Origin of the sequence: Nostoc sp. (genome assembly GCF_036918015.1) — a bacterium.
In the GTDB taxonomy this organism is placed as follows: domain Bacteria; phylum Cyanobacteriota; class Cyanobacteriia; order Cyanobacteriales; family Nostocaceae; genus Nostoc.
Genome location: NZ_JBALEO010000082.1, coordinates 1 through 115,343, shown reverse-complemented (window position 1 = coordinate 115,343; position 115,343 = coordinate 1). Strand labels below are relative to the sequence as shown.

At 40.4% G+C, this 115,343-nt stretch carries 91 protein-coding genes, 1 tRNA gene and 1 pseudogene (1 of these 93 running past the window's edge); 45 read left to right on the top strand and 48 right to left on the bottom strand.

Annotated features, from left to right (window positions below; translation table 11 throughout):
* A protein-coding gene (locus V7K61_RS23995; protein WP_335057148.1) for a sedoheptulose 7-phosphate cyclase crosses the window boundary here: on the bottom strand, positions 1 to 185 show its beginning. 1,045 nt of this gene lie to the left of the window's left edge; only the first 185 of its 1,230 coding nucleotides appear in the window; its start codon is at positions 183 to 185; its stop codon lies beyond the left edge, outside the window.
* Between the two features lie 1,707 nt (positions 186 to 1,892).
* A complete protein-coding gene (locus tag V7K61_RS23990; protein WP_335057146.1) occupies positions 1,893 to 2,543 on the bottom strand; it encodes a hypothetical protein in 651 nt (216 codons plus the stop codon).
* A 419-nt stretch (positions 2,544 to 2,962) separates the two neighbouring features.
* Between V7K61_RS23990 and V7K61_RS23985 the strand changes: the two genes are divergently transcribed.
* The 3 genes from V7K61_RS23985 to V7K61_RS23975 all read left to right on the top strand — a co-directional run bounded on the left by V7K61_RS23985 (position 2,963) and on the right by V7K61_RS23975 (position 6,798).
* Entirely contained in the window at positions 2,963 to 3,346 is a 384-nt protein-coding gene (locus tag V7K61_RS23985) for a pentapeptide repeat-containing protein (protein WP_335057144.1), read from the top strand.
* A 343-nt stretch (positions 3,347 to 3,689) separates the two neighbouring features.
* On the top strand, positions 3,690 to 4,181 hold the full coding sequence (locus V7K61_RS23980; RefSeq protein WP_335057142.1) for a hypothetical protein: 492 nt from the start codon (positions 3,690 to 3,692) through the stop codon (positions 4,179 to 4,181).
* Between the two features lie 1,510 nt (positions 4,182 to 5,691).
* Entirely contained in the window at positions 5,692 to 6,798 is a 1,107-nt protein-coding gene (locus V7K61_RS23975) for a response regulator (protein WP_335057140.1), read from the top strand.
* 483 nt (positions 6,799 to 7,281) lie between these two features.
* On the opposite strand, the gene V7K61_RS23970 is transcribed toward V7K61_RS23975, so the two are convergent.
* On the bottom strand, positions 7,282 to 9,867 hold the full coding sequence (locus V7K61_RS23970) for a GAF domain-containing protein (RefSeq protein WP_335057138.1): 2,586 nt from the start codon (positions 9,865 to 9,867) through the stop codon (positions 7,282 to 7,284).
* A gap of 826 nt (positions 9,868 to 10,693) precedes the next feature.
* Here V7K61_RS23970 and V7K61_RS23965 point away from each other — a divergent pair.
* Both V7K61_RS23965 and V7K61_RS23960 read left to right on the top strand, forming a co-directional pair.
* Positions 10,694 to 11,587: a hypothetical protein gene (locus tag V7K61_RS23965; protein ID WP_335057136.1), complete on the top strand. Its 894-nt coding sequence runs from the start codon at positions 10,694 to 10,696 to the stop codon at positions 11,585 to 11,587.
* A gap of 12 nt (positions 11,588 to 11,599) precedes the next feature.
* Complete coding sequence (locus tag V7K61_RS23960) at positions 11,600 to 12,574, top strand: SDR family NAD(P)-dependent oxidoreductase (RefSeq protein ID WP_335057134.1); 975 nt, start codon at positions 11,600 to 11,602, stop codon at positions 12,572 to 12,574.
* A 61-nt stretch (positions 12,575 to 12,635) separates the two neighbouring features.
* Here the strand turns inward: V7K61_RS23960 and V7K61_RS23955 are convergent, their stop codons facing one another.
* Positions 12,636 to 13,028 (bottom strand): hypothetical protein, encoded by a 393-nt coding sequence (locus V7K61_RS23955; RefSeq protein ID WP_335057132.1) that lies wholly within the window; start codon positions 13,026 to 13,028, stop codon positions 12,636 to 12,638.
* Positions 13,029 to 13,184: 156 nt separating this feature from the next.
* Between V7K61_RS23955 and V7K61_RS23950 the strand changes: the two genes are divergently transcribed.
* Both V7K61_RS23950 and V7K61_RS23945 read left to right on the top strand, forming a co-directional pair.
* Positions 13,185 to 15,524, top strand: coding sequence for a cation:proton antiporter domain-containing protein (locus tag V7K61_RS23950; protein ID WP_335057130.1), 2,340 nt, complete (start codon positions 13,185 to 13,187; stop codon positions 15,522 to 15,524).
* Positions 15,525 to 16,030: 506 nt separating this feature from the next.
* Complete coding sequence (locus V7K61_RS23945) at positions 16,031 to 17,815, top strand: diguanylate cyclase domain-containing protein (protein ID WP_335057128.1); 1,785 nt, start codon at positions 16,031 to 16,033, stop codon at positions 17,813 to 17,815.
* 258 nt (positions 17,816 to 18,073) lie between these two features.
* On the opposite strand, the gene V7K61_RS23940 is transcribed toward V7K61_RS23945, so the two are convergent.
* The gene (locus V7K61_RS23940) at positions 18,074 to 18,292 is read right to left on the bottom strand and encodes an Hfq-related RNA-binding protein (RefSeq protein WP_334837700.1); all 219 of its coding nucleotides are present in this window, start codon (positions 18,290 to 18,292) and stop codon (positions 18,074 to 18,076) included.
* A 69-nt stretch (positions 18,293 to 18,361) separates the two neighbouring features.
* On the opposite strand from V7K61_RS23940, the gene dapF reads away from it, so the two are divergent.
* Positions 18,362 to 19,201 carry a diaminopimelate epimerase gene (gene dapF / locus V7K61_RS23935; protein ID WP_335057126.1) on the top strand — a complete coding sequence of 280 codons (840 nt, stop codon included), beginning with the start codon at positions 18,362 to 18,364 and terminating at the stop codon, positions 19,199 to 19,201.
* 121 nt (positions 19,202 to 19,322) lie between these two features.
* Here dapF and V7K61_RS23930 read toward each other — a convergent pair whose 3' ends face one another.
* The 5 genes and pseudogenes from V7K61_RS23930 to V7K61_RS23910 all read right to left on the bottom strand — a co-directional run.
* Positions 19,323 to 20,336 carry a DMT family transporter gene (locus tag V7K61_RS23930; protein WP_335057125.1) on the bottom strand — a complete coding sequence of 338 codons (1,014 nt, stop codon included), beginning with the start codon at positions 20,334 to 20,336 and terminating at the stop codon, positions 19,323 to 19,325.
* Between the two features lie 53 nt (positions 20,337 to 20,389).
* Complete coding sequence (locus tag V7K61_RS23925; RefSeq protein WP_335057123.1) at positions 20,390 to 21,028, bottom strand: DNA-3-methyladenine glycosylase family protein; 639 nt, start codon at positions 21,026 to 21,028, stop codon at positions 20,390 to 20,392.
* The gene (ada, locus tag V7K61_RS23920; RefSeq protein ID WP_335057121.1) at positions 21,012 to 22,091 is read right to left on the bottom strand and encodes a bifunctional DNA-binding transcriptional regulator/O6-methylguanine-DNA methyltransferase Ada; all 1,080 of its coding nucleotides are present in this window, start codon (positions 22,089 to 22,091) and stop codon (positions 21,012 to 21,014) included. The genes V7K61_RS23925 and ada overlap by 17 nt, the downstream gene beginning before the upstream one ends.
* A gap of 440 nt (positions 22,092 to 22,531) precedes the next feature.
* Positions 22,532 to 23,119, bottom strand: a complete 588-nt coding sequence (locus V7K61_RS23915) for a Uma2 family endonuclease (protein WP_335057119.1) — start codon at positions 23,117 to 23,119, stop codon at positions 22,532 to 22,534.
* Positions 23,120 to 23,235: 116 nt separating this feature from the next.
* A pseudogene (locus V7K61_RS23910) lies at positions 23,236 to 23,403 on the bottom strand (hybrid sensor histidine kinase/response regulator); the annotation flags it as partial.
* Positions 23,404 to 23,665: 262 nt separating this feature from the next.
* Between V7K61_RS23910 and V7K61_RS23905 the strand changes: the two are divergent.
* The 7 genes from V7K61_RS23905 to ureG all read left to right on the top strand — a co-directional run bounded on the left by V7K61_RS23905 (position 23,666) and on the right by ureG (position 31,351).
* The gene (locus tag V7K61_RS23905) at positions 23,666 to 23,812 is read left to right on the top strand and encodes a hypothetical protein (protein WP_335057115.1); all 147 of its coding nucleotides are present in this window, start codon (positions 23,666 to 23,668) and stop codon (positions 23,810 to 23,812) included.
* Entirely contained in the window at positions 23,803 to 26,436 is a 2,634-nt protein-coding gene (locus V7K61_RS23900) for a sensor histidine kinase (protein ID WP_335057113.1), read from the top strand. The genes V7K61_RS23905 and V7K61_RS23900 overlap by 10 nt, the downstream gene beginning before the upstream one ends.
* 207 nt (positions 26,437 to 26,643) lie before the next feature.
* Positions 26,644 to 28,383 carry a PAS domain-containing sensor histidine kinase gene (locus V7K61_RS23895; protein ID WP_335057111.1) on the top strand — a complete coding sequence of 580 codons (1,740 nt, stop codon included), beginning with the start codon at positions 26,644 to 26,646 and terminating at the stop codon, positions 28,381 to 28,383.
* A gap of 456 nt (positions 28,384 to 28,839) precedes the next feature.
* On the top strand, positions 28,840 to 29,139 hold the full coding sequence (locus V7K61_RS23890; protein ID WP_335057109.1) for a hypothetical protein: 300 nt from the start codon (positions 28,840 to 28,842) through the stop codon (positions 29,137 to 29,139).
* 383 nt (positions 29,140 to 29,522) lie between these two features.
* Positions 29,523 to 29,966 carry an urease accessory protein UreE gene (ureE, locus tag V7K61_RS23885; protein WP_335057108.1) on the top strand — a complete coding sequence of 148 codons (444 nt, stop codon included), beginning with the start codon at positions 29,523 to 29,525 and terminating at the stop codon, positions 29,964 to 29,966.
* Positions 29,941 to 30,633, top strand: a complete 693-nt coding sequence (locus V7K61_RS23880) for an urease accessory protein UreF (RefSeq protein WP_335057106.1) — start codon at positions 29,941 to 29,943, stop codon at positions 30,631 to 30,633. Before ureE ends, V7K61_RS23880 begins: the two co-directional genes overlap by 26 nt.
* A gap of 121 nt (positions 30,634 to 30,754) precedes the next feature.
* A complete protein-coding gene (ureG, locus tag V7K61_RS23875; RefSeq protein WP_335057104.1) occupies positions 30,755 to 31,351 on the top strand; it encodes an urease accessory protein UreG in 597 nt (198 codons plus the stop codon).
* 197 nt (positions 31,352 to 31,548) lie between these two features.
* Here ureG and V7K61_RS23870 read toward each other — a convergent pair whose 3' ends face one another.
* Positions 31,549 to 33,414, bottom strand: coding sequence for an ABC transporter ATP-binding protein (locus V7K61_RS23870; protein WP_335057102.1), 1,866 nt, complete (start codon positions 33,412 to 33,414; stop codon positions 31,549 to 31,551).
* Positions 33,415 to 34,164: 750 nt separating this feature from the next.
* Here V7K61_RS23870 and V7K61_RS23865 point away from each other — a divergent pair.
* Both V7K61_RS23865 and V7K61_RS23860 read left to right on the top strand, forming a co-directional pair.
* On the top strand, positions 34,165 to 34,728 hold the full coding sequence (locus V7K61_RS23865) for a TetR/AcrR family transcriptional regulator (RefSeq protein WP_335057100.1): 564 nt from the start codon (positions 34,165 to 34,167) through the stop codon (positions 34,726 to 34,728).
* A 311-nt stretch (positions 34,729 to 35,039) separates the two neighbouring features.
* Positions 35,040 to 36,176, top strand: coding sequence for a cytochrome P450 (locus tag V7K61_RS23860; RefSeq protein ID WP_335057098.1), 1,137 nt, complete (start codon positions 35,040 to 35,042; stop codon positions 36,174 to 36,176).
* Between the two features lie 90 nt (positions 36,177 to 36,266).
* Here the strand turns inward: V7K61_RS23860 and V7K61_RS23855 are convergent, their stop codons facing one another.
* Together V7K61_RS23855 and V7K61_RS23850 are read right to left on the bottom strand one after the other, a co-directional pair.
* Complete coding sequence (locus tag V7K61_RS23855) at positions 36,267 to 36,812, bottom strand: single-stranded DNA-binding protein (RefSeq protein WP_334979150.1); 546 nt, start codon at positions 36,810 to 36,812, stop codon at positions 36,267 to 36,269.
* Between the two features lie 294 nt (positions 36,813 to 37,106).
* The gene (locus V7K61_RS23850) at positions 37,107 to 38,363 is read right to left on the bottom strand and encodes an FAD-dependent oxidoreductase (RefSeq protein WP_335057096.1); all 1,257 of its coding nucleotides are present in this window, start codon (positions 38,361 to 38,363) and stop codon (positions 37,107 to 37,109) included.
* A gap of 270 nt (positions 38,364 to 38,633) precedes the next feature.
* Here V7K61_RS23850 and V7K61_RS23845 point away from each other — a divergent pair, with 270 nt between their 5' ends.
* Entirely contained in the window at positions 38,634 to 39,947 is a 1,314-nt protein-coding gene (locus V7K61_RS23845; RefSeq protein WP_335057094.1) for an ABC transporter ATP-binding protein, read from the top strand.
* 368 nt (positions 39,948 to 40,315) lie between these two features.
* On the opposite strand, the gene cydB is transcribed toward V7K61_RS23845, so the two are convergent.
* Positions 40,316 to 41,329, bottom strand: a complete 1,014-nt coding sequence (gene cydB, locus V7K61_RS23840) for a cytochrome d ubiquinol oxidase subunit II (protein WP_335057091.1) — start codon at positions 41,327 to 41,329, stop codon at positions 40,316 to 40,318.
* Positions 41,330 to 41,385: 56 nt separating this feature from the next.
* Complete coding sequence (locus V7K61_RS23835) at positions 41,386 to 42,828, bottom strand: cytochrome ubiquinol oxidase subunit I (RefSeq protein WP_335057089.1); 1,443 nt, start codon at positions 42,826 to 42,828, stop codon at positions 41,386 to 41,388.
* 144 nt (positions 42,829 to 42,972) lie between these two features.
* On the opposite strand from V7K61_RS23835, the gene V7K61_RS23830 reads away from it, so the two are divergent.
* Complete coding sequence (locus V7K61_RS23830) at positions 42,973 to 43,236, top strand: hypothetical protein (RefSeq protein ID WP_335057087.1); 264 nt, start codon at positions 42,973 to 42,975, stop codon at positions 43,234 to 43,236.
* Between the two features lie 30 nt (positions 43,237 to 43,266).
* Positions 43,267 to 45,804, top strand: a complete 2,538-nt coding sequence (locus V7K61_RS23825; RefSeq protein ID WP_335057085.1) for an AAA-like domain-containing protein — start codon at positions 43,267 to 43,269, stop codon at positions 45,802 to 45,804.
* Between the two features lie 234 nt (positions 45,805 to 46,038).
* Here the strand turns inward: V7K61_RS23825 and V7K61_RS23820 are convergent, their stop codons facing one another.
* Both V7K61_RS23820 and V7K61_RS23815 read right to left on the bottom strand, forming a co-directional pair.
* Positions 46,039 to 46,461 (bottom strand): hypothetical protein, encoded by a 423-nt coding sequence (locus V7K61_RS23820; protein WP_335057083.1) that lies wholly within the window; start codon positions 46,459 to 46,461, stop codon positions 46,039 to 46,041.
* 22 nt (positions 46,462 to 46,483) lie between these two features.
* A complete protein-coding gene (locus V7K61_RS23815) occupies positions 46,484 to 46,966 on the bottom strand; it encodes a transposase (protein ID WP_335057081.1) in 483 nt (160 codons plus the stop codon).
* 40 nt (positions 46,967 to 47,006) lie between these two features.
* On the opposite strand from V7K61_RS23815, the gene V7K61_RS23810 reads away from it, so the two are divergent.
* Complete coding sequence (locus V7K61_RS23810) at positions 47,007 to 48,881, top strand: AAA-like domain-containing protein (protein WP_335057079.1); 1,875 nt, start codon at positions 47,007 to 47,009, stop codon at positions 48,879 to 48,881.
* 219 nt (positions 48,882 to 49,100) lie between these two features.
* Here V7K61_RS23810 and V7K61_RS23805 read toward each other — a convergent pair whose 3' ends face one another.
* Complete coding sequence (locus V7K61_RS23805; protein ID WP_335057077.1) at positions 49,101 to 49,853, bottom strand: alpha/beta fold hydrolase; 753 nt, start codon at positions 49,851 to 49,853, stop codon at positions 49,101 to 49,103.
* A gap of 67 nt (positions 49,854 to 49,920) precedes the next feature.
* Positions 49,921 to 50,433 carry a flavodoxin FldA gene (fldA, locus tag V7K61_RS23800; protein ID WP_335057075.1) on the bottom strand — a complete coding sequence of 171 codons (513 nt, stop codon included), beginning with the start codon at positions 50,431 to 50,433 and terminating at the stop codon, positions 49,921 to 49,923.
* Positions 50,434 to 50,996: 563 nt separating this feature from the next.
* Between fldA and V7K61_RS23795 the strand changes: the two genes are divergently transcribed.
* Positions 50,997 to 51,680 carry a class I SAM-dependent methyltransferase family protein gene (locus tag V7K61_RS23795; protein ID WP_335057073.1) on the top strand — a complete coding sequence of 228 codons (684 nt, stop codon included), beginning with the start codon at positions 50,997 to 50,999 and terminating at the stop codon, positions 51,678 to 51,680.
* 512 nt (positions 51,681 to 52,192) lie between these two features.
* Positions 52,193 to 53,344: a histidine decarboxylase gene (locus tag V7K61_RS23790; RefSeq protein ID WP_335057070.1), complete on the top strand. Its 1,152-nt coding sequence runs from the start codon at positions 52,193 to 52,195 to the stop codon at positions 53,342 to 53,344.
* Between the two features lie 74 nt (positions 53,345 to 53,418).
* Here the strand turns inward: V7K61_RS23790 and V7K61_RS23785 are convergent, their stop codons facing one another.
* Together V7K61_RS23785 and V7K61_RS23780 are read right to left on the bottom strand one after the other, a co-directional pair.
* Complete coding sequence (locus tag V7K61_RS23785; RefSeq protein WP_335057068.1) at positions 53,419 to 56,802, bottom strand: amino acid permease; 3,384 nt, start codon at positions 56,800 to 56,802, stop codon at positions 53,419 to 53,421.
* A 425-nt stretch (positions 56,803 to 57,227) separates the two neighbouring features.
* Positions 57,228 to 58,112: a ParA family protein gene (locus tag V7K61_RS23780; RefSeq protein WP_335057067.1), complete on the bottom strand. Its 885-nt coding sequence runs from the start codon at positions 58,110 to 58,112 to the stop codon at positions 57,228 to 57,230.
* A 521-nt stretch (positions 58,113 to 58,633) separates the two neighbouring features.
* Here V7K61_RS23780 and V7K61_RS23775 point away from each other — a divergent pair.
* From V7K61_RS23775 to V7K61_RS23765, 3 genes are all read left to right on the top strand, one after another.
* Positions 58,634 to 59,044 (top strand): 2TM domain-containing protein, encoded by a 411-nt coding sequence (locus V7K61_RS23775; RefSeq protein ID WP_334896039.1) that lies wholly within the window; start codon positions 58,634 to 58,636, stop codon positions 59,042 to 59,044.
* Between the two features lie 340 nt (positions 59,045 to 59,384).
* Complete coding sequence (locus V7K61_RS23770; RefSeq protein ID WP_094352173.1) at positions 59,385 to 59,708, top strand: phasin family protein; 324 nt, start codon at positions 59,385 to 59,387, stop codon at positions 59,706 to 59,708.
* 78 nt (positions 59,709 to 59,786) lie between these two features.
* Positions 59,787 to 60,308: an FKBP-type peptidyl-prolyl cis-trans isomerase gene (locus V7K61_RS23765; protein WP_335057065.1), complete on the top strand. Its 522-nt coding sequence runs from the start codon at positions 59,787 to 59,789 to the stop codon at positions 60,306 to 60,308.
* A gap of 197 nt (positions 60,309 to 60,505) precedes the next feature.
* Here V7K61_RS23765 and dnaB read toward each other — a convergent pair whose 3' ends face one another.
* The 3 genes from dnaB to gloB all read right to left on the bottom strand — a co-directional run bounded on the left by dnaB (position 60,506) and on the right by gloB (position 64,923).
* Complete coding sequence (gene dnaB / locus V7K61_RS23760) at positions 60,506 to 63,187, bottom strand: replicative DNA helicase (protein WP_335057063.1); 2,682 nt, start codon at positions 63,185 to 63,187, stop codon at positions 60,506 to 60,508.
* A 115-nt stretch (positions 63,188 to 63,302) separates the two neighbouring features.
* A complete protein-coding gene (rplI, locus tag V7K61_RS23755; RefSeq protein WP_094352304.1) occupies positions 63,303 to 63,761 on the bottom strand; it encodes a 50S ribosomal protein L9 in 459 nt (152 codons plus the stop codon).
* 388 nt (positions 63,762 to 64,149) lie between these two features.
* Positions 64,150 to 64,923 carry a hydroxyacylglutathione hydrolase gene (gene gloB / locus V7K61_RS23750; protein WP_335057061.1) on the bottom strand — a complete coding sequence of 258 codons (774 nt, stop codon included), beginning with the start codon at positions 64,921 to 64,923 and terminating at the stop codon, positions 64,150 to 64,152.
* 428 nt (positions 64,924 to 65,351) lie between these two features.
* On the opposite strand from gloB, the gene V7K61_RS23745 reads away from it, so the two are divergent.
* The 8 genes from V7K61_RS23745 to V7K61_RS23710 all read left to right on the top strand — a co-directional run bounded on the left by V7K61_RS23745 (position 65,352) and on the right by V7K61_RS23710 (position 75,490).
* Entirely contained in the window at positions 65,352 to 66,716 is a 1,365-nt protein-coding gene (locus V7K61_RS23745; protein ID WP_335057059.1) for a glycosyltransferase, read from the top strand.
* A gap of 122 nt (positions 66,717 to 66,838) precedes the next feature.
* Entirely contained in the window at positions 66,839 to 68,002 is a 1,164-nt protein-coding gene (locus tag V7K61_RS23740) for a glycosyltransferase family 4 protein (protein ID WP_335057057.1), read from the top strand.
* Positions 68,003 to 68,043: 41 nt separating this feature from the next.
* Complete coding sequence (locus tag V7K61_RS23735; RefSeq protein ID WP_335057055.1) at positions 68,044 to 70,284, top strand: ATP-binding cassette domain-containing protein; 2,241 nt, start codon at positions 68,044 to 68,046, stop codon at positions 70,282 to 70,284.
* Positions 70,285 to 70,352: 68 nt separating this feature from the next.
* Entirely contained in the window at positions 70,353 to 71,570 is a 1,218-nt protein-coding gene (locus V7K61_RS23730; protein WP_335057053.1) for a glycosyltransferase family 4 protein, read from the top strand.
* Between the two features lie 31 nt (positions 71,571 to 71,601).
* Positions 71,602 to 72,561 (top strand): glycosyltransferase family 10 domain-containing protein, encoded by a 960-nt coding sequence (locus tag V7K61_RS23725; protein ID WP_335057051.1) that lies wholly within the window; start codon positions 71,602 to 71,604, stop codon positions 72,559 to 72,561.
* Positions 72,562 to 72,564: 3 nt separating this feature from the next.
* Positions 72,565 to 73,545, top strand: a complete 981-nt coding sequence (locus V7K61_RS23720; protein ID WP_335057049.1) for an Npun_R2821/Npun_R2822 family protein — start codon at positions 72,565 to 72,567, stop codon at positions 73,543 to 73,545.
* Between the two features lie 3 nt (positions 73,546 to 73,548).
* A complete protein-coding gene (locus tag V7K61_RS23715; RefSeq protein ID WP_335057047.1) occupies positions 73,549 to 74,439 on the top strand; it encodes an Npun_R2821/Npun_R2822 family protein in 891 nt (296 codons plus the stop codon).
* Positions 74,440 to 74,455: 16 nt separating this feature from the next.
* A complete protein-coding gene (locus tag V7K61_RS23710; protein ID WP_335057045.1) occupies positions 74,456 to 75,490 on the top strand; it encodes an Npun_R2821/Npun_R2822 family protein in 1,035 nt (344 codons plus the stop codon).
* Positions 75,491 to 75,825: 335 nt separating this feature from the next.
* On the opposite strand, the gene V7K61_RS23705 is transcribed toward V7K61_RS23710, so the two are convergent.
* The 3 genes from V7K61_RS23705 to V7K61_RS23695 all read right to left on the bottom strand — a co-directional run bounded on the left by V7K61_RS23705 (position 75,826) and on the right by V7K61_RS23695 (position 81,104).
* Positions 75,826 to 76,200, bottom strand: coding sequence for a hypothetical protein (locus V7K61_RS23705; protein ID WP_335057043.1), 375 nt, complete (start codon positions 76,198 to 76,200; stop codon positions 75,826 to 75,828).
* Between the two features lie 71 nt (positions 76,201 to 76,271).
* Entirely contained in the window at positions 76,272 to 77,954 is a 1,683-nt protein-coding gene (locus V7K61_RS23700; RefSeq protein ID WP_335057041.1) for an ABC1 kinase family protein, read from the bottom strand.
* 501 nt (positions 77,955 to 78,455) lie between these two features.
* Positions 78,456 to 81,104 carry a M1 family metallopeptidase gene (locus V7K61_RS23695; protein ID WP_335057039.1) on the bottom strand — a complete coding sequence of 883 codons (2,649 nt, stop codon included), beginning with the start codon at positions 81,102 to 81,104 and terminating at the stop codon, positions 78,456 to 78,458.
* A 1,088-nt stretch (positions 81,105 to 82,192) separates the two neighbouring features.
* On the opposite strand from V7K61_RS23695, the gene V7K61_RS23690 reads away from it, so the two are divergent.
* The 4 genes from V7K61_RS23690 (at position 82,193) to V7K61_RS23675 (ending at position 86,687) form a co-directional block, all read left to right on the top strand.
* Entirely contained in the window at positions 82,193 to 83,869 is a 1,677-nt protein-coding gene (locus V7K61_RS23690; protein WP_335057037.1) for a DUF3352 domain-containing protein, read from the top strand.
* A gap of 342 nt (positions 83,870 to 84,211) precedes the next feature.
* On the top strand, positions 84,212 to 85,135 hold the full coding sequence (locus V7K61_RS23685; RefSeq protein WP_335057035.1) for a class I SAM-dependent methyltransferase: 924 nt from the start codon (positions 84,212 to 84,214) through the stop codon (positions 85,133 to 85,135).
* Complete coding sequence (locus V7K61_RS23680) at positions 85,128 to 86,096, top strand: PrsW family intramembrane metalloprotease (RefSeq protein ID WP_335057034.1); 969 nt, start codon at positions 85,128 to 85,130, stop codon at positions 86,094 to 86,096. The genes V7K61_RS23685 and V7K61_RS23680 overlap by 8 nt, the downstream gene beginning before the upstream one ends.
* Before the next feature lie 33 nt (positions 86,097 to 86,129).
* Entirely contained in the window at positions 86,130 to 86,687 is a 558-nt protein-coding gene (locus V7K61_RS23675) for a Uma2 family endonuclease (protein WP_335057032.1), read from the top strand.
* Positions 86,688 to 86,747: 60 nt separating this feature from the next.
* On the opposite strand, the gene V7K61_RS23670 is transcribed toward V7K61_RS23675, so the two are convergent.
* The 7 genes from V7K61_RS23670 to psbD all read right to left on the bottom strand — a co-directional run bounded on the left by V7K61_RS23670 (position 86,748) and on the right by psbD (position 94,889).
* On the bottom strand, positions 86,748 to 87,620 hold the full coding sequence (locus V7K61_RS23670; protein WP_335057030.1) for a 6-carboxytetrahydropterin synthase: 873 nt from the start codon (positions 87,618 to 87,620) through the stop codon (positions 86,748 to 86,750).
* 277 nt (positions 87,621 to 87,897) lie between these two features.
* Positions 87,898 to 88,599, bottom strand: a complete 702-nt coding sequence (locus tag V7K61_RS23665) for a J domain-containing protein (protein ID WP_335057028.1) — start codon at positions 88,597 to 88,599, stop codon at positions 87,898 to 87,900.
* Positions 88,600 to 88,614: 15 nt separating this feature from the next.
* Positions 88,615 to 89,577 (bottom strand): cysteine synthase A, encoded by a 963-nt coding sequence (gene cysK, locus V7K61_RS23660; RefSeq protein WP_335057026.1) that lies wholly within the window; start codon positions 89,575 to 89,577, stop codon positions 88,615 to 88,617.
* An 84-nt stretch (positions 89,578 to 89,661) separates the two neighbouring features.
* Entirely contained in the window at positions 89,662 to 90,099 is a 438-nt protein-coding gene (locus V7K61_RS23655) for an RrF2 family transcriptional regulator (RefSeq protein WP_094352153.1), read from the bottom strand.
* A 441-nt stretch (positions 90,100 to 90,540) separates the two neighbouring features.
* Positions 90,541 to 92,280, bottom strand: a complete 1,740-nt coding sequence (locus V7K61_RS23650) for an iron uptake porin (protein ID WP_335057024.1) — start codon at positions 92,278 to 92,280, stop codon at positions 90,541 to 90,543.
* A 491-nt stretch (positions 92,281 to 92,771) separates the two neighbouring features.
* On the bottom strand, positions 92,772 to 93,053 hold the full coding sequence (locus V7K61_RS23645; protein WP_335057022.1) for a 4a-hydroxytetrahydrobiopterin dehydratase: 282 nt from the start codon (positions 93,051 to 93,053) through the stop codon (positions 92,772 to 92,774).
* 780 nt (positions 93,054 to 93,833) lie between these two features.
* Positions 93,834 to 94,889, bottom strand: a complete 1,056-nt coding sequence (gene psbD, locus V7K61_RS23640; RefSeq protein WP_012409998.1) for a photosystem II D2 protein (photosystem q(a) protein) — start codon at positions 94,887 to 94,889, stop codon at positions 93,834 to 93,836.
* A 310-nt stretch (positions 94,890 to 95,199) separates the two neighbouring features.
* Between psbD and V7K61_RS23635 the strand changes: the two genes are divergently transcribed.
* The 6 genes from V7K61_RS23635 to V7K61_RS23610 all read left to right on the top strand — a co-directional run bounded on the left by V7K61_RS23635 (position 95,200) and on the right by V7K61_RS23610 (position 97,926).
* Positions 95,200 to 95,472, top strand: coding sequence for a hypothetical protein (locus V7K61_RS23635; protein WP_335057020.1), 273 nt, complete (start codon positions 95,200 to 95,202; stop codon positions 95,470 to 95,472).
* 13 nt (positions 95,473 to 95,485) lie between these two features.
* A complete protein-coding gene (locus V7K61_RS23630; RefSeq protein WP_335057018.1) occupies positions 95,486 to 96,163 on the top strand; it encodes an ABC transporter ATP-binding protein in 678 nt (225 codons plus the stop codon).
* A gap of 271 nt (positions 96,164 to 96,434) precedes the next feature.
* The gene (locus tag V7K61_RS23625; RefSeq protein ID WP_335057016.1) at positions 96,435 to 96,983 is read left to right on the top strand and encodes an NYN domain-containing protein; all 549 of its coding nucleotides are present in this window, start codon (positions 96,435 to 96,437) and stop codon (positions 96,981 to 96,983) included.
* A 147-nt stretch (positions 96,984 to 97,130) separates the two neighbouring features.
* Positions 97,131 to 97,202: transfer RNA gene (locus V7K61_RS23620), tRNA-Asn, on the top strand.
* Between the two features lie 10 nt (positions 97,203 to 97,212).
* Positions 97,213 to 97,413, top strand: coding sequence for a hypothetical protein (locus tag V7K61_RS23615; protein WP_335057014.1), 201 nt, complete (start codon positions 97,213 to 97,215; stop codon positions 97,411 to 97,413).
* A gap of 309 nt (positions 97,414 to 97,722) precedes the next feature.
* Positions 97,723 to 97,926, top strand: a complete 204-nt coding sequence (locus V7K61_RS23610; RefSeq protein ID WP_335057012.1) for an NACHT domain-containing protein — start codon at positions 97,723 to 97,725, stop codon at positions 97,924 to 97,926.
* Between the two features lie 180 nt (positions 97,927 to 98,106).
* On the opposite strand, the gene V7K61_RS23605 is transcribed toward V7K61_RS23610, so the two are convergent.
* The 3 genes from V7K61_RS23605 to V7K61_RS23595 form a co-directional block, all read right to left on the bottom strand.
* Positions 98,107 to 98,490: a nuclear transport factor 2 family protein gene (locus tag V7K61_RS23605; protein ID WP_335057010.1), complete on the bottom strand. Its 384-nt coding sequence runs from the start codon at positions 98,488 to 98,490 to the stop codon at positions 98,107 to 98,109.
* A gap of 361 nt (positions 98,491 to 98,851) precedes the next feature.
* Positions 98,852 to 99,691 carry a M56 family metallopeptidase gene (locus V7K61_RS23600; RefSeq protein WP_335057166.1) on the bottom strand — a complete coding sequence of 280 codons (840 nt, stop codon included), beginning with the start codon at positions 99,689 to 99,691 and terminating at the stop codon, positions 98,852 to 98,854.
* Positions 99,691 to 100,110 (bottom strand): BlaI/MecI/CopY family transcriptional regulator, encoded by a 420-nt coding sequence (locus V7K61_RS23595; protein WP_099102645.1) that lies wholly within the window; start codon positions 100,108 to 100,110, stop codon positions 99,691 to 99,693. The genes V7K61_RS23600 and V7K61_RS23595 overlap by 1 nt, the downstream gene beginning before the upstream one ends.
* A 436-nt stretch (positions 100,111 to 100,546) precedes the next feature.
* Here V7K61_RS23595 and V7K61_RS23590 point away from each other — a divergent pair, with 436 nt between their 5' ends.
* Complete coding sequence (locus tag V7K61_RS23590) at positions 100,547 to 101,287, top strand: 2-phosphosulfolactate phosphatase family protein (protein WP_335057008.1); 741 nt, start codon at positions 100,547 to 100,549, stop codon at positions 101,285 to 101,287.
* An 87-nt stretch (positions 101,288 to 101,374) separates the two neighbouring features.
* Here V7K61_RS23590 and rfbD read toward each other — a convergent pair whose 3' ends face one another.
* The 11 genes from rfbD to V7K61_RS23535 form a co-directional block, all read right to left on the bottom strand.
* Positions 101,375 to 102,265, bottom strand: a complete 891-nt coding sequence (gene rfbD / locus V7K61_RS23585) for a dTDP-4-dehydrorhamnose reductase (RefSeq protein ID WP_335057006.1) — start codon at positions 102,263 to 102,265, stop codon at positions 101,375 to 101,377.
* Positions 102,266 to 102,618: 353 nt separating this feature from the next.
* Positions 102,619 to 103,164 (bottom strand): dTDP-4-dehydrorhamnose 3,5-epimerase, encoded by a 546-nt coding sequence (rfbC, locus tag V7K61_RS23580; RefSeq protein WP_335057004.1) that lies wholly within the window; start codon positions 103,162 to 103,164, stop codon positions 102,619 to 102,621.
* A 131-nt stretch (positions 103,165 to 103,295) separates the two neighbouring features.
* A complete protein-coding gene (locus tag V7K61_RS23575) occupies positions 103,296 to 104,372 on the bottom strand; it encodes a glucose-1-phosphate thymidylyltransferase (RefSeq protein ID WP_335057002.1) in 1,077 nt (358 codons plus the stop codon).
* A gap of 91 nt (positions 104,373 to 104,463) precedes the next feature.
* Positions 104,464 to 105,558: a glycosyltransferase family 4 protein gene (locus V7K61_RS23570; protein ID WP_335057000.1), complete on the bottom strand. Its 1,095-nt coding sequence runs from the start codon at positions 105,556 to 105,558 to the stop codon at positions 104,464 to 104,466.
* The gene (locus V7K61_RS23565; RefSeq protein WP_335056998.1) at positions 105,558 to 106,745 is read right to left on the bottom strand and encodes a glycosyltransferase family 4 protein; all 1,188 of its coding nucleotides are present in this window, start codon (positions 106,743 to 106,745) and stop codon (positions 105,558 to 105,560) included. The genes V7K61_RS23570 and V7K61_RS23565 overlap by 1 nt, the downstream gene beginning before the upstream one ends.
* A 5-nt stretch (positions 106,746 to 106,750) precedes the next feature.
* Positions 106,751 to 107,719: a GDP-mannose 4,6-dehydratase gene (locus tag V7K61_RS23560; protein WP_335056996.1), complete on the bottom strand. Its 969-nt coding sequence runs from the start codon at positions 107,717 to 107,719 to the stop codon at positions 106,751 to 106,753.
* Between the two features lie 194 nt (positions 107,720 to 107,913).
* Positions 107,914 to 108,675, bottom strand: a complete 762-nt coding sequence (locus V7K61_RS23555) for a hypothetical protein (protein ID WP_335056994.1) — start codon at positions 108,673 to 108,675, stop codon at positions 107,914 to 107,916.
* 224 nt (positions 108,676 to 108,899) lie between these two features.
* Positions 108,900 to 110,480, bottom strand: a complete 1,581-nt coding sequence (locus V7K61_RS23550; RefSeq protein ID WP_335056992.1) for an MBOAT family O-acyltransferase — start codon at positions 110,478 to 110,480, stop codon at positions 108,900 to 108,902.
* On the bottom strand, positions 110,470 to 112,863 hold the full coding sequence (locus V7K61_RS23545) for a glycosyltransferase (protein WP_335056990.1): 2,394 nt from the start codon (positions 112,861 to 112,863) through the stop codon (positions 110,470 to 110,472). Before V7K61_RS23545 ends, V7K61_RS23550 begins: the two co-directional genes overlap by 11 nt.
* Positions 112,860 to 114,065, bottom strand: a complete 1,206-nt coding sequence (locus tag V7K61_RS23540; protein ID WP_335056988.1) for a glycosyltransferase family 4 protein — start codon at positions 114,063 to 114,065, stop codon at positions 112,860 to 112,862. The genes V7K61_RS23545 and V7K61_RS23540 overlap by 4 nt, the downstream gene beginning before the upstream one ends.
* Positions 114,065 to 115,343 (bottom strand): class I SAM-dependent methyltransferase (locus V7K61_RS23535; protein ID WP_335056986.1); only part of this gene is annotated, 1,279 nt, incomplete at its 5' end. The genes V7K61_RS23540 and V7K61_RS23535, both read right to left, overlap by 1 nt.

Below are 115,343 nucleotides of genomic sequence, written 5' to 3'. Positions count from 1 at the left end.
AGTTCATGAACATTGGCATCAATTACAGTCAGACAGCGACCAAATTTTGCGTAGCTATCTGCAATTTCTCTGTTTTCAATATCAAATGCACCGTTCACATAGACAAGACTAAAATCGATTTTTTCGTAACCTTGCACGTGAAACGCAGCTTCAGTAGCTTCAAATGATGCTTGAACTTTATTCATTGTGTTGCCCTTATTCCAATTATAAAGATTGTGAGATTTCGGTAATAATTGCGATTTACCCTAATGAATGCCAGCAAGCAACCATGCTCTTTACCCTTTCAGATAAAAGACAGGACAAAATTAGCTTTCAATCAAAAGCTAACGCTTATTACTGACTGGTAATGTTTTTAAACAACACCATTCATTTGAGTAAATTCTGTAGATGGGTTAACCTTTAATTCGGCATAACCTCAAACAAGTCAAGTAGAGCCACTAGCAATATATTGAAATAATATTTGCCTGCTTCTTCTGTGGATTATTGACTTTAATTTTGGGAAATTCATCTGAATTCAGATTTATTCCACTATATCTAAATCTAGTGGCTTTCCAACTGTACGATTCCGCAAAAAATCTAACCGAGATAACTGATTGTATCGTTGATCTCCCAGCTTCAATTTTAGATTAGAACCCTGATTAATCGTTATTTCGCTGTTTATGAGCATTAGTCTCAAACCTTATATTACTAAATTCTCTACACTCTCTTTGCTTCAGAATAACAGTGGACTTTTAGGAAGTTTATCTGAATTTTTATTAACTCAACTATATTTGTCTCTAGCAACTTTCCGATCGTTAGACCTTGCAAAACTCATATCTTAGTAAACTACTGATATTATTTATCATTGTCTATCTCCAGGCTGACATTTGATATTACAGGCATGATTAATCTTCATCTCGCTGTTTTTTGCATTAGTCTCAAACCATAAAATGGCTTAAAACAAAGATGACTCACTGCATTCTGTTCATAGTGTCAGTACATACCTCATCTTCAGTAAATTTACTGCTCAGTATTTAATATACATACTTCAGCAACCCCTGAAGATTCAGAATTTAAATATCTGAGCTAATGGTAACAAAAGTTTAACTTTTTTAAGGAACAGTTGTGTATGTTAGAGGTTTCTAAGTTTGCTTAAATTGCTTTGTTAGTCCTAAATTAAGGCTTTTCAGGCTAAACCAGCAAATATTTTACTAGTAGTTTACTGAAAAGCTCAACACAAATCATAACATTAGAATAATATAAATCATAACATTTGTAAATATATTTAAGTCAATCCACCATGCGAAGTGTACTGAATAACCGGGTATCTACAAAAAAATATGTCTAAAGATAGATATTTTATACAACAAGATATTTTATGCAGTAGCTATATCTAAGAGACATCTGGTGAATTTAATGATGCGTTGCGTTGCCCGAAATCCGTCGCTTTGTCGGTTCTAGATGCACGTACATACAATAGACATCTTGCAAAAGTTACTTTTACAAGGTGTTGGGGAAAGGGTAAGGGAAAATTCCATACCTTTACCCACTTCTGCAAGAAGTCTAATGTTTCACTTTTGCGTGCATGGTTCACGGTAAGAGATCGCGATTTACCGGATGAATTCAACAGTACACTAATTCACATATATAGCAAAATATTGCCGATGCGATCGCAAGTGGCGTAATCTAAGACATCATGGAACATAGGCTGTTTTATATCATATCTGCGTTGAAAACTGACAACGTTACTGTTGTGCTAGATAGCTGCCAAAGGGGGGAATCTGTGAGTGCGATCGCTTAGTGACTTTACAATATAAAAAGTTGAGTATTTCTAACAGGCAAAATTTATTTAAAAGGTAATTTAAATAATCTTAATATTTATAAATTCAAAAAACTAATAATTGCTGAAAAATTTAGCGGGATAAACTTATAAGTCTGCTTAACCGTTGTAGGCATATCCTTGTAAAATATGTAAACCAAGTACTAATTCCTAGTAGCTTAAACGTGTCTTCTATGGCAATATGGATGTCAGGAAATATATTGTCACAAACAATTGATAATCCAAAAAAGAAAAGAGCAGATAACAAAATTAGAAATTCAGTTTTCTTCAGAATTGTTTTGAATTTAAGAAAAAACGTTGAGGCAATTGCAATGTATATTACGTAAAATACGCTTTCATTAATATCTAAATAATCAGGAAAAACACTATCATGAATTAAGAAAAAGTCATCAAATAGTAACAAACAGGTTATTAGCCCAGAAAACAAAAAGAATGATGAATATTCTTTCGCTCCAATATCTTTTTTAAGTACTATGTAACTAAATAGACAGATTGATGCCGAAGAACACCAAAGTAATATACCAATATTTGAGAAAAATCCCAGATAAAAAGGCATATTCATGATGGCAGATGGATCTCTTGTCAAATTTTCTGTAGGTACATTAACTTTTAATTGCAGGAATAGTGAAATTAAAGAAAATGGAATGATTGTTATTAAAAATGTTAATAATAAAATTTTGATTTGATGAATATAGCTTGATTTTTGAAGAACTAAGTTTGTCATGGGTTTCTACTTTGATTATCTAGGACACTTCTTGCAGATTTTTAAGTATTGTTGTTGGATAACTGAATATCTGCTATGAAAGTATTATTTTTTGCTCGTGTAAAAATTACTAGTAAGGACAAATGGGGTGTGTGACTGATAGGCATACATTTAGGCATCAACCAGATATTTACTAAACATATTTCAGTATTCGTTGGGCAGCAAAGAGTATCATTTTGAACTTAGACGATGATTTGGTTAAGAAGTTAAATGTCAAATACTTGATTTACAAGGGTCTAGAATTAAGATAAGGTTAATAAAACAAAAGCAACAAGTTTAGATTATTTCATACAGCAAAAAAATATTCAAGTTATTTGTGTCTCAATTTTTTAAGTTTTGATGAAGCTGACTATCTTAAATGTGCATAATCTAGCTTAGTTATGGATGCTAAAGAATTGCTCAAGCGTTATGCTGCTGGAGAAAGAGACTTTAGTGGGATGAATTTGCAAGAGGCTGACTTGAGTGGAGCTAATCTGAGCGGGGCTAACTTAAGTCGAGCTAATCTATTGGCAGCTAATTTGAGTGAGGCTAATTTGAGTGGGGCTAATCTCAGTTATGCCAAATTGAGCCTGGCTAGGTTCATTGGTACTAATTTGGAGGGTGCTAATGTGACTGATGCTGAGATAATTGGCGCCATATTTGAAAATGCCAACCTCAAAGGGTCTTACCTTAGTGATTTCGGTTACATTAACAATGCCTTGTTCCAAAATACTATTGTTGGTGATGGTAGGATTATCGTCGGGCCAGAGATAATTCATGGATGAATATTCTGGGTTACTCTATCAGCCAATAGGAAGCTAATCAAATAAGAATTTTCATACAGCAGTTTTCAAGTAGATGAGGTACAAAATAACTGAAGTGTCTGCTTCAACATCGGATATTGCTTGACAAGTTAATTTCGATAGAAAAAAATTGAGTATTTCTAAGCAGACAAAATCTATTTAAATTACTTTTTATAAAAACTTAAGATTTCTTAACTTAGTTTAAAAAATCTTGGTATTGACTTCAGAATATAAGAGCGATCGCTTTGTAAAGGTTAGTTGATATTAGTTGTCAAACTGCTGGTGAAGTTAGACACTAAAGAAATACAACACACGCAATTATTTTATGACTGCTATTTCTAACCTTGAATTCAAACGACCAATTTGGCAAACCGCGATCGTATTGACCTTGGGCTTTTGGCTCAGTTCTAGTCTAGTTTTAGACTGGGTAATTATGCCTAGCCTTTATCTTTCTGGGATGATGAGTCAAGCTGGTTTTACGACAGCAGGCTATACGATTTTTTGGAACTTCAATCGGATGGAATTATTATCAGCTGCTGTAGTCCTGACTGGGGCACTAGCTTTGAGCAAAACCCGATATCACTGGAGTATTGGTAGTATTGTTTTATCTGTGCTGCTGCTAACTATAGCTGTCCTTGATACCTATTTATTAACTCCGCAGATGTGCGCTATAGGAGTTCAACTCAACCTATTTGAAGCTGCTGCTGCCATTCCATCGACAATGAATTTACTACACGGTAGTTATTGGCTACTAGAAGTAGTGAAGCTGGTAGCTGGTGGTACACTTTTAAGCTGGTGCTGGCGGGAGCAATTTTAAGTAGATGGAGAAGTATAACGGTGAGAATGTCCACTTATAAATCTCACGCCAAAGACGCAAAGAATTTCTTTGCGTCTTTTCGCTACATATATCTTATGGGTTAATGAATACGATATTTACAAGAGGCTATAGCGGTTCTCGGTTGAGTGAGGTACAAGAACCCCACCCCCAACCCCCTCCCCGCAAGCGAGGAGGGGGCTAAAATGTACCTCATGTGATTAGGAAACGCTATATGCCTACGCGTACAATTTTGTATTTATATTGGTGACTTTTCAAACTTGGGATTTTTTGGGTGAATTGCTACCATAAAATGATTCAGTTTTTTATAAGTGTGATTCAATCAGCAGACATCTAATTATCTTTTACTGTACATTTTCAGCTTTCCCGGACATCTAAACAAATAAATATTTATAACAATTTTCTGGAAGATGATATTAATTAGTTTTCATGTTTACTTTACTGATTTATCGTGAAGTTTATATATTCCTGCTAATTTTTTTTGAAAATTATAGTAATCTAAGTTTTAGTGAGTATGTTACTTGTTATCTACCATCTAGCTGAAAACAGCTATTTTGCAAGGTATCTACTACTAATCAAGAATTTCCCTGTAAGTTCTTGAATTTTTCACTCCAATTTGTGCAGGATGAGTATTTAGCCCCACACAACATTAGAACCCGTTTTCAGTACTTATGAAGAGATTCCCTTCTGCTGATTTGGTCGCCTGTGCATCTCACCACACACCATCATGGCGGTAATTATCAGCAAACTCATTCTTGGCCGGAGGTTTACCATTATTGTTGTGCAAGTGATAATTTTGCCGAATCCCAAGACTAAGAGTTGCTCTACAATCACAAACTTAAGTAAGATATTGAACTTTTGGAATGCTTAGTTTTGAATAATACTTTTTCTCTTGTGAAGTTACCCTCAAGAATAAACTTCTTGAAAAAGTACCCGGCGACTTTCGTCACGGATATAAAAACATACTTCGTCAGCGCGGACTTAATGCCTATAAGTCTTGATGGAGAAACATTTACGTTTACATTACAGTAGATTTTGGTCGCTCCAGACTTTAGGATTAGGGACAAAAAACTTTTGCAAGAGAACTAAAGTATCTATAATTTTAGGCTGCCAAATACGGATAACAATGATACTTTTGTGACTGATGGGCGAGAGCCAATGGTCTTTGTGTGGCACTTGAGTTACTGTTAGATTGGCTAGATTAGCTAAAGATACAGAAAACCAATCTAATTTTTGAAATACTATATCCTGACAACTAGTCGGGCAATTTTGCTATTGGTCAGTAGCATTAATTGGTTTAGTTGTAAGTTGTGGATTATAGCTTAACAGAGATTGGTGAATTAAGAGTTGGGGGGTGTGGAATCTCTGTACTAACTCAAATATGACCGCTATATTTATCTGAAAAGTGCTTCCAACAAAGTCACGGTGAATTCCGAAAAGGTAATTCACTAATTTTGCCTGCAAATGTTAATTTTATTCCAAAGCGATCGCAATGAAGACACTTCCGATTAGTAGATACAGATTTTTTCAAAAGCTCCAGCCCCTAACTTTGTTGAAAAAAATCACTGGTAAGTCGGTTACTGGGTGTTTACAGGTGTTTAGCACATCAGGCTCTTGGTCAATATATGTAGATGAGGGGAAACTAATTTATGCCAGCTACTCAGAGAAAATGTTTGAGCCGCTTTACAGAAATTTGCAATGCTTGAGCGAGCAAATTTCTACTCTCCCTGACGGAATCAAAGATCAGTTGCGGGCGATATTTGAAACTGGTATTGAAAATCAGGCAATACCGAACCCAGATTATCTGGCTATTTGTTGGTTAGTCAATCAGAAATATATCAGTTCTTCTCAAGCAGCAATGCTGATAGAGCAATTGGCGCTAGAAGTTCTAGAGTCATTTCTAAATTTAGAGGAGGGAAGTTATGAATTTATTCCTGAGAGTTTTCTGGATGATATGCCAAAGTTTTGTCATCTAAATGTTCGTTTATTAGTTGAACGATGTTTAACGCCCCAAAATGTTCGCGTTAGCGTCTCTGAAAGAGAAGCGGTTTATCGTCAAACATCATCAAGTTATCAATCGCATACCTCACAATTTTTCCAAATAAATGAGCTACAATCTAAAGCCAAAACTACGCCAAAGTTGCCTAAAATAAACGGCTATAAGCCAGCATCTTACTCGATTAATACTAATGAACACAGAGGTCAGCAAATCATCCAACCGCCTGCTGACAGAAAAATCTACACAATCTTGTGTATTGATGACAGTCCTACGGTATTGAATGCTATTAAAAGTTATTTAGATGAGCAAACCTTTTCCGTTATCGGAGTCACTGATTCTTTAAAAGCTTTAATGCAGATTATTCGTATAAAACCCGACATAATTTTGTTGGATATATCAATGCCTAATCTCGATGGATATGAACTCTGCTCTTTGCTGCGTAAACACTCATATTTTAAAAATACACCTGTGATTATGGTGTCAGAAAAAGTAGGATTTCTAGATAGAGCTAAAGCTAAGATGGTGAGAGCATCAGGCTATTTAACTAAGCCTTTTAAACAAGGAGATTTACTAAAAGTCATTTTTAAACATATTGTTTAGTTTCCTAATATAGCAAGCTAGTCTATTTAAACAGCCTATTATTTTATATATTTAAGGTTGAATATTATCTGCTTCACTATCATTATATTTATAGAATATTGTCAATTAGTTATGATTTCCACAATCATTGCACCCCACCCCCAGCCCCTCCCCGCCTGCGGGGAGGGGAGACAAAGCGTAGCTTTGGCGGGGTGGGGTTCTTGAGGTTTAATAAGTAACCAAGCGGACATGATATGAGTGAGTTAAAATTAATTAGTCATTCTCTTGCAGAGGCAGATTAATACAGCTTCGGTTAAATACTTATAACATTTGTAGGTTGGGTTGAGGAACGAAACCCAACGCTTGCTCCTTGTTCATGTTGGGTTTCACTGCCGTACCCCTACAGGGATCTTGCTACAACCCAACCTACATTGATAAGTTTTATTATAAGTAATCACCCGAACTTGGTATTAGTTACAAGCCCTAACCTAAAAGTCGGTAGGGTTATTTTTCCTGAAATGTCCAGACTCCTTCATCCCAATCTGATTCTGTTGGGGGTGATTGTAACCAATGCTGACAACGCAACAGATGCAACATAGCAGCTTTGTCCTGGCTGTCTGCTGCCAAAACATTAGCAAACTCAGCTCTTGCAAGATAAAAGTCCCGCTTGAGGTAATACTCGCGCCCTTTCTGATAATGCTCAATCACTTGCAATTTTTCGCTTTCAATCGGATTGGAACGCAAACCCAGTAATTCATATATGGCTACTGGCTCATTTCTGCCCTTGACACGAATGTAATCTAGTTCCCTAGCCCAAATATGATCTTGGCATGGTTTAAAAGTGTTATGGCTAATAATAATATCGCAACCATACTGTTTACTGACACTTTCTAATCGGGAGCCAAGATTAACGCCATCGCCAATGGCGGTAAATTCCATTCGCTTACTAGAGCCAATATTCCCACTAATCACGGTATCAGAATTGATGCCAATGCCGATCTTGATTTTGGGCTTATTAGCTGCATGGCGACGTTGATTAAATTCGTGCAGGCGAACGCGCATTTCTAAGGATGTTTGCACTGCCATCCAAGCGTGTTCTTCTAATGGTAAGGGAGAACCAAATACAGCCATGATGGCATCGCCGATATATTTGTCAAGGGTGCCTTTATGTTTAAAAACTGCCTCCACCATTGATTCAAAATATTCATTGAGCATACTTACCACTTCTTCTGCCTCCAAGGTTTCGGTTAAAGTGGTGTAGCCGCGAATATCAGAAAATAAAATCGAAACATCTTTACGAGCGCCTCCTAGTTTAGCGTCATCCAATTTCAGCAATTCTTCGGCTAATTCCTGGGTCATGTAGCGGTACATCGTACTCTTGAGCCGCTTTTCATCACTGATATCTTCCATCACCACCAGCGCCCCCCGGACTTGCTCGTTGTCGCTGGCATCGGCAATTGTGTTAATCGATAAATTAATACTGTGCGGTTTTATGCTATTGGTTATGAGTGTGCGATCGGGGTAATATTGCTGGCGGCCTTTTAAGTCAACTCCATGTAAAGCATCCTGATACCACTTGCTAAAGTCACCTTCTTTGAGGGCGATCGCATCAGTAACTAATTTACCTTCTAAACGGTCTTCTGGCTCAAGTCCTAGCAAACGCTTGGCGCTTTCATTGGCGGCGATAATTAATCCAGTTTTATCAGTGGAAATCACTCCATTGGAAAGACTACGCAAAATATCCCGTTGCATTTGTTCTTGTTGCTTGACTGTGGCAAACAACTGGGCATTATGTAGGGCTACTCCCGCTTGAATATTAAAAGCTTCCATGAACTCTTCATCGTTGCGGTCAAAACTAGCTTGGAAGCATTCGGGAGCTTTAGGCGAATAAGCTGGATTATAGGGCGGAAAATCACCAGATTTCTTTTTATTTAATAGTTGGGTAACGCCAATCAGTTGTTCATCACCGTTAAACACTGGCATACAAAGTAAGCTACAGGTGCGATAGCCATTTTTCTGGTCATTTTCTTGAGATGTCTTCGAGTCAGGATGATCGTACAAATCAAAGGCAATATTCAGTTTCTTGCCAGAAGCCGCTACTATACCAGCAAAGCCTTTACCTACGGGGACTCGCAACTCTTTAGTTGAGCCATCATCCTGGGTGATTTTCGTCCACAATTCATCGCGATCGCGGTCTATTAACCATAGTGTACTGCGATCGGCATTCATCAATTCCTTGGCTTCATCCATCACCCGTTTGAGGGTGTCTTCTAAGTCGAGACTGCTTTGAGAAAGTGACTTGATTGCCTTCATCAGCGCCGCCACTGCTCTTTGTTTTTGGGTGGCTACATAAAAAGAGCGCGAGGACTCTAAAATCAGGCGAATTGAAGGGGCAAATTCTTGAAATAATTGTTCGTCAGCAGAGGTAAAACCTTTGGTATCAATGCGCTCTGCAAGTGGAGCATCGTGATTATTCTTAGATTTTAATTTATTCAGTAATTGCACTACTGCAACTAATTGCCCGTGTTCATTTAAGAGTGGCAAAGCTAACATAGTGTAGGTGCGATAGCCAGTTCTCTTTTCTTGCTCTTGGGCAAAATGCGATCGCGGATCGTTATAAAAATCAAAGGGAATATTGATAACTTCTTTAAAAGTGGCAACTTCACCACCAATGCCTTTATTAGCGGGGATGCGAATTTCTAAAGAGCGACCGCCCTCACCCTCAGCTAGGATTGACCAAAGTTCTTGTTTTTCTTCATCCAATAAAAATATCGTCGTCCGGTCTGCCCCCAGTAATTCCCCGGTTTTCAAGGTAATCGAATGCAACATTTCTTGCAGAATGGTTTCAAACCCATGAGAATCAAGCATTGATAGGGTTTGATGAACAATCTGTAATTTTTGCTCGACATCCTTAACGACCTGTTTAAAAGTATCCTGAGTCAAGGGAGCAAGAAACGTAGAAAAAGTTCCTTGTCTTGTGGCAAGAGCACCCACAGGAGCAGAATTCGCTGGTAATTCGAGGTTTTCTTGGTTGTGAACACTAATAATCACATCAGTGGTCTCCCCATAACTTCCTTGATACGCTGACATAAGTGGTATTTTATATAGCAGGATGAGATTTTAGGTTTAAGAATGAGATTAAATTTATTTAGGTGGTGTTAAAAGCAACAATTACTCAACATTATCCATAGTTTAATCGCTTGTTCAGCCAGCGTCATCCTGTGAATAAAGGCGGAAACGGATTACCAATAAGGATGGCTTGACCAGAAGCCCTTCCCATTGGTGGATACAGATGATAAATAGAGGGGTCAGACCCCTCATATAAACGAGAAAACAATGTTTTCCGCAGGGGATTTATTGTTAGTGTTGCGTTGTAAGATTTTGCAAGGTAACACTAATGAGCATTGCTGTATCCGTAGAGTATAGTCGATTTATTTGAAAATGGCTGTATTCTGTAAGTAATTATACGGAAAAACTTTAGCTTTACTGCGATCGCTTCCTGTCGCAGATATGTCACCCTGAAAAAGAAAGTGCTGAGTAAAAAATATTAGTACAGGTTGGCGGTAATAAACCAATCTATGATTCTGTTGTGATGCCTGTGGCAGACTACTAGCCTGTCCCATTAATTCTGAGAATTAAGAGAACGAACCGCAAAGGACGCAAAGAGCGCATTCGCGCAGCGTCTCGCAGAGAAGGAAGAAAAGTTAAGAAGGAGTTCACCCATTATATTTAATGGGACAGACCACTAGCTTATAGATATTCATTTTTCTACAGATAGAGTTAATTAAAAATATTAAGCACAATATTATCTTAGCCAAACATAAATATAAAATCAGATTTAATCTTTGAATTGAACCCATATATTACATGGGCTGGAACATTCACCCGATTGTTGTAAATCCACAGGATTATTTTAATGAAAAAATTAAAGACTCAAGTATTTTTAGGCTTGACAGGTGCATTTTTGGCAGTCGGATATTCCAGTTTGCTAGCTACAGAAATTCCCATACAGAGTACATCAAATCTCAGAAAGGATTTATTAGCGCAATTAGAAACTAATCCAAATGTCAATGAGTATCTGGAGAAAAATAAACCAGAAAGTTATAAAGCTCTGAAAAAGCAGTTAGATGCAGCTATTGAGGATGCAAAAAGACCCAGTGAAGAGAAAGTAGTAAAAAATCTTTGGTTATTATCAAAAACTAATTCTCAAATAAAGTGGAGAGAAAATAACAGCAAAATTGAATATCTGATGGCGAGTTGGAAATATGTCAAAAACCCAACTGAGGATTGGAAAGTAGGTACAAAAAAAAGTATAGAAGCACGGACTTGGTTAACAGCTGTTCCTCAAGTTAAGGAATTTTGTCAAAATTGTAAGGGGATCGGTATAAATATTCCCGGTAATATTATGCTTTCTCTGAGGTTACAGCAGTATTTAGGCTTAATTTTAAATAGGTACTCAAATAAAACGCATTTTGTCGAAATGTGGGTGAAAGCTGAAGATTTAAGTAGACCATGTGTCGATCCAGAAATTAATGATTCTAGTTGTAATGTTTTTGAGATCCCGATTCCTGCTAGTTATCCGATTTTGCAAGAGATATACACAACTTCTTATGCAGTTGCTAGTCAAGAACATTATCCTTGGACAGGTTTAGGTTACACCTATGATTGGGGAAATCCGAAAAAACCTCGTGAAGGAGCTAGTGAGTTTCTGATCGATGGAACTAAAGAAAAACCGATCGAAGTAGAAGTTGTTTCAGTCACAGCTACGAAAGAATATTGTAATAATCAATATTTAACGCTAAAAGATTAGAAATGAGCGCTCATGAAACATCTTGAAGGTAAAGTGGCTTTAGTAACAGGTGCTACGCGGGGAATTGGTAGAGGAATTGCCATTGGCCTTGGTGAAGCAGGTGCAACTGTATACATCACGGGTCGCAGCCTCCACCCCTCCAGTGATGGGGTTTCAGGAAGTCTTAGTGAAACGAAATCAGCCATTGAGCAAGTCGGTGGTGTATGCATTCCCGTCCAAGTAGACCACAGCGACGATGAGCAGGTGCGTTTGCTTTTCGATCGCATTCAAGATGAGCAAAATGGACAACTCGACCTACTGGTAAATAATGTTTACTCAGGAGTTCAGGCATTAAAAGACGCTCATGGACAGCCCTTTTGGGATTCTGAACCAACTCTTTGGGATGCTAGCAACAACGTTGGCCTTCGGAGCCACTATATTGCGAGTGTTTTTGCAGCCCGAATGATGACTAAGCGTAACTCTGGACTCATTTGCACCATTTCCTCGTGGGGTAGTATGTTTTATCTCTTTAATACAGTTTATGGTGTTGGCAAAGCAGCTTGCGATCGCCTAGCTGCTAATATGGCTGTTGAGTTAAAGCCCCATAACGTCACTTCTGTTTCAATTTGGCCGGGTATTGTTGGTACTGAGCTTTTTTCGCGTTTTGCTTCGGAAATGAATCAAAACAATGTTACTGAAAATAATTTCTCATTTTTAAGCGATCGCTACAACTGGGAAACTCCGTTATTTACTGGACGAGCGATCGCTGCACTTGCTAGTGAGCCAAATATAATCCGCCATACAGGACGCGTGCAGATTGTTGCCGAACTAGCTAAGAAATATAATCTTGTAGATGAAAATGGCGATCGGCCCGCATCGTTACGCTCTCTGCGTTTTGTGCTGCCTGCTGCATTACCCGTACTGAGAAAGTACTCATGGCTCATACCTGATATAAAAATGCCGTGGTCACTGCTGTTATTGAATGCCCTCAGTTCGCCTAAAATTTAATGGGGATTGGGTATGGAGCCAGAAGAGATGCGTCATTAAATAATGCGACAATAAGTCTTTGCTACTCGTGCATGAGTATTTGAACTGGATGAATCCACCTTTTATCTCCGTTAACGAGTCTTTGAACTGGATGAATCCACCTTTTATCTCCGTTAACGAGTCTTTGAACTGGATGAATCCACCTTTGAACTCCGTTGACGAGTCTTTGAACTAGATGAATCCACCTTTGAACTCCGTTGACGAGTCTTTGAACTGGATGAATCCACCTTTTATCTCCGTTAACGAGTCTTTGAACTGGATGAATCCACCTTTGAACTCCGTTAACGAGTCTTTGAACTGGATGAATCCACCTTTGAACTCCGTTAACGAGTCTTTGAACTGGATGAATCCACCTTTTATCTCCGTTAACGAGTCTTTGAACTGGATGAATCCACTTTTGATACTCGTGAATCAAAATACCTTCAAAAATCTTGATGTATCCTTCCTGCTCACCTACTGCCCGCCCCCTTTAAAATAAGCAAATTTTGTCACCCCTTTAGCAAACAAGCTGTTTGAGATCGTAAAACTTTGTATCCTGAATTAATAGGTCTTAATAGTTCTTTTAAAACTGGTGCAAGAAGATTTTCGGTTAATTGTTGATTTAGTTTTAGTTCTAGGCGTTGCAGCCTGTGGCGGACTATTAGCGGCACTTTTGCAACAACCCGTGCTGCTGGGGTATCTCATTGGCGGGATAGTTATTGGGCCAACGGGACTGGGATTGATTAAAGAACTGATTCAAGTAGAGACTCTGGCACAGTTCGGGGTCGCCTTTTTGTTATTCGCCTTGGGTGTGGAATTTTCCTTTGCGGAACTCAAGAAGGTAAAAGCGATCGCTCTTGGTGGAGGTGGACTCCAGATTGCTTTGACGATTTTGGTAACAGTTTTAGTATGCGGGTTAAGCGGAGCCTGGGGAGCCTTACCTGCGAAGGGGATGTTTTTGGGGTGTATTCTGTCGCTGTCTTCCACAGCGGTTGTCCTCAAATGCTTGATGGAGCGCAATGAAACAGAAACGCCCCACGGGCAAGTAATGTTAGGGATTTTAGTTGTACAGGACTTGGCACTGGGACTAATGTTAGCAGTCTTACCAGCCCTCAACCAACCAGCAGAAACTATTGGTATTGCTGTCCTAACAGCGCTAGGTTCGATTGCTTTATTTGCAGCCGGAGCAGTAGCTGCGGGGATTTGGCTGATACCGCCTTTGTTGCAACTGCTAGCCCGTACTGAAAGCAAAGAACTATTTTTATTAGGAGTTGTAGCCCTGTGTTTGGGCATTGCCTTATTGACAGAGCATTTGGGACTGTCCATTGAAATGGGGGCATTTGTCGCGGGTTTGATGATTTCTGAGGTAGAGTACGCCGACCAAACCCTGACTTATGTCGAACCACTGCGAGATATCTTTGCCAGTTTGTTTTTTGCCGCCATTGGGATGTTAATTGACCCAGTGTTTTTGTGGAACAACCTAGAATTAATTTTGGGATTGGTGGCAATAGTTTTCGTTGGTAAATTTTTGATTATCACGCCCTTAGTGAAACTGTTCCGCTATCCTTTGAAAACAGCCATAATTGCCGGTTTAGGACTGGCGCAAATTGGGGAATTTTCCTTTGTTCTCGCTAGTGAAGGGCAGTCTTTGGGGCTGGTGTCCCGACAAATATACTTATTAATTTTGGGAACTACCGCAGTCACTCTCATGCTTACTCCCTTTGTACTGCGGTTAGTGCCATTTTTATTTAACTTTGCCGAATCAATGCCTTGGTTGAAACCGTACTTAGAAGAAGATGAAGCGCGGGATGTATCGGAAGATTTGCCCTTCAAAGACCATGTAGTAGTTTGTGGCTATGGGCGAGTCGGCAAAAATTTGGTGAAGTTGTTGCAGCAACATAACCTACCTGTGGTAGTAATCGACCAATCGGAGAGGAGAATTCAGCAGTTGCGTGAGGCTGGGGTGTCTTATGTCTATGGGAATTGTGTGAGTTTACACGTTTTAGAAACTGCTGGGGTGAATCATGCCAAAGGAATGGCGATCGCACTTCCAGACCCCATGAGTACCCGTCTTTGCTTAAAACGGGCTTTGGAATTGTGCCCAGAATTAGATTTGGTTGTCCGTGCTACCCAGGATAAAAATATTGAGGTGCTGTATCAATTGGGAGCCAGGGAAGTTGTGCAACCAGAGTTTGAAGCCAGCTTAGAAATGGCAACCTATTTATTAACTGGCTTAGGCTTATTGTCGCCACCTGTCGTCCAACGAGAAATGCAGCAAATCCGCAACGATCATTACTTAGATTTGCGGCCAGAGCGCTCTGCAACTGAAGTTGCTCGTGATTTGCGCCAAGCCACCCGCGATTTAAATCAGCGCTGGTATCCTTTACCAGCTGATTCGCCCTTAATTGGTATGAGCATAGAAGAAGCGGATATGCGCTATTTAACTGGAGCGAGTTTGATGGCAATTCGCCGCGCTAACGGCGAAGAAATTGATTATCCCAATAATCAAACCAAATTGGCAGAAGGCGATCGCTTGCTGGTGGTGGGAGCTGATGAAGAACTGGCAGCTTTGGCAGAATTCGCTAAGGGACAAGCGGCTGTTCCCGGAGAAAATAGTGCTTGTCAGTGGGTTACAGTCAATGCAGACGCGCCAACACTAGGTAAAACCCTTGCAGATTTAGACATCGCCAAGCAATTTGGAGTACAAGTACAGGCGATCCGGCGAGATGGTAAATTTATCCGCTATCCTGATGGCGGCATGGATTTGCGAGTCGGCGACCAAGTATTGTTATGTGGTGGCTTGACAGGTTTGAGTCAACTAGAACAGTTATTTGCGATCGCTAGTTCAGTACCCCTTTCTCTTCCAGTAATTAAAGCTGCTGAGGCAGAAGCGCTCAAAGACTTTCTACCTGCCGATCGTGTGACTGATTGAACTTTAATACTCCGCAAGCTAAGTGGCTGAATATAGCGATCGCACCTTTGGGATGGTAGTGACTTGGTATTTGGGGTGCTTTTTCATATTCTTCTAGAAGAATATCGCTTTTGATATACCCAGATCCTGAGTAATTTGCAGCTCAGTATCGGTAACAGTCCATCCGTAAGAGCTTAAGAGAATGTTTGAAAAGTGGTTGCAGGATAAGGCGATAAATCAAGCTTGAGGACTGGCGATCTTTTGCCTTTGACTACTCTAAATTTTGGTTCTCTTTTGCAGAAAAGTATTTAATGGGGTCATCTGCTTGATTTTTATCAATCGCAGAAGTTTTCGGTCTACTGAATTTGATTACCTTGTTTGATAACTGAATTTATCTAAGAATTGAGCTTTACTTTTATACAAAACTTTCTTACGCGATAATAGTTATAAACTAAGAAAAACTACGTTTTTACATCGTTGTAGCTGTCTCTTTTCATCTTTAAAATATTACTGAAACTATACTTATAATGTTGTACACAAGTTTACGTATTATTACCAGAGTATCTGCTAATCTCCTCTGTAAGCTTTTAGGACAGCCTAGTGTTAGTAATTTAGAAACTCAACTCCATGATAAACAAGTTCAAATTCAGCAGCTAGAAGAGCAAGAAAGGGCGCTTTACCGAGTTATTAGCAAAATTCGAGCTTCTCTTGAATTAGAAACAATTTTTCGTACAGCCACTAAAGAAACTTGCAAGTTACTCCGCGTTGAGAGAATTGCCGTTTATCGTTTCTATGAAAACTGGGGTGGAGAATTTGTCAGCGACTTTGAGTTTGCAGAGACTGGATGGGATGATGTCGAGACATTAGGAAAAAATACAGTTTGGAATGACTCTTATCTACAAGAACATCAAGGTGGACGGTATCGTAATAATGAAACTTTAATTGCTTCAGATGTCTACGCAGCAGGCTTGTCTCAATGCCATTTAGAAATTTTAGGACAGTTCCATATTCGAGCTTATGCAACTGCACCAATATTTGTGGGAAAAAAACTGTGGGGAGTGCTTGCAGCTTATCAACATTCACAGCCACATGAATGGAAACAATTAGAAATTCAGTTTCTGTCTCAGATTGCAACACAGTTAGGATTTGCAGTAAAACAAGCAGAATTTTTAGCTCAAGCAGAACAAAAAGCAGCAGAACTCTATAAAGCGAATCAGCAGCAGGAGATTCTGTTTAATTTAGTTGCTGAAATTCGTGAATCTCTGAATCTAGACACCTTGTTTAAGACTACTGTACGCGAAATTCGTAAGGCTCTCCGTAGCGATCGCGTCAGTATCTTTCGATTTGACCCGGAATCTAACTATACCTCTGGGGAATTTGTCTCTGAGAATGTATTACCTGACTACGATTCTACACTCGCAATCCAAGTGAAAGATAATTGTTTTGGTAGAAAATATGCACTTGCTTATCACCAAGGGCGTATACAGGTATTATCAGATATTTATCAAGCTGGTCTAAAAGATTGCCACATTCAACTGTTAGAGCAATTTCAAATCAAGGCACAAATTGTTGCACCTCTAATGAAAGGAAAAAGTTTATGGGGATTACTATGTGTTCATCAGTGCCATTGTTCGCGCGAGTGGAAAAAGTCGGAAATTCAATTTATCCACCAGTTAGCTGCTCAGTTTAATGTCGCTTTAGAACATTCTGAGTTATTAGAGCAATTCCGCTCTCAAGCTCATCAACTTGTTCAAGCAAACAATGCTTTAGAACTAGCAAATTCTCAGCTAGAAAAACTTAGTAAGCTAGATGCTCTAACCCAAATCGCCAACCGTCATTGTTTCGATCAGTTTTTAGAGCAGGAATGGAATCGACTAAAACTAAGTGAAAATTCTTTATCTTTAATTATATTTGATATTGACTATTTCAAGGATTATAACGATTCTTATGGACATTTAGCTGGGGATGAATGCTTAATACAAGTTGCTCATGCAGCACAATCTGTATTAAAGCGTCCTACCGATCTACTAGCTCGTTATGGTGGTGAAGAATTTATTGTCATTTTGCCAAATACGAATGAATCAGGTGCGATTAAAGTAACTAAGTTGATTCAAAAATCTATTCAAGAATTAAAGATTGCCCATAAAAAGAAAGATAATTTTCAATATTTTGTGACAGTCAGTTTAGGTGTTGCAATTCAAAGGCCAACAGACAAAAGTTCACCTCAAGAATTGATTAACGCAGCCGACAAAGCTTTGTATAAAGCTAAAGAACAAGGACGCAATCGGTGGGTTTGTGCTGCAAAATTCTAAGTCTATGAGAAAGAATAAGGCTTCATCTGGTATATCCCCAAACTGATACCAATTTTCAAAATAATGCGATAAATAGTCCATCTGTAGAGACGCGATTCATCGCGTCTTTAGCCAAGGATATATTGCAATACTTGTCGGTTAAGGGAAAAGGGTTTGAATTTACCTTTACCCCAAACCCAGTAACCTTTCCCCCAGACCAAAAGAGAGATTGTTGGGTTTATCCGAAAAGTATTGGGTTATGATGTTTCTGCCTCACTCCTAACTCACTTGCGGCTTGATGTAGGCGATCGCTTGTTTCCAAACGGTGGTTTGCTGGCTATTTTCATCAGCAATACAGATACACTGTGGATCTTGCCATACAACCTTTCCTGTGAGTACATCCTGAGTCACCAGCTTTAACTCAACTGGCGTTGTTTGTTTAATCAGGTTTTGGACTTGTCTAATACTGGGTAAAGTGGTGTCAAATTCGGTAAGCATTTTTAGTAAAGATGAACCTACAAGGCAAAATAAAGAGTAACTAATCCTTGATAATTCATCCTTGAAGAAATGGCAATCGAATTTACTAAGTATCATGGTCTAGGCAACGACTTTATTTTGATTGACAATCGCTCGTCATCAGTGCCTGTAGTGACTCCAGAGCAAGCGATCGAGTTGTGTGATCGCCATTTTGGTATCGGTGCTGATGGTGTCATTTTTGCCCTACCGGGAGAAAACGGCACTGACTACACCATGCGAATTTTTAATTCCGATGGTTCAGAACCAGAAATGTGTGGCAATGGCATTCGCTGTTTAGCTGGCTTTTTGGCAGACTTAGAAGGCGAATCCCGAAATCAAGACTCATATCGCATTCATACTTTGGGTGGTGTAATGACTCCCCAACTCTTATCTAATGGTCAAGTTAAAGTAGACATGGGTTTACCCAGGTTACTCGCTAGCGAAATTCCCACCACTCTTGCACCCGCCCAAGAAAAAGTAATTTCTCAGCCGTTAGAGGTGGCGGGACAAACTTGGGATGTCACCTGTGTAAATATGGGAAATCCTCACTGTATTACCTTTGTGGAAGATGTCGCAGCAATTGACTTAGAAACCATCGGCCCAAAATTTGAGCATCACCCAGTTTTTCCCCAACGCATAAATACCGAATTTATTCAAGTGGTACGCCGTGACTATTTGAAAATGCGGGTGTGGGAACGGGGTGCTGGAATTACATTAGCTTGTGGTACTGGTGCTTGTGCTTCTTTAGTAGCTGGAGTGTTAACCGGGAAATGCGATCGCGCCGCGACTGTAGAATTACCTGGTGGCCCCTTGCAAATTGAATGGTCAGAAGTAGACCAACGAGTTTATATGACAGGCCCGGCTGAACGAGTATTCACGGGTAAACTGTAACCGACTTACTATTGGCATTACTCAAGTAGTAATGCCATAGCAACACGTTTTTGGGTAAAGACGCGATGAATCGCGTCTCTACAATATGGTCTATTTGTTGCATTATTTTTTCAAATTGATATTATTTTGGGGAACTGGCGGATGAATCTATTTCTGGTGGAGATTGGATCTGAGGATTAATTTTAGATTGCACAGATTCTTTATTAGAAATTGCTAGATATATACCCCCGACAATTAGAGTTAACCCTAACAAGTTAAAAATACTCAAGTTTTCCGAGAAAAGTATCCAAGCAAGAATCGCAACAATCACGGGATTGAGTAGTAAGAGTAGAGAGATAAATCCTGATGAAAAGTTTTTGAGGCTGTATACAATTAGCCCATGACCCAAGGCTTCGCAAATAGCAGCTAGTGCAAATACTACTAACCACCCTGACAAAGTAACTGGGAAAACTTGTTTTTCCAAGATTAGCACTACTGGTATCATCAATGAAGTTGCGATCGCACAGCGCCACACGAGGATGGTGATAATTGAAAACTTATTGCCGATCTGCTCAATCAGTAAAAAGTTTGCTGCATAAAATATCGATGATATGAGGGCAACAGCATCACCTGTAAAATTATGATTAGAACGTAACAAATCTTCAAATACAACAGCGATCGCACCGATTATGGCTAAGATCAAACCGATGATAAATTTGCGCCCAAAAATTTGATTAAAAAATAGCCATCCTCCTAAAGTAGTAAATAGCGGATTGAGGCTACCTAACGCATTAGCATTAGCTGCACCAGTCTGAGTTAGCGACCAAGTCCAAGATAATCGACCTAATACATGAACTAGACCCACTGCTATTAAAAGGGCTATCTCTTTGATTGGATAACGTTGCTGTGGTAATACAGGTTTATCATCTTTAATTTGAGTCCGTACTTGGTTAATTCCACTCCATAATCCAAAGATAATAGTCGCTATCCATAACCGATTAAATAATGTAGTAATAGCGCTCATTTCTCTAACAGCAATTTTAATAAAAATTGCTGTTGAAGATAAAGCTAATAATGCAATTATTACTATGATTATCGGCAGGATTTTTGAAGTTTTATCATTTTCTGGTGTTAGGATTAATTGATTTTCTGCCATTTAGTTTATATTTATTATACGAACCGCCAAGTGCGCCAAGGGAGAAGGAGCAATTATTTGGGATTACTTAGGTAATAATGCCATAGAAGTCTTGCCGCAACTGCTCGCCACGGTCGCCAGTGCTGTGTCATTGCTTCTAGTTGCACTGGTGTTGGACGCGTTGCCAAGTTTTTGAGTTTTTGTAGAGCGATCGCGATCGCTAAATCGCCTTTAGGAAAGACATCAGGACGTTGTAGCGCCATGAGCAAATAAATATCAACTGTCCAGTCTCCGATGCCTTTGAGGCGCTTTAACTCAGTTCTGATAGCAGTTTCGTCCATTGTTTGGAGCTTGGTTAGATCAAGCTGACCAGTTGCGATCGCATTCGCCAATCCACGACAGTATAAAATCTTTTGCCGACTGAATCCAATTACTCTTAATTGAACATCATCCAATATCAGAAAATTTTCTGGCGTTAAAGTTACAACAACCCCACAGAGTCTTGTAAATACTGCCCTTGCAGCCGCTACAGAAACTTGTTGTTCCAGAATTATACACAACAGCGTTGCAAAACCCGGTTCTCTTGACCATATTGGTGGAGGCCCCAGTGTCTCTAAAATCCGAGCCAAATCGCTATCAAGTTTGGCAAGCACCATTAAACCACGGGTCAAACTTTCTTCAGTCAACGATTCTAGTTCAGGTGTTTGAGTCATCTTTGAGAAATTTCGATTCTTGTGTAAGCAGTTTTTGTTTGCGCTCAATTCCCCAGTGATAACCACCAAGACTGCCATCACTCCGCAGCACACGGTGACATGGTACAATCAGTGCGATCGGATTAGCGCCACAAGCATTACCCACCGCGCGGACTGCCTGGGGTTTGGCAAGATTACGGGCGATATCAGCATAGGTGCGCGTTTCGCCATAGGGAATTTTTTGTAATGCTTGCCAAACCTGTTTTTGAAATGCTGTCCCACGGATATCAAGTGGTAAATCGAGATGGGTTGCATCTCCCGCAATAAAGTCAAGAATTGATTGTATCCAGTCTTTGTGTGTGCGATCGTCACGTATGATGTGCGCTTGGTGAAATTCTTGCTTCAAAATGTGTTCAAGCTTGTCTGCTTCATCACCTAATTTTACGGCGCAGATACCCTTCTCTGTTGTTGCCACTAGTAAATATCCTAGTGGACATGGAGCGATCGCATAGACAATGTTAATTGTTTTTCCAGCTTGTTGGTAAGTTTTTGGTGTCATTCCTAATTGCTTAGGTGCTTTCTCATACAGTTGGCTACTTGAACCATACCCTGTATCGTAAACTGCATCAGCAATTTCTTCCCCCGACTGTAAACGCTGCTTCAATCGTTGGCTACGCAGCGCATCTGCATATTGAAAAGGCGATACGCCAATTATTTGCTTAAATATTCTTTGCAGGTAACTGGGACTCATTTCCACCTGAGAGCATAATTCTGAGAGGGTTGGAATGTGGTCAACTTGTGCTTCAATATATCGACATACTGCTAAGATTTTGGCTGTAATTGGAACTATTTCAGATTGTGGCTGACAGCGCTTACAAGCTCGAAAACCTGCAATTTCAGCCTCTTGTACCGACTGGAAGAAACAAACTTGATTGCGATTTGGTCTGCGACTAGGGCAAATAGGTCGGCAATAAATGTCTGTAGAGCGAACACCATAGAAAAACTTACCTTCAAAAGCGGAGTCTCGATTGAGAACTGCTTGCCAGAGCGTTTCTTCTAAAATTTGTGTCTGTTGTAATTGCATTCATGTCTCCTTGAATCTATTGCAAAGTATCCCTACTTTGGAGCGTTCATTATTAGTTTTTTCCTTTAGGTAAAACTAGATTAAATGTATTGATAAACTACTTTCTATCTGATTGTTGCGATCAAAGTTGATTGTCTCAGTTTTTGAATGTACCAACTCGCTCAACGAGTGTTCACTACTCGATGAAACCGGGAACCTTAAATTAGGTCAACACAACGGAGTTTTTATGAGTGGTGGTATTTACCTGATTCAGGCAAGAGACGCGATAAATCGCCGTCTCTACAAAGGACTGATTATTGTAAAGACGGCGATTTATCGCGTCTTTGCGATCTAGGGCATGTCATCAAAAAACCTTATCTGAACCGTATTGACATATCCCTGACTTCATAAAATTTGTTGGGGATCTTTTTGATTACGAATGATTCAGGGTAGGCAATTATTTACCAAATTTCTGCTAAATCTAAAACAAATCCTGGCAAAACATCTTCTCCAGATAGAGTTTTAGGACTTTGTAAAATCTCAACTTCTCTATTGAGACGATAAATTTCTACCTGTTGCTGTCCTCTATTAATTAACCAGCCTAATCTTGCGCCATTCTCGATGTATTCCCTCATTTTTGCTCGCGTTTTTTCTAAGGAATCACTTGGAGACATTAACTCAACCACAAAATCAGGACACAAAGGAGCAAATCTTTCTTTTTCTGCTTCGCTTAAAGCATTCCACCGTTCCATTTTCACCCAGGAAGCATCTGGAGAACGCTCTGCACCATTGGGAAGTTTGAAACCACCAGAAGAGTCAAAGGATTTCCCTAGCTTATTTTGACGACTCCAAGCTCTTAATTGATAAGTTAAATCGGCATTACGGTCACTAGTACTACTCCCCGTAGGTGGCATAATAATTAATTCTCCTGAAGCTGTCCGCTCAAACTTTAAGTCTCGATTATTTTGACAAAGCTGAAAAAATTGCTCGTCAGTTAAGTCGATATTTAATTCGAGGGTAGGAGGTAAACTGACGGTGGTAGTATTCATATTATCAGTTTGGGTGGAAGCAATATATCTATGCTAATCCTAATCCTGTACCTTTGCCGACAATTCTAGTAGTAAATAAACGATCAATTTTTTTTTACATCATATTTCATCCCAATAATATTGCCATAGTTTGTAATAACTTCAATTGCTTGATGTTGTTCATTAGCCTTGAGACGATGTTTCCAAATTAAAATAGTGCTATCAATGCCTTCATGGATGTTAAACGGAACTTTGTAATCCTGATCTGCCCGCGAGAAAGTTCGCAAGCTAGTGCTGATACTCTTACGCAAAGACACGGAGACGCTATTTAAATGACGATTAACTTACTACAAAATTTTATTAATTAATCACCTATTAGACATTTCCAGAAATTAATTATTATCCATAGCCCTTGTAGAAAGGTAGCAGTGCTACATCTTTACATTCTCTTTGCATTTCTTTGCGTTTAAAAAAGCTACGAATTTATGCAAAACTGTACTTAGTGTTTAAAAAAGGATTAAAACCTTTGCCTCAAAGTGACTCAGCACTCCTGAACTGATTCGCTATTTGACAAATGGTTCACCCGATTGGGTGAATGCGATCGCAGCATCCAGAACTACTCTGAAAGTAGAGCCACTTTTTCTGCTGTTAGCGATGTCTAGGACGGGCTACGCCTACGCGCCGACAGCTAAAAAACTTTTACAATGGCTATGATTACCTTGAATATTATGCCAATTGCTTATATATCAAAGGGTCTAAGAGTGGATGAAATTGTAAAATCAGCGCATAAACCAGATTTTCTACCAGAGAAGATCCCTCTGTTGGAAACAGTTGCTGCCAATTTACCGGGAATGATTTTCCAAATTCTGCAACGGCAGGATGGTTCTGTATTTATCCCTTATATTAGTTCTGGTTGTAAATATTTGTATGAATTAGAACCAGAAGCTGTACAGGCAGACTTTCGGGTGTTATGTAAACTGATTCATCCACAGGATATACAAGCTTTTACAGAATCTATTGCTGTTTGTCGCAATACTCTTACACCTTGGCATTGGGAAGGTCAGATTATTACGCCTAGTGGCAAACTGAAATGGATTCAAGGTACTTCGCAACCCGAATTACAAGAAGATGGCGATTTTCTTTGGCATGGCTTGATTATGGATATTACAGACCGAAAACAAGCCCAAGAAAAATTGCAAGAGAGTGAGGCACGGTATAAAGCAATTTTGGATGCTATCCCCGATTTGATGTTTCGCATCAGCCGCGATGGCGAGTATCTAGATTTGAAAAGTGAGGGCGCAAATATCACTCTTTCGAGAGAAGAAATAGTGGGAAAAAATTTGCAAGAGTTATTGCCGAGTGATGTTGCAGCCATTAGCCAAGTAGCGATCGCTAAAACTTTAGATTCTGGAATTTTGCAAACTTGTGAATATCAACTACCAACATCTTTGGGAGTCAGAGATTATGAGGCGCGGTTGGTAGTTAGTGGTACAGATGAAGTCCTAGCAATTGTCCGAGATATCACAGATCGCAAACAAGGGGAAGTCGCTTTACAAAATCTTGCCCAAAAATTTGCTAAAGCTTTTAGTTGCAGCCCCGATTCAATTACCATTAGCACGCTGCAAGAAGGACGCTTTATCGAAGTTAACGACAGTTTTGTGAATCTTTCCGGTTATGGGCGAGATGAGGCAATTGGTAAAACTTCTTTTGAGTTAAATCTTTGGGTACAGGATCGCGATCGCCTAAACTTAGTGCAAGAGTTGCAAAGTACGGGAGTTGCTCGTAACTTAGAAATTGAATTTCGGCAAAAATCTGGTGAGATAATTACAACGCTGCTGTCAGCCGAAGTCATCGATTTAAATGGGATACCTGCCATTTTAGCAGTGCATCACGACATTACAGAACGCAAACAAGTAGAAGCACAATTACGCTTTTGTGCCCAACGCGATCGCTTGTTGGCAGAAACCCTAGTGCGAATTCGATCTTCGCTGAACTTAGAACAAATTCTCCAAACCACCGTGACGGAAGTTAGGCAATTTCTCCAAGCAGATCGAGTTTTCATTGGTTTAAATAATGCCAATTTAGGAATAAAAACCATTGCCGAATCAGTAGATCCCAAATATCCATCAGTCTCAGGTTGGTCTATTAATGATGAAGCTTATTTACAAGAATTACGAAATTTACTAAAAGATAATCTTGTGCGTGTCGTTGAAGACATAACCCAAATAGAAGTATCTCCCAAGGTAAAAGCACACTATCGAAAATTCCAAACGAAGGCTACTTTGGCTGTACCAATTATGCTAAATAACGAATTATTTGGCGCATTAATTGCTAATCAATGCTCAGAACCGCGTCATTGGCTGCCAATAGAAATTGATTTGTTACAGCAGATGTCAGAACAGGTAGCGATCGCGATTCAACAAAGCCAGATATGCCAAAAGCTAGCAGAACTCAACACTAATTTAGAATACCAAGTTCAAGAACGGACAGCACAGTTAGAGCAGAAAATGCAAGAAGTTGAAAAATTGCATCGCGTCAAAGATGTTGTTTTGCACACAGTTGCCCACGATTTACGAACTTCGGTGATGGGTAACTTGATGGTGTTAAAGAATTTGTTAAATCAGGGGCAGGGGCAGGGGAGCAGGGGGGCAGGGGAGCAGGGGAGCAGGGGAGCAATTACAGCAAGTCTTTCCTCTCTGCCTCTTTCCCATGCCCCATGCCCCATCCCAAGTGCCCAATCTTCAATTCCAATATCTCGCTCAATCATTGAGCGGATGATTCAGGGCAACGATCGCCAACTAACAATGATTAACTCATTGCTAGAAATTAATTCCTGTGAAAAACAGGGTCTTGAGATCAAAATCGAACCTGTGCAATTTAGCACCCTACTGGGAGGCACATTTTCCCAGTTGGAACCCATGCTGACACAAAATCAAGCGACTCTGAAGAACTTGGTTCCCGCAGACTTGCCGTTAGTAATGGCAGATGGGACTCGATTACAGAAAGTTTTGGTAAATTTAATCGCACATGGCTTGCAAAATAATCCGCCAGGATTAAATTTTACCTTGAGTGCCACCGTTGAAGGGGGAATGATTCGCACTCAGATTCAAGATGACGGTGTGGGAATGAGTAAAGTAGAGTGCGATCGCCTTTTCGATCTCCATGTCCGCGATCCTCAAGACTGTTGCTCTACAAGCATTGGCTTAAAAATGTATCTTTGTCGGAAAGTTATTAAGGCGCATGGCGGCGAAATCGGTGTTATGAGTAACCGCAAGCGTGGGTTAACTTTCTGGTTTACACTACCTTTGGCAACTTCATCCGCAACAAATCGCCCATAAATCACCAAAAAATGAGAGGGTGTTATTTATAGCAATATAAAACCTCTTGCAAAAGTGCTTTTTGCACTCTTGTGGGAAAAGGTTAAAGGTTAAAGGGTAAGGGTGAAATACAAAACCTTTACCCCTTCCCCTTTTCCCTACTTCTGCAAAAAGTCTATTAAGTAAGGGAAACACCCTCAAGGTATGGGCAAAGTTGCTCGGATGCTAATGGCTACTCCATTTACAACAGTGCAAAGCTGGTGGAGAAAAACCTTTTCTGCACCAACAACAGATGAAATCACTACTTTTTACAGAGCTTGGCGTAACCGTTTTTTGTGGCAGAGATTACGTTTATGGTTATGGCTGGCGCTGATTTGTCTGTTGTCTTTTACTTTGCGAGATATTTACGGACTGTTTTTTCCTTTTGCAGAGTTGCAGCAATTACCAGAAGTACTGAGAACTCAGCGCTTGGTAATTAATGTTGCAATGCTTGCGAGTATAATTATTTGCTTTGCCTTACATAAAACTAAATTAGGTCGTCATCGTCCAGATTTATTATTTTTAGGGTCTTCTTGGGCAATTAGTTTAGCGTCGCAGTTGTTTGCAACCATCAGAGGTTTCGCACTACCCGATACCATCGGCTGGTCGCTGTTGTTCTTGAGCCAAGCTGTGTTGATGCCCGTCTGCTGGATTCTTCACTTGTTGACTCAAGTGAGTGTCCTGATTTACTATTTTGGTGTGAATACCGCACTTGGGCTAAAAACACCAATCCCCGACCATCCAGAAATATATAATGTAACGTTCATTTTATACATTTTTTGGTTTTGTACGATATGTGACATCGGTGTTTATCTGTACGATCGCCTGCAACGTTCTGAATTTTTCGCCCGCCAAGAACTAGAATCTGCCTACCAAAAACTCAAGGTTGCCGAAGCTAAATATCGCAGCATTTTTGAAAACGCTGTTGAAGGGATTTTTCAAAGCAGTCCCAATGGACGTTACATTACAGCAAATCCTGCTTTAGCGAGGATTTATGGCTACTCCTTAGCGCAGGAGGTGACAGCAAATTTCACTGATATTGAACAATTGTATGTTGACCCGAACCGCCGGGCAGAATTTGTGCGCCTGATGGAAAAGTACGGCAGCGTTTCCGAGTTCGAGTCCCAAATTTATCGCCAAGATGGGAGTATTGTCTGGATTTGCGAAAAAGCCTACGCAGTCCGTGACGAACAGGGAAAACTGCTTTACTACGAAGGTTTGATTGAAGACATTACCCAGCGCAAGCAAACTGAAGAGGAACTACGAGTATTTTTCCATGCAGTTTCCCACGACTTACGCAACCCAGTACTGGGTACTTTAATGGTGCTGAAGAATTTGCTGGCACGTCCAGAGGAAAATATTGCGATTTCCCGATCAATTTTAGAGCGGATGATTCAAAGTAGCGATCGCCAACTGAACTTAATTAATTCGTTGATGGAAACTCATATCAGTGAGGTGCAAGGTGTAGTTCTACAACGCCAAACCGTACAATTACTGACAGTTATCGAAGCTGCGATCGCAGATTTAGAGCCATTATTAGCACAAAATCAAGCCAAGCTCACAAATTTGGTATCCGCAGACTTGCCATTAGTGAATGCAGATCCCACGCAACTATGGCGAGTTTTTTCTAACTTAATCGTCAACGCTCTCAAACATAATCCCCCAGAACTGCTTTTGACAATCAATGCTACCTGTCAGGATGGCATGATTTATTGTACTGTTAGTGATAACGGCGTGGGAATTAGTCAACAACAAAGCGATCGGCTTTTTGACCTTTACTTTCGGGGTACAAGTATCGGCAATTCTGTAAGTTTGGGATTAGGTTTGTATCTGTGTAAGCAAATCATCCATGCTCACGGTGGCGAAATTGGTGTAAACAGTACATTGGATGCAGGGGCAACATTTTGGTTTACATTGCCTATTAGCTGACCTCCGGTTATTTATCCGCCAGCGATGCACTGAGTTTCCACACTTCGACTGCGCTACCTCGGCTCCGCTCGGCACAAGTCAGTGCATCGCTGCGCGGTAATCGAGCGAAGTCGAGATTCAACTACCGCATAGCCGAAGTGTCGTACAAAATACCCAACTGAATTCTGATATCATGTCTGCTAGATTACTTATTAAACCTGAAGAACCCCACCCCGCCAAAGCTATGCTTTGTCTCCCCTCCCCGCCTGCGGGGAGGGGTTGGGGGTGGGGTGTAATGACTGTGGTTAGCATAACTAATTATGCGGACATGATATGACTCCTGATGAATTCTGCTGTAAATCTTAGTATTAGTGACTAAAGTAACTATTGAAAGGTGACTTTAGATACAGGCTTGTGCCTGATTATTCCAATTATATTGAGAACATACAAATCAATGCAACGGAAATTAAAGGATATATGAACCGCTTTAAATCTATTCTTCTTGGAGGCTTATTAGCAGCTGCTTCAATTGCTGCTCTTTCTCAAAATGCTAATGCTGCTGAATTTAAATCTGAGCAAGAGCATTTTAATCGTAATAATACTGTAGCTTTTAATAACAATAAAGCCCAACACGAACGTCAAGTCCGTGAACAACGCGCTCGTGAATTGCGTGAACGTCAAGCTCGTGAACGACGCGCTCGTGAATTGCGTGAACGTCAAGCCCGTGAACGACACGCTCGTGAATTGCGTGAACGTCAAACCCGTTTTAATCACTAAGGAATAAGAATTAAATAACAGACAATTTATGTCTTTGGCTTACCTCACCCTCAATCCCTCTCCTATATATTGGAGAGGTAAGGTAGATACAAGATGAAGTTTTTTATTTTATTTAACTCACATTCCTAAGCTGAAAATTTTCCCTCATATTACGTTAGGAGAGTATTGCTACTCTCCTTTTTTTGTTTGCATAAATCTTTTCAAATTAATGCCCAAATAATCTTATTCAAGGCGCTGCTCAAAAAATTAGGCGCTTTTTATGCAAATTATGACTAATATCATGTTTGAAATCAGCATTTGCATCTAACTATGGAGTTTAAAATAATTCATAATTAGTTAAATTATAAGCATAATGAAAAGCGGAAGTTCAGACAAAACTCTGTATGCTCACATTTACTCAATTTAAACCACCTAATTACGATGCCGCAGTTACTTTTACTCTGGCGCTGACAGCAGAAGAACGTACCCGCAGCCGTCATCGTTTTGAAACGGAAGATGGTATTGTGTTTTTACATTTACCCAGAGGAACTGTTTTACACGATGGCGATATTTTGCTGGAAGAAACCCATAGCAGTTTAATCAGAATTACTGCCAAACCAGAATTAGTGCTGACTGCCTTTGCCCAAACACCACTTTTATTATTACGGGCAGCATACCATCTGGGAAATCGCCATGTACCTGTAGAAATTACTCCGACTTATTTACGCTTGTCCTCAGATTCGGTTTTACGTGCGATGTTGGAACAACTGGGGTTAGAAGTTAAAGAGGAAATTTTACCGTTTCAGCCAGAATTAGGAGCTTATGGACAACACCATCATGCTCACTGATAGTCATCTTTTGAGTATTTTGCAGCTGGCTAGCCCCGCTTTGCCTGTGGGAGCATATAGTTATTCTGAAGGCTTGGAAATGCTGGTGGAGAATGGTACGATCGCTAACCACACACATCTCAAAGATTGGTTAAAAGCAGAGTTGCTCTACGGAGCAATTCGGTTAGAGGCGGCAGTGATGGTACGATCGCAGCAAGCCGCCAAAATTGCTGATATTGAGTCCCTATGCCGTTGGAATCTGTGGTTATCCGCCGCTAGAGAAACAGAAGAATTACGCGCCTCTAGTTGGCAGATGGGGCGATCGCTGATCCAATTACTTGGTAAACTAGAACCGCAGATTGTACCTATTGCCGATGCTATAGGTAATCCTTGCAATTATGCGATCGCTTTTGGTATTGCCGTTGCTCATTGGCAAATTAGCATCCAAGCTGCATTACTGGGATATCTGCATAGTTGGGCAAGTAATTTAATTACTGCTGGCGTGAAACTGATTCCCCTTGGACAAACAGCAGGACAACGGTTATTGCTAGATTTGCAACCATTACTCAGTGCTGCCGCATTGGAAATTCTAGGGTTAGAGGACGATCAACTCGCCTGTTGTAGTTGGGGTTTGTCGCTAGCGAGTATGCAGCATGAGACGCAGTATACAAGGTTGTTTAGGAGTTAGTCATTGGTCATTGGTCATTGGTCATTAGTCAAAAACTAAGAACTAATAACCATCTACCAAGGGAGAGTGACAAAGGACAAATGACAAATAACAAAGGACAAATGGCAAAGGACAAATAAAAATGAATGCATTTCGAGTGGGAGTTGCTGGCCCGGTGGGTTCGGGGAAGACGGCTTTGGTGGATGGTTTGTGTAAGGGGTTGCGTGAGCAGTATCAGATTGCGGTAGTGACGAATGATATTTATACTCAAGAGGATGCTCAATTTTTAGTGCGTTCTCAGGCGTTGGCAAGCGATCGCATTTTGGGTGTAGAGACTGGTGGTTGTCCTCACACTGCTATCCGCGAAGATGCTTCGATGAATTTGGCGGCAATTGAACAGTTAGAGGAACGTTTTCTCGATTTGGATTTAGTATTTTTGGAAAGTGGCGGTGATAATTTGGCTGCTACTTTTAGTCCCGAATTAGTGGATTTAACGATTTACGTCATCGATGTTGCGGCTGGTGATAAAATTCCCCGCAAGGGTGGCCCAGGCATTACTAAATCTGATTTGTTGGTGATTAACAAAACTGACCTAGCGCCTTATGTTGGTGCAGATTTAAGTGTGATGGAACGAGATGCTAAAAAAATGCGCGGTGATAAACCTTTTATTTTTACTAATTTGAAAACTCAGTCTGGACTTGCAGATGTAATTAACTTTGTTTGCACAAATATCTGTTGAAAAAGAATTCAGAATTCAGAATTCAGGAGTCAGAATCAAGATAACTAAACCTGCGTATTTAGTGCGGATGCAAAAATACCGTTTATTCAGACGCTAGCTAACTCGCTATCCGCCACTCGTACAGAATTCATGCTGTTAGCGGATAGCTAAGGTTTAGCCCATTCTGACTCCTGACTCCTGACTCCTGAATTCTGCTTCTATAAAGCCCTCAGATGCCGACTTCGCACGCGTTCAGCACTACCAGTAGGAATCGCAGCAATTAATTTTTGCGTGTATTCCTCTTTGGGTTCTTGGTAAATGCTTTCAGCTGTGCCTTCTTCAACAATTTGACCGCGATTCATCACTAAAATGCGATCGCTCATAAACTTAACCACACTTAAATCGTGAGAAATAAAAATATAAGTAAGCTGAAAGTCTGACTGTAACTCTTTAAGAAGATTTAATACCTGCGCCTGTACTGAAACATCCAGCGCTGAAACTGATTCATCGCAGATGATAAACTTAGGATTCAATGCCAAAGAACGGGCTATGCAAATCCGTTGGCGTTGACCACCAGAAAACTGATGCGGATAGCGGTTAATTGCATCTGCACTCAACCCCACCCGTTCTAAAAGTTCAACTACTCGCACGCGTCGTTGTTGCTTTGTCTTCCCAACGGCGTGAATTACCAAAGGTTCCATCACCGCGTCCCCAACCTTCATCCGTGGATCGAGGGAACTAAAAGGATTTTGGAAAACTATTTGCATTTCCCGCCGCAGTTTTTGCAACGGTTCTCCTTTGAGGCTAGTAATATCTTGTTTCTCAAAGATAATCTGACCACTCATCGGCTCAATTAATCGCAACAAGGTTCTGCCAAGGGTAGTTTTACCACAACCAGATTCTCCCACCAAACCTAGTGTTTCCCCTGGTTTGACATCAAAAGAAACGCCATTAACTGCCATATTGTAGCGTTTTGTCCCACCAAACACCCCGCGCACTGGAAAACCAACTTTCAGGTTGCGGATTTGCAGCAGGGGTTCCAATTCATTGAAGTTTGCCAATCTTGCAGCAATCTCTTCGGTGGTAACTTCTGTGGGTTGTGCGGGTTCTTTCGCTTGAATTACTACTTGTCCCGTTGCTGTCTCTTCTGCACTCATGTAGTCCGAAACAGTGAGCAATTTTTGGGGACGGCGGTTGAGTGTGGGGCGACAAGCGATCAAACCTTTAGTATATGGATGCTGGGGACTGCTAAAAATTTGCCGAGAAGTACCAGATTCGACAACTTTGCCTCTATACATCACTGCCACTTCGTCAGCAATTTCTGAAATTAGCCCCAAGTCGTGGGTGATGAAAATCATTGCCATGTCACGGCTTTGCTGTAATTCTCGCAACAAGTCCAAAATTGTAGCTTGCACCGTCACATCCAAGGCTGTGGTTGGTTCATCGGCAATTAAGATTAATGGGTTGCAAGAAATTGCCATTGCAATCATCACCCGTTGCAACTGACCCCCAGAAAGTTCATGAGGGTAGCGTTTTAGCATTGCTTCTTTGTGTTCTTTAACCAACTGTGACAGCTTTGATGGTTCTAGTTTCGATGAAGTCTCGATATATTGCTGTTGGATCTCTTCATCGCTAGGTAGAAGTTTAACCTCTTGTAAACCTGCGATCGCAATTTGTCGTGCTTGGGCTGCTGACACATTTTGATGTCGCACAATTGCTTCTGTTAGCTGAAACCCAATATCATAAACCGGATTGAGCGAACTCATCGGTTCTTGAAAAATCATGGCGATATCGCCACCCCGGTGTAACTGCATTTGCTCAGGAGGCAATTTTACCAAATCGATGGTGTTGCCATTCTCCTGCGGACGAAACCAGATTTCACCGCCAGCAACGATACCGGGAGTTTGCAACAAGCCCATCACAGCTAGGGCTGTCACCGATTTACCACTCCCCGATTCTCCTACTATTCCTAGAGTTTCACCTCGATGTAGGCTAAAGGAAATACCATCCAAAGCTCTGTTAATGTTGCCATCACCGGGAAATTCAACTTGTAAATTGCGAACCTCTAGGACAGTTTCTCTCATAGGAGTTGGGTAGGAATTCTAACTTAAAATTATTTGGATTTTAACAATTGTTTTGATGTATGTATGGGCAAATTTGGTTTTTACACTTTTTGGCAGTTTTTCCCATACTTCCACAATATACACGCATTTGCGATGTAGAACTGCTTGCGATCTCTGCAAATTGCGATCGGCTCATGGTATCCTCTCTTTTCAGAGTTCCAGTCTTTACATCGCAGCATTAACTACAGAAAGTTGCTACCACAGACAAAACAGCCAGGAGAGCAAATCCGTAAATTGGTTAAGGAACGTCGCCAGTCTGCAATCCTGAGTTGGTCAATTCCAAGGAATTAATTATCCAAAATCTCAAACTGGCTACTTGACACTGTACTGTCTGGACGGTACTATGTATTTATAAACCGTCCAGACGGTATTCTAGTAGTAGATACTTGAATCCAATCTCTATCAATCTTGGATTGAGAATATTATGTTTACCATTGCAAATCCCTTTGCTAATCAAACTACTTTCAGTTGCTATAGCAATTCGTTGCTGTCTCAAAATTTGCAGGTTCGACCTGCTATAGATTTATTGGATGAAACTTTACACTGGATGATTACGTCCTACCGATTTTCAAACAGAGCAAGCAGTCTCAATAAATCTAATCCTAGCCTTGCTACCCCACAGATGAAGCAATGAGAGAAGATATTGACAATCTCGTTGTCAGATAAACTGTGTTCACCGGACAATTTATCTAGTTCCATCATTCAAGCTCTATGACTGCTACCAAAAAAACAAAATCTACGTCTGTCACCCGTAATGCATTGCTAGAAGCAGCGGGGCGAGTGATGGTAGCTCATGGTTCAAAGGCATTGACGTTGGAGGCAGTTGCCCGCGAAGCAGGTGTTAGTAAAGGTGGATTACTTTACCATTTTCCCAACAAAGAAGCCTTGATTGCTGGAATGTTGCAACAGCTAATTGATCAAAAGGCAGTATTACTAAAGCATGAATTGGAGCAAGATGATGCACCGAATACACCAGGACATTGGCTAAGAGCCTATATCCGATCGCATGGAAACTTTGATGCTCACTCTAGTGCAATTCAATTCAGTTTACTAGCAGCAGTTGCTGAAAATCCAGAATTACTTAAGCCAGCTCAAGAAAACTTTGCTGATTGCCAACGGCAAATTGAAGCAAGTGGACTCGATCCAGCGATCGCAACTGTGATTCGTCTAGCAATCAATGGTCTATCCTTTGCCCACCTCTTTGGTCTTGGAGTCCCGGAGGAGTCTTTGCAAAAGCAGGTAATTGAAACTCTGCTGAAACTGGCGCGAGAGTAATTCGTAATTATAGCGGTTCTCGTTCACGTGAGGTGTAGCCGTAGGGGCAATACCCTGCGGGTTCGCTGAAAGCGTTCTCGTAAGAGTAGCCGCTCCGCGTCTACATGAATTGCTCCTACACCTTGCGACATAATTGTGTACCGCATCTGAGTAGGAACCGCTATAAGTTAGAGAGACGTGATAAATCGCCGTCTCTACAAAGAATTTATCCATCAATTATTTCTTGACAGAAGTAGTCAATGATGTGCCAGATAGCACCACTATCAGGCTCAGTTCAACTTGCAATTTTTTACACAATGAAGGAGATTTTTATGACTGCCGTTTTACAATTCTTACCGACCGATTCACAATTCCTACTCAGTCCTTTTTCTTGGTTGGCTAAAATGCGTCGGGAAGCACCTGTTTTCTACGACAGAGAGCATCAACATTGGATGGTGTTTCGCTATGATGATGTGACGCAGGTATTAAGCGAATGGAAAGCCTTTTCATCTAAACTGCCGCAACCCCCCGAACAAAAAGATTTCACTCAGTCTTTAGCCTCCAGCGATCCACCTAAACATAAATCACTGCGCTCAATAGTACAAAAGGTGTTTACTGAAAATCGAGTTCAAGCGTTGGCTCCTCGGATTACCGAACTTACTCACGAGTTGTTGGAGCAAATGAAGCAACACAAACAAGTCGATTTAGTACATGCTTTCGCAATTCCTCTGCCGATAATGGTGATTGCAGAAATTCTCGGTATACCCTTTCAAGACCGGGAAGATTTCAAGCGCTGGTCAGATGGGATCATGGCTAAAGATCAAACTGCTATTAAAGATATGGCTGACTATTTCCGCCAATTACTGAATGAGCGGCGCGATCATCATGGAAACGACCTGATCAGCGATTTAATTACGGCTTATGAAGGGGGAGAAAAGTTGACCGCACAGGAACTCGTTGATTTTTGCATCATCCTCTTGGTAGCTGGGAATGAGACCACAACTAACTTAATTACAAATAGCATTTGGTGTCTGCATGAGCATCCCGATGAAAACCAACGATTACGGAATGACTTGTCTCTATTACCGACGGCAATTGAGGAAGTACTGCGTTATAGTTCCCCGATTACTTACTTACAACGATACACCCAAGTAGAAACCAAAATTGGAGACCAGATAATTCCTCAAGGGCAACTTGTGCGGGCGTGGATAATTTCTGCCAATCGAGATGAACATCAGTTTGAGAATGGCGATCGCTTCATCATTGATCGAGAACCTAATAAACATCTTGCCTTGGGTAATGGAATTCATTTCTGTTTGGGCGCACCTTTAGCTCGACTAGAAGCCAAGATTGCGCTGAAAGGTTTGCTGGAAGAATTTCCTAATCTTCGCGTTGACTCAACCCAGACTCTTAAACCAATTCCAACACTGTTGGTGCATGGACTGGAAAGCTTGAGTGTTCTGTTATAGGAATAGTTGAAATCGGCGTAGGCGTAGCCCGCCGTAGGCATCGCTTCTCATCATCATTGGATAGAGAGGCGATCACTCAACTAACAACTTTTAGAACGGAATGTCATCTGGATCTGGTTCTTGCTCTTTCACTGCTGGATAAGTAGTTCGCTCATAATTTGTGGGTTGGGGTACAGGTTCGTAACTTGGCGCTGGGGTAGGTGCTGGACGTGCTGACTCGTAAGTGGGAACGTCTTTCTGTGGAGGACGAGATGCTGGAGGTGTTTGTCGTGGAGCAGTTTCAGTGAATGATGGAGTTACGGTTGCTGAGGGTAATGGATCGGTATCAAAACTACCTCCAACAGATTGAATTTGCTGCACAGTCAATTCAGCGCGTTTTTCTTTAAAACCTTCTTGACGCTCAACAGTATTCATTGTTAAACGTCCTACCAAGATGACGCGATCGCCTTGGTGGTAGTTTTGCTGAATTTCTGTGGCTAAATTCCCCCAGCCGACAACTTTCAGCGTGGCTGGTGGATCTTCTGGTTTCTGAGAATTGGGAAACTGTACTAGCATTTCCGTGACTCCCAGATTATCCGCTGTATAGCGGAGTTGCGGCTCGTTAATAATTTCCGCCATCAAAACGCAGCTGTTCATTAAAATTACTCCTGACTGCAAAAAGTACTGATTGAAAAAGAGAGGGTTTTTCTATGTAGGCCAATTAATATCTAGATAGGTTTAATTGTTTGCATTTTTTAATAATATTTGAACAAATTTTCTACATCCACTCTGAGTTTTTAGTTATTTCTAGCATAAAAGCCAAGCGATCGCTTTGAACAGCATTGAGTATACCGTTCGCCACCTTCGCTTGACTAAATTGAGCATTCAATTCTGCATGAGTAGTATAATTGTACCATCCATTTCAGAAATAGAAAAAATTATTGGCAAAAATTAAGTCTTGACATGAACCGGAAAAACACCTAAGGCGATCAACCTGGCGGGAAGGTCGCGCAAGATGGGTAAGCGCAAAAACGCAGGTGGTACAAAGGTGCGATTTGAGTTGAGAATTGGGGCAAATACCCGCTTTTGGATAAAAGTTTGAAACGCCTGAATGATGCGTGTAGGTAACTCGCGTTGACGTTGTACTTTTGCTAAGTCACTAAGTTGTACTTGTCGGTTATTGAGTGGTTTGCTGAGTGCATTCGCTGCAACGACAGCATCTTGAATGGCGTAGTTAATCCCAACTCCACCAACAGGGGACATTATATGAGCGGCATCACCGATGAGTAGCAGCCCTGGACGATACCAGCGTTTGACGCGGCTGGACTCCACTGAGAGAAAAGCTATTTGTGACCAATCATGTAAATTTTGAATGCGTTGCTGGAATTCTGGCACTACTTCGGCAACAGATTTTTTTAATTCCTCCAAACCCGCAGCCCGCAGTTGTTGATAGCCTCCCTTGGGGATGACATAGGCAACTTGCCACTCATCACCACGGTCAAGCATGGCGATGATATTACCTTGACCAAAGCGCCCTATTCCCCCCTCTGAGTCTTCTGGCTGACGCAGTAGGCGAAACCAGAGGACATCCATTGGCGGCGAGGTTTCGATTGACTCAAACTCACCCAGGTGGCGTAAACGTGAGTGGCGACCATCTGCACCCACTGTCAGTATCGCCCGGATTTCATGCCAGCCACCGCCTCCCCGATAGCGGACACCTTGAATCACGCCATTTTCGGTAATTAATTCCTGTACATTCGCACCCATCACCAGATGGAAACTAGGATATTTTTGTGCTTCTTGGGTGATGAACTCCAGGAATTTCACCTGGGGAAGCATTGTAATGTAGGGGTAATGGGTTTTCAGATGACTAAAATCTGCGAATGTGAGGGTATCTTGAGCCGTTTGAATACTAATTTGGCGCATTTTGGTATGGGGGAGTTGTAGCAAGCGATCGCTAAGTCCCAATTCCTCCATAATTTCCATTACTGATGGATGAATCGTATCGCCGCGAAAGTCGCGATCGAAGTCTTTGTGTGCTTCTAGCAGCATCACAGAAATGCCTTGACGCGCTAACAACAGCGCTAGTACTGATCCTGCTGGTCCCCCACCCACAATGCAACAATCTGTGGTTTGCACGTCTACAATGTCATGGATAGGATTGATACTTGGGTCTTGAGAAAGATTTTTAAGTATATCGGTAGTCATAACAACACCTCCTGACAGCCCTAAAATTTAGGGTAGTTTGCTTTTGATGTTGCAAGCCGTTTTTTTAACTTTTCGTATTTACCCTAAACGTGTATTATGATTGGCGCTAAACTGTCATTGGTCATTGGTCATTTGTCCAATGCCCCTTAAGAGTGCTGAGTAATGAGTGCTGAGTGCTGAGTGGGGAATCTCATTTCTTTACTCAGGACTGGGAACTCGGAACTCGGAACTCAGAACTGTTTTGCCCCATGCCCAATCCCCAAATTAGTTGTGTCCCAAGTTGTTTTAGAAAACGTTTATAAAAGTTTTTCCTCGCGTAAAGGGGAAAGTGTTACCTCACAAACCCAATCTCCTCTCACGCTTGAGGAAAAAACTGATGTAGCGCAAGATCGTGCGGGAAGTGTCAACGTCTTGCGGCGGATTAACCTGACGATCGCAGATGGCGAATTTATGGTGCTGGTAGGCCCTTCTGGTTGTGGTAAAAGCACCCTACTGCGGTTAATCGCTGGGTTAGAAGTGATGACTGGCGGTAATATCTGGATAGGCGATCGCTTGATCAATGACTTACCACCAAAGGAACGCGACATCGCAATGGTGTTTCAAAATTACGCCCTCTATCCGCACATGACGGTGTATGACAACATCGCCTTTGGGTTACGCCGTAGGGGAAGCAGGGGAGCAGAGGAGCAGAGGAGCAGAGGAGAAAATACTCCCTATCTTCGGACGTGGGCGGAAAATTTGTTTGTGGGGGCGACCAGAAAGTTACCTAAAGGATTGCGCTACACTTCTGACAAAGAACGGGCGGTAGATGTACAGGTGCGTAGTGTTGCTCAATTGTTGCAAATCGAAACATTGCTGAATCGCTTACCCAAACAGCTATCTGGGGGACAAAGACAACGGGTTGCATTGGGAAGAGCGATCGCGCGTGACCCCCAAGTATTCTTAATGGATGAACCGCTTTCTAACTTAGATGCGAAACTGCGGGCGGAAACTCGCGCCCAAATTGTGAAATTGCAGCGCCAACTGGGGACAACGACGATTTACGTTACCCATGACCAAACCGAAGCGATGACAATGGGCGATCGCATTGCGATTATGTCTGAGGGTAAAATTCAGCAAGTTGCTTCTCCCCTAGAACTTTACAACCGTCCTGCCAACCTTTTTGTAGCAGAATTCATTGGTTCACCACCGATGAATTTTATTCCTGTAGAATTTCATGCCCCTCTATTGATTACTCATTCCCAGTTGCGTTTCACCCTCCCAGAAGTTTGGGGAAAAGCTTTACAAAAATATGATGGGAAAACTCTAATTTTAGGCATTCGCCCAGAACACTTGAACTTGAGTATGCCTGCAACCAAAAATCTACCAGTGCAAGTAGATTTGGTGGAGAATCTTGGCAACGATTCATTTCTCGCTGTTAAGATTGCCGAACCGGGATCTCAACCTGCTACTACAGCCAAATCTCTACAAGTGCGAATTCCACCAGACCGATTTGTACAACCTGGTGAGCAACTTTGGTTATCGCTAACTCCAGAAAAAATTCACTTTTTTGACCCGGAAACTGAATTAGCGATATTTGCCTAGAATTAATCAATAAAAAAACATAAACTTACCGAATTTTAGATTTTAAATTTTGGATACACATGATTTATTTGTGAAGCTGTGCTAAACCCTTTGGCTCTTCGGTTAAGGCAAGAGACGCGATAAATCGCCGTCTCTACAATAATCAGTTGTTAACTTCTTTCTTTCTTTCTTTCTTTCTTTCTTTCTTTCTTTCTTTCTTTCTTTGTGTCCTTTGCGTCCTTTGCGGTTCGTTTTTCTTTCTTGTATTTAAATCAATCCGCTTGGGTTAAGAGACGCGATGAATCGCCGTCAAGACAATAATCGGTCTTTTGTCTTGACGGCGATTTATCGCGTCTTTGTGATGATTTATGGCATCTTTATTGTGTCAACTATTTTCCATAATGTATAGCTGCCACTTTCCCTCGAAACACAATGTAATTGTAGATGTTGTAGAACAACATAATGGGAATCAAAAATCCAATGAAGATAATCATGAACACTAACGCGCTAGGTGCTGCGGCTGCCTGATAAATGGTGATACCTGGGGGAATAATATAGGGAAAAACAACTAATCCTAACCCTACAAAGGTAAGCAGAAAAAGCAGCACTGTCCAAACCAGGGGAGTAGTTTCTGCTTTACGGTTTAGGCTTTGAATCAATAACCAAATCAGCAGTACACCTAAGACTGGAATGATTGAAAATAGATACACTTCTGGCTGATGAAATAACTTTGCCCTGGCATTTTCATACACAACAGGAGTGGCGATCGTGATTAAGATTGCACCTACAAGCGTTGTCCAAGCAGCGATTTTTGCTGTGCGGTAATGGGACGCTTGTAGTTCTCCCTCAGTTTTTAAGATGAGATAGGTGGAGCCAATCAATACATAACCCTGGATTAATGTCAAGGCAACTAAGAGCGATCGCCAATCGAACCAATCCCACATACTGCCGATAAAGTGACCCGCTTCATCCACCTTAATGCCTTCTAAAATAGTGCCCAAGGCGAATCCTTGAAATAGCGCCGCCATAAAACTACCGACTCCAAACGCCACATTCCAAAACACTTTGTTTGTAGAATGCTCTCGAAATTCAAAGGCCACAGCCCGAAAAATTAAGCCAAAGATCATCCCAAAAATGGGAATGTAGAGCGCATTCAAAATGGTGCCATAAGCGAGAGGAAATGCCCCAAACAATGCACCCCCCATCAACACCAACCAGGTTTCATTGGCATCCCAAATATTACCCAAACTCGTCATTAAGATGTCGCGTCGGTCGTCATTGGAACTGGTTAGCGATAGGATGCCTACGCCTAAATCAAACCCGTCTAACATGACATAGAGAAATAGAAACAGAGCTAAAATGACAAACCAAACCTGCGCTAAAAAGTGTTCTAGATTCTCCATACAGTTACCTATTGATTTACCATACTCAATACTCAGCACTCAGCACTCAGCACTCCTCATTGCTCTGCTTCAACAGGACGTTGATCAGGAACAAATTCAGCCGGAGTAGTTTCTGCGACAGGTTCGGTGTCAATGCCTGGAACCGGAAGTTCCAAATTGGGGCCTTGACGAATGATTCGACTACCAAAGAATAAGGCACAGATAAACAGGGCTGTATAAATTCCAGCAAAAAGCACCAGGGATGTTAACACCTCACTAGCAGGTAGGTGAGAAACTCCATCTGCCGTGCGAATTTGCCCATAAAGTACCCAAGGTTGCCGCCCAACACAACGCACAATCCAGCCTGATTCGACAGCAATGTAGCCCAGTGGAGCCGCCAAAATCCAGATTCGCAGTAGCCATTTCTGTTGAGCGATCGCCTCTGCTGAGAGTTTCCCCCGCAACCACTGAATTACACTGATACCCATCAATCCAGCTAAGAAGAAGCCAATGCCGCTCATAATACGGAAGGAATAATAAATCAAACCCACCATGCGGGGGCGATCTTCAGGCTTCCAATGTTTCAGTCCGAGAACGGGTTTAGAGAGGTTCTGTTTAAATTCCAAAATGTAGCCTAAGCCGTTGGGAATTGAGATTTCCCAATCATTTTGCTCAGTCTTATTATTAGGTAATGCCACCACACTCCAGGGTGCAGGTTGACCGGCTGGACTAGTTTCCCACTTAGCTTCCATCGCCGCGAGTTTGGTAGGCTGATAATCAGCTACCTGCTCGGCGCTGAGGTGTCCGATATAGATTTGTAATGGGGTGACTGCGATCGCAGTTGCCAAGACAATTTTAAGCGATCGTGCAAAAAAAGCCTCATGACGCTTGTTGAGAATATACCAGGCGCTAATTCCCCCAATCACAAACAGCGAAGTTTCCAGCGTCGCCAAAAACATGTGCGAGACGCTGTTGAGCATGAAGGGATTTAAGATTGCCTGAAAGTAATCATCGACAACAAACTTTCCGTTGACCATTTCCCCACCTGCCGGGGTCTGTAACCAAGAGTTTGCTGCTAAAATCCAGAAGGTAGATAGGTTTGCGCCAAAGGCAACCATAATCGTGGCAAAATAGTGAATCACTGGGTTGACTCGTTCCCAGCCAAACAGCATAATCCCCAAAAATCCAGCTTCTAGCATGAATGCCATCGAAGCCTCAAAGCCTAAAATGCTGCCAAAAAAGTCGCCTACTGCTTCGGAAAATGGTGCCCAGTTCGTGCCAAATTGAAACTCCATCGGCAAGCCAGATGCTACACCAATACCGAAGTTCAACACGTATAGCTTTGCCCAAAAACGAGCATGATAGTAGTAATCGGAATTGCGTGTTTTGAGCCACATTCCTTCAACGATGACTAGATAAATCCCCATCCCAGTGGTGAGAACAGGCCATAGCATGTGAAAGATCGCCGTCAGTGCAAACTGCATCCGCGATAGGGCAACGGTATCCGACAGAAAATCCATGAACTAACCTCTGAATTCGTTTAAATCTTTACTTGCACAGCATCTTTGGGTTATAGCCGAATGCATTAAAGATACCACTGAGAAACAAAAGAGGAGTACAAAAATTTTGTCCGTTGTAACTGAGTCTGCCTACACGAGCATTTTGTGGTACTCGATCGCGGTGCGACAAAGTTTGGAGTACCTCAACACGACTTTGGAGTACCTCAACACGACTTTGGAGTACCTCAACACGACTTTGGAGTACCTCAAAACGACTTTGGAGTACCTCAAAACGACTTTGGAGTACCTCAAAACGACTTTGAAGTACCTCAACACGACTTTGGAGTACCTCAAAACGACTTTGAAGTACCTCAACACGATTTTGGAGTACCTCAACACGACTTTGGAGTACCTCAACACGATTTCTAGGTATAATTTCAACTATTAGCCATATAAAGTATGACTATAAATTCGCCTGTTCCCCAAGATTATCAATATCAATTTGGTGGTAGTCTTCCTGCTAATGCACCTACCTACGTCACACGCCAAGCTGATGCAGATTTGTATCAAGCTGTGAAAGCTGGAGAGTTTTGTTTTGTTTTGAACTCTCGACAAATGGGTAAATCTAGTTTGCGTGTCCGCACAATGCAAAAGTTACAAAATGAAGGAATTGCTTGTGTATCTATTGATTTAACCGCAATTGGCACATCAGGGCTAAAGTCTGAACAATGGTATTCTGGGATTATTGATACTATTGCTGGTTCTAAAAGTTTAAAGTTAGGTGAGCAGTTTGATATAGATGAGTTATGGGAAGAAAATTCCCGATTTTCTGATGTGCAGATTTTTGGTAAATTTATTGACAAATTACTCAAATTAGTTTCCACACAGATTGTTATTTTTATAGATGAAATTGATAGTATTCTCAGTTTAAAATTTCCGGTTGATGATTTTTTTGCTTTAATTCGAGCTTTCTTTAATCAAAGAGTTGATAATCCTGAATATCAACGCATTACTTTTGTGCTTTTGGGAGTCGCCACCCCATCTGAGTTAATTCAAGATAAAAATCGCACTCCTTTTAATATTGGCAAAAGAATTGAATTAACCGGATTTGAATTTGCAGAAGCTTTACCTTTAATCAAAGGATTGTCTGCACAAACTAGCAATCCCAAAGCCATACTCAAAGCGATTTTAGACTGGACTGGAGGACAGCCATTTTTGACTCAGAAAGTCTGTGAATTTGTCCGTAAATCTGCAACTGTAATTCCTCTAGGTGAGGAAGCTGCTTTTGTAGAGGATTTAGTTAGAGATAAAGTGATTCAGAATTGGGAATCTCAAGATGAACCAGAACATTTTAGAACGATTCGGGATAGAATCTTAAAAAGAGATGAACAGAAAGCAGCATACTTATTAGATTTATATCAACAAGTATGGCACTTAGGCGGAATTGATATTGATAGTAGTATTGAACAAAGTGATTTACAGTTAGCGGGAATCGTTGTTAAAAAAGAGAGTAAATTAAAGGTTTATAACCTGATTTATCAAACCATTTTTGACAACTTCTGGATTGAGAAAACTTTAGCAAGTTTGCGTCCTTATGCAGAGAATTATCGTCAGTGGATATTATCAGGAAAACAGGATGAGTCTCGGTTATTGCGGGGTCAAGCTTTAGTAGAAGCGGAAAATTGGGCAAAAGGTAAAAGTTTAAGTTTTCAAGATGGAGAATTTTTAGCCGCTAGTCGCACACTACAGCGAAAAGAAGAACTAGCAGAAACAGAAATACAGGCAGAATTAGAAAGAGAAAGGAAAGAAAAGCAATTAGTAACTGCTAGGAGAAGAATGCGTTTTGGAGTGGTAGTTTTATCTGTTGCTTTAGGAATTACAGGTTTGTTAGGTATAGGTGCATTTATTGGGCTTGAAACCGCTAACAGATATACAAATGAATTCAATCAATTTATTAATAAAATTAGAAAATTATCAGCAGTGGCTTCTCAACTGCAACAAAAAGGAAAAACAAACGAAGCCAATCAGTCTTTGAATATTGCAAGTTTGCTTTTGCGGAATAAAATTAATAATTCTCAGCTAAAAGAGGCTTTATTAAATAGTTCGCTGGTTTTAGGGTATCAATATCTAGCTGATGCTGAAAGCGATCAAAATCAAAAAAAAGATTTAGATTTAGAGAAGGCTGAAATAAATTTTACTAAAAGCCTGGAAGAATTATCAATAATAGAAAATAAAATTGATAAAACTCCCGATAATTTAGCTACTTTAGTTTATATTAACTACGTTAAAGGTAAATTAGAGGAACGCTCAAATCAATCTAAGGCTTTAGCAGATTATAAGAAAGCATTTGATTCTATCAGTAGTCTTAAATCTCAGTTTAAGTCTCGTCTTGATTTATTTACCTTAGACCTAAATATTCTCTACAATGGCAATGCTGATATTGTAGCTTTGCTTTATCGGAAACTAAAAAAACTGGATAGCTCAAATCCAGTTTATGCTGAATCTTTAAAGGAACATTTATTAAATGAATTAGACTATTTAATGCAGCAACAAAGATGGAGGGAAGCAAATTTAAAAAATGGGGAGTTTATTTTCTATTCGGCAGGAAAGGAAGAACAAGGTTCTTTAGATTTAACTGATATCAGAAACTTTAATTGTAAGGATTTAAAACAACTAGATACACTTTGGGTTAATAACTCTAAGGGGTATTTTGGTTATAGTGTCCAGAAAAAAATATATTTGTCCAAAAAAATTTCTCTCGATTTTAATTGGGAGGAGAGAGTAAAAATTGGGAACGATAAAAGGTATAATGATTTTACAAAAAGTGTGGGATGGAAAGGACAGGATGGGGAGTGGTTGGGATATGAGGAATTACCCATGAACCTAAGTGGGGCGGGGAGGGTATCTATGAAGGGAGAACTCCCGGTGGGAGATAGAGGAGAGAACCTCGTTATCATGAGGGGTATCTTCTTACGACTTGAGACTTGTAAATTTTAACAGATAAGGCTTTCAGAGAATTGTAAAGATTTATTTATGGGATATTTTCCACGCAGTTATAAGGCTTTGGGAGATTCCATATCTGGCACTCTGGCAATGCACAACCCAAAGAAAAAAAACAAACAACACAAAGGGAATTGAGAACAGCTAATTTAGAGTACCTAAGTAGCAAATTCCTCTAAAAAAGACATTTTTAGTGATAAATAGAGACACTGCTCCTATCTTCATCTCAAATCATTGACTGCGATTTCTAAAAATCATCCCTGCAACTTGCGGATTGTAACAATTAGCAAAAATAAATTTCTCAGCCACATCAACAATTTCTGAATTATTTGCCTCCCAAGTATCCCAAGGTAATCGCATCTGTCCTGGTGATGCTTTTTTGCCTTTGCCTTTAATTACTTTCGGCAAAAATTGATTACCCCAAAAATAGCGTTTTTCTGTTTTCGCTTTTGGTTTGTACTTTTTACAAAAACCTCGATATTTAGCAGCACATTCATTCAAAGTTTTACCCAACGCTAAAAAAGCCGGATGCCAAGTTGTTAAACCATCATCCCCAAGTCGGTCATAGACTCCATAATTACTAAAATCATAGAAAAAGCCTTCTTGCATTCCCGCCGCTTTTGGGTTGGCGTGAATATACCGCAGCGTATTCAATGCCCGTTGATAGTCACTTTTGTTAAATCTGACTTTTCACGTTATGTGGAAAAGTCCACCAAAAACCTAACCCCCTAACCCCCTTCCCGATGCGGGAAGGGGGAAAATTCAAAGTCTCTCTCCTTTTAGGAGAGAGATTTAGAGAGAGGTTTTCCAGATGCCGTGAAAAGTCACTTTTGTCAAATCCTGTGCTGTGATAACGTTTTTCCCAAAAATGTCCTGTACGGTTCAACATTCGGTTAAAACACATTGCCGTGTACCAATTTATCCAGTGCATGATTTTGGGTAAATCGTTCGGTTGTACTGGCTTAAGTAGATAGTGAACATGGTTAGACATAATACATAGAGCATAAAGCTTAAATTGGAACTTAGCCAATGCCTTTTTGAGAGCATAGAGAAACACCTGACGGCATTCGTGACGCGTTAATTTAAATTCCCGGTTATTGCACCGAGTAGTGACGCGATCGCTGTATCCTAGTTTTAAGTCGCGCTGTGTCCGTGGCATAAGAAGAACTTGTCATCCTCTAATTCTCCCCATAATATCTATGCCCCTTAACCTTTTTTTTGGTCAAACCCCAAAACCTGAACCCGCAGAGATGACTGGTTTAATCAAAATATCGGGATGTGACAACCCTAAGCGGCGCGGGGATGTGATTTTTGTTCATGGGTTAGGTGGTCACGCACGAGGAACTTGGCATCCGCAAGAACTACGCAACGATGATAATTTCTGGTTAACGTGGCTTGCAGAAGAAAGACCAGATTTAGGTATTTGGTCTTTTGGCTACAAAGCTGAACCCTTTGAGTGGAGAGGGTCAACAATGCCACTCTTTGATAGAGCTAGTAATTTACAAGAATATTTAGAAGTTTCTGATTTTGGAAAATACCCAATAATTTTTATCGCTCATAGTATGGGTGGATTATTAGTTAAAGAAATGCTGCGGAATGCTCAGACATTTCAAAAAAAAGCAGTTATTCAACAGACAAAAGGTATTGTATTTCTATCCACTCCTCACACTGGTTCTCATCTCGCTAACTTAGTCGATAAAATTGGTATTTTGGCACGAAGCTCTGTCAGTGTTGATGAACTCAAAGCACATATTCCCCAACTGCGTCAACTTAACGAGTGGTATCGGCAAAATGTTGACTTTTTGGAAATTACTACAAAAGTTTATTTTGAAACTAAGCCCACTCAAGGTTTTTTAGTTGTAGACCCAGATAGCGCTAATCCAGGCATTAAAGATGTCCAACCTACTGCTACAGATGACGACCATCTTTCTATCACCAAGCCAAAATCAACAGAGAATTTAGTCTACAAGGGAGTGAGTCAGTTTATTAAGCAACAATTGCTAATTAATCTAGGCATTGTTGAACAACCAACACCAAAAGCCAAACAGAACAACTCCTCAGTGACTTTTGAAAATCCTGATGGTCAAGTTCCTCTTAACTCCCCCTTTTATATCGAGCGTCCAGAGGTGGAAATTAAATGTTATGAATCCATCCTGCAACCAGGGGCGTTAATCCGCATCAAAGCGCCGCAAAAGATGGGTAAAACTTCTTTAATGAGCCGTATTCTTAACCATAGTAAACAAAAAGGTTATCGTACAGTTTCTCTTAATTTATGGAGTCAAGAAAATCTTACCGATCTTAATAATTTCTTACAGGCATTCTGTGCAACTCTGAGTTATGAATTAGGGCTAGAAGATAAAATAGATCAATCTTGGAAAAGACGCTTAAGCAGTCAAGTTAACTGTACTAACTATTTAAAAGACTATTTATTAAAAAATATTGATGTTCCCCTAGTATTAGGCTTAGATGATATTGACAAAATTTTCCCTTATCCCAAAATTGCTCAAGAATTTTTTGCTCTACTCCGAGCTTGGCATGAAAACGGTAAAAACCAAGAAATCTGGCAAAGATTGCGTTTAGTAATTGCTCATTCTCAAGAAGTATATGTTTCTCTAAATGTCAATCAATCGCCCTTTAATGTGGGCTTATCTGTCGAAATAGGAGAATTTAATTCCATACAAATAAAAGAATTAGTCCAACGACATCAATTAAATTGGTCAGATACAGAAATCGGACAATTAAGGGGAATGATTGATGGTCATCCTTATTTATTAAGGACTGCTCTTTATCAAATTGGCACAGGTAATTTAACTTTAGAACAGTTCTTGAAAGTTGCTCCCACCGATGAGGGATTATTTAGAGGCTTTTTACATCCCTATCTTTCATTGCTAGAAGAAGACAAGTTGTTAAAAGCAGCGATGAAAAAAGTGATTGAAAGTGATATTCCTGTTAAGTTAGACTCTGCACAAAGTTTTAAATTACGCAGTCTGGGGTTAATTGAATTTACAGGAAATGAAGTTCAATGCCTTTGTAATTTATATCGCCTTTATTTTCGAGAACGTCTATCCGAATAATTACACCCAGCTTGAGAGGATGAACCATCAATAATTAGCAGTAAAATGATTAGTGGTCTGTCCCATTAATTTTGAGGGATAAAAGAACGAACCGCAAAGGACGCAAAGAGCGCAAAGGAAGAAAAGTTAAGAATGAGTTGAGTTCACCCATTATATTTAATGGGACAGACCATTAGCGATCGCAGCACCAACACCAAAGGCGATCGCACTCTCAAGTTACTAATTTGTAGAAGTGCTAAAAGATAGTGCAGATGCTTCTAGCAGATGCGGATGGTGGTGTTGCCAAAAACTCAAAATCTGTTCGCCAACCTGTTGAGGATAGAAATAGTGAAAAAAATGATATCCTTCTGGGCATTCCCAGAGCTTATCTTCTGGCTTCAACCAATTCAACCAGTCATGCAATACAGTTGAGTTGACTACCGGATCGCTCTTGCTACCACATACCATCATTGGCATAGAAACTCCACCCTTGGGTAAATAAACTAACTTAAATAAAGAGTGTGATGTGGGAGATTGTTCTAAATCTTTATCTAAGGCAGCTACTAACTTCTTAGTGGTATGAGATGGTTGATTTCCAAATAGACTGCGAACGCTGCTTGCCAAAACCAACTCACGGCTGATGTTAAAAAGTTGTCGTTGAAAGTAATAATGAGCTTGCCAATTGTTTGCAGGTTGAGCTGCTACAGCCAGCAGAGTTAGCGATCGCACTTTTTGCGGAAATCGCCGCGCAAAGGTTAAGGCGATCGCACCACCCATCCCATGTCCTGCTAAATGCACGGGGCGATCGCGCCATTCTAAAAACTCATATAGCAAATCCACAGCTTGATCTATGGAACTGGCTTCATCTTTAGTTTGCTGGTATTCCCACTGGGCGACATTTATATACCTAGATAAATATTCAAGTAATGGTTTATCAAAACGCTGCAAAACAGGACTGGCACTTAACCATAAAATATCAAATGAATCAGACATAAATACCTATAACTTCTAAATTATCAACTTCAATAAAGGCGCACAGCTAGCTGTGCGCCCCAAATCTCTACAAACCAAATTCTGTCTTCAACTGAGCAACCCAAGTTTTAATTCGCTCATCTGTTAAATCAGATTGACTACCTTCATCAAGTGCCAATCCGACAAACTTGCCATTTCTCAAAGCTCTAGATTGATCGAATTCATACCCCTCAGTTGGCCAGTAACCAACAGTTTTACCACCCCGTTGGGAAATTTTTTCTTCCAGAATTCCTATTGCATCCTGGAAGTTATCGCTATAGCCATATTGATCTCCATCACCAAAATAGGCAACCAGCTTACCACTAAAGTCTATTTGATCCAGATCGGATAAAAAGCCTTCCCAATCGCTCTGAAGTTGACCAATATCCCAAGTGGGAGAGCCAATAATCAGCAAGTCATACTCATCAAAAGTGGTCGTATCCGCCTCGTAAATGGGATGTAATATCACAATATCATCACCAAACTCATCCCGAATTTTTTCAGCATCAGATTCAGTGTTGCCAGTTTGAGTACCGTAAAACAAACCAATTTTTTTTGACATATTGACACCTGATAAATAAATAGTTGTGTGCTCTACTCAAAAGTCGCCCTGAGAGGTTGGTTAATCCAGCGTTCCCTGCCCATCAAGGCATCGACTCCAGTGTTTGAACAGCCACGCAAGTCAAAAGCGTTATCTTTTCAGAAAGTTTGCAAATAGCTGAAATACATGGCTCACTTAATGAGTATTAGTCTCAATAACTCTGAAGATATACTACCAGACTTATTGAGAGTCTTTTTCATTTGGTTCAGTAAAGTTTTGTTAAGTATTTCAGGAAAAAACCGAAAACTAGACGAGGCAGCAAGAATTCTCGTACCTTAATTGGTCAGAAACCTCGCACTTACTCGAATAGAAGTAGTGAGATAAACGCCTGAACAAAAAACATTTCTCAGTTACTGGAGTTTAGACTAAAAGCGATACAAGACTTGATCTTGGAAGAATTATGTGATATTGTCCTTTGGCTGAATTAAAGTACGGTAACTACGTCAAATTACCGTATTTTTATATTAAGAGTGAACAACGCACTCTGCAAGAGGATAGTTTAAATTAAACGGAAATTGACCCTTATGCCAAAAGACTGGTTTGAATGGCACGATCTCTACAATAGTGAACCAACATTGCAGCAGCGGCTGCAAATTGTTCGGGAATATATTTCTCATAGCTTGGATGCATCTTTACCGGGAATCATTCGTGTAGTCAGTGTTTGCGCGGGTGATGGGAGGGATTTATTGGGAACCCTATCAAACCACTCCCGTGCAAAAGATGTGTACGCACGACTCGTTGAACTAGACCCGAAGTTGGTTGAACGTGGAAAACTAGCTATAGAATCAGCTGGTTTGGCAAAGCAAATTGAGTTTGTTAATGGCGATGCAACAAATTCCTCCAACTATGCAGGAGCAGTGCCAGCAGACATTGTGATTGTGTGTGGTATATTCGGTAATCTAACTGACGAAGCTGAACTCAATCGCTTACTTCGGAACTTAAGTTTATTAAGTAAAAAAGGTTCCTCGATCATTTGGACTCGTGGAGACTCCAAGGGTATTCGCCATTCTGATACTGTCCGCCAACTTTTGCGTGAAGCTGAATTTGAAGAAGTTAGTTTTAAACTCACTCCTACAGGAGATATGGCAGTAGGACTTCATCGTTATCTCGGTGAAGGTTCAGCTTTACCAGAGAATCAACAGTTATTCGTGTTTTCCGGCACCCCAAATAGAGCAGCACAGCCAGTTTTTCAAACCTCTGGAGAATGAATCAGACTCTTTTCTAGAAGAATTTACTGACAGCAGTTTTCAGCGATTTAATCAAGAAAATTGATAAATAGTGCGATCGCTGCTAAAAATATCGATAACGCTTGTAGAGACGCGATTTATCGCGTCTTACGATATCTTCACTCACAAAATATCCCTGATAATTACTGGGCTTATGCGGACTTCACTTGTATAACCTAGTCATTCCCAGAAATTACGCAACTGGCACAAAGTTAAATATGTGATTAAATCAGGTTGCAGTCAGCGACTGAAAAATATTTTACGTAATACGCATTATGGTTATCTCGTATTATGCAGAAGTTCTAAGTGTAATATACTTTTATAGAAAAAATTTGGGTATTATTACTGAATATTTATCAGTATTTTCACTGTATTATCTTCAGTTAAAGAGCCAAATCGATAGATTATTAAGAAAATCTAAAGGTATGGATTAATACGTACAATGTAGTTTAAAACATCCATTAACTCAATCAAAATTTAAGAGATACAAAGATATGTCAAATAAAGTCGCTAAGGAATTGGCTGATTTTCTGCTGCAAATAGAACAGCGATCGCAGCTTCATGCAGGCTATCCATATAATTTAAGTTGTGATTACAGTGCGATCGCTAAATTTTTCAATCTTCTGTTAAATAATGCTGGAGATCCATATATTGAACCAGATTTTGGTCTCCATTCTCGTAAGTTTGAGCAAGAAGTATTATCTTTTTTTGCCGAACTCTATAAAATTCCAGAAAATGAGTTTTGGGGTTATGTTACTGCTGGCGGAACTGAAGGTAATTTATATGGAATATTCTTAGCAAGAGAAATCTATCCCGATGGCATTCTTTACTCATCACAAGACTCTCATTATTCCATACCAAAAGCAACAAAGTTATTCCGCATTCAACATAATGTTGTTAACTCACAAATTAATGGAGAGATGAATTATGAACATTTTGAACAACTCATTAGCGAAAATCGCAATTATCCTGCGATCGTAAATTTGAATATTGGGACTACTGTCAAAGGCGCAATTGATAACTTAGACAAAGTTCTCGAAATCTTAGAACGCAATCAGATTAAAGATTACTACATTCATTGTGATGCCGCCCTTTCAGGATTAATATTACCCTTTCTAGATGGCGCTCCAGAAGTTAACTTTCAAAAACCCATAGATAGTATAGCTATTTCTGCTAAATTCATTGGTTCACCCTTGCCTTGCGGTGTAGTTTTAACCAAGAAAAAATGGGTAGAAAAAGTTGAAACAGAAATTGAATATATTGGATCGTCAGACACAACAATTCTCGGATCTAGAAACGGTCATACCCCTCTGATTCTCTGGTATGCAATGAAAACAAGAGGTTATGATGGATTAGCCAAAGAAGCAAAGACTTGTATAGCTAATGCCCAATATCTTTTCCAACAACTTAAAATCAGAGAATATCCATGTATGCTCAATAAATTTTCTAATACCGTAGTGTTTCAAAAACCTTCTCAAAGGTTAATTAAAAAGTGGCAGTTAGCGATTTATGAAAATTGGGTACACATTGTAGTCATGCAAAATATCGATCGGCACAAAATTGATACTTTTGTTAACGAACTTTTGTTAGAAGAAGGGCTACTCGATAACGTAGACAATTTCCAACTACAATCAGCGCTACACTAAGAATAGATTGTCAAGTGAAATTTATTGCCCAGTTTGATAAAGTCTTTCTCTAAACAAAATTTGCTCCCAAGATTTTATCTTTTTAAAAAGTTTTTTCCGCACAAATTAGCAGCAAGTAGTATTTCTACTTCTGCCTGTTCCATAGGTGGTAAGAAAAAATACCCTTGCCCATAATCACATTGTAAAGCCTTCAATTGTGCTAATTGGTCTACAGTTTCTATGCCTTCTGCTGTTACAGACATATTTAAATTATGGGCTAATGTCACAATCGCTCGAATAATTTCTAAGTTTTCTCCTCGACTACCTATACTGGTGACAAAAGAGCGGTCAATCTTAATGGTTTTGATTGGTAGGCGATGTAGATAACTTAAGGATGAATAGCCAGTTCCAAAATCATCCATGTGCATTTCAACATTCAGTGCTGTTAACTGGGAAAGCACAGTGGTAGCTAATTCAAAATTATCCATCAACAAGCTTTCAGTAATCTCCAATTTCAAACAGCATGGCTCCAGTCCAGTTTGCTGCAAAATATGTTTAACCTGTTTAAACACATCAGGTTGCGTAATTTGTTTACCAGAAAAATTTACGCTAATCGTCAGAGGTTGTGAGGTAGGAAATTGTTTATGCCATTTGTGCATTTGGTGACAGGCTTCATAAAGCACCCATTGACCAATACTAATAATCATTCCAGTTTCCTCAGCCAAAGGAATAAAATCTTGAGGGGAAATAAGTCCTCGTTCTGGATGATACCAACGTATTAATGCCTCAAATCCAATAATTTTGCCAGTTGTTAGTGAAACAATTGGCTGGTAATCAAGGCGAAATTCTTCTTGCTTGAGCAGTGCATTTCGCAGAGCAGTTTCTAACTCTAAGAGCAAAGCTGCACCCTTGTGCATCTTTGGATCAAAAACCTCATAACGTGCCTTACCAAGTGATTTGGCACAATACATTGCCACATCAGCATCGCGTAAAATCTGCGCTGCTTGTTCATAATCTGCTCTACTTAAAGCAATGCCAATACTAACATTAGTAAACACCCGATGCTCATTTAATTGAAATGGTAAAGCTAGCACCTTTTTAATTCGTTCGGCTACCTGTATTGCGGTGTTGATATCCTCAATTTCGTCAATTAAGATTGTGAACTCATCTCCGCCAAAACGAGCAACTATGTCTCCGCCTCGCAGAACTGACTTTAGCCGATGAGAAATTGAAATCAAAAGTTGATTTCCTAGTAGATGTCCAAGGCTGTCATTAACAACTTTAAAGCGGTCTAGGTCTAAGAATAGTACAGCAAATAAATAATTATTTTGCTGTTTACCCTGTTCTATTGCCTGCTGCACCCGCTCCATAAATAATCGTTGATTAGGTAATCCAGTTAGCCCATCATGAAGACTATTGTGCAGTAATTGTTCTTGTGCTTCTTGACGTTTAACAATGTCTTGTTGAAGTTGTTGATTAACTCTAATCAGTTCAATAGTGCGTTCTAGCACCAACTGCTCAAGCTGATAACGATACTGGACTAATTCTTCTTCTGCTAGCTTTCGTTTAGTGATATCACGAACAATAACAATATATTCTCGTAGCAGAGAATTAAATGGCTGGGAAATCGTCGATTCAACAATTCGCAAACCTTGGTTAATTTTCAAGCTTTGCTCACTTCTAGTAGACCATTGCTCCGGTTTGCCGCGATAGCATATTAGAAGTTGATTCAAGTTTTGCCCAAGCAACTCCTGAATACTTGTTTGAAATAATTCTTCAGCAGCGGCATTTGTCTGAGAAATTTTCCCGTCTTCATCTAATACTAAAACAGTATCTGGAACAGTATCTAGAGTAGTGATAAATAGGTTTCTAGCTTGTTTGCGTGCTTCATCAATAGCAATGATTTGTGGTAAAGTTGTCCAGCAAGCGATCGCAACTCCTGTAAAAGAAAGCGTCACTAATAAAATCGCTAGGAAAGAATTTTGAGGATGATTAGAAAGTCTATCTAAAAAATCGCGAATAACCCAACTGATTGTGGCAGTAATACAAATCAATGATACTAAAACAATCACTTGTAGTACCACAAAGTCTGGATTGTTTCTAGTAGACCTAGCATCGTAACGCTGTGTCCACCAGTTTGGGTGTAATGGCGCAAATCTTAAGCGACGTAGCACTAAATCTCCGCTCATCACAATAATGGGTAATAACAATCCCACTAAAAAATCTCTCCAATTCCAAGCTAAACCTCCCACTATTAGAACTACCGCTTCTACCAAGAAAAAACCAAGTGACCACCAAGGCCATAACACGTATGCTTTGCCACGACACATCCATAATCCCAGATGTAGACCCATAATAGACATGAGATAACAGGTGCCTGCTACTGTCACAAGTTGAGGTACATTTCCCAGATTTAGACAAAGCAAACTGAGTAGAAAGGTAACTAAAATAGCAGGTCCAAGGACACCTTGACGGGAAACTAATGCAAATATAGGAGAAAGCTGTCTGTCTAAGGCAAGCTGGTATAATATCCGAGGAGAGTTAGAAACTGCTGTAGCAGAACTTAGAAGGCAAGATATAGTAATCAGAAGTGTTACTAGAAAGGGGGCAAATTCACCCCAAAAAGGCTTAGAAGCTGCTACTAGATTTAAGAACGCATCGTCACCTATTGTCGGATTGGGAGCCGAACACATTAATACCCAAGAACCACCTAGAAACACCGGAGGAATTAACCAAGCAGCTACGGTTAAAAACTTTAAAGTTTTATATGGATGGCGACTATCAGCAACAAAAGAAGAAGTGGTTTCACAAGCGTAAATTGAATAGCTAGCTAGAAAAAACCACTTTGTCCATTCTTCAAAGCTTAGGCTATGTGTGCTAGTTGGGGAAAATTGAAAACTAGGAGATGAAAAGGCTAACCATAATACACCTTGAACACAAAACAATAACAGTAATAAAATCGCTGGGAATACAAAAAATAAATGTAGAAGCGCCAAAGCACGGGTGCCACTGAACGCTAAAATAAATGGAATCGCTGTAAATAAGACTTTTAAGAAAGTTTCTGGACAAGAAATACCTAATGTTTCAAAATTGACTTTAATTAGGTTGGTGAGAATAATTGCATACAGTGCTGGTGCTGCTGCCCAGCTAAAAAAGTATCCTAATGCCACGTAACGGCCTAAGCCAGGGAAGTTCTTTAATAGCCTTGTGGTATAGTTTGGTGTTCCTCCGGCAACATCTGACCAATGCCTACCTAGACTTTGTACCTGCAAGTTAAGCAAAAAGGAAATAATCGTGCCAAAAAACCAAACTAAGATAGCTTTCGGCCCTAACGCTGCATGAATGATTGGAGCAGTACCAATCCATCCAACATGACCAGTTAATCCGAAGCCCCAGGTTTCGAGATAACTCAAAGTCCGTGGTAGGCGCATTAGCAAGTGCTGATTGTTCTCCGCCCGTGCAGAATCGTTACTAACCATTGTTTCTTAGTGAGATTTACTGACCTTTTCACTCAATAGCTGAATCTCACCGATTATAGCTTCCGTATAACTGCTGAACTTTAGAAAAGGATAACTCATTTGTTACTGAATTGGGAATTTTAGATTTTAGATTTTAGATTTACTCCATACCTAAAGTATTTTTCTTCCAGAAAGAATTTTAACTTTAGGATTTGAGATTTGTTCCACGTAGCTTGTTTATCGCGGAGTAAATAGAAATTCTCTTTCTTCAGACCTTTGTGAAAATCGAAAGGTTCAGATTTACAATCTAATTTAATAGACATCTCCAGAAATTAATTATTTATTGCCTGAAACCATTGTAAAGACGTAGCAGTGCTACGTCTTTACATTCATATCTCTAATTTCATAAATCAGAAATCATGTTGTTCATCAATGATTAACTAGAGCTATAGCTTTTGCAACAACTCCTGAGTTAATTGCAAGAAAGCTTTTGAACCTGCTGATTGGGGAGCAATTAAAACAGCTGGCATAAAACTATCAACAGCTTTAGCAACATTGACATCAACCGGTATTTGTACTTTACAAATTTTATCGACACCAAAATCTTCGACAACGCGGTGCATTACTTGTTTATAGTATCTACCAGTGAGCAGGTTAGCGCTGGACATACTAAATACAATTCCCAGCATTTTTATATCTATCTTGGTTTCATGTCCGTGACTGTCTTTTAATTGGGCAATCCGTCTTTCTAGCAGTTGAATACCCACTACAGATAATGGTTCGGGTTTAGCAGGAAGTATGTAGAAATCGCTGGCGGCTAAAGCACTACGCGTCAATAGATTATAGCCCGGGGCGCAATCGAGAAGGATAAAATCATATTCTTGACGTACTGGTTTTAAGATGTTATTAATTAAGACCCTTTCAAAGCGATTCCAAATCGTTTCAAAGTCCTGTTCTCCTAAAGCAGTTGCTTGCTGATGCAGCATTTCTGAAACAACAAATTCATCATATAAATCGATATCTCCTGGTAATAAATCTAGTCCAGGAAGATTACAAACCTGGGATTGAACAATATCCTTAATTGTGAATTTTGCTTGTGGATCTGGATTGATAACTTCGTCTATCAGATACCTAAATGTCTTACTTTGTTTACGACGCTTGGCAAAATCTAAAGGCGACATCAAACTGAGTGTGGCGCTAATTTGGCTGTCTAAATCAAGAACCAGCACCCGCTTGCCATGATTTTTAGCTAAACAGGTAGCTAAGTTGACCGTGAGGGTGGTTTTACCTACACCACCTTTCATGTTGGCAGTAGCAATTACATATCCCATTGATTAAGTCCTCTATTGACGCATTCCCATCTACTAGTCTGTCAAGAAATAATTGAGGGGTGTGGATTGTTTTCTAGTTAGCGCTAAAGCACAAACTACGAACCGATCAAATCAAACTTGACAGACTACTAGGTAGCGTACACCCCTGCTCATATCTTAAATCTTCCATTAAATTTAATATTTTTGGAAATTCAAAATATTGATTTCAGCGATGTTGACTCGATTGAGGCAGCAAAATGTAGTTGGGTTTTTACCTGGAATTGTTCTACCAGAATCCTTTGCTCCATAATGACAATGTTTGGCTTAATGCCGTAACAGCGATCGCTCTTATCAAAGCAATTATAGAGGTATTGACAAATACAGTAGCCCTAAATCAATTGTGAGAAAATAATAGTGTTGTGAATATCACTAAGTATTGGGTGCAAAATGTGGATGCATTTGCTAATTGAATTGAACGAAGCGGATTGATAATTTCGTGAAATCAAAGGCGCATTTACACACAAACTTATAAGGTAATTAAAATGACTTACGATTCCGAAGATGTAGAACAAATCCTGCAAAAAGCACTCAGTCGTAAAGACAAAGGTGAATTTTCACGAGAACAGCTTTTAGAAATGGCATCTGAGTTAGGTATTTCTTCTAACATTTTGGAAGCAACTGAACAAAAGTGGTTGGCTCAACAAGAAGAAGAACGTTTACGACACAGATTTAATACTTTCCGACGCAGAGCCTTTTGGACACACTTTGTTTCTTTCCTAGCAGTGAATTTATTCCTCATTCTCTTAAATTTAATCACTAGTCCTAGTTATTTTTGGGCTATTTTTCCAGTATTAGGATGGGGGTTAGGATTATTTTTTCATTGGTGGAGTGTTTATCAGAGTAAATCAGAGGATTACGAAATCGCTTTTCAGAAATGGCGTAGACAAATTTAACTTCTCCTTTAACGATCGATCTTAGATATTCAGCGATCGCTATTATCCTAATTTGTGCCTCCTTCTAGATAAAATCTTCCCATAAACTACTCACATTCACCGCCAGGGGTGAGTGTGAGCTTTGTAATTTATAGGGAATTGCCTATAACATCGCAAATTAGGTAAATTTGGGCAACCTTAAACTTGAGGAGTTGTATAATCACGACCTTCGATCCTTATCCTTGTGCTTGCCAATTTGCCAAAATAGAGCTGTAGGCTAGAATAACTACGCTTTAAGAAGCTTGATTGCCTAAACTCAGGAGCAAGGGTCGGCTGGTTAATAAGATAAAAGGAAGGGAGTATGGACAATAACAACTGGTTGCAACAGCTAATGATGGTAGGCCTTGGTACAACGTCTATAGTCGCAGAAAAACTGCGGCAAGTCAGCGATGATTTAGTCAAAGACGGTAAGCTTAATCCTGAGCAAGCCAAGGCGGTAATAGATGATATTGCCCAACAGTTAAAGTCGGAACAGGGAAACTTCGATGTGCAAATGCAACGGCAAATGCGAAATATGATGCAGGATTTGGGGGTGGCTCGCCAGTCAGAAGTGGACGAGTTGAGGGGTAGAATTGACCGTTTAGAGCGGCAATTGCGCGATTTAGAAAATAAGCTTTGGCGTTAGAATGTCCTTTGTGATTTAAACTAAATGTGTCCTGTTGGTAATGTTTTTGCCAGGATACCTAAGTAAGGAGAACTGATTTTGAAACCAATTTTCCTCAGCGTGGCGTTCATGCTGGTGTGTGTTGTGCTTTTGATTGTGGGGCAAGTAGGCAGTAAACAGAATACTGCCATTGCTGCCGAGTTAACCCAAACGCCGCCAGTATCCACAGCTGTAACTGAAAACAATATCTTAATTGCGAGTAATACTATGTCTGATGCTAATGCCGTAACCACTCCCTCTGGATTAAAGTATGTGGAGTTAAAAGAGGGGACTGGGGCGACTCCTAAACCTGGACAAACGGTTGAAGTTCACTATGTCGGCACTTTAGAAGATGGTACTCAGTTTGATAGTTCACGCGATCGCGGTCAACCCTTCAGCTTTAAAATCGGTGCTGGACAGGTAATCAAAGGTTGGGATGAAGGAGTTAGCACCATTAAAATAGGCGGTCTTCGTAAGTTAATCATCCCCCCAGAGTTAGGCTATGGCGCTCGTGGTGCTGGTGGCGTGATTCCACCCAATGCAACTTTAATTTTTGAAGTGGAATTGCTGGGAGTAAAATAGGGATTAGGGACTAGGGATTGGGTACTGGGGACAAGGGAGAATTATTAAAAGAAGTTTTTATTCTCTCTGTTCTCAATGCCCAGTGCCCTATCAAATAAATTAAGTATTTTAGGGTATAGAGAATAGCTATTCGGTAAAAATACATCATTAATGAGTAAATCAGGCTCATTCATTGCTCAAATAATTACTTAGGCTGGCTAAATTTTTAAATTTTGAAACTTTGTAAACTGTGGATTGAACAAAAGTTTCGCTGTACCCGTAGGCCCGTTGCGGTGTTTAGCTATAATAACTTCTGCAATGCCGCGATCGGGAGTATCGGGAGAGTAATATTCATCGCGGTACAACATTATTACTAAATCCGCGTCCTGTTCAATCGAACCTGATTCTCTCAAATCAGATAACATCGGACGCTTGTTAGTGCGTGCTTCCACCCCGCGGCTTAACTGAGATAAAGCAATAACTGGTACAGATAATTCACGCGCTAAACCTTTGAGTTGACGCGTAATTTTTGATAATTCTTGTACGCGATTATCACCTGCTCCTTCCATCAATTGCAAGTAATCTATTACAATTAATCCTAATTCAGTTCCAATTTCAGCTTGCAGTCTTCTTGACTGACTACGCATTTGTGTAACTGTAATATTCGGCGTATCGTCAATATAAATTGGCATCTCGGAGAGGATACCAATAGCACGGCTTAAAGGTTCCCACTGTGTTTGACTCAAGCGACCAGTTCGCAAATAACTACTTTCAATTTGCGCTTCACTAGCTAATAAACGTTGCGTCAGTTGCTCTTTGGACATTTCCAAGCTGAAAAAAGCAACTGGTAATTTATAAGAAGCGGCAATATTATGAGCAAGGTTTAAGCAAAAGGCTGTATTGTGTACACAAATATCATTAGCAACAAAATTGTGTGTTTCTGGAATTGTTAAGTCATAAACTTGTTTGTTCCCTACCAACTCAATCGCAACTATTTCATCCCAATAAATATCACTAGTTGCTAACTGTTGAAGTGGTAAATCCTCCAAAGCTGTAGCTAGTATCCAAAGTCTTTCCCGCTTTAAGGCACGTTTGCCAACATGCATATTTGTTGACCCTTGAATACCTGCACGTCTAGCTAAACTACTCCAAGTTTCATTACCTTTTGCTGCTGCTATTTGTGACCAAATCTCTACAGGTATCAAGTCACGATTAGTTTGATATCTCTTTTGAGATATTGCTGCTGTAACTTTTGCTATTGCTTCTTCTTTACTAAAGATACCTATTTCTGCAATAAAAGTTTTGATAGATAAGGCATCAGTTATATCCAATTGCCACGCTGGTCTGCGGGTGTTTTTATACTTGACAGACCGCTTTTTGAGTGATGCAATAATGCCAAATCTTAATAAAAGATGTTGGATTTGTCTTGCTAATTTCTCGCTGACTGTTGCATAGCCTAACTGTGATTGACCGCTAGCAAGTAGTGCAGCCCATCCATCAGTAGCAAAGAGACGATTAAGGAATAAGGCTATTTGCGATCGCTCTAATTTAAAAACGATGTTTGGGATAGTTTTAGAATGAGCATCTTTGCCCCACAAACCTAATTCTTCTAACCAAAGTGTTAGCGAATTCTTCCGAGATTTGCTCATGCAAGCAAATCCATGAGATACAAACTCTTCTAAATCTAATGTTCCTTGAGAATCTTGCCAGCGAATTTTTAAACCAACAAAATCAGCAACTGCTTGAGAAAATTCTGCTTGCAATAACGGATTACTATTTGTAAATCGTGGAGTGCAGTTAGTTAAACCACCATCGCCAATTAAGTATGCTAATAACTTTACTTCGCACTCACGTATGGTTTTTGTACCAAATACATTTATTTTTCGCGGAACAGCAATCTTATCGCCAACTGTCAGATTTTCTAATTTTTCCCAGCCTTTAATAGTCAAATATGGGTGAGTGATTGTAGTTTCAATAGACCTACCTAAGCGAGTTTTTACTCGAAAAACTGGTTTGATACCATCATCTACAAATGCACAGGGTTGAGTAAAGGTAAATTTCCAGTCGTTGTTTAGCGTCAATAATGAGCCACTTGTGTTGAGCATCTCGGCTTCGCTCGTTGGCGTAGCCTCTCGTAGAGATGGAACCGGAGTCGAAACATGACGTTGTTTATATAATTCTTCAATTGTGGTAATTGTTCCATCTGCCAAAACTATTTCTGAATCATGGCTGAGGCATTTCCCCATTGATGGCCTGCCAGCAACAATAATCAAATCAGAACGCTGAAAGCCGCTGGTCATGGCATCTAAATCGTAAAATCCGCAGGGAATTCCAGGTAAGGCGATGCCTTGATTTCTATCTTCAATATCCTGGAAATTATTAATTAGAGTATCAGAAATGTGAACTAAACCCGATTGGGGACGTTCTTGAGTAACGCCGAAAACTTTCTGTTCTGCCTGATCTAAAACTTGTGGTAACTCGGTTTCTGTTTCGTAACCAAGATGTACAATTTCATTGCCAGCTTTAATTAATTGTCGCCGCAGGTATTTTTCCATCACCAACCCGGCTAACCCGTCGATGTTCACCGCTGACACTGTGCGGTCTACCAGAGTTGCTAATTTATTTCTGCCACCAATTCGAGCCAGTAACTCGTGGTCAGTCAACCAACTTGTAACTGAGAGTAAATCTGTGGGTTTACCTTGAGCGTGGAGCCTCACAGCAGCTTGATAAATATCTTTGTGAGCGCTAATGTAAAAAGCTTCAGGAAGAAGGCGATCGCTAACTCGACTAATCGCTTCTGGATCTAGCAAAATACCCCCCAAAATCGCTTCTTCCGCCTCAATATTTTGTGGTGGGAGGCGATTGCTACCATCGCCTTGAAAACTCAATTCTTCAGCCATAAACGATTTTAGTTTTGAGATTTTGCTAGAGACGCGATTAATCGCGTCTGTACAGGAGTTTGGAGTTTGTATTTACCCCTACTTTCCCTGCTTCCTATGCTCCCACTACTGTCTCCTAGCTAGCAACGACTTGAATATCGACTTGCGCCGCTACTTCCGAATGCAGCTTGATTTCGGCTTGATAAGTACCAAGGTGGTTAATATCGGGGATGGTAATTCCACGCCGATCGATTTCCTGACCGGTGGCTGCCTTAATTGCATCTACAACATCTTGGGTGGTGATAGTACCGAAAATTGCTTCGTTTTCACCAACTGGCTTGGCAATTGTCAAGCTGCCAACTTTTTCTAAAGATTCTTTTTGCTCAAGAGCTTGTTGTCTGAGTTCTAATTGCCGTTGACGCTCTTGCTCACGACGGCGTTCTACTTGCTTGAGAATACCAGGAGTGGCATTGGTTGCCAATTTCTGGGGAATCAGATAGTTACGAGCGTAGCCAGGAGCTACTTCCACTAAGTCGCCAGATTTTCCTAGCTTGCTGATATCCTGATTTAAAACTAACTGCACGCGTTTCGCCATCGTTTTTCGTTTTTCCTGTAAAATCTGATTAATTTGGGTGGGTTTGAGCAGCATAGCTCACTAAAACAGTGCTGTTAGCTGTAGCGGGGCATTGAGCCAGTGCTGTTAGCTGTAGCAGGGCGTTGAGCTAGTGCTGAGTAAAGAGTCCTGAATAACTAGTGTTTTTTCAGAACTTAGAACTCCTGAAATGAGTATATTTTCCCAAGTAGCTTTGCCCATACCTTAAAGCTTACAGATCCTAGCGAAAGGAAGGGTGCGATCGCAACTATTAGCGCTAGAAAGTTGGAGGAATGGGAGCAGGGGAGCAGGAGAGCAGGGGAGCAGGGGAGCAGGGGAGAAATAATCAATGCCCCATACTTCGGCTACGCTCAGTACAAGTGCCCAATACCTAAAAGTTATTTTTCATTTCCCGTATCAGCGCAAAGGTTTGTACTCCATCGCTACCTTTAACGGTTGATTGTAATGATGGCTGATCCCAACGTAAAAAGGGATTGGTTCGCTTCTCCATTCCCAGCAACGAGGGTATAGTGGCTTCTCCTCGACTACGATAAGTTTTCACTTCATTGAAACGTTTTTGTAAGTCGGCATTGTCACCATCCACAGTGAGGGCAAATTGCAGATTTCCTAAAGTGTATTCGTGGGCACACCAGATACGCGTATCATCCGGTAGCGAACGCAGTTTGCTTAAAGAATCTACCATTTGGGTTGGTGTTCCTTCAAACAAGCGACCGCAACCGCCAGAAAATAAGGTATCGCCGCAAAATAAATCGCCTGTCTCACCAGCTTTTTCGGGGGGAAAGTAGTAAGCGATGTGAGCGCGGGTATGTCCGGGAACAAAAATAACTTCAGCTGTCCGATCTGCAAACTGGACGCGATCGCCTTGTTGCAAAAACACCTGCTGTCCGGGAATTCGCCCGCGATCTTCGACGCCACCGTAGACTGTTAGTTGCGGGAAGTGTTCTATTAATTGCTGATTGCCACCTACATGGTCATTGTGGTGGTGTGTGTTGAAAATCGCTACCAACTCAACTTTTAACTGTGCAAGTTGCTTTAGTACTGGTTCAGCCTCTGCTGGATCTACAACCGCAGCAATTTGTTGCTGGCGATCCACCAGCAAAAATATGTAGTTATCCGAGAGTGCCTCAAGCCTGATTACTTGCATTAATATCTCCCTTTCAAGATAAGTACTTTGGAATTTATCAGCAATCTTAAATATCTCAGTGAGAAAAGGTTGAGAAAGTCCATAAATACTATGATAGTACACAACCGTAATAATACTTAAAAATATGACAAGTAACTATAAATTATGATTTGAATATATCAGTAAAATTTCTCTGGAAGGAAGTGTAAAAGCTAAGTTAGATTTATCCTGTTCTTTTTGTCCTAAATTGTCTTTTTTACTCAAAAACACCAAATCAGTCATCGAAAATTTTTTATTTGTACATACTAACTATTAATACGGATAATACGGAATCTTATAGATTCACTTTGGGTTATTTATAAAAGATAGATGTTAATAACGATTAAATAGAGCAATCAATCGTGGTAAAAAAAGATGAGCTTTCCAATTTTTTCTTTGCAGGTTCATAAATGAAGCTAATCCATACAACTAGCTGGTATTTTCCTGATACATCAGCCGGTGCTGAAGTATACTTAGATTCATTACTGCATGGCTTACAAGCACATGGACTAGAAAGTATTGTTGCTGCTCCTAAACAAGGTACAGAAGAAGATACCTACGAATACAATGGCATCTCAGTTTATCGTTATCCTGTTTTTCCCAACCCCAGTAAGATAGAGGTACACAAGCAGCTACCCCACGGCGGCTTTAAAAATTTTGCTAATTGGCTAGAAAGCAATCGAGCCGATGTCTACCATCAACATTCATGGCGATTTGACTGTGGTTTACATCATCTGGCTCTCGCCCACCAGTTAGGGATGGCTACTGTAGTCACCGTCCACATACCTGAGCCTATATGTCTGCGTGGTACGATGATGCGCTGGGGTGAAGAACCTTGCAATGGGCTGATTGACTCTGTTAATTGTAGTCAATGTTTGGGAGTAGCAAAACAAGTATCACCTTGGATGCTCAAGGCTTTAGGTCAAGTTCCCTTAGATGTTGGCATCGCAGCAGAAACAAAATTACTTACCTCTAAAAATTTCAAGCTGCGTCTACTTGGTAAAACTCTTGGTATTCCTACCCTAGTGTCTCAACATAGACGCAATTTGATGCAACTAGCAAAACTAGCCGATCGCATTGTTGTAACGAGTAATTGGCAATACAATGCTTTTGTTGCAAACAAGGTTCCTCCCGAAAAACTTACTGTCTCTCGCCAAGGTGTTGCTAACACTTTCAAACGTGAAGTAACACCAAACAAACTACAAAACTCTACATTAAAAATTGGCTTTTTGGGCCGCTGGCAAGAAACTAAAGGGGTACAAGTTTTAGTAGAAGCCGTACATAGTCTACCGAATGATGTACCTGTGGAGTTAATTCTTCATGCTACTCATCCGGGAAAATACGGTGCTGCCAATCGGGAAAAAGTTATGGCGATCGCATCTCGCGATCGCCGGATTCGGATTGCTGAACCACTTTCACGCGAAGCAGTACCAGAGGCATTAGCAGGTTTCGATATACTAGCAATACCATCGCAGTGGTTAGAAACTGGGCCCATAGTTGCTTTAGAAGCGCAAGCTATGGGCATTCCTGTACTTGGTTCAAATTTAGGAGGGATTGCTGAGTTAGTCCGTCACGGCATTGATGGTTGGTTGGTTCCAGCCAAAGATGTCCAAGCATGGGCTGAAGCGATCGCAACTTTAGCCAAAGACGCGGATTTACTAGCTAAATTACGTCAAGGTATCCAGCCAGTACGTACAATGGATACTGTTGCTTCAGAGATGTTGGCACTTTACCATGAAATCTTAAAAATTCCTCAGAAAAATTTTGTATCTTGATGGATTGACAACTAATTTATTTAGTTGCTCCAACTGCGACAAAACAAATTAAATTAATATTTGCAGATTTAGCTAAAGCTGACAAATCCTGGGAAAATTAAATAAAAATAAGTATAAAAATAGTGAGAAAATTTTCTAAAATATCCTTGTTGGTTTCAGATTTATCAAGTGCAGCGATTCTGCGTGCATACTTGATAGCAAAAGCTCTCAATCAGTTAGGATATGAAGTTGAAATTATGGGGTTTTTATTTGGAAAGAACTTCTATTTAAATTTACCATCTGAATTCAAGGTTTATAACTTACCAGGCAAAGACTTTCCAGAGTTTTTTGGAGAAATACAAAAGTTTTTACCAAAAATCAATGGCGATATAATTTATGCTATCAAACCCCAAATAGCAAGTTTTGGAGTTGGACTATTAAGGAAAATATTCACTAGAAAGCCATTAATTTTAGACATAGATGATTGGGAACTCAGCTGGCATGGCGGTGATAACTGGCATTATCATCCTACACCCAAAGAATTAGCTAGGGACTTATTGAAACCACAGGGCGCACTCAAAAATCCTCATCATACTTTATATGTGAAATGGATGGAAGGTTTGGTAAGTCACGCTGATGCTGTGACAGTGCATACTAAATTTTTGCAGCAGCGTTTTGGTGGTACATTTGTTCCAAATGGCAAAGATGTTTCTTTATTCGATCCCGCTCAATATGATGCTGAATCCAGTAGGAATCGTTATGGTTTATCTGAATATCGGATTTTAATGTTTCCCGGTGCGCCAAGACCTTATAAAGGTTTAGAAGATGTTCTCATGGCGCTCGATAAACTTAATCAACCAGACTTGAGACTAGTAATTGTCGGTGGTAGTCCTTATGATGATTATGATAAACAACTTGAACAAAAGTGGGGACGTTGGATTATCAAATTACCCAAGTATCCAGCCGACGTTATGCCTGATTTGGTAGCAGCTGCTCATATTGTAGTTGTTCCCCAACGAGATACTCCAGAAACTCGCGCTCAATTTCCCTTGAAGTTGACAGATGGGATGGCAATGGCTAAACCTGTATTATCAACGCGTGTTGGAGATATCCCCCAACTGTTAGGTGATACTGGTTATTTAGTCGAGCCTGGTTGTCCTGAGCAAATTGCTGAACAAATTCAATTGATTTTTCAGGATTTAGAGTCAGCAAGCCAGAAAGGTATCAAGGCAAGAGAAAGATGTGTAGAACACTATAGCATCGAGGCTATGGCTTCTACGCTCAAGTCAGTAATTGCTCAGTTGTGAATAATATTAATAATTAAGTTAAATTGGCATAAAAATACCCAATGTCTACCAGAAAACTAATACTAAGATTCGCCAAACCCTATCCAGGTTTAATTGTCCTAACAATGCTGTTGGGATTTTCTGGTGCTTTATTTAATGGTGTCGGTGTGACTTTAATTGTGCCAGTAATTTTGAGAATTGTCGGACAACCAGTAGATTTAACTGGTTTTCCTCCGATTCTCAAAGCTGTGATGTTTCCCTTTGATAATCTTCCTGAAACTTATCGGAATTTGGGAATGGCTGGAACAATTATATTTATAATTTTATTAAAAAACTTATCTAGTTATTTTAGTATTTTAACATCGAGTGTTTTCACTCGGAAATTAAATGCGGATATTCGGGAAGCTAGCTTAGAGTTATTGCTAGATATTGATATAGACTATTATTCAAAAACGAAAGTAGGCGATATTATTAATCGCCTTGGTTCGGAAACTGCCCGCACTTCTAGCGCTATCGGGAGTATTATCAATTTAATTATTTTAATAATTACAATTTTAGTTTTCGTTGCCTTATTATTAGCAATTTCTTGGCAGCTAACAATCGCGGCAACAATTTTATTGGGTTTTATAACATTAATCAATCAATACACAATTAGTAGAGCGAAAAAGTTTGGTCAACAACTATCAGAAATGTCTACATCTTATTCCATCAGTGTTTTAGAAACATTGAATGGAATTCGTTTGGTAAAGTCAACCGCTAATGAAGACAGAGAATATCAAAAGATTACCAAATTAATCCGCGATCGCGAGAAAGCAGATTTTCAATCTCAGGTAAACTCACAAGCGATCGGGCCGATAAGTGAGGTGATGGGAGTAGTAGCCTTACTTCTAATTGTATTTTTGAGTAAAACTTTCTTTGCCAACCAAGTTTCTTTTATTTCAACGGTACTACTGACATATTTATTAGTATTACTGCGACTGCTGCCTTTGGTATCTCAGTTAAATAGTCTTCGTAGTAGCTTTGCCAATAGTGCTACTAGCGTAGAAATAGTGAGTGAGTTTTTAAGTCGCGATCGCAAGCCGTTTATGAAAAACGGTAATGTAATATACACACAATTAAAAAAAGGAATAAATTTTAATTCACTTACTTTTGCCTACCCCAGTCATGAAAAGTTAGTCCTGAAAGATGTAAGTTTATTTTTACCCCGTGCTACAACTCTCGCTTTGGTAGGTGGTTCTGGTGCTGGTAAGTCAACCTTAGCTGACCTCTTACCCAGATTTTACGATCCGACATCTGGCAGTATCTCCATCGATGGCACAGACCTGCGTGATTTTGATATCAAATCTCTCAGAACACACATGGGAATTGTCAGTCAAGATACATTTCTCTTTAATGACTCGGTGCGAAATAATATTGCTTATGGAAGACCTGAAGCTAGTGAAGATGAAATTATCTCAGCAGCCAAACGAGCAAATGCTTATGAATTTATTGATAAATTACCTCAAGGATTAGACAGCCAAATTGGCGATCGCGGCGTCATGTTATCTGGTGGACAAAGGCAAAGATTAGCGATCGCTCGCGCCCTGCTGCAAAATCCAGAAATTTTGATTTTAGATGAAGCCACCAGCGCTTTAGATACCGTTTCCGAACGCTTAGTACAAGCTGCACTCGACGATCTGAGTCGCGATCGCACAACCCTGGTAATTGCTCACCGCCTTTCCACAGTCCAAAAAGCCGATCAAATTGCCGTTTTAGATCAAGGACAGGTGGTAGAAGTGGGAACCCATGAAGCACTTTTACAAAAAAAGGGTTACTACTCACGCCTCTACTCAATGCAATTTGCCGATCAGACTGAAGTTTCCACCAAAACTAATCCCAGCTTTAACCGCATTTCTCACGAACTGCGTACAAGGCTTAACTCAATGATTGGTTTCTTGGGACTATTAGTTGACGATCTAGTAGACAATTCCCAAGAGCACCAGGAATTAATTGACCAATCATACAACTCAGCTTTAAGAGTTCTCAACGCCATCGATCTCTTCAGCGATGTAGTTAACTTGAAAATTAACTGGCAGTTATCGTCAGATATAGACCAAAATCAAGATGAACATAACCAGTATCAAAACTTTAGTCATATCTCAGATGAGTTTCGCACGCGTCTCTATCCTCTGATTAGCTCTCTGCGCTTGCTAGCCGATAAATTAGAATCCGAACCCCAAAAACAAAATCTATTAATTGCAGAATCTTATCAATCTGCTATTTACCTATTAGATATATTAAAAGTTTTTGAAAATAAAATTTAATTTTAGTTAATGTCAGGAACAAAAATACTTGTACCACAATCTTTAAAAACCTCTCATCCCCAAAAAAAATGATAAATTCTTCAAAGAAAAATCAATATATTTTTTACACCGGAGAGCTATCATTCAAGCCGGACACAGCACACGAAATTCATGATGTTCTTTGTGCTAACGCCGCAGCTAACTTAGGCTACTCATCAGTTTTAATTTATCAAGATAAAAAAAATTATTCTGTTAATCTACTATCGTTAATTTATCCTTATCAACCCAAAAAACCTGGAAGAGAATTTATTGAATTTTACGATGTGCAAGAAAAGCTCAAAGTTGCAGCATTGCCAATGCCTTGGCCTATCGATCGAATCGGTGGTAAATTTACTAACTCCAGTACAGTAGTAACCAAATATTATTTACCAGTTCATATCCTACCTCATACTAAAGTTGTCCACACGCGAGATTGGAACTTTGTGAAAGCCGCAGTCAAAAATAAAGTTCCTACAATCTATGAACGTCACTACTTTCAAGACCGAAAATTTGAGCAAGATATCATCCATAGTCCCTATTTTAAAATAGCCATAACTCAGTCAGAACCCATCCGGCAAAGCTTAATAGAAAATGGAATGCCACCGGAAAAAGTAGTTTGGCTACATAATGGATTCAATCAATCATTTTCAATCAGACAGCCCGAAGAAGCCGAAAGGTGGCGGCAAGAATTACTTATCAATGGACGTAAGCATTTAGTTGTCTATTCAGGCGCTTTGTATCCTTTCAAAGGAGTCGATCTCTTAATTGATTCTGCTAAAGAATTGCCAGAAATTCAGTTTATCATCACAGGAGGAACAGAAGCACAAGTACAAGCATATCAACAAATAGCCAGAGATAAAAATGTCGATAACGTTAAATTCTTAGGCTGGATACTTCCACGAGAACGATTAGTCAGCTTGTTTCAAGCAGCTGATATTTTGGTTCATCCTCACTGCGCTGGAAAATCAGCAGATTTCACGAATCCAGTTAAATTTTTTCAGTACATGGCCGCTGGCACTCCTATCGTTGCAACTGAGATTCCACCTTTAATGGAATTCAAAACATCACCTTTGATTGCCAGTTGGTGTACACCAGATAACCCGCATAAACTTGCGCAATCTATTCAACATACTTTAGAAACTTATCCGAGAAAAATAGAGGGTTATGCAGCTAGTATAGATTTTGCCCAGCAATTTTCTTGGGAGAATAGAATTACCAAAATATTAAGCTACGTAGAAGAAGATCAACGTCCACCAATTTTAGGGTAACGATACAAAAATAACCGAATAAATACGATTTATGACTATTAAAACTGTTGGCATGATTAGCAGCTATTCAGGCCTTGCTAAAAACAAAGATTGGCTATGGCAACAAACTCCGCACTACTTTGGTGTTTGGGAAAATATGCAAATGTTGAAAATGGCGCAAAAGCCAGATTTTATGTTGCTATACCAATTTGATTTTCCTCAACCATCGCCGCCAAAATCTTGGTTAGATAATTTTCGCAAACAGCAGCAAAAACCAGTAGTAAATGTTGAATCTCTACTGCGTGGTGTCAACAAAGAGCGGATTATTTATTTGCTCAGAGAACCGCCTTTAGATGAGGTTTTAAAAATAACTAGTCATAATTATCAAGAAGCCCAGAAGTATTGTGGCTACGTTTCTGGCCCTGATGATTTTGCTCCCATTCCTGACTATATGCCTGCTATTTGGTATCACTCAAATTCATTTCAAGATTTAAATGAAATGCCACCGCCTCCAAAAGTTGCCCCATGTAGTTGGATTACTTCGGGAATTAGCCGCACAGCCAACCATCGCCAGCGTTTAGATTTTTTACAATCTTTGCAATCAAGTGGGATGAAATTTGATTTGTATGGGCGTAACTTACCAGAATGGGCGAACAGTTCGGGAGAACTAGGTAACAAATGGTATGGCATGGCACCATACTATTACAATTTGGCAATTGAAAATTATGCTGATAATAATTGGTATGTGAGTGAGAAACTTTGGGATAGTTTACTTGCTTGGTGTTTACCAATTTACTATGGTGGCCCGGCTGCTGATAAGTTATTGCCACCGGGTAGTTTTTTGCGGTTGCCCAGTTTAGATGAAAAAGGCATTGCGTACATCCAAGAAGTGACAGCTACACCTGATGCTTGGTATGCTGCCAAAGATGCGATCGCAGAAGCACGTCAAATCATTTTACACAAATTAAACTTGCTGAACTGGTTATCAAACTTTGTTGAGAAACACTCATAAATTATGAATGGTATTTGTACCCTTGGCAATGATTATGTTTTCGATCAACTGGTGGCTTTGCTCAACAGTATTGATGTTATCTTAGGGCCAGAAACTCCTGTTTGTATCTATCCTTTCGACGATCGGACACAACGGATTGCTGACGAAATAGCTAAACGCCCGAATGTATTTCTTTACGACGACCAAGAATCAATCAACCGCTGGGATCAATTTATGCTGGCAGCAGCCCCAGAACGATTGAATCGGAGTAAATCTCGTCTTTATGGCGCTCACCGTCGTTTTTGCGCTTTTGATGGCCCATTCGAGAAGTTTATCTATTTAGACGCAGACACCTTGGTAATGAAGTCACTTGCAGGAGTGTTTGAAAAGCTAGATAGTTATGATTTTGTGGTCTACGATTTTCAATTTACAGACGTTAGTAAAATATATAATGTTGATTCTCCCAAATTACTAAAAGTTTTTGAGCAAAAACGCATTGATTCCGAAATATTTTGCTCAGGCTTTTATGGCGCAAAAAAAGGGCTATTTGACTCAGAAAAAAGAGATTGGCTAATATCACATTTACAAAATGGTGAGTCAGAAATTTTGTATGGCGGCGCTGGCGAACAACCATTAATCAACTACATGGTAATGAGGTCTAATCTTTCTATTTATAACTTTGCTCGCCAATTGCCAGATAATGAAAAAACAGGATGTTCTGCTAGCTCAAAACACTTCGAGGAACGAGAACATATTCTTTACGATCGCGGTAATCAGCTAACTTATCTTCATTACATTGGGATTCCTCCTAATATCAATCAAGCAGTCTGTGCGGGAGAAAATATTGAGTTTCCCTATCGAGAGTTATTTCTCTATTATCGTTACTTACACGAACCAGAAAAGCGTCCAGTTTTTAATACTCCTCCTAAAAATTATAATGACGCTCCAGCACCAAATTTACTTACCAGAGCTTTGCAAAAATTTAAGTTAATTAACAAAGGATAATTTATGAGTAGGGGCATTTATATAGTTGCTAATGACCGCGTTATCGATAATGCTATTGCTCTCCTTAATAGCATTCGTTACTATGACCCAGAAGTTAGCATTTATCTCATACCTTTTAATGAAAATTATCACAAGGTAGCAGAACAGCTTGCTACCTTACACAACGTCCAAATTTTCCCAGACTTAGAACTTATTGATAGCTTTACCAAACGCATCGGAGAAATTTTTGACCGGGATTTCCTTGCCTTACCTAATAAAATGCGTAAACTGGTGGCATGGTTTGGGCCTTTAGATGAATTTATTTATATTGATACGGATATTGTCGTTTTTGAAAAAATTGCCGACAATTTAGACAAACTTTCAGAAGTCGATTTCTTCTGCTGTGATTACCATCATGCTAATGAAAAGCTGCGAAATATTTTTTCCCCATTTGTGAAAGATGAGCAAATTTTTTCCGATACCCAACTTCAAGATGTTTTCAACAGCGGTTTTTGGGCTTCCAGAAAAGGAGTTATTACCGAACAACAAATGGATGAAGCTTTACGCGAGTGTGCAGCACATCGTGAATATTTCGATTTTTCTGAAGGAGTTACAGACCAACCAATTCTAAATTATCTTGTTCTCAAACTAATTTCTAAACGTGGAAATCTCGTCAAAATTCCTGGAGGAGGGCCTGGTAGTTGGGCCGGTTCGCAAAATTTTCAACAGCAAGATTACGCCCTCTATGACCGAGGACAACGACTTAAATATCTCCACTGGGCTGGTACACGGATGAAAACTGGTAGTCCCTATTGGCAATTGTGGGAACACTATCGCTATCTGCATGAGGGTAAATTTGCCTTCATTCCCAAACTGACTCGCCGTTTATTTCCCTTTGTTTCTGCGCGTACTTAATATTAGGAGTATCCCAATGATTGATGGTATTTATATCCTAGCCAATGATGTTGTCTATGACCAATTAGTGGCGTTGCTCAATAGTATAGAAGCTAATGCTGGCAGGAAAATTCCTATTTGTATACTTCCATATAATGAGCGATTAGACAAGGTAAAAGCAGAGATTGCATCTAGAGATAATGTCACTTTATTTGAAGATTCTGATTCTATAGCTTACTGGGATAACTTTGCTACCAGTATATGGAAAAATTACCCTAGAGCGCAAAAAACTTGGCGAGAGTGGGGCTTTCCAGAACTCTATGAATTACCAATGCACCGGAAATTTTGTGCTGTGGATGGTCCCTTTGATAGATTTATTTATTTTGATGCAGATACCTTGTTAATGGGGCCTGTAGATTATGTATATGAAAAATTAGATAACTACGATTGGGTAGTCAATGATTTTCAGTATAGGTCTGATTTAAAATTTATTTTTGATGGTTCGCCAGAACAAATGCAGCAAATTTTCAACTTAGAAAACTTGCAGTCTCAAGTATTTTGTGCTGGTTGGTTTGCCAGTAAGAAAAATGTTTTTTCTCCAGCGATAAGAGCCGACTTAACCGACAAATTACTAGCGGGCGAAGCTGATGTGATGGCTTTCTTAGCACCTGACCAATCTTTATTTAACTACATGGTGTTGAGAAGTAAAATTTCCTATTATAACTTTGCTTTTCATGGCGGCGAACAAGCAACTGGTAATCACTGGACTTCTCAATTTGATGTGCTAGATAATATCCTCTACGATCAAGGGCGGAGGTTGACTTATTTACACTATATGAGTATATCTTCTTCAAATTTTGTGCGGCTTTGTGGGGGTGAAGATGTTGATATTGCTTACCGCGATGTTTTCTTACATTATCGCTATTTAAAATCACCTGAAAAACGTCCTAAAAGCTTTACGCGTCCAAGCAAGCTAATGCTTCTGCAAAAATCTACTAGTAGTTTTATTCAGCAAAGAATCAACAATATTAAGCTAAACTATCGCAATTTTAAGGATAGGATTACTAATTAAAGATAAGTCAAAATAGAGTTTTTATCATTCTTGATTAACTAATATAATCCAGTTGTAGGAATTCTATCTAGTTTGTGAAAGGAATGGCACTAAGAAAACATACATCCCTTGCTCTAACTGCTTCCCAGCCTCTAGGCTGGGAAAGCATTCTGGGAGGCTCCACCTCCAGTAGCTTGAATTGAGGCAGAGCCTCTTTAAATACATTCCCAGCCTGGAGGCTGGGAACGAGACTACACAAGCCTTTGGGATTTTCTTAGTGCCATTCGGTTGTGAAAGTTAGTGGTTTTTAGATACCTGAATTCTCAAATAATTCGGGTATCTAATTTTTTACATATCTAAGAAAAAGAATCTAAATCTAAAGATTGCATACCTTCGCGTTCTATAAAGGTCATCATACTTCCCAACTGCAACCAAACTAATAAGCAAGTAAACAGACTAATTGGTAGACCGACTCCTAAAGCCAAGGATGAGGGAAAGCCAAATATCTCTAGGCCTGAAGACATAAATAAACAAGTACCGCCTGTTATGCCGATAAATGGTACAAGTAATTGTTTCAGTGAGGAACGTGGCTGAGTATTTTCTGCTCGTTCACTTGGCCAGTTCTGCACAATTACTTTCAAAGTGCCAGATAATGCCAAACCAGATGTTAATGCTATGAAAAAGCCAACAAGTAAGAGAAAGTAAGGCGGTTGCTCAGGAAAATAATACATGAAAACTCCTAATTTCTATTAAAGATTTTTTACTTTTTATTTGTTGACTGGTTCTCAGCAAAAGACTCAAGTCATGTCGCTTTTGGCAGGATAGCGGCTGCACCTTCTCTGGATAACTCTGTTAAAATCCCGATCGCTACATTTAATAAACGATCCGGTTTTAAGTCATCTTTAACTAGGTTCCACAGCCTTTGGACATCTTCGGTGTGTAGGCGGTCATCTTCGGTAAGAGCAAGCACCAACTGTCGCCGGAGAAATTTGCCTTCTTCCGACATTAAGTATTGGAACCCCATCTGAGCAGTGGGCAATACATCAAAGTTGTTATCACTACGAGCGATCGCAATCAAATTCTCTAACCGCTGCCACTGAAATTTACCATCTTTGAACAACACATTCAATAATCGTCGCCGTAATTCCGGCGATTCCCCTGTCAGCAACCGCCGCGCTATATAGGGATAACCCACTTCCACAATTTTGAAATCGGGGTTAAGGCTAAGGGCAATACCTTCTTGGGTAACTAGAGAACGAATAATCAAAGCAAACTTGGCCGGAACTCGGAAAGGATATTCGTACATCAGTTCCGAAAATTCATCAGTAATAGTTTTGAAGTTAAAATCTTTGACATTTTTGCCAATAGCGTTTCCTAGCACCGCTTCTAGTGCTGGCACTATCGGGCAAATATTCGTATCTGGAGTCAGAAACCCTAATTTTACAAAGTCTTCGGCTAAGTCGGTATAGTCTTTATTCACCAAATGCACTAGCGCATCGACCAGTGTTTCTTTGGTACTTTCTTCCAACTGATCCATCATGCCGAAGTCAATATAAGCCATACGACCATCGGCTACAGCAAATAAATTGCCGGGATGAGGGTCAGCATGGAAGAAACCATATTCTAAAAGCTGTTGCAATCCTGATGTAACACCAATTTGGATAATCGCTTCTGGGTCTACACCTGCTTGGCGGATGCGTTGAGTATCTGTCAACTTGAAGCCGTCAATCCATTCCAGGGTTAGAACGTGGGTATTGGTGTAACGCCAGTAAATACCTGGAACTTTTACTTGTGGGTCATTGTGGAAGTTGCTAGCAAATTTTTCGGCGTTGCGTCCTTCATTAATATAGTCAATTTCCTCAAATAACTTCGTGCCAAACTCATCCACAATTAAAGTTAGGTCGTGACCGAGATTTAAAGGCAACCAAGGAGCTAGCCAACCTGCTGCCCAACGCATCAGATATAGGTCGCGTGTAATTACCGGATGTAAGTTAGGGCGTTGCACCTTCACGGCGACTTCTTCACCGCTCACCAAACGACCCCGGTAGACTTGACCCAAGCTAGCAGCAGCGACTGGGTGAGGTGACAGTTCGCTAAAACTTTCGTGAATTGGACGGCCTAGTTCACTTTCGATAATCTGGTAAGCGATCGCATTATCGAAAGGTGGTAACTGATCTTGTAACTTGATCAGTTCTTCTAAGAAATCTTTGCGTATCAGGTCAGGCCTAGTGGAAAGGGCTTGACCAACTTTAATAAAAGTCGGGCCGAGGCGGGTGAGCAGTTCTCGCAACTGGATAGCTCGTTTACCCTTGTTCTGCTCAACTTTATCTTGCCACTCGTCCCACTTCAGACCGAATATAAATCCTGCAAAAGAGGAGATAATTCTCAGCACTCGCCCCCAGGCTAGCCAAGGACGGTAACTATAGTAGCGAGCGATCGCATCTGGATTATAGAGTTTTAGTTGAGCAGGTTGATACTGACCCACGCCTTTTTTTGCCTCTTCAACTGAAAAATTTACAATGATTGTTTTTCTCCTGACCTACAAGTTAGTTGTAAGTTGCAGGATAGCGGTAGTCTTCTATCTAAAACAACTAGAACTCTACCCTTGGGGGATAGTGTTCGAGGCGATTTTAGCATCTGTTACTGCCTAGATTTGTTTATCTTTTTCTTAATTATACTTTATAAAACTACAACTACTTATCCAACTTTTAGATGATTTTATCTTTTCTTAACTTTAATTTATATAAATATAAATATGTATCTATATATGCAAATTGAAACTCAGTAACCGCTTACAACATAAAGATCCCCAACTTATGTTAGAAGTCGGGGATCTTGGTACTATGTTTATTTGTACCTGTGATTTAAGTGGAAAATAAAATATTTTATGTGTCCACAATAAAATTACAGTATCAACTAAAACCTTGGTAATTGTTAATAGCTTTGCCACAATTACCAATTACCTGCTTTTAATTATCATGTAGTGCTATTTAGATTTAGATTTAGCCTCCAAGTTTTCTAAACGGCTTCTCAATTCCTGATTTTGTTGTTTGAGTTGGTCGAAATCTTCACGCAATTGACGCAGGGTTTTTTCTGAACCAATGTTCTTTTGCACCTTGGAAATTTCTTCTTCAGCAGAACGACGTACACGCCCATCAGCTGTTTGTTCAGCTAGCGATCGCAAAATCCCCACTGCTTTAGGTGTTTCCATTTGTCCTAATGCTGCTGCTACCGACACTTGCGTTAAAAAGAAGCTTTCTTTGGCTAGTTCTGTTAATTTTTCTAAAATCCGTTCCAAATTAGCCGGACTTTGACCAACAGAAATCTTTCCTAAAGCGCGAATTGTAGCTAAACGTAGGGCTTGTGGTACACCAAGTTTGGTGTATTCGATTAGTATATTTAAAGCTGCTTCCGAAGTTTTGAATTCAGCTAAACCGGCGATCGCACCACTCCGCACGACTTCATTCCAACCCGCCTTTTCTTCTAAAACGGATTTCAGCAGCTTTAGTACCTTGTCTTCCTTGGGTTTTTCTTCCAAGTTTGATGAGGCGATCGCCCCGATTACACGAGAAGCTGCTGCTTCCACGTAGTAGCTGGGATCGCCCTTTTGCACTAACCCTCTCACAACTTTATAGCTTTCAGCAGTTTTGAATTGAGTAAGTGCTTCCACTACAGCTCGTCGCACATAAGCATTTTTATCTTTTAACCCAGGAATTAAGCCATCAAAGGCTTGATCTAAATTGATTTGGGCTAGTTGTTTTGCCACTTCCACACGGACACCCCACAATGGGTCATTTTTTAGTGATGCAGATAGTGCAATGATTGCTTCTAACCCACCTTTTTTCGCCAAAGCTACTGCTGCATAACTACGCGAAATCGGGTCGGGATCGAACTCTAACTGTGCTTTTAACTCCGCGATTGGATATTCCAAAGCTACTGTTTTTAGGTAATTATTTCCAACATCAAAGCTAATAAATTGGGGCTTGTTTTCTAGGGGAAAGTAGAAGCTTTGTTCGCGTTCATTCACCCGGATGGTGAAAGTTTTGAGTTGTGAGTTAGGAGTTATAAGTTTGGAATTATTTTTAACTCCTAATTCCTCACTCCTCACTTCTTCCTGTTGGGTATAGCCAAAACCAATAGGTATTTTTAAATCAAACAAATCCTTACTGCCATTTTTACCTTCATCAGCTTGGGTTTGAGTGACTGTCATTTTTGCTAAATTAGCATCTCCATCCCAAGAGTAAGCTACCTTAAAATCGGGATGACCACCACGATAAACGTATTGGTCAAACAGGAACAAAAGATTACGTCCGGTTGCCTTTTCAATCGCCCTGAGTAAGTCTACTGTTTCTACGGTTTTGTGGGCATTATCTTGGACAAATGTTTGAATTGCCTGCCAAAACAACTCATCTCCCAATTGCGCCCGAATCATGTGATATACACAAGAACCTTTTTCGTAGATGTGGCGATCGTAAAGTTCAATAGCTTCTCGGTAAACGTGCGTTACCATTGGACGGCGATAACGACTGCTATCTTCACTTAAGTAACGACGAGCTTCCAATAAACGATAGTAAGCTGCTTCTTCTAGACTATATTCCTGTTCTGTCCACATCACCTCAGAGTAAGAAGCCATCCCTTCTTTAATCCAAGCATGAGACCAATGCTTAATCACCACCAAATCACCAAACCACTGGTGTGCGAGTTCGTGGACGACTAAACTTTCAGTGTTGCGGTTATCTAAGGCGGCACGTTCATCCAGCAAACATCTATCTGTTAACAGTGTTGTGGAAGTGTTTTCCATGCCGCCAAAGATGAAATCATCGACGCAAACCTGGGCGTATTTCGGGAAAGGGTATGGATAGCCATACTTTTGGCTCAGAAATTCGATCATTCGGGGAGTTTTGCCCATGCTGCGTTTAGCATCTTCCTCCCGTCCCTTTTCTACATAGTAGGTGACAGCTTTACCGTTCCACTCATCTCGAATTTCAGCAAAATCACCTACTGCTAAAGTCATCAAGTAGGTAGGATGAACTTGTTGCTGTAACCAATGATAGACTTTGTAATCACCATCTTCTGTAGTGTCAATTAATTCGCCGTTGGAAATCGCCACGAGAGGATTGGGAACGCGGACACGAATTTCCGAAGTAGATAGTTGTCCTGGATAGTCAAAGCAGGGGAACCAAAAGCGAGAGTCTTCGTCTTCGCCTTGAGTCCAAACTTGAGTAGGCTTGTTTGGGTAGTGCTTATCTGGTTGAATAAAATAAATACCGCGTTGCGGTTTTGCCACCGAGTAGGCGATCGCAATCAGCAAGCGTTTACCAATCTGGGTGGACTGAGAAAGTTGGATGGAAAGCTGTTCGCCGTCATAGTCAAAATTTTGTGGCACTTCGTCCACCTGCACAGACTCGATATTTAGGTTGACAGCATCCAAAGTCAAACGATCAATACCATTACGGATTGGCAAGAGGCGAATGCTACAACTGCCCTGATAGCTTTGCTTGGGGATATCCAAGCTGAGATCGAGAAAAATATGCTCTACCTGTCCGGGGCGATCGGGGTTGTAGTGTGGTCTTGCTCCCGGTAACTCAAAAGGTTTGTGTCCGTTATTATCTGTATCAAAATAAGACTGCGACATTGATGCTTACTGACCTTGTAATCCTGAAAAGTCTGGCTTGGTTGGATGTAGTTAAGTAAAATAGCGGTGTTTGATGTATTTATTTACCAAATCAACAGGGCATTATGGAGGTGAGAACTCTCCTTTGGGATTGGGAGATTGAAATTAATCTCACCCGAACTTCCGAAGATCGGCTACCGATCCTGGGATTTTTTTCATATCCCTGCCGCATTTACTTTTGCTGATGTTCTGCACTTTTTTGGCATTGAGTCAAGAGTCTCTTACACCTCGATAGATTCTCATTAAGTACAAATACTCCTAATTATTTTTATAACTTTAGGATAGCTTGCTGCTGAACACGCTATTTTGTTTAAAATGAACAGCATATCATTTGCAGATTCGCTCCTCATCTGGTTGAAGTATTTTTGAGAGTAATTTTAGACCGCTAATTTGTAGGATTACTAATTTTATCAGTAAATACCAACTGGAGTTGAAACTAAATGCAGGATACCAGTTGTGTGAGAGTACAATCACAGATTTCTCTCTCCGTAAAAACTCTTATACTGGCGAGTGGCCGTAAAAGTCGCTCAGAGGGAACGCTTGTAGATTGACGTTGCGCTTGTCAAATCTTCTTAACTCCTTTAACAAATCGGCGGGCGATCGCTAGCTTGTTTGCTGTATAGATGGACTGCAAGATCCAAGTGCTATAGCAATCCTAAATCATTCGTAGACAATGAGATTTCTGACTTCTTAGATAAGTTAGGAATCTCAGCCTTGCAATTTTTACAAATCAGATAGGATTGCTATGTATTTAATTTGCAAAAACCCATTTGTAGTAAAAAATCACTTTTAAGTTGGGTGTTTGCTGATTGAGACATGAGATTTAAGTGAGAATTTTTATGATTAATATCCAATTAATGATGGATGTCAAAAGCAACAATTTTCAGCAAAGAGGGGGTAGACGTGCAGCTTGCCAACCAGTGTGCGGCTGAATCCTTTTGTCATGGGTTAGTCTAGCGATGGATTAGCGGAAATATTATAAATCCGAAAACTCTACAGTGACACTTGTATAAATCTCGGTGACAATCTGAGCAAAAGAGGATAACAAAATGCCTGAAAGTAAATCAAAATTTCTCATTCCTGCTGTTGGTGCTGCTGTCGTTGTCGTCGGAAGTATAGCGGCTTATATGTACTTCAAAGGCTCACCAGGAGGTAGTTCAGGCGCTCTAGGCAGTGCTAAAGTAGTGCCTTCAACAGCACTGATGGCAACTTATATTACTAATGACTCTGAAGCCTGGGCAAAATTACAGCAGTTTGGCACTCCAGAAGCACAAAAGTTAGTAGCAAAAGGTCTGGAAGATTTCAATAAGCAAATGTTCAGTGACAGTAACGTTTCTTATGAAAAAGACATAAAGCCTTGGGCTGGTGGTGTGATGATTGCTGTACTGCCACCAAATCCTGTAAAACCGGCACAGTTAAACGTGCCCTCTGGGGCACCTAATGTACCAACAAATTTACAGCAGGAATCAAATATCCTGATAGTGGTGGGAATCAAGGACAAACTCAGCGCGTTGAATTTTGCTAACAAATTAAAGTCACAAAAAGGGGTGAAATTACAGGAATCTGACTATCAAGGTCAAAAAATTGTCGAAACTACACAAAATGGTAAGCCAACGTATAGCGTAGTTTTAAATGATAGTCAGTTGGTATTAGCCCCCGAAAAGCAAGCTGTAGAAAAAGCAATTGATACGTTTAAGGGACAGTCTTCTTTTGCCAGTAAAGAAGGTGCTAGCAGCATTCTTAAAGGAGTGGATGTTAAAAACAGCCTCGCCCAAATTTATGTACCAGACTATGCCGGGATGATACAGCAATTAACCGCTGGAAATCCGCAGGCAAAGCAGTTACCTCCACAAACCCTGACGCAATTGAAGCAGATAAAATCTGTGGTAGCGGGTGTTGGAGTTGATGATGCGGGAGTGAGGGTAAAAGCGATCGCTAATTTAGATCCGCAATTAAATAAATTTCAGTATCAATCAAGTCCTGGGAATATAGTCGGGCAATTTCCTGCTGATACCTTTGCTCTGATTAGCGGAAATGGTATCAGCCGTGGTTGGGAAGTGCTGGTAGAGCAGTCAAAAAATTATCCAGAAATGAAGCAAGCTCTAGAACAAGCGCGAGGACAACTGAAATTCGCCAATCTAGACCTAGATAAGGATATTTTTGGCTGGATGAATGGGGAATTTGCCTTTGGTGCGATTCCATCAAATCAAGGAGTATTAGCGAGTGTTGGTTTTGGAGGTGCTTTAGTATTTGATACTAGCGATCGCAAAACTGCCGAAGCCACCTTGACAAAATTGGATACCCTTGCCAAAACCCAACAAATCAACGTCGCCAACAGAAATATCGGTGGCAAAAACGTAACTGAATGGCAAATTCCCCGACAAGGAGCTTTATTGGCACATGGTTGGCTGGATCAAGATACTGTATTTGTAGCTATTGGTGGCCCCATTGCTGACGCAGTTAGCGATCGCAAAAATCCATCTCTCGACACTAGCGACGCTTTCAAAGCCGTGACTGGTTCTTTGCAAAAGCCCAATGGCGGCTATTTCTACCTAGATATGGATAAAACTAAAACTGTGCCCCTGATCAATAGTTTTGTATCATCTAACGCCAATACTATCACCATTTTGAATTCCATTCGTGGTGTTGGTTTTACCGCTATTAGCCCCGATAAATCCACCAGTGAATTAGAGATGTTGTTAGCTCTTAAGCCTAGTGCAAAATAGGGTATGGGTCACGGAATAGGCAGAGATGCGGAGCGGCAGAGGTGCAGAGGGGAAAAACTTACTGCAACTTCTCCCCCAATACAGTTCAGTTAAGGCTAAAACTCTTTGCCAAAGTCAATTTTTTTAACGAACCGCATTCGCGCAGCGTCTCGTTAGAGAAGGACGCAAAGAGAACAAAGAAATGCTTAACCCAAGCGTATTCACTTCTCCCCTGCTCCCCTGCTCCCCTGCTCCCCTGCTTCCTCGTTTCCCCATTCCCCAGAATGTTTTTCAATTTGCATCTAGACTGGCCTCCAGCAACTATGTCATAAGTAGAAAAGGCTGTTAAGTGCAAACTAATTTATGACTGCTGCTGTAAACACTAATCCTGGTTTAGCTTCCCGCTTGGTGAATGGCATACTGGCAATCCAGCCTTTAGCTAACCTAGCCAAGCATCAAGCTAGACAAATGATGATTAAACGTGCCGAGAGAATTGGTGTGCCTTGGACGCTAGAAGTTGAAACACTACAAGCGCGTGATTGGAAGGACGATCTCGCTCAAGTACAAAATCCTCAGCTTTCCTACCCCGATTACTACGTCACCTCATTCCATGCTTACGAAACAGGAAATCTCAGTTGGCAAGCCGCTTTTGAGGTAGAACCTGCTGCTTACGCTGTCCACGCTAAGATTTGGCAGGGGGCTGAAGAAGCGCAAGGCGATCCGATGCTGCGCCAAAGCTACCACAATATCCTGAAAAGTCAAATTCCCAATGAGCCGCAAGACATCTTGGATGTAGGATGCAGTGTTGGCTTGAGTAGTTTTGCCCTACAAGAAATTTATCCCCATACCAAAATTACAGGCTTAGACTTATCTCCCTACTTTTTAGCTGTTGCCAATTACCGCGCTGGGCAACGTCAAGCTAAAATTAACTGGCTTCATGCCCAAGCTGAATCTACCGGGCTACCTGATGCCTCGTTTGATTTAGTTTCCATTTTCCTGATGTGCCACGAATTACCCCAATCAGCAACCCGACAGATTTTAGCTGAAATGCGGCGCGTGTTGCGTCCGGGTGGCTACTTGGCAATCATGGATATGAATCCCAAATCTGAAGTTTACAAGAAAATGCCAGCCTACATTTTGACTTTGCTCAAAAGTACTGAACCGTATTTAGACGAATATTTTGCTTTGGACATTGAGCAAGCTATTGTTGAGGCGGGTTTCCAAGCTCCTACGATCGCTAACAATACCCACCGTCACCGTACAGCGATCGCTCAGGTGAGTGGTTGATTTATCTCTAGTGTTCTGGGCAGTAATACCACCCTTGCTGCTGCTGGGCTACTACTACTATCGGGTGCCATTTGCCCCACCTCTGTTAAAGTTACTGATGCTTTTTATCATTGGGGCAATATCTGGGATCTTAGCCCTTAGACTCGAATGGGATTTTGAAAATGTAGCGAACTCTTTTGTAGGCTGGCATCAGATCAAACGTTGGCTTCCTGGTATAGCCTTGCGGCAGCTTGTAGAAGTAGGCACAATTGAAGAAGGCTGCAAGTTAGCTGCGGTTTTTATCCCAACCTACTATCTGCAACGCAAGTATCGATTACTTCACTCTACGGTTTTCCTCTTCACCATAGCCGTTTCCCTTGGATTCACTGCCGAAGAGAACTGGATTTACTTTTTCCACGGTACAGCATCAGTTTTTGAACGTACCATCGGCACGCCAGTCCATGCTATGTTCTCTGCACCTTGGGGATATGCATTAGGGACCTATATTTCCTCTAAAAATCGCTTAAATCGAGACAAGAAGTTTATTTTTAGGGCTTGGCTAAATTCTGTAATCTGCCATGCCCTAGTTAATATCCTATCTAGTGCTTGGGGTTACTCATTACCCCTACGTTTCCTAAGTTACGGTTTATTTCCGTTTCTGTTGTGGATGTTTTGGCGGCTGGAACAATTACTGCGAAAAGTGCAAGGTAAACCTGTAATTACCTTGATTTCAGACCGTACACCCCAGCGCCGTTACTGGCAGAGGAGTTTAGTGTTGTTTGCCCTCGTACTGGGTGGAAATGCTATTTTTGGTCTGTTTCTCTTAGCCAGGACTGTTAGCCCTTTGAGTCCGTCAAAGCTTTTTGACAGTGATATTTTGTGGTTTATAGTTAGTCGCTTTTTACTAAATCTCTTTTTTGGAGTTTTAGCTTGGGGCATTTATCGCTATTTGCGACATTCTGCCCGTCGTCGGTATTTTTAAAAGTATGATTTAGGAAAAGGCTAGGGGGTTTCTATGCAAACAACTCCAGTGCGTTGGACGACTGCTGACCTAGAGCTATTTGCTAGCGATCGCAGAAATCGCTATGAGATTATTGATGGAGAACTATTTGTGACTAAATCACCTAGTTGGGATCATCAAACTAGCTGCGCCAATATTGTTACAGTTCTTAAGATTTGGTCAGATGAAACTGGTTTAGGTAAAGCTGCGATCGCACCTGGAATTATTTTCTCAGATTCTGACAATGTGATCCCTGATGTGGTATTGGCAAGTCATGAACGCTTAAAAAACTTACTAGATGAAGCTGGACATCTCACGGGCGCACCGGAGTTAGTAGTAGAGGTTTTATCACCCGGCGAAAAAAACGAGAAACGTGATAGGGAAACAAAGCTAAAGCTGTACTCAGTGCAAGGGGTTCAGGAATATTGGATTTGCGATTCTGTACAAAAGAAAGTTGAGGTTTATCGACGCGAACAGGCTGTATTGAAGTTAGTAGCTACTTTATTTAATCAAGATGAACTGACAAGTTCTTTGCTACCTGGTTTTAATTGCTTAGTAAGTAAACTTTTCTAGCTGGGCATGGGCATGGGGATGATCTAAATTCCCTATGTCCTATGCCTAATTTGCAATTAGCTAAACTTGTGCTAATACTGGCTGATTCACGGATGCGCTGACTGAATCTGATTCAGACTCCGTACAGTAGATTTCGCAGGAGTTATTGGGACTTTCAATCAATTTTACTTTGTAAAGTTTAGCTCCCAATTCCTCAATAGGCGATCGCAGCAAATTACTAATATAAAGTGCGATATTCTCAGCAGTCGGTACAACTTCGGCAAAGTAGGGAATATCTTTGTTTAAAAATGTGTGATCGAATGGCTCTAACACATAATCCTCTACCACTTGATTCAGGGCACCTAGATCAATAATCATGCCAGTACGTGGGTCAATTTTTCCTTTGACAGTGACTTCTAGATGATAATTGTGTCCGTGACCGTTGGGACGAGCGCACTTACCATAAATCTCAGTGTTTTCTTCGTTACTGAGCTTAGGATGAGCTAGCCGATGGGCGGCGCTAAAGTGAGTACTGATGGTGAGGTAAGCTTCCATTGCGTTTCCCATATAATCTGCCCAAAGTTCAGGATGTTCAAATAACTGCACACGGACTAGAGGCAAGTGGGGTGCTAACCGTTGCCAGATAATCCGTGCAATATTCTCCGTGGTAGGCAGAGTTTGTTGAAATTCTGCCCACACATCATTGAGATAAGAGAAGTCCAATTGACTGGTAACTTCCCGTTTAATTACGTGTTTCACATCAGACAAGTTCAGCACCATGCCATATTCATCCAATTCCCCGGCTAGCGAGATGAATAAGACATAGTTATGCCCGTGTCCTGGAAATCTAGAACCAGCACCAAATTTCTCAATATTCTCGGCTTCACTCAGTTCTGGCAACCAATAACGATGACTTGCTGAAAACTGGGCGCGGCGATTAACAATACATGGCATGAGTACACTATGAGCAGAATTTAAACTTTCTTAATCTTTTTCTGCTTCCAGCATAAACTAATTCCTAAGTCATTTGTCATTTGTCATTTGTCACTTGTACTGAGTGAAGCCGTTGGCGCAGCCTCTCGTAGAGAAGTATTTGTCATTTGTCCAAGAGAAGCCACGCCCACTCTTTAACGTGGTTTGAATTAGTCCGATGAAAGACAAAGTTTTTCCGCCCACCATAAAAGTAAGCTTAGGGTATCACAAGAGACGGGGATGTACTAATGACTAATAACTATGTAACAGACGCTTGTGCTTCACAGTGCAATCTCGAAGCTATACGGAATAGTTCATGACCTGTGTGTAAATAACGCTCATCGTAGTTCAAAGGAAAATAACCTAATTCATCGAGTCCATCTGCTACTTGATCGAGGCTGTAGTAGAGGTGAGCTGCTGTTCTGGCGAGACTAGGGGGATTTGGCAGGGAGCGAAAAGTAATTTGTGCCTGCTTGAGATCATCTCGACAGGTTCTTAAGTATTCCTGAAATTCATCTAACAACTCATCATCAAAGGGATCGGCAGCTAATTGCTCCATTTGTTCTTCTAAAGAATAAAGAATGGTACAAAGCAAGCGATTTACTGGTTGATAAACTTGGCGCAGCCATTCTTCAACTTGCTCGTCAACATCCCGTCCAGTTTTTCGTCTTGTCTGGTAATGATTTTGGGCTGATGCTGTACGCTGTTGGCGATCGCTATTTAATTTTTGGGAGTCATCTTGCAGTTCTTGGTCATAATTGCGGCGATTTTGGTTGTCGCCTAAAACTTCATAAGCTGCATTGATGCGGATAATTTGCTCGCGATCGGCTGTTTCCTGATTACTGTCAGGATGAAACAACTTAACCAAGCGGCGATAAGCTTGCTTAATCTCCGCAAGGCTTGCACTTGGACTAACTTTGAGAGTTTCGTAATGGTTAGAAATGTGCTTAGAATTGACCATTAATTCAATGTATCGTTAACTGACGCTAGTGGCTAACCTTGCCTCTAGGTCTTGGAACAACGGTGTACTCAAATACCTTTCACCAAAGCTAGGCTGAATCATCACAATTAAACGTCCCTTATTTTCTTGACGTTGGGCAACGCGAATTGCTGCACATAAAGCGGCTCCACTGGAAATGCCAGATAGTAGCCCTTCTTCTTTTGCCAAACGCCGACTATAAGCGATCGCTTCTTCATCGGTGACAGTAATCACTTCATCAATCAATTTTATCTTGAGTACTTGAGGAATAAACCCAGCACCAATTCCCTGGATTTTGTGGGGCCCTGGTCGTCCCCCAGATAAAACTGGGCTATTGGCAGGTTCAACTGCGATCGCCTTAGAATTAGGCTTGCGTGCTTTAATCACTTCTGCTACACCAGCGATCGTACCACCTGTACCCACTCCTGCCACAATGATATCGACTTGTCCATCGGTATCTTCCCAGATTTCAAGCGCTGTAGTTTCCCGATGCACTTTTGCATTGGCTGGATTGCGGAACTGCTGCAACATATAGGTATTTGGTGTAGTATTAACTATCTGCTGCGCTCGTTGAATTGCCCCACTCATGCCTTCCATTCCTGGTGTTAGTTCCAGTTCTGCTCCATAAGCTCGCAACATTGCCCGACGTTCTCCACTCATCGTCTCTGGCATTGTCAAAATTAATCGATAACCCTTTGCTGCTGCTGCCATTGCTAGGGCAATTCCGGTGTTTCCAGAAGTGGGTTCTACCAATACTGTCTTCCCAGGAGTAATTAGCCCCTCCTCTTGGGCAGCGTTAATCATACTTACCCCAATCCGGTCTTTGACTGATGCTGATGGGTTCATACTTTCCAGTTTCACCACAATTTCTGCAACACATCCTTCTGTTTGAGGAATGCGGTTCAACTGCACTAGGGGTGTACGACCAACAAGTTCTGTAATGTTACGAGCTATTCGCATAAATTAGTCCTTAATTATTAATTATTTGTTATTGGTCATTAGTCATCAACAAATGACAAATGACTAATAACAAATGACTCTTGACTAAATGTAGTACATGATATCTAATTGCCGCCGCGAATCTCGTTTTTCACAAAGATCCTGGAGCGTATATTTTTGCAAGACTGAATTTGCCGCGCGGCTTGCTTCTTGCCAAATTTCTTCTATAACTGAACTGTCTATACTTTTGGAATTAACGTTTTCTTCACCAGCCCGCGCCTCTAAGCCTTCTAAACATTCCAAAATCTCAAAAAGGATGATTTTTCGGGGTTCTCGCGTTAACAGATAGCCACCTTTTGACCCACGCTGACTTTTAACTATACCGCCACGCCTCAAGGTTGCTAGTAGCTGTTCCAGATAGCGATCGGGTATGTTTTGTTGTGCTGCAATTTGTCGGATTTGCAGCGGTTCGCCGCTTTCGTAATGAGCGGCCATCTCTAATAAGGCGAGAATTGCGTATTCCGATTTACAGGATAGTTCCACAAGCAGCAATAAGTTAGGGATTAGGAATTAAGAGTTAAGAGTTAGGAGTTAAGAGTTAAGAGTTATTCAATTAACCTCTATTAGAAAAGTTCACTCAGAAAAAGTTGCTCACGGCGTAAGTTACTTATAGAGCAATACGGTTCAGATAAGCCCAAAACCCTCATGTAGAGACGCGATTTATCGCGTCTTCAAAGACCAAGTACCTACACCAATAAACCCTTAACTGAACCGTATTGACTTATAGAGTGGGTATTACAATGACCACCCTACTCTGAGCTATTCATATAAAACCCGCCATAACTCATAACTTCTAACTCCTAACTTTTCTAGTATACTCCGGTTAACTACTGGGGTTTATCCATTATTATTACCGAAAACAAAAAACCCCGCCTAATGGCGGGGAGAAATAGAGTTCAAAATTGTCAGTAGATAATCAACACTCTAGAAGGTGAAAGTAGTTCTGAGCGTACCGATAATAGCATCATCGTTATCGCTGTTTTGACCAGGAGAGGTCAACCAGATTACACCAGGAGTTACAGAGATGTTATCCGACACACGGTACTTGTAGAAGCCTTCAAAGTGATAGGGTATATCATTGTTGCCACCAAAACCTGGGCGGTTAAAGGAATAGGGTTCTGCACCAGCAAAAACACCTAAAACGTTACCTTTTTTACCGAAATCAGGTAAAGCTACCCCTAAACCGTAGCTCCAAGCTTGATAATCATCACCTGCACCTGCACCTGTAACATCGTGGTAAGAGACGAATCCACTAACGGACAGTTTGTCGCTAGGTCTAAACGCAGCCGACACACCGTAGGAGTTGCTGTTAGATCGGGTTACACCTGCTGCATTACCTAAAAAGTTAGCTTGTCCAGTACCTACATCAAAAGCTCCAGTTGCTCCGTCTGTACCAGAGTCAAATAAAACACCACTGGCACTATATGCGTGGACGTAGGTAGCAGCTAAAGCCAAGCGATCGCCTACACTAAAGTTCAACTGTCCTAAAGCAGCATAGTCACCATTGGTCAGACCTTGATTGACACCATTTTGAAGACCAGGAACATTCGCTTGTGATGCCAAGTAACCCGCAGTGATTGAACTATTTCCTAAAATACCGCCACTTTTACCAAGGGGCAAATTGAGCGCTATACCAGCACCGCCACCAATCCGATAGATGGGACTTTCAGAAGCAAAGCTAGATAAAGCGCCATTGCCGCCATCAGTATTGTCAAAAAAGTAAGGATTGTTGACAGCAGCATATTGGCTGTGTCGTCCGCCACTAGCTGCGAGGTAAACATTGGCTGGGCCAATGGGAACTTCATAAGTTAAGCGGTCTATTCTGACGCTGTTGTTACCAGCGCCATTACCAACTTGAAAGGTTTGTGTGCCTTCAGCAGTACCAATCGGATTATTAGCGTTGTCAAATTGTGTAAAGGCTGTTGCATTACCTGCTGCGAGACGAGTATGTAAAACGTCTTTACCAGTGAAGCTGGTTTGCAAGTCTAAACGTACCCGGTCTTGGAAGACGGTATTGTTGTTGTCACCAGTGTTACCTCCAAACACATCAGTAACACCAAAAATGGCTTCACCGACTAGTTTTGTGGTGGTGGAGAACTGATTCGCTTCCAATTCAGCAGTCCGCGCTTCTAAGGAATCTACGCGACCACGTAGAGTTGCCAATTCTGCGGAAAATTCTTCTTGCAACCGTTGTAAGGTAGCTAAATCTTGTTTAGTTACCAAGTCAGCTGTTGCTGTGGCAATCAATTCGTTAACCCGATCCAAACAGGCATTCAAACCAGCAGCAAATTCATAACGGGTCAAAGCACGATTACCGCGATAAGTCGCATTTGGATAACCTGCAATACAACCATAGCGCTCAACCAAGGACTGTAATGCTTGGAATGCCCAGTCAGTAGGTTGTACATCGGAAAATTGAGAAACCGATGTTACTTGAGACTGAGAATTACCTTGGTTGCCTTCGTTGCTGTAGCGATTAACTTGATCTATGGTTGTTTGAGCCAATATTTCTGGCTGTTGGGCAACTTCGGTTACACCTAGTTGTTTGGCTGCTGATACTTGTGTGGTTGGGTTTGGGGCCGCCATTGCTGTTGCCGAAACTAACAATGTTGCTCCCAAAACTGCTGGGCTAACCACTAAGGATTTCCATAATAGATTAGACATCTTCACTTTACTCCTCACACCTTGTTTAGATAATTGGTTTCGTTACACCTAATTCTCGAAAATGCGACATCTCATTGAAACCTATGGATGAGGCATAGTTGGCACTACTACAATTTTAGTTTTTGCAAAGCTAAATAAACAATTAACTTGGGGTTAAAAACTTATGTGATTAACTTATGCAAAAACATATCTTTATATCATAACATTATAAAACATCTGATCTAGATGGCAAGATTGCAGCGATCGCCTTAATAACTGTCACACATACTTATCTAAATATCTAAGCAGGGAGTAGGGTTTGGGTCATTCGCTCTCTACGCAGGCTAAATTGCTGAAAGCTTTAGACACTTAGCAGTTTGCCATCAAAAATTACTTCTTCCACTTACCCCTAATATAAATCTCACGCCAGTTAGAACACACTGGCTCGGCTATACAAACCGTATATCGCAGTGACTTTCTGTAGTCTGGCGCAAGATGTTAGAAGAAATCAGTTAGTTGATCTGGGAAATCACCCGTGCTACATCAAAGTCTGGCTGGGTCAATCCGCCTGCATCATGTGTTGTAAGTGTAATCTTCACTTTATTGTAGGAAATCTCTATATCTGGATGATGTCCGGCTGATTCAGCCGGCTCAACTAGTTTATTGACAAACTCAATTGCTTCAATAAAATCTTTAAATGTGCGGGTAATTTGCAACTTGGAGTCTTTAACAGTCCAATCTGACAGAACCTTTGCCTGTTCTTGAATTTCCGCTTCGGTGAGTTGTTGTGGCATATCAAGAAATTCCTACTTATATATTTGTTACAACATTTTGCATCTGACAAAAGCAAACTGTTTTTATTCTCCACACAGAACGTATGGGAGGATAAATTCAGCCACAATGCGTATGTCTAGATTTAAATCAAACTTAGCAGATAGACGCTATTTCTCACGTTTGGTCATACTCGAAGGTTTAACGCAAGATATTTATGCTTTTTAAGAAAACTTAAATAGGTTGCCTTTGTTCATGGCAGCCATCGCTATCTATTTTTTAAAAGTAACCATTGATAAAACAAAAATCACCTATAAAAAACTATCCGCCCTGATTTAGATCGGATGATCTAAGTCAGAGCGGTCTAGCGGGTCTTCAGGTTGCAACCAGACTGCCGGAAGGAACTCCAGCTTGCCTAGCTACTTGAGCTAACTTAGTATCTCAAAGATAACTAAGGCTAACTTTTAGAGAACAGCCCCGGCGCGCAGCCGACTAACTGCAACCTGATGACCCATGCATTTACTACTTTCTATCATGGGCATCACCTCCTTATTGCCTAAGCGGTCTTAGTTTTCAAAGGGCAGAGGATTTACTCTGGGTTCATAACCTTCACCTAACATAACATATAAATTTAGAGATATTAACCATATATAGAAAAAATCTCCCACCTTTTTGATGGGAGATTACTGGAGAATAGTGAGAATTGACACTTTATTGGGTGATTACAAGGAGATTATTTTATCTGGGTGTGTCAATTTTCGCCAAGCACAAACTTAATTCAGGTCATGGTCAAATTTGAATTCTTAGAGAGCGTTACCGCGAGGTAGAACTTCTTCAGGGAATACAAATTGTTCGTGGGGTTGATCTTGAGGAGCCATCCAAGCGCGGATACCCTCGTTCAGCAAAATGTTTTTGGTATAGAAGGTTTCAAACTCAGGGTCTTCCGCCGCCCGCAATTCTTGGGAGACGAAATCATAAGCCCGCAGGTTGAGTGCTAAACCGACGATGCCGACGGCGCTCATCCACAAGCCTGTGACTGGCACGAACAACATAAAGAAGTGTAACCAGCGCTTGTTAGAGAAAGCAATACCGAAAATCTGTGACCAGAAACGGTTTGCCGTCACCATTGAGTAGGTTTCTTCCGACTGGGTAGGATTGAAGGCGCGGAAGGTGTTAGCACCATCACCGTCTTCAAACAAGGTATTCTCAACTGTCGCACCATGAATGGCGCACAATAAAGCACCACCCAATACACCCGCAACACCCATCATGTGGAAGGGGTTGAGTGTCCAGTTGTGGAACCCTTGCAGGAATAGTAGGAATCGGAAAATTGCTGCTACGCCAAAGCTGGGTGCAAAGAACCAGCTTGATTGTCCCAAGGGGTACATCAGGAATACGCTGACGAATACTGCAATGGGAGCTGAGAAGGCGAGGGCGTTGTAAGGACGGATACCTACTAGACGCGCAATTTCAAATTGCCGCAACATGAAGCCAATCAAACCGAAGGCTCCGTGTAGGGCAACGAATGGCCACAAGCCACCCAGTTGGAACCAACGGGTGAGGTCGCCTTGAGCTTCTGGGCCCCATAACAGCAATAGGGAGTGTCCCATGCTGTCGGCGGGGGTGGATACTGCCACTGTCAGGAAGTTAGCACCTTCTAAGTAGGAGGAGGCTAATCCGTGGGTGTACCAAGAGGTGACGAAGGTGGTGCCGGTCAGCCAACCGCCTAGTGCTAGGAAGGCGCAGGGGAATAGTAGTATCCCTGACCAACCTACGAATACGAAGCGATCACGCTTGAGCCAGTCGTCGAGAACGTCAAACCACCCTCTACTAGGGGCACGTCCAACTGCGATGGTCATTAGAGCAAATCTCCAAATGTTTATAAGTACAGGTTGTATCTGTATTATAGATGGCTATATATAAGCCTTCCATAAGCAGAAAGTTAACCAGGTTGTTAACCAAGTTTACAATTTTTTACACACCTTTAATCATATTAGGTGTAAATCGCTAATTTTTCTAGGGGTTTTGTCATAAAAATTAATTTTTGATTCAGATGAGCGAGATGAACAGAAATTCCCAGTCCCCAATCCCCAGTCCCCAACCACCATTTCCCTAGAATCACTCAGCTGACGCTAAAATGAGTCCACAGTTAAATTTGATTATTGCTAAATGTTTACCATCGATTTAAGCATCAGAAACACTGCTTTCCCAATCTCAGTACAACGTAAGTCAGCAGAGGATGCTGAGGCTGTCTATCAGCTAATTTTGGCAGCAATCCGTTCTGGGAACCCTGACATTGTAGAACTCAAGTGCGAAGGCAAGACAGAGAAAAAAATTGCTGTCCGCGCTAGTGAAATTTCTGGGGTGCAGATTGTTCAGAAAGATGGTACAACCCCTGGTGGCAGCAGACCACCTGGCTTTTTCGCTGTAGCTGCTGAGTAACCAAGGTTGACAAATGGCTCAAGTGGGCATTGAGGTCAAGGATTTAAATTTCAGTTGGCCTAATGGAGAGAAAGTTATCAAATCTTGCTCTTTAGAAGTACCCAAGGGTGAGTTTTGGATGCTCTTGGGTACAAATGGCAGCGGAAAATCTACTTTACTGAGACTGCTGGCGGGGTTATTAGCTCCTGAATCTGGCGAAATTCGGGTTTTGCAACCCGTTGGCTTTGTCTTCCAAAATCCGGATCATCAACTGGTGATGCCAACGGTTGGTGCTGATGTGGCTTTTGGATTGGTGGAAGAAAAGTTGCCACCTGCTGCTACCAGAGCCAGGGTTGAGGAGGCGCTTGGAGCGGTGAATTTGCTTACTTTGCAACGACGGCCTATTTATGCACTCTCTGGGGGACAAAAACAGCGAGTCGCGATCGCAGGTGCGATCGCCCGTCGCTGTGAAATTCTATTATTAGATGAACCCACTGCCTTACTAGATCCAGATAGCCAGTTGGATTTAGTTGCTGGTGTCCGCCGCCTTGTCAAAAGTCGAGGTATTACAGCCCTTTGGGTGACACATCGATTAGATGAGCTAAATTATTGTGACGGCGCCTTCTTGCTAGAAAAAGGCTCTCTGGTTGATAGTGGTGAAGCCCAACGCCTCAAACAACGTCTGATGGAGGTACACAGTGAAGCCTCCTAATTCAGTGCTGAGTAATGAGTGCTGAGTAATGAGTGCTAAGTAAATAAGTAAAATTCATTGTACTTAGCACTCTTGAATACTACTAATAAAGAACTGTAACGCGCCTTTTAAACAAAGGCGCGTTTTAAGTTGATGCGTCTATCTGAGGTTTGAGTTTTGTGAGGCTGCCGTATTTTTTATTCTGTGTAGCATAGTGTTACAGACTATGCATCAATTATTATAAAACTTATGAATGAATTTTGTTAACTCTAGAAAATTGTGATTAAAAACCATGCCCCGTTCCTTACTCCAAGCCGTTTTGTTAGTGGACGGCTACAATATCATAGGCGCTTGGCCTTGCCTTAAAAAAACGCGTGATAGCGTTGGACTAGAGGCAGCACGGGGCGAACTTGTGGAAGCGATGACTGGTTATAGTGCGTTTCAAGGTTACACAACTCAGATAGTTTTTGATGCTCAATATCAGAATAGCTCTAGTAATAAAGAAATTATTACTGAGCTTTTATCTGTTTATTACACTGATTTTGGGCAAACAGCAGATACTTATATTGAAAAATCCTGCGCTTCTTTTCGCCACCAAATAGCCCAATCGTTGATTTCGCGTGTGATTGTTGCTACATCAGATCGCGCACAGCAGTTGATGATCCAAGGGTATGGGGCTGAATGGTTGTCAGCACAACAACTCTGTGGGGAAGTGGAAACCACTGTTTGCCGAATGCGACAAAAGTATCATACGCGCAAACAATCTAAGAGTCGGTTTTTAGCTAATGCCATTGATGCTAAGGCGCGGCAGCGTCTGGCTGAATTACGAATGGGATTGTAGTAGATATTTAGTATCTCAGAGTCTCTGCTTAAGTTCCTGAATCGATTTTGGCTGCAAAATTTCTATAAATTAAGTTTCTAAAAAAAATATTGGCGAAAGTACTTGCCAAATACTATTTTTAGCCCTAAGATTATAAATCGTGAGTGGTCCTCAGTAGCTCAGTGGTAGAGCGATCGACTGTTAATCGATTGGTCGCTGGTTCGAATCCAGCCTGGGGAGTTTAGCAATTTTGGATTTTAAATTTTGGATTCTAGATTATCCATCAGAGATTTATTTATGGTCGCTTGACTCGACTGTGAATTTTCTGAATCATGGGTATTTTAGTGCTTGTCCTAAACAGGTGCTGGAATTTCAACAACGTTTGCGATCGCATTCATTAACGGTCTGTTTTGCACTTGTAGCAGTCAACATTGGGCTATTTGCCAAATAGATATTTTCTCAAATACCACGTTTAAGGCAAGAGACGCGGTGAATCGGCTAAGGCAAGAGACGCGATAAATCGCCGTCTCTACAAATTGGTATGGCGATTTATCACGTCTTTGCGATCTGCAAAGACATTATGGGACTAGTGGTATTGTTTTAAGTGATTGCACTTAAATTGCTGAAATTAGAATAACGCTTTACATGACTTCTGGAGCGCTGCCTGACTGCCTGACAATCCTTTTGTGGCTGCGGGGAGATTGAAGATCCCAGGCTGTTTGTCGGTCGTAAAGATGAATTACACGCGATCGCATCTCGGATGAAGGGCGATCAGACTACAAGTATTAGTATAGTTGGCGAGAAGCACATTGGTAAATCTTCGTTGCTACATTATTTTGTTCGGACTTGGCAGCAGCGAGTATTAAACAACAGCAGTAATTATGTGGTAATTTACCTACCGTTACGGGGTGTAGATTGCCAAACTGAAACAGCAACGGAACAGAAAACCGGGATAAGAAAATAAAATCAAAAATATTGGCAAAATTCAAATCACACTTCAATTGGTACAGGTTTCTCCGTGGCGATCGCTTGGGTTAAAAGCGGCTCATCAAATCCAAGCGCGTAACTTTCTGTACGGATGCTTACTTCACTCAGGATACAGAAGAAGGCCGCCCGCCGATGCCTGTTCGTTCTTTGCGCGTGGTTACGCCTTTGGGGTGGACGATGGAAGTGGACAGACTTCCATAGCTTGAATCAAGCCGTGTTCAAGGGTGAATCGATGGCCCACGTGTTCATCGGCAAGAACTGCGTAAGCCTTGTCACGCACGACCTGATGCACATCGACCAAAATGCGCCCGGCCTCCTCCGAGTAAAAGGAAACCGGCTCGACGTGCGGATTGATCTCGCTCCATTGCTCCGTCCAGTAAGCGCGAACTTCTTCAGACCCACGGACAAAACCGCCTTTGAACGCTTTCGGCCAAGCCACGTCCGCAGTCATGAGGGCAAGGGCAGCGTCAATGTCTCGCGCGTTGAAGGCTGCGTACGCCGCACGGAGCAATTCGATTTCTGGTGCAGGTTGATCTGACATTTATTGGTATGGTGAACCAGATGCAGTAAGGACTAATAATTTATTGTACTTTGGTGCAAAAGTATATAGAACAGTTGCTAGAAGAAGAATAAGCTTAATTCGTAATTCGTAATTCGTAGTTCGTAGTTCGTAGTTACCGCTTGTTAATTTGTTCTTATCGCAATTTTCGTTATAAACACTACGAGTTTTGTTACCAACGCTATAAGTTTCGTTACTAACGCTACGAGTTTCGTTAGCAACGCTACGATTTTTGTTACAAACAATCTGATTTTCGTTACAAACACTACGTTTTGGTTACAAACATTGTAATTCTCGTTACAAACATCACGATTTTATGCTGTAGTAGCTTGCTAAATTCAACTTAACTATGAAATATCACAGACAGTAAAGGCAGGAACGCTAGCAAAAAGCCATGCCAAGATTGCAATTGAGCTTCTGGGGTTGCTTCTGGTGGTGCTAATAAAGCTTCTACTCTTTGTTCTAAACGATCTGCACCAGAGGAACCTAATGCAGCACAGCAAATTTCCGATAAAACGGGGCCGCTACTAACCACTAATAAAAGTGATTCCGCTAGTACCAGAGGATCTACTTGCAATGCAGCATAACCGTCGGCACGAAGTTCGCGCAAAGCTAACAGTTCTTCCCACAAAGGCTCTGTATTCGGCAACCATGCAGTGCAAAAACGCACCCAACCCAGCCAGAAAAACCAGAACGTATCCCTGTAATGGTGATGCCCTTGCTCATGGGCTAAGACGCTTTCTAAATGAGCGGGTGAAAGAGTTTGCATTAATCCTTGGCTAACCACTAGCTCTGGTTGCCAAAAACCGATTTGACCTGCAAACAACGCGCCCGTTTGCAGCAGTCTGGCTCGTCTATCGCCAACATTCACCAAAGGACAGTTACGGGCAGATTCTACAGACTGCCAACCCTGGAAGGCAAGTTTAATGCATGAAATGGCAAAAAATGCTAAATAAATTAATGCTAGTAAATAGCTAATTGAGCCTGTATACATTCCGCCCATTTGTCCTTGAGGCCCCATGAACAGCACCGCGATCGCAGTCATGAAAATTAGCAAGGGTGGGAAGAGGAATAGAAACAGCGATCGCTGCCACCGCAAACTCCAATTGCCTTGGGGTTGATTCCAAGCGGATCTTAACCACCAAGCGACTGCCAAAGCATTCAAAATCATTATCAGATGCATCATTGTTCCTCCCTGGCTTGGCGTGCAGATTGAATACGTTTGGCGATCGCTGCTATTTGCTCGCTAGCTGCTTCATCCAGACTATCAGCAAAGGCAGCAACAACATCGGGATTCCCCACCGCTAGAAATCGCTGTAACTGCTCGTGAGCTTTGATCACATCTGATTGCTGCTTACTCAGCATTGGCCGCCAATAAAATGCCCGCTCCTTCTTGTCGCAGGCTAGCCAACCTTTATCAGTGAGGCGACGTAAAACGGTGGTGACAGAAGTATACGCTAATTCGCGGTTGGGATCGGCGAGAATGCGATCGTGTACATCCTTGACTGTGGCTGAACCAAGTTCCCAGATAATATTTAAAATTTCCGCTTCCAACGGGCCTAAAGATAGTTGTTTAGGGCGGTAGTCGGGTAAAGGTGCCATAGCGATTTCAATGGGGAGTGGGGAGTGGGAGAGACACGATTAATTGCGTCTGTACTGGGGAGTAGGGAATGAGTAAATATTTGTCCCTTTGGGCTGTAGCCTTATAACTGTAACTTTTTCCCCATTTAGAAAGTCTGTTCTTGTTTTAGATTACAAGATAGTGCAGCAAGTCTGAAAGTCTAAAATCATAAAAATGGGCTTTTTGAATATTGATTAGGGATTGAAAATTGGGCATCGGGCATCGGGCATTGGGTATTTTCCTCTGCTCCTCTGCTCCCCTGCTCCCCATTCCCCACTCCCATCTATGTATTGAATGAGATACATTTTGTATTTTGATGGTAAAAATTTTCCTGGAGCAATTGTGACTATAGTTATTGACACCAACTAGGTAGAATGTTATTTACGGCAGTAGTATTAAAACAAGTGTATCCAGCCCGTGAAGTTATTCGTATACCACACTCCTGAATTGACTCCAACGGATAAAGCGCCAGAATGTGCGATCGCAGTTGATGTCTTGCGAGCCACTAGCACAATAGCGACAGTTTTGGCATCTGGAGGCGAAGCTGTACAAGTATTCAGCGATTTAGATCAATTAATTGAAGTTAGCGAAAAATGGCCCCCTGAAAAACGTCTGCGGGCTGGAGAACGCGGCGGCGCGAAAGTCACTGGCTTTGAGTTGGGAAACTCTCCCCTCGACTGCACGCCAGAATTAGTGCAAGGGCGACGTTTGTTTATCAGTACCACAAATGGCACTCGTGCTTTACAACGGGTACAAGATTCTCCAAATGTATTAGCAGCAGCCTTGATTAACCGGGCGGCAGTGGTGCAATTTCTTTTAGAGAAGCAACCAGAGACAGTGTGGATTGTCGGTTCTGGTTGGGAAGGCAGTTATTCCTTAGAGGATACAGTTTGTGCGGGTGCGATCGCTCATAGTATTTTGCAGCAAACCAAGTTGTCACCTGAAGAACTCGCTGGGAATGATGAAGTAATTAGTGCGATCGCTCTTTACTCTCAATGGCAAGATAACTTATTAGGATTACTTCACCAAGCTAGTCACGGCCAACGATTGTTGCGTCTTGACTGCCAAGAAGATTTAAAATATTGTTCCCAAACTGATATTTTAGATGTCTTGCCAATACAACATGAAACGGGAGTATTAAAAAGTCAGAAGAAATAGGGAATGGGGAATAGGGGGGCAGGGGAGCAGGGGAGCAGGGGAGCAGGGGAGCAGGGGAGCAGAGGAGAATAATCAATGCCCAATGCCCTATGCCCCATGCTCAATTTTCAAATTTGTGAGCATTTGCCGAAGTCTTTGTCGCCAATGGGCGGGATAAGTCCCTACAATTGTGGCAATTTTTCCACAAGCGAGGACGGAATAAGCAGGGCGACGGGCTGGTGTCGGATATTCGGCGGTTGTAATGGGGACAATACGTTCAACTTTCAAAGGGAAGCTTAGTTGTTGGGCTTCTTCAAAAATAGCGACGGCAAAATCATACCAGCTAGCAACGCCGCTATTAGTGTAGTGATAAGTGCCGCTAATTTCTGGAGTTAACAGGGGAATAGTCTGGGCTATAACTGTGGCTATATCTTGTGCCCAAGTCGGGCTACCAATTTGATCGGCGACAACACGAAGTTCTTGGCGTTCTGCACCTAGTCGCAGCATGGTTTTGACAAAGTTACTTTTGCCAAAAGTTCCATAAACCCAAGCTGTGCGGAGAATGAGATGATGGGCGCAAGTTTCCCGAATAGCTTCTTCTCCAGCGAGTTTGGTTTTACCATAAACACTCAAGGGATTAGTTGTGTAGGTTTCTTGGTAAGGGCTACAGCCATTGCCATCAAAAACGTAATCAGTCGAAATATGAATTAAAAAAGCTCCTAACTTTTGGCTTTCTTGGGCAAGAATTAGGGGTGCAGTAGCATTAATCGCGATCGCAAGTTCGGGTTCGCTTTCGGCTTTATCTACAGCAGTGTAAGCAGCAGCGTTAATGATGATTTGCGGCTGCTTGGATCTGATAATGTTGCGGAGGGTATCGGGTTGGGCAAGGTCTACTGTTGGGCGTGCTACCGAGATAATATCGCCATAAGATGAGAGTATTTGTTGTAGTTCCTTGCCCACTTGACCGTTGCTACCAATCAGCAAAATTGATTTAGTCATTTGTCATTTGTCATTTGTCATTTGTCATTTGTCATTTGTCATTTGTCATTTGTCATTTGTCCAAGAGAAGCCATGCCCACTCTTTATCGTGGTTTGAATTAGTCTGATGAAAGACAAAGTTTTTCCGTCCACCATAAAAAGTAAGCTTAGGGTATCACAAGAGACGGGGTATGTACTAATGACCAATGATCAATGACTAATGACCAATGACCTCTTGCAAAAGTCCCTAACACCCCACCCCCAACCCCTCCCCGCAAGCGGGGAGGGGAGACAAAGCGTAGCTTTGGCGGGGTGGGGTTCTTTCTTATTTTTGATTTATGCAAGAGGTCTAATGACCAATGACCAATGACTACTTAATCAAATACTTCAGCAGCTCTGAAAGATTTACCAGCTTGGTCTTTAGCTGATAAAATTGGTGGCGCACTTAAGGGCCAATCTATCGCTAAATCTGGATCGTTCCATAGAATTGTGCGATCGCTTTGGGGCGCGTAGTAATCTGTAGTTTTGTAGAGAACTTCAGCTATTTCTGAAAGCACGAGGAAGCCGTGAGCAAAGCCTAATGGTATCCACAGTATGCGTTTGTTCTCAGCACTGAGTTCTGAACCCACCCATTTACCAAAGGTAGGAGAGCTTTTTCTAATATCTACAGCTACGTCAAAAATAGTACCAGAAACAACCCGGATGAGTTTCCCTTGGGGTTGTTGGATTTGATAGTGCAATCCACGTAGGACGTTTTGTTTAGAGCAAGAGTGGTTATCTTGGACGAAGTTCGTAACAATCCCTATCTCTTGAGCAAATTTTTGCTGGTTGTAAGCTTCAAAAAATAAACCGCGATCGTCTCCAAATATTTGGGGTTCAATTTGCAGAACTTCAGGAATCTTGGTATGTACAATGCTCATTAATATTGCTCATTAATATTATTTATAGGATGTGCCGCAGTGTTCTGATTATTAGATGAATTTCGCATTCATATTTTACAGGCACTATGTTCCAACTTTGACAGTGACTTGTCTTATTTTTAACAAGTAAATCACGTTAGTTCAATTTGACAATCATCGCCAATCATAAATCGCAAGGCTTTAGGGCGACGGGGTGCAAGACTCAATTGTGCCCTTTGTCCAATCACACTATCAATAATACGCTGATGGATGCCGGCAATTTTAGCACCTTCTAAAATAACGCTGTGTTCTAAATCGGTATCAATAAGTGTGACATCGTTAGCGATGCTACTATAAGGGCCAATAAAGCAGTTTTCTAAATGGCAATTGTTACCAACGATCACTGGCCCGCGAATTGTGCAGTTAATTACTTTAGATTTTGCACCGATTTGGACTCGTCCAATAATCTGACTTTGGGCATCAATTTCGCCCACAACTGATGCTGTCAGATAGGTATCGAGAATTAATCTATTAGCTTCTAATAAATCATCTTTTTTGCCAGTATCTAACCACCAGCCTTGGAGATTGTAGGCTACAACCTGCTTTTCCTGATTAATGAGGTATTGAATAGCATCAGTGATTTCCAACTCGCCTCTCGTGGAAGGTTGGATATTTGCGATCGCATCAAAGATGAGGTGAGAAAAGAAATAAACCCCTACCAATGCCAGATTTGAAGGAGGAACTTTGGGTTTTTCAATTAACTGTAATACTCGTCCTGTTTCATCCACCTGAGCCACGCCAAAGGCACTAGGGTTAGCAACTGAACGTAAGAGAATCAGAGCATCTGGCTGTTGTTGGCTAAATTGTTGCAGAAAATAACGTAACTCACCTAGTTGAATCAAGTTATCGCCCAAGTACATGACAAAGGAAGAATCTCCTAAAAAAGGACGGGCGACTTGGACGGCGTGAGCAAGTCCAAGTGGCTGGTCTTGTATGATGTAGGTGATGTTCGCTCCAAAGTTTTCTCCATTTCCGGTTTTCCCTTGGACTTCTGCTCCGGTTTCTGGACTGATAATGATGCCAATATCAGTAATACCAGCCGCGACCATTTCTTCAATGCCATACCATAAAACCGGTTTGTTAGCAACTGGAACAAGTTGTTTTGCCCCGCTGTACGTGAGGGGACGTAAGCGTGTACCTTTACCGCCAGAAAGAATGAGTGCTTTCATAAGGATTTAGGATTAATTACAAGTCATTAGTCAAGATAATCTGAAAACTTGACAAAATCCCAAATCATTGCATTTAAATTCTGGCGTTAGTTTATAGGTAACGGGATAACACTTCGGCGGTTGCTTTTCCTGTTTTTTCCCAACTGAATTGTTGAGAGTGAGTGATACCTTGGCTAGAAAGGCGCGATCGCAATTCCGAATTAGTTGCGATCGCCTGCATTGCCTCTGTAATTTCTGCTGTGTTGTAGGGATCGATCAGAATCGCCGCATCGCCAGCTACTTCAGGTAATGAGGAGAGATTGGAGGTAATGACGGGAGTGCCACAAGCCATTGCTTCGAGGACAGGTAAACCAAAACCCTCCCAGAGACTGGGGAAAACAAGAGCGATCGCTTGATTGATGATTTTTGGCAATTCGCTGTAAGGAACATAGTTAAGGAACTTGACTCGATTACTTATTCCTAGTTCTTTTACTTGCCCCTGTAAAATTGAGGTGTAACGAAGATCGGTCGGACCTGCCAGCCACAGTTCATAATCACTACTGTTTGGTAATGCAGCAAAGGCGGTAAGAAGTGTGTTCAGGTTTTTGTAAATGTCTTGACGACCGATGTAGAGAAAGTAATTACAGGTAGGTAGATTGAGAGGAGAAAAATGAGTGCGATCGGGAGCAAGGGGAATAGAGGTAATTTTGCTAGCTGGAATTTGGTAAAAGTCTATGATGTCCTTAGCTGTGGCATTGGAGTTACAGATAATATGTTGTGCTTGGTTGAGTACTTGAGGAACATAGTAACGATGGTACGATGTCAACCGTGAAAAGCGTTTAGGAAAGCGCAACGGTATCAGATCGTGAGACATCACCACAAAACGACAGTTAGTATAAATTGGTGCTTCTGGCAAAGGTGAAAATAACAGATGGGAGCGCAAATTTTTATAGATTTGCGGCAGTTGAAATTGCGTCCAAATCAGGCGGCGAAAATGTCCTTTCGTTCCTTGGGCGGGAGTAAGATTATCAGGGACTAAATAGCAGTTAAAGTCTGGGTAATTTTTGGCTGTTAATAGAGTAGGTTGAAGAAATTTTAAATAATGAACAAGATGATCGGCATAGTTGCTTATTCCTGTTGGTTTTGATAACAAAATGGATAAGTTAATTATTAATTTATTTGCAGATATGTTTTTTACTATATTCATTAAATAATAGCTCTATAAGCTTTTAAGGTTTCTTTTGCCGTTCTTTTCCAAGAAAATAATTTTGCTCTTTCTCTACCTTTAATAATTAATTCTTGACGTAATTGAGAATCACTGATGACTTTCAGAATAGCTTCAGCCAGTTGAACAAAATCACCAGGATCAATCAAGATAGCAGCATCTCCTGCAACTTCTGGTATTGATGAATTATTAGCAGAAACAACAGGTGCGCCAAGTGTCATAGCCTCTAAAACAGGTAGACCAAATCCTTCATAGTGAGAAGGATAAACGAAAACATCAGCTTTTGAATAAAATAATGCTACCAATTCATCAGATAAGTAGTCAAGATGATGAATTTGACTTTTCCAAGGTGAATTCTCAATATCCACAAATATTGGTTTGTAATTCCAACCTTTTTTACCAATCAGTATTAATTGATGATCGATTTTGTATTTTTGCTTTAACAAATTAAAAGCAGATATAATAGCATTAATATTTTTTCTCGGCTCTAATGTACTGACAAAAAGTAGATAAGGTTTAGAAAAATCATAGCAGCTAACTTGTTTTTCTAAAGTCTGAATATTTTCTTTGTCAGACAAATAACTAGAGTAGTAGCGACTAGCTAAAGGGGTAACATACACTTTTTCGGGAGCTACTTCTAAATAACTAATAATGTCCTTTTTAGAGCTTTCTGAAATTGTCAAAACTAAGTCTGTCCATTGCAAACATCGCTTTACTCTTTGTGTATAATTTTTTGCACCTGAATCTATATAATTCGGATATTTAATAAAAGTCAAGTCATATATATTCATTACTTTTAGGCTATTATTACAAGGATAAACTGAATAGTTTGTTCCATGTAATATATTGGGATAATCAAAACATTGTTCAAAGTAAGTTTTTAAATAAAACAGCAATAAATCTGAAATTGGAGTTGACGTAAATAATAAATCTGAGAATTTCGCAAGTATAGGCAGTATATGAATGCGAGAATAATCACTTAAAGAATTAGGTACAGTTTGTTTACCTAAAAGCCAATTTTTAAATCCTGGTTGATAGGCAATACTCAGTTGAAATTCTTCTTGGGATTGTAAAGCATTAAGTGAGCTAATTAAATTAGCAACATAAAAGCCAACCCCAGTTGGTTTTGTAAATACTGGGGTTGCATCAACGACAACTTTTAGTACCAAAATTTTTAGGCTCCGCCGATGCTCAATTTTTTGAGGTCATAATCAACCATTAACTCGACTAATTGCTCAAAGGAATAATCAGGCTGCCACCCGACATTAGTCTTAATCTTATTAATGGAACCGACTAACTGTACAGGTTCGTCAGGACGGTAAAATGCAGGATCAACTAAGACATAATCTTGCCAGTTAAGTCCAACACAATTGAAGGCACATTCAACAAGTTCTCTGACAGAGTGTGTTTCACCACTAGCAATGATGTAGTCGTCGGGTTGCTTTTGCTGCAACATCAGCCACATAGCGTAAACAGCATCTTTGGCGTAGCACCAATCACGACGGGCATCTAGGTTGCCTAATTTGAGTTCATTTGCAAAACCTAATTTAATTTGAGCAACTGCGTGCGTGATTTTGCGAAATACAAATTCTGTCCCACGTCGAGGCGATTCGTGAGTATAAGTAATACCACAGCAGTTGTAAAGGTTGTATTTTTGACGATAGTTGACAGTCATCCAATGAGCGTAAGCTTTGGCAACACCATAAGGATTCCGGGGACGAAAGGCAGTGCGTTCGGTTTGGGGCGATTCATCAGGTTGGCCAAAAACTTCACTGCTAGAGGCTTGGTAGAATTTAGCTTCAGGTCTGCAACGACGAATGGATTCTAAGAGGCGAGAAACACCTAAAGCTGTATATTCAGCAGTAAGAGCAGGTTGTGTCCAAGAAAGAGGAACGTAACTTTGAGAAGCGAGATTATAAATTTCGTCAGGTTGAGCTTCAGCGATCACATCCATCAAAGAGGACTGATCTAAAAGGTCGCCAGATACAATTTGAATTTGGTTAAATAAATGGTTGATACGTTCTAAATTGCTGGTGCTGGAACGACGAACTAAACCAAAAACTTGGTAGCCTTTTAGCAAGAGCAGTTCGGCCAGATAAGAGCCGTCTTGTCCAGTTAATCCTGTTATTAATGCTTTTTTCATTACCAATTTTATCAGTGTATTTGTTAGTCTGTGTAAGTTCACTACCGGATTCAAGAAAGATACTTTATTTCGATGTTTTAATAATAGTAACCTTTAATGATTAACATCTCCTTCATCAAAAATAGCTATATTATTCAACATTGTTAAAATTAAACTATACTCTCCAGGTGAAATGAGTGTATTAAGATTAGCATTTAGTTTGACTGAAGTCCTGTAGAAGTTGTAGTTGAGAGAAAACAATTTAATAAATTAATTATTTGTCTTGTTCTGATAAGTACTCCTCTATGATTTAGATGATATATCGTGTTAAAAAAAAGAGATTTGTCATACATAAACTCTCTGTAATCTCCAAGTACAGCTACACCAATACTTTTGTAAAAAAACTCTATATCTCTAAAATATTGTTTATAACTAGGCTGTTCATATACATCAAACCACATAGTATTTGGCCATGTAGCAATTAACCTGATTTTGTGACTATGACACCATTTTGCAAATTCCCTTATTACTCGAAATTCACGGCTACTATACGATAATTTTGTTATCTGTATCGGTCCTTGCCTATTAAGTTCTGCACGCTCTTTTTCTGTTATATTAGACTCTGCATTCCCCAAAGCATCTCCACTTATACCGATCCAAGCTGATAGCTCTGTCGCTGGGTAGGGATGATGCTTAGTAACAATCCCATACAATAGGCGGTTAAATGATATCTTGGTTATAATCCAGGGGTTTTTCAGCAAGTATAAAGTATCATGTGCTAACACATAATCGATAAGAGAATTCATGCCTTCTTTATCAGGTAGAGAATTTGGATAATATAGTGCATATTCTAAAGGTAAGATAATCGTATCTCTTGGTTTTAAAATCATTTGGACACGATGCAATATGTAATCAATACCAAATCCTACATAGATGGCAGCATTAACAGTAGGAATGCCAATCTCTTCTGTAATCATTTGACTACTGATGCCATATAGGGAATTTGAACCAGAAGTGATAACTAGCTTAGGAGTGTTTATAGAATTTGCAAAGCTTAACTTTATGGTATCCATGCCATAATAAAAACTAGAAACTTTCGTGTCTACACCTAACTGATAAAATACAGCTAATAAGAAAACACTACAACAGATCAAAAAACTAAATAAAAGATTTTTCAAAAAGTTTAAGTAGATCATAATTATTAAAAGCTAAAGTATAAAAATTCACTACTAGGGGCTGATAAAAGCATTTTTGTGGATATAAATATTAATATTCCAACTATTACGCTAAATACAAAACTTGGTTTCCATTGAAGCTTTTGCCATATATCAATACTCCTATTTGACGCATTTAACTTATTAGAATATTCAGCGTAGTCAAGTGCTGGTTCATATTTTCCCATCCACTGCTGAGTATTCGGCGTTATCCACACAATTGAGAGCAGGAAAGAAATTTGTAGCATTACATTTAGTCTTGCAACATTGAATACTGGATCGATTTGGTTTATCCAAGCATTTATCAAGATTAATTGTATTGGGAAAGGATTTAATTGGAACATTTCGGTTGTTCCACTCATACTTTTTATAATTTCTATCCCAGTATTTATATTATTAGCTCTAAAGAAGACCCATGCTATTAGTACAGCTAAAAAAGTGAGTATAGAAGCTATTAATTGGCTCCACCATTGGCTTTTTTGCAAATTATGTCCCAGTGATTTCCGAAAAGATTGGAATTGATGGTTAATAATTAGGTATACACCATGTAGTCCACCCCAGATAGCAAAGTTCCAGGCTGCTCCATGCCAAAGACCACCCAATAGCATAGTAATCATAAGGTTGAGATAACGACGCAGTTTTCCCTTACGATTACCACCTAGAGGAATGTATAAGTAATCTTTTAGGAAGCGAGAGAGAGTCATATGCCATCGACGCCAAAAGTCAATTATATTAACTGCCTTATAAGGCGAGTTAAAGTTAAGTGGGAATTTAATTCCAAACATCCGAGCTGTACCAATAGCCATATCTGAGTAACCAGAAAAGTCAAAGTACAACTGTAAGGAGTAGGCAATCGCTCCTACCCAAGCTTGAAAAAATGTTAATTGTAAGCTTTGATCAGATATATCAAAAACTGGATTGGCATAGACTGCTATACTGTCAGCAAATACTACTTTCTTGAATAATCCTAGAGAAAAAATGCTGATTCCAACAGCTATATGCTGATAATGCAATTGATAATATTGACATTGATCAAGCTGAGGAATCATCTCACCATGATGAACTATTGGACCAGCAATTAAGTGAGGAAAAAAACTGATAAATAAGCAGTGTTTAAAAAAGTTATGTTCTTTAACTTCACCTCGGTAAGTATCTACTAAATAAGCTATTTGATTAAAGGTTGAAAATGATATAGCAAGTGGTAAAACAATAGATTGAAGATTAAAAGAGGTTCCAAACACTTCATTAGTGCTTGTCAGAAAAAAATTCATGTACTTAAAATAGCCAAGTAAACATAAATTAGTTAGTACACTCAAGATTAACAAATATTTTGGTTTAAAAACTCTTACATAATGCCTGCTAATAGCTATACCAATAAAATAATTAAATAGGATTGAAGAAATAAGTAGTATTAAATAGTAAGGATTCCAGCACCCATAAAAGAAAAAAGATGCTGCTGTTAGCCAAGGAATTGCTAATTTATAAAATTTAGAATTACTAATTTGGAAAAAAATCAACAGAGTAATTGGTAAAAAGATGAAAATAAATTCAGGGGAATTAAAAAGCATCTGCTATTTGAGAATTAACTACTTTACTAATAACTTTTGTGTAAAACTTAGCTGCAATTTCGTATGAAGAATAATTAGCAGCAAAAAAAGCTGCATTTTTACCTAACTGCTTTCTAGCTGCTGGATTACGCATTAACTCTTCTAAATAAGCTACTAGTTGTGGAATTTCTAAATCACCTATATCTACTTTCCAGCACACATGATTAGGTATTTCAGAAAATTGTTGATAGTTACTTGTAATACAAGCTTTACCATAGCTCAACACTTTCATTAAAGCAGCAGAAGATTCGCCTAAGCTTGGATATCTTAGATTGAGAACAATATCGCTCATACAAATACAGGCTTCAAAATCTTCATCACTCAAATAACCACTAATCGTTACATTTTTTGCAATTCCTAATGATTCAATTTTTTCTTCTATCATAAGTGATGAATCTATTACTTCACCACCTATAAATAACTGTACAGGATAACCCATATCTGTCAGTATTTTGATTGCTTCTAGAATTACAGGTATACGCTTAAGTACATTAACAAAACCAAAAGTTGATACCAAAAATTTATCATCTGAAATACCAAAACGCTTTTTCAGTGCTATCTGTTCATCTGAACTCTCTAATAATTGATTATTAACACAACCAATAGGAACAACAAAAACATTTTTAACATCTCGTAGTTGCTCTTTTACCCAATGACTATGAACTATAGTGGCAACACTTTGCTTCACTAAAGCATGGGACATTGGAAATTTCCAGACATCTGGATAAATTCCCTTACATTTCACCGCTTCATAACTACATTTTCCTATTTCTCCATATCCCCTACCTAGAGCATCCGCATATAAACGCTCATCATCAGTTCCTAAAAATGAATCTGCTAAAAATGGGTGAATATTAAACTCATGTAGTACAGTGATACCAGGGTATTGCCACGCCATACGGTAAATTTCTTTATGGAACTTAGTATTATTGCCAATATGGTAAATAATACAATCATATTTATCCTTTTCTTCAGGTAGGGCAGAAATACTAATCAATGATAATTCTAAATCATCTGTAATATGCTCTTTTAAATTTTCAACATACACAGTAATATCTACATACTTCTTTAGATGACGAACAATTTCAAAACTATAGTTTGCAATCCCTGAGCGCTGAGGTGGCCAAGGTGATACATAAGCAACTTTGTATTGCTGTAATTTTCCTAATACAGTATTATCAAATATAGTGTTGATAAATAAACGAAAGTAGCTAGCAGTAGTTTTTTCCCAAGTAAACTCTTTAGCACGTCGAATCAGCTTTTCTTTCCTATTTTCATTGTATTGAGATTCTTGAAGAGCTTTTTTCAAAACAAAAGCCATATTTTTAGGATCATCAGGTGAACAATAATAGGCTAAATCTCCTACGATTTCTGGTATCGATGAAACTTCAGTTGTTACAATTGGTAATCCACACGCTAGTGCTTCTAGTACAGGTAGACCAAAACCTTCATAACGTGAAGGAAAGAAAAACAGGCTAGCTCCCCGATAAAGAGTAACAAGATCCTCGTCCTCTACGTACCCCGTCAAGATGAGTTTATCTGTAACGCCAAGTCTATCTGCTAATTTCTCGTAATTTTGTTTATCCTCATTGCTGTAATTACAGACAACATAGAACTTATAATTACCAAAGTTTTGATAGTTTTCTTTCGTGAGATAGGCAAAGGCTTCAAGGGCTGCATTCATATTTTTCCTTGGATCGAAGCCACCTATAAATAAAATATACGGATCTTTAGATTTATCCTTGGGTGAAATGAATGGCCAAAATATTGTATGGTCTACAGCTAAATGTATTACTGTAGATTTATTAGCAACACAAGGGTATCTTTTTTCAAAATCATTTTTTGCACTTTCTGAAATAAATATTAATTTGTTAGCCCAAGTAGGGAGTTTTTCAATCCGCCGTTTATACTCTGTTTTTACATGATCTGGCCACTTGGAAATATAGTAATCAGACATTACTAGTGGTATAAGATCATATATTGTCACAAAAACCGTTACATTATTTAATTCTGTTGGTAAAATAACATTCATCATCAATGGGTTAGGAACCCAATAAGCATCAATATCAAATTCAGATACTATTGCTTCCAAAAGATGACTATAATGTTTTGTTTGTTTTGTATAATCACCTTCAGTTATTGATTCTTTCACAGTAATAGGAGTTAGTCTTTTTTGTACTGCTGTACTAAAATGCTTTAAATCTGAAAGATCGTGAACAGTTATAAACCAATCTATATTTAAAGCTTTTAGTACCAATTCTTCACAGATACGCTTAAAGACTATACCAATTCCACGATTAATCTCTGGTGTAGATAGGGTTTGACCATCAATTAAAAAATTCATCTTTGATACGCACCTCTTAAAAAAGATTCTATAACGCAATCCCAAGAATAATTACGTTTTACATAACGCTTCCCATACCTACCTATAATTTTACCTTTATCTTGAATACTTAAAATTTTTAATGCAGCTTCAAATTCTTCACTAGATAAAATTGAAATACCTCCTCCTGTGTTTCGGCAATGTGCAGTAGTTACTTTACACTCCTCATGTACAATAACGGGTATTTCGCAAAGCCACGCTTCCATAATCACTAGTGAAAAGCTTTCATTCTGTGACAAGTTTATCAATCCTAATGCTTGTGAGATAATTATGTATTTATCTGTTTCAGGGACGAATCCTAAATCTAAAAACCCCTCTTCTAAGGGTACAAGATTAGTATCGCCTCCTCCCAAGAAGACAAGGTTGGCTTCACCACCATTTGCACGATAATTTTTAAAAAACTGTATTAATGTAAGTATGTTTTTTCCAATATCTTTCCTACCAACATATATAAAGAATTTTCTTGGGAGATTATAATGGGAAGTTATTCTAGTTACTAAAGATGAGTTCAGAATTAAGCTATCAATATCAATTGGTAATTCTACTCCTACCCCAATTACAGTAGCTTCTATAATTTTCCGCCCAAAAGAATTACCATAATATTTTATTGCTAAACTTTTTTCTTCCTCTGTCAAAAAGAAAATATGGCGGCTCAATTCCAGCATCTCTACTGTAGTAATCCATCTAAACTGAGGCTCATCATGAAAGCAAGGCATAATGCTAGCCCTACCCTCTAATGATTGAATTAGAGAATAAATTAGCCCTTGTGTATAGGGAATCCCAATAACTAAATGTCCTTGTGTATTGTTTTTTGCATAATGAATCAACTCCTCACTATTAATAGTATTTTCAACAAATTGACGTTGATATTTTTCCTCTATCTCTTGTCTCTGAATAATTCTCTGGTTAATTTCATGATAAGTTTCTTCACCATGACGTTTTACAGGAAAGCGGCGTACTGTAACGCCATTAATTTTTTCAACACCTGAAGGAAGTTTATTCTGCCACCAATTATCAAAAGGAGAACAACAACAAGTGGTTAAAACTTGGACGTCAAAGCCCCGCCTACTTAAATTTTCTGCTAGAGTTCTCACTGCGACTTCTGCTCCTCCAGCAAAATTATCATACCAAGGAGTTACAAATGTAATTGGCATATTAGTCATCAATATTTTTTGGCAATTACTGCAAAATCAGGAGATGCGTAGAAGTTAAATTTAACAATTTCAATCAAAGGATTTAGTTGTGATGCTAAGGGGTTATCTGATTCAACTAACTGAAGTGAATCTTTGAGCCTATGTTCACTAAGACGCATTAGCTGTACATCTGAAAATCCACGTTGCTCTAACACAAATTTAATAGTTGGTGGAAATAATGGATTCAGATGAGTGGGATCTGAATAAAAATTACAAGCACCAACAACTAAATTTTCTGGATTGGGTGACTCAAAAATAGCTAACCCACCAGAATTAAGTACTCTTACTGTTTCATCTACCAACTTGATCAATATTTTAAACGGTAAGTGCTCGAGGATATGGAATCCAGTAACTACACTTAGACTGGCATCTGGTAGACTTTGTAAATATGCAATTACATCAGACTCAATTACCTCAAGTCCTCTATTTATACAATGGTCTAGCATCACCCTATTAATATCTATGCCTTTGGCTGTATATCCTGAATCTTGTAGCAACTCCAGCCATTCACCACGCCCACAGCCCACATCTAAAATTGGGTATTCAGGTGTACCTACTTTTGCTTCCGCAATCAATGGCAAATAAACTTTTAATCTATTTACAATCTCTTCACGGCTCCCTCGAAACTGCTCTTCAAATGCAAAATAAAATGCATCTAAAAAGTGAATATCTTCATTAATAAATGTTTGCAATTGCTCTTGACTAAAAGGTTCTTCTAAACGTTTTTTTGCCTCTTCCAGAAACACTGTTATTAGACGCTTCTGCTGTATTAGATCGCTTTTAATATAACTATCATTTCTGATGTAACGCTCATTTATTTCTTGAGTCAGACTATCTGTTGTAATTAAATTCTCATTTAGTCTTTCTATACGACTATCTGTTGTAATTAAATGCTCATTTAGTCTTTCTATACGACTATCTACAATACTTTTATACTCATCTATTCCTTCTACTCGCATATTCACGGTATCCAAACCTTCTTGAATACCAGTGAGCCAGTTACTAATTAAAGTATCAATAGCATTTAAGCTGTCATCTATTCCTTGGATACTGTTATCTATAGCAACTATGCGCTCATCTAACTCTTGGAAGCGATTATCCACATCAACTATGCGCTCCTCCAACCCTTGGAAGCGATTATCCACATTAACTGTGCGCTCATCTAACTCTTGGAAGCGATTATCCACATCAACTATGCGCTCCTCCAACCCTTGGAAGCGATTATCCACATTAACTGTGCGCTCATCT

Coding starts and splice junctions, on each gene's coding strand:
- V7K61_RS23990 (WP_335057146.1), bottom strand. CDS start 2,543: ATGACAAACTTAGTTCTTCAAAAATCAAGCTATATTCATCAAATCAAA.
- V7K61_RS23985 (WP_335057144.1), top strand. CDS start 2,963: ATGGATGCTAAAGAATTGCTCAAGCGTTATGCTGCTGGAGAAAGAGAC.
- V7K61_RS23980 (WP_335057142.1), top strand. CDS start 3,690: ATGACTGCTATTTCTAACCTTGAATTCAAACGACCAATTTGGCAAACC.
- V7K61_RS23975 (WP_335057140.1), top strand. CDS start 5,692: ATGAAGACACTTCCGATTAGTAGATACAGATTTTTTCAAAAGCTCCAG.
- V7K61_RS23970 (WP_335057138.1), bottom strand. CDS start 9,867: ATGTCAGCGTATCAAGGAAGTTATGGGGAGACCACTGATGTGATTATT.
- V7K61_RS23965 (WP_335057136.1), top strand. CDS start 10,694: ATGAAAAAATTAAAGACTCAAGTATTTTTAGGCTTGACAGGTGCATTT.
- V7K61_RS23960 (WP_335057134.1), top strand. CDS start 11,600: ATGAAACATCTTGAAGGTAAAGTGGCTTTAGTAACAGGTGCTACGCGG.
- V7K61_RS23945 (WP_335057128.1), top strand. CDS start 16,031: ATGTTGTACACAAGTTTACGTATTATTACCAGAGTATCTGCTAATCTC.
- V7K61_RS23940 (WP_334837700.1), bottom strand. CDS start 18,292: ATGCTTACCGAATTTGACACCACTTTACCCAGTATTAGACAAGTCCAA.
- dapF (WP_335057126.1), top strand. CDS start 18,362: ATGGCAATCGAATTTACTAAGTATCATGGTCTAGGCAACGACTTTATT.
- V7K61_RS23930 (WP_335057125.1), bottom strand. CDS start 20,336: ATGGCAGAAAATCAATTAATCCTAACACCAGAAAATGATAAAACTTCA.
- V7K61_RS23925 (WP_335057123.1), bottom strand. CDS start 21,028: ATGACTCAAACACCTGAACTAGAATCGTTGACTGAAGAAAGTTTGACC.
- ada (WP_335057121.1), bottom strand. CDS start 22,091: ATGCAATTACAACAGACACAAATTTTAGAAGAAACGCTCTGGCAAGCA.
- V7K61_RS23915 (WP_335057119.1), bottom strand. CDS start 23,119: ATGAATACTACCACCGTCAGTTTACCTCCTACCCTCGAATTAAATATC.
- V7K61_RS23900 (WP_335057113.1), top strand. CDS start 23,803: ATGGCTATGATTACCTTGAATATTATGCCAATTGCTTATATATCAAAG.
- V7K61_RS23895 (WP_335057111.1), top strand. CDS start 26,644: ATGGCTACTCCATTTACAACAGTGCAAAGCTGGTGGAGAAAAACCTTT.
- V7K61_RS23890 (WP_335057109.1), top strand. CDS start 28,840: ATGAACCGCTTTAAATCTATTCTTCTTGGAGGCTTATTAGCAGCTGCT.
- ureE (WP_335057108.1), top strand. CDS start 29,523: ATGCTCACATTTACTCAATTTAAACCACCTAATTACGATGCCGCAGTT.
- V7K61_RS23880 (WP_335057106.1), top strand. CDS start 29,941: ATGGACAACACCATCATGCTCACTGATAGTCATCTTTTGAGTATTTTG.
- ureG (WP_335057104.1), top strand. CDS start 30,755: ATGAATGCATTTCGAGTGGGAGTTGCTGGCCCGGTGGGTTCGGGGAAG.
- V7K61_RS23870 (WP_335057102.1), bottom strand. CDS start 33,414: ATGAGAGAAACTGTCCTAGAGGTTCGCAATTTACAAGTTGAATTTCCC.
- V7K61_RS23865 (WP_335057100.1), top strand. CDS start 34,165: ATGACTGCTACCAAAAAAACAAAATCTACGTCTGTCACCCGTAATGCA.
- V7K61_RS23860 (WP_335057098.1), top strand. CDS start 35,040: ATGACTGCCGTTTTACAATTCTTACCGACCGATTCACAATTCCTACTC.
- V7K61_RS23855 (WP_334979150.1), bottom strand. CDS start 36,812: ATGAACAGCTGCGTTTTGATGGCGGAAATTATTAACGAGCCGCAACTC.
- V7K61_RS23850 (WP_335057096.1), bottom strand. CDS start 38,363: ATGACTACCGATATACTTAAAAATCTTTCTCAAGACCCAAGTATCAAT.
- cydB (WP_335057091.1), bottom strand. CDS start 41,329: ATGGAGAATCTAGAACACTTTTTAGCGCAGGTTTGGTTTGTCATTTTA.
- V7K61_RS23835 (WP_335057089.1), bottom strand. CDS start 42,828: ATGGATTTTCTGTCGGATACCGTTGCCCTATCGCGGATGCAGTTTGCA.
- V7K61_RS23825 (WP_335057085.1), top strand. CDS start 43,267: ATGACTATAAATTCGCCTGTTCCCCAAGATTATCAATATCAATTTGGT.
- V7K61_RS23815 (WP_335057081.1), bottom strand. CDS start 46,966: ATGCCACGGACACAGCGCGACTTAAAACTAGGATACAGCGATCGCGTC.
- V7K61_RS23810 (WP_335057079.1), top strand. CDS start 47,007: ATGCCCCTTAACCTTTTTTTTGGTCAAACCCCAAAACCTGAACCCGCA.
- V7K61_RS23805 (WP_335057077.1), bottom strand. CDS start 49,853: ATGTCTGATTCATTTGATATTTTATGGTTAAGTGCCAGTCCTGTTTTG.
- fldA (WP_335057075.1), bottom strand. CDS start 50,433: ATGTCAAAAAAAATTGGTTTGTTTTACGGTACTCAAACTGGCAACACT.
- V7K61_RS23795 (WP_335057073.1), top strand. CDS start 50,997: ATGCCAAAAGACTGGTTTGAATGGCACGATCTCTACAATAGTGAACCA.
- V7K61_RS23790 (WP_335057070.1), top strand. CDS start 52,193: ATGTCAAATAAAGTCGCTAAGGAATTGGCTGATTTTCTGCTGCAAATA.
- V7K61_RS23785 (WP_335057068.1), bottom strand. CDS start 56,802: ATGGTTAGTAACGATTCTGCACGGGCGGAGAACAATCAGCACTTGCTA.
- V7K61_RS23780 (WP_335057067.1), bottom strand. CDS start 58,112: ATGGGATATGTAATTGCTACTGCCAACATGAAAGGTGGTGTAGGTAAA.
- V7K61_RS23775 (WP_334896039.1), top strand. CDS start 58,634: ATGACTTACGATTCCGAAGATGTAGAACAAATCCTGCAAAAAGCACTC.
- V7K61_RS23770 (WP_094352173.1), top strand. CDS start 59,385: ATGGACAATAACAACTGGTTGCAACAGCTAATGATGGTAGGCCTTGGT.
- dnaB (WP_335057063.1), bottom strand. CDS start 63,187: ATGGCTGAAGAATTGAGTTTTCAAGGCGATGGTAGCAATCGCCTCCCA.
- rplI (WP_094352304.1), bottom strand. CDS start 63,761: ATGGCGAAACGCGTGCAGTTAGTTTTAAATCAGGATATCAGCAAGCTA.
- gloB (WP_335057061.1), bottom strand. CDS start 64,923: ATGCAAGTAATCAGGCTTGAGGCACTCTCGGATAACTACATATTTTTG.
- V7K61_RS23745 (WP_335057059.1), top strand. CDS start 65,352: ATGAAGCTAATCCATACAACTAGCTGGTATTTTCCTGATACATCAGCC.
- V7K61_RS23735 (WP_335057055.1), top strand. CDS start 68,044: ATGTCTACCAGAAAACTAATACTAAGATTCGCCAAACCCTATCCAGGT.
- V7K61_RS23730 (WP_335057053.1), top strand. CDS start 70,353: ATGATAAATTCTTCAAAGAAAAATCAATATATTTTTTACACCGGAGAG.
- V7K61_RS23725 (WP_335057051.1), top strand. CDS start 71,602: ATGACTATTAAAACTGTTGGCATGATTAGCAGCTATTCAGGCCTTGCT.
- V7K61_RS23720 (WP_335057049.1), top strand. CDS start 72,565: ATGAATGGTATTTGTACCCTTGGCAATGATTATGTTTTCGATCAACTG.
- V7K61_RS23715 (WP_335057047.1), top strand. CDS start 73,549: ATGAGTAGGGGCATTTATATAGTTGCTAATGACCGCGTTATCGATAAT.
- V7K61_RS23710 (WP_335057045.1), top strand. CDS start 74,456: ATGATTGATGGTATTTATATCCTAGCCAATGATGTTGTCTATGACCAA.
- V7K61_RS23705 (WP_335057043.1), bottom strand. CDS start 76,200: ATGTATTATTTTCCTGAGCAACCGCCTTACTTTCTCTTACTTGTTGGC.
- V7K61_RS23695 (WP_335057039.1), bottom strand. CDS start 81,104: ATGTCGCAGTCTTATTTTGATACAGATAATAACGGACACAAACCTTTT.
- V7K61_RS23690 (WP_335057037.1), top strand. CDS start 82,193: ATGCCTGAAAGTAAATCAAAATTTCTCATTCCTGCTGTTGGTGCTGCT.
- V7K61_RS23685 (WP_335057035.1), top strand. CDS start 84,212: ATGACTGCTGCTGTAAACACTAATCCTGGTTTAGCTTCCCGCTTGGTG.
- V7K61_RS23675 (WP_335057032.1), top strand. CDS start 86,130: ATGCAAACAACTCCAGTGCGTTGGACGACTGCTGACCTAGAGCTATTT.
- V7K61_RS23670 (WP_335057030.1), bottom strand. CDS start 87,620: ATGCCATGTATTGTTAATCGCCGCGCCCAGTTTTCAGCAAGTCATCGT.
- V7K61_RS23665 (WP_335057028.1), bottom strand. CDS start 88,599: ATGGTCAATTCTAAGCACATTTCTAACCATTACGAAACTCTCAAAGTT.
- cysK (WP_335057026.1), bottom strand. CDS start 89,577: ATGCGAATAGCTCGTAACATTACAGAACTTGTTGGTCGTACACCCCTA.
- V7K61_RS23650 (WP_335057024.1), bottom strand. CDS start 92,280: ATGTCTAATCTATTATGGAAATCCTTAGTGGTTAGCCCAGCAGTTTTG.
- V7K61_RS23645 (WP_335057022.1), bottom strand. CDS start 93,053: ATGCCACAACAACTCACCGAAGCGGAAATTCAAGAACAGGCAAAGGTT.
- psbD (WP_012409998.1), bottom strand. CDS start 94,889: ATGACCATCGCAGTTGGACGTGCCCCTAGTAGAGGGTGGTTTGACGTT.
- V7K61_RS23635 (WP_335057020.1), top strand. CDS start 95,200: ATGTTTACCATCGATTTAAGCATCAGAAACACTGCTTTCCCAATCTCA.
- V7K61_RS23630 (WP_335057018.1), top strand. CDS start 95,486: ATGGCTCAAGTGGGCATTGAGGTCAAGGATTTAAATTTCAGTTGGCCT.
- V7K61_RS23625 (WP_335057016.1), top strand. CDS start 96,435: ATGCCCCGTTCCTTACTCCAAGCCGTTTTGTTAGTGGACGGCTACAAT.
- V7K61_RS23610 (WP_335057012.1), top strand. CDS start 97,723: ATGAAGGGCGATCAGACTACAAGTATTAGTATAGTTGGCGAGAAGCAC.
- V7K61_RS23605 (WP_335057010.1), bottom strand. CDS start 98,490: ATGTCAGATCAACCTGCACCAGAAATCGAATTGCTCCGTGCGGCGTAC.
- V7K61_RS23600 (WP_335057166.1), bottom strand. CDS start 99,691: ATGCATCTGATAATGATTTTGAATGCTTTGGCAGTCGCTTGGTGGTTA.
- V7K61_RS23595 (WP_099102645.1), bottom strand. CDS start 100,110: ATGGCACCTTTACCCGACTACCGCCCTAAACAACTATCTTTAGGCCCG.
- rfbD (WP_335057006.1), bottom strand. CDS start 102,265: ATGACTAAATCAATTTTGCTGATTGGTAGCAACGGTCAAGTGGGCAAG.
- rfbC (WP_335057004.1), bottom strand. CDS start 103,164: ATGAGCATTGTACATACCAAGATTCCTGAAGTTCTGCAAATTGAACCC.
- V7K61_RS23575 (WP_335057002.1), bottom strand. CDS start 104,372: ATGAAAGCACTCATTCTTTCTGGCGGTAAAGGTACACGCTTACGTCCC.
- V7K61_RS23570 (WP_335057000.1), bottom strand. CDS start 105,558: ATGAATATAGTAAAAAACATATCTGCAAATAAATTAATAATTAACTTA.
- V7K61_RS23560 (WP_335056996.1), bottom strand. CDS start 107,719: ATGAAAAAAGCATTAATAACAGGATTAACTGGACAAGACGGCTCTTAT.
- V7K61_RS23555 (WP_335056994.1), bottom strand. CDS start 108,675: ATGATTACAGAAGAGATTGGCATTCCTACTGTTAATGCTGCCATCTAT.
- V7K61_RS23550 (WP_335056992.1), bottom strand. CDS start 110,480: ATGCTTTTTAATTCCCCTGAATTTATTTTCATCTTTTTACCAATTACT.
- V7K61_RS23545 (WP_335056990.1), bottom strand. CDS start 112,863: ATGAATTTTTTAATTGATGGTCAAACCCTATCTACACCAGAGATTAAT.
- V7K61_RS23540 (WP_335056988.1), bottom strand. CDS start 114,065: ATGACTAATATGCCAATTACATTTGTAACTCCTTGGTATGATAATTTT.